109 protein-coding genes, 1 tRNA gene and 1 other RNA gene (2 of these 111 only partly in view) are annotated in these 113,317 nt (G+C 66.9%); 51 read left to right on the forward strand and 60 right to left on the reverse strand.

The genetic code is table 11. The annotated features are described in order from the left end of the window. From glnL to KIH07_RS20380, 5 genes are all read right to left on the reverse strand, one after another. Window positions 1-471, reverse strand: partial view of a nitrogen regulation protein NR(II) gene (gene glnL / locus KIH07_RS20360; protein WP_413465810.1) — the 5' portion only. The gene continues 675 nt to the left of window position 1, outside the view; 471 of the gene's 1,146 nt are visible here — the first part of the coding sequence; the start codon lies at window positions 469-471; its stop codon lies beyond the left edge, outside the window. Next, a complete protein-coding gene (locus tag KIH07_RS20365; RefSeq protein WP_413465781.1) occupies window positions 468-1,004 on the reverse strand; it encodes a hypothetical protein in 537 nt (178 codons plus the stop codon). The genes glnL and KIH07_RS20365 overlap by 4 nt, the downstream gene beginning before the upstream one ends. Window positions 1,005-1,206: 202 nt before the next feature. Next, complete coding sequence (glnA, locus tag KIH07_RS20370) at window positions 1,207-2,622, reverse strand: type I glutamate--ammonia ligase (RefSeq protein ID WP_226493702.1); 1,416 nt, start codon at window positions 2,620-2,622, stop codon at window positions 1,207-1,209. A 268-nt stretch (window positions 2,623-2,890) separates the two neighbouring features. Further along, window positions 2,891-3,703 carry a competence/damage-inducible protein A gene (locus KIH07_RS20375; protein ID WP_226493703.1) on the reverse strand — a complete coding sequence of 271 codons (813 nt, stop codon included), beginning with the start codon at window positions 3,701-3,703 and terminating at the stop codon, window positions 2,891-2,893. A gap of 18 nt (window positions 3,704-3,721) precedes the next feature. Next, window positions 3,722-4,645 (reverse strand): EI24 domain-containing protein, encoded by a 924-nt coding sequence (locus KIH07_RS20380; RefSeq protein ID WP_226493704.1) that lies wholly within the window; start codon window positions 4,643-4,645, stop codon window positions 3,722-3,724. Between the two features lie 550 nt (window positions 4,646-5,195). Here KIH07_RS20380 and KIH07_RS20385 point away from each other — a divergent pair. After that, window positions 5,196-5,795, forward strand: coding sequence for a hypothetical protein (locus KIH07_RS20385; RefSeq protein ID WP_226493705.1), 600 nt, complete (start codon window positions 5,196-5,198; stop codon window positions 5,793-5,795). Between the two features lie 6 nt (window positions 5,796-5,801). Here the strand turns inward: KIH07_RS20385 and KIH07_RS20390 are convergent, their stop codons facing one another. After that, on the reverse strand, window positions 5,802-6,551 hold the full coding sequence (locus KIH07_RS20390) for a 16S rRNA pseudouridine(516) synthase (RefSeq protein ID WP_226494776.1): 750 nt from the start codon (window positions 6,549-6,551) through the stop codon (window positions 5,802-5,804). A gap of 87 nt (window positions 6,552-6,638) precedes the next feature. On the opposite strand from KIH07_RS20390, the gene KIH07_RS20395 reads away from it, so the two are divergent. Continuing rightward, window positions 6,639-7,241, forward strand: a complete 603-nt coding sequence (locus KIH07_RS20395) for a DUF2062 domain-containing protein (protein WP_226493706.1) — start codon at window positions 6,639-6,641, stop codon at window positions 7,239-7,241. Window positions 7,242-7,281: 40 nt separating this feature from the next. Here the strand turns inward: KIH07_RS20395 and ssrA are convergent. The 6 genes from ssrA to ompA form a co-directional block, all read right to left on the reverse strand. After that, window positions 7,282-7,670, reverse strand: a transfer-messenger RNA (tmRNA) gene (gene ssrA, locus KIH07_RS20400). Window positions 7,671-7,683: 13 nt separating this feature from the next. Next, a complete protein-coding gene (gene gph / locus KIH07_RS20405) occupies window positions 7,684-8,349 on the reverse strand; it encodes a phosphoglycolate phosphatase (RefSeq protein WP_226494777.1) in 666 nt (221 codons plus the stop codon). An 8-nt stretch (window positions 8,350-8,357) separates the two neighbouring features. Further along, window positions 8,358-9,065, reverse strand: coding sequence for a bifunctional 2-polyprenyl-6-hydroxyphenol methylase/3-demethylubiquinol 3-O-methyltransferase UbiG (gene ubiG / locus KIH07_RS20410; protein WP_226493707.1), 708 nt, complete (start codon window positions 9,063-9,065; stop codon window positions 8,358-8,360). 21 nt (window positions 9,066-9,086) lie between these two features. Beyond that, window positions 9,087-10,268, reverse strand: a complete 1,182-nt coding sequence (locus KIH07_RS20415; protein WP_226493708.1) for a hypothetical protein — start codon at window positions 10,266-10,268, stop codon at window positions 9,087-9,089. 95 nt (window positions 10,269-10,363) lie between these two features. Then, window positions 10,364-10,927, reverse strand: coding sequence for a hypothetical protein (locus KIH07_RS20420; protein WP_226493709.1), 564 nt, complete (start codon window positions 10,925-10,927; stop codon window positions 10,364-10,366). A gap of 47 nt (window positions 10,928-10,974) precedes the next feature. Further along, window positions 10,975-11,628, reverse strand: coding sequence for an outer membrane protein OmpA (ompA, locus tag KIH07_RS20425; protein ID WP_319004834.1), 654 nt, complete (start codon window positions 11,626-11,628; stop codon window positions 10,975-10,977). Window positions 11,629-11,891: 263 nt separating this feature from the next. Here ompA and gyrA point away from each other — a divergent pair, with 263 nt between their 5' ends. The 9 genes from gyrA (at window position 11,892) to lapB (ending at window position 23,524) form a co-directional block, all read left to right on the forward strand. Further along, window positions 11,892-14,534 carry a DNA gyrase subunit A gene (gene gyrA / locus KIH07_RS20430; protein ID WP_226493710.1) on the forward strand — a complete coding sequence of 881 codons (2,643 nt, stop codon included), beginning with the start codon at window positions 11,892-11,894 and terminating at the stop codon, window positions 14,532-14,534. Further along, the gene (serC, locus tag KIH07_RS20435; RefSeq protein ID WP_226493711.1) at window positions 14,531-15,637 is read left to right on the forward strand and encodes a 3-phosphoserine/phosphohydroxythreonine transaminase; all 1,107 of its coding nucleotides are present in this window, start codon (window positions 14,531-14,533) and stop codon (window positions 15,635-15,637) included. Before gyrA ends, serC begins: the two co-directional genes overlap by 4 nt. 4 nt (window positions 15,638-15,641) lie before the next feature. After that, complete coding sequence (pheA, locus tag KIH07_RS20440) at window positions 15,642-16,739, forward strand: prephenate dehydratase (protein ID WP_226493712.1); 1,098 nt, start codon at window positions 15,642-15,644, stop codon at window positions 16,737-16,739. Between the two features lie 61 nt (window positions 16,740-16,800). After that, on the forward strand, window positions 16,801-17,679 hold the full coding sequence (locus tag KIH07_RS20445) for a prephenate dehydrogenase (protein ID WP_226493713.1): 879 nt from the start codon (window positions 16,801-16,803) through the stop codon (window positions 17,677-17,679). Window positions 17,680-17,722: 43 nt separating this feature from the next. After that, a complete protein-coding gene (locus KIH07_RS20450; RefSeq protein ID WP_226493714.1) occupies window positions 17,723-19,771 on the forward strand; it encodes a bifunctional 3-phosphoshikimate 1-carboxyvinyltransferase/cytidylate kinase in 2,049 nt (682 codons plus the stop codon). Window positions 19,772-19,955: 184 nt separating this feature from the next. Continuing rightward, entirely contained in the window at window positions 19,956-21,638 is a 1,683-nt protein-coding gene (rpsA, locus tag KIH07_RS20455; protein WP_226493715.1) for a 30S ribosomal protein S1, read from the forward strand. Between the two features lie 75 nt (window positions 21,639-21,713). After that, window positions 21,714-22,034, forward strand: coding sequence for an integration host factor subunit beta (locus KIH07_RS20460; protein ID WP_226493716.1), 321 nt, complete (start codon window positions 21,714-21,716; stop codon window positions 22,032-22,034). Window positions 22,035-22,080: 46 nt separating this feature from the next. Continuing rightward, window positions 22,081-22,389: a lipopolysaccharide assembly protein LapA domain-containing protein gene (locus tag KIH07_RS20465; RefSeq protein WP_226493717.1), complete on the forward strand. Its 309-nt coding sequence runs from the start codon at window positions 22,081-22,083 to the stop codon at window positions 22,387-22,389. Then, on the forward strand, window positions 22,379-23,524 hold the full coding sequence (gene lapB / locus KIH07_RS20470) for a lipopolysaccharide assembly protein LapB (RefSeq protein WP_226493718.1): 1,146 nt from the start codon (window positions 22,379-22,381) through the stop codon (window positions 23,522-23,524). Before KIH07_RS20465 ends, lapB begins: the two co-directional genes overlap by 11 nt. Window positions 23,525-23,626: 102 nt before the next feature. Here the strand turns inward: lapB and KIH07_RS20475 are convergent, their stop codons facing one another. The 7 genes from KIH07_RS20475 to KIH07_RS20505 form a co-directional block, all read right to left on the reverse strand. Then, window positions 23,627-27,250, reverse strand: a complete 3,624-nt coding sequence (locus KIH07_RS20475; RefSeq protein WP_226493719.1) for a hydantoinase B/oxoprolinase family protein — start codon at window positions 27,248-27,250, stop codon at window positions 23,627-23,629. Window positions 27,251-27,366: 116 nt separating this feature from the next. Continuing rightward, complete coding sequence (locus KIH07_RS20480) at window positions 27,367-28,329, reverse strand: TRAP transporter substrate-binding protein (protein ID WP_226493720.1); 963 nt, start codon at window positions 28,327-28,329, stop codon at window positions 27,367-27,369. Between the two features lie 38 nt (window positions 28,330-28,367). Further along, the gene (locus tag KIH07_RS20485) at window positions 28,368-29,666 is read right to left on the reverse strand and encodes a TRAP transporter large permease (protein ID WP_226493721.1); all 1,299 of its coding nucleotides are present in this window, start codon (window positions 29,664-29,666) and stop codon (window positions 28,368-28,370) included. An 18-nt stretch (window positions 29,667-29,684) separates the two neighbouring features. Continuing rightward, window positions 29,685-30,194, reverse strand: a complete 510-nt coding sequence (locus KIH07_RS20490; RefSeq protein ID WP_226493722.1) for a TRAP transporter small permease — start codon at window positions 30,192-30,194, stop codon at window positions 29,685-29,687. A gap of 96 nt (window positions 30,195-30,290) precedes the next feature. Next, entirely contained in the window at window positions 30,291-31,256 is a 966-nt protein-coding gene (locus KIH07_RS20495) for a TRAP transporter substrate-binding protein (RefSeq protein ID WP_226493723.1), read from the reverse strand. A gap of 14 nt (window positions 31,257-31,270) precedes the next feature. After that, window positions 31,271-32,047 carry a putative hydro-lyase gene (locus tag KIH07_RS20500; protein WP_226494779.1) on the reverse strand — a complete coding sequence of 259 codons (777 nt, stop codon included), beginning with the start codon at window positions 32,045-32,047 and terminating at the stop codon, window positions 31,271-31,273. 139 nt (window positions 32,048-32,186) lie between these two features. Next, complete coding sequence (locus KIH07_RS20505) at window positions 32,187-33,155, reverse strand: LysR family transcriptional regulator (RefSeq protein ID WP_226493724.1); 969 nt, start codon at window positions 33,153-33,155, stop codon at window positions 32,187-32,189. A gap of 130 nt (window positions 33,156-33,285) precedes the next feature. On the opposite strand from KIH07_RS20505, the gene KIH07_RS20510 reads away from it, so the two are divergent. The 16 genes from KIH07_RS20510 (at window position 33,286) to KIH07_RS20585 (ending at window position 49,899) form a co-directional block, all read left to right on the forward strand. Beyond that, window positions 33,286-34,251, forward strand: a complete 966-nt coding sequence (locus KIH07_RS20510) for a TRAP transporter substrate-binding protein (RefSeq protein ID WP_226493725.1) — start codon at window positions 33,286-33,288, stop codon at window positions 34,249-34,251. Window positions 34,252-34,365: 114 nt separating this feature from the next. Then, complete coding sequence (locus KIH07_RS20515) at window positions 34,366-34,869, forward strand: TRAP transporter small permease (protein WP_226493726.1); 504 nt, start codon at window positions 34,366-34,368, stop codon at window positions 34,867-34,869. After that, window positions 34,862-36,157 (forward strand): TRAP transporter large permease, encoded by a 1,296-nt coding sequence (locus KIH07_RS20520; RefSeq protein WP_226493727.1) that lies wholly within the window; start codon window positions 34,862-34,864, stop codon window positions 36,155-36,157. The genes KIH07_RS20515 and KIH07_RS20520 overlap by 8 nt, the downstream gene beginning before the upstream one ends. 72 nt (window positions 36,158-36,229) lie before the next feature. Next, the gene (locus KIH07_RS20525; protein WP_226493728.1) at window positions 36,230-37,249 is read left to right on the forward strand and encodes a recombination-associated protein RdgC; all 1,020 of its coding nucleotides are present in this window, start codon (window positions 36,230-36,232) and stop codon (window positions 37,247-37,249) included. A gap of 23 nt (window positions 37,250-37,272) precedes the next feature. Continuing rightward, on the forward strand, window positions 37,273-37,656 hold the full coding sequence (gene crcB / locus KIH07_RS20530) for a fluoride efflux transporter CrcB (RefSeq protein ID WP_226493729.1): 384 nt from the start codon (window positions 37,273-37,275) through the stop codon (window positions 37,654-37,656). Between the two features lie 126 nt (window positions 37,657-37,782). Then, on the forward strand, window positions 37,783-38,853 hold the full coding sequence (locus KIH07_RS20535) for a flavodoxin family protein (RefSeq protein WP_226493730.1): 1,071 nt from the start codon (window positions 37,783-37,785) through the stop codon (window positions 38,851-38,853). Window positions 38,854-39,158: 305 nt separating this feature from the next. Beyond that, complete coding sequence (locus KIH07_RS20540; protein ID WP_226493731.1) at window positions 39,159-39,536, forward strand: DUF2946 family protein; 378 nt, start codon at window positions 39,159-39,161, stop codon at window positions 39,534-39,536. Next, the gene (gene nosZ, locus KIH07_RS20545) at window positions 39,533-41,464 is read left to right on the forward strand and encodes a TAT-dependent nitrous-oxide reductase (protein WP_226493732.1); all 1,932 of its coding nucleotides are present in this window, start codon (window positions 39,533-39,535) and stop codon (window positions 41,462-41,464) included. The genes KIH07_RS20540 and nosZ overlap by 4 nt, the downstream gene beginning before the upstream one ends. 100 nt (window positions 41,465-41,564) lie before the next feature. Then, a complete protein-coding gene (locus KIH07_RS20550; RefSeq protein WP_226493733.1) occupies window positions 41,565-44,183 on the forward strand; it encodes a NosR/NirI family protein in 2,619 nt (872 codons plus the stop codon). Between the two features lie 74 nt (window positions 44,184-44,257). Continuing rightward, window positions 44,258-45,463 carry a nitrous oxide reductase family maturation protein NosD gene (locus KIH07_RS20555; RefSeq protein WP_226494780.1) on the forward strand — a complete coding sequence of 402 codons (1,206 nt, stop codon included), beginning with the start codon at window positions 44,258-44,260 and terminating at the stop codon, window positions 45,461-45,463. Continuing rightward, window positions 45,444-46,388 carry an ABC transporter ATP-binding protein gene (locus KIH07_RS20560; protein ID WP_226493734.1) on the forward strand — a complete coding sequence of 315 codons (945 nt, stop codon included), beginning with the start codon at window positions 45,444-45,446 and terminating at the stop codon, window positions 46,386-46,388. The genes KIH07_RS20555 and KIH07_RS20560 overlap by 20 nt, the downstream gene beginning before the upstream one ends. A 2-nt stretch (window positions 46,389-46,390) precedes the next feature. After that, entirely contained in the window at window positions 46,391-47,212 is an 822-nt protein-coding gene (locus KIH07_RS20565) for an ABC transporter permease (RefSeq protein WP_226494781.1), read from the forward strand. After that, a complete protein-coding gene (locus tag KIH07_RS20570; protein WP_226493735.1) occupies window positions 47,209-47,754 on the forward strand; it encodes a nitrous oxide reductase accessory protein NosL in 546 nt (181 codons plus the stop codon). Before KIH07_RS20565 ends, KIH07_RS20570 begins: the two co-directional genes overlap by 4 nt. Then, window positions 47,754-48,377, forward strand: a complete 624-nt coding sequence (locus KIH07_RS20575; protein WP_226493736.1) for a nitrous oxide reductase accessory protein NosL — start codon at window positions 47,754-47,756, stop codon at window positions 48,375-48,377. The genes KIH07_RS20570 and KIH07_RS20575 overlap by 1 nt, the downstream gene beginning before the upstream one ends. A gap of 89 nt (window positions 48,378-48,466) precedes the next feature. Then, a complete protein-coding gene (locus KIH07_RS20580; protein ID WP_226493737.1) occupies window positions 48,467-48,880 on the forward strand; it encodes a c-type cytochrome in 414 nt (137 codons plus the stop codon). A 17-nt stretch (window positions 48,881-48,897) separates the two neighbouring features. Then, window positions 48,898-49,899: an FAD:protein FMN transferase gene (locus KIH07_RS20585; protein ID WP_226493738.1), complete on the forward strand. Its 1,002-nt coding sequence runs from the start codon at window positions 48,898-48,900 to the stop codon at window positions 49,897-49,899. Between the two features lie 18 nt (window positions 49,900-49,917). Here KIH07_RS20585 and KIH07_RS20590 read toward each other — a convergent pair whose 3' ends face one another. The 7 genes from KIH07_RS20590 to KIH07_RS20620 all read right to left on the reverse strand — a co-directional run bounded on the left by KIH07_RS20590 (window position 49,918) and on the right by KIH07_RS20620 (window position 55,942). Further along, entirely contained in the window at window positions 49,918-50,484 is a 567-nt protein-coding gene (locus KIH07_RS20590) for an RrF2 family transcriptional regulator (protein ID WP_226493739.1), read from the reverse strand. A 107-nt stretch (window positions 50,485-50,591) separates the two neighbouring features. Beyond that, window positions 50,592-51,038, reverse strand: a complete 447-nt coding sequence (locus KIH07_RS20595) for an OsmC family protein (protein ID WP_226493740.1) — start codon at window positions 51,036-51,038, stop codon at window positions 50,592-50,594. An 87-nt stretch (window positions 51,039-51,125) separates the two neighbouring features. Continuing rightward, window positions 51,126-51,425 (reverse strand): hypothetical protein, encoded by a 300-nt coding sequence (locus KIH07_RS20600; RefSeq protein WP_226493741.1) that lies wholly within the window; start codon window positions 51,423-51,425, stop codon window positions 51,126-51,128. Window position 51,426: 1 nt separating this feature from the next. Next, window positions 51,427-51,681, reverse strand: a complete 255-nt coding sequence (thiS, locus tag KIH07_RS20605) for a sulfur carrier protein ThiS (RefSeq protein ID WP_226493742.1) — start codon at window positions 51,679-51,681, stop codon at window positions 51,427-51,429. Window positions 51,682-52,044: 363 nt separating this feature from the next. After that, a complete protein-coding gene (locus tag KIH07_RS20610) occupies window positions 52,045-53,397 on the reverse strand; it encodes an NAD(P)/FAD-dependent oxidoreductase (protein ID WP_226493743.1) in 1,353 nt (450 codons plus the stop codon). A gap of 139 nt (window positions 53,398-53,536) precedes the next feature. Then, complete coding sequence (locus KIH07_RS20615) at window positions 53,537-55,384, reverse strand: aldehyde ferredoxin oxidoreductase family protein (protein ID WP_226493744.1); 1,848 nt, start codon at window positions 55,382-55,384, stop codon at window positions 53,537-53,539. 81 nt (window positions 55,385-55,465) lie between these two features. Beyond that, window positions 55,466-55,942 carry a 4Fe-4S dicluster domain-containing protein gene (locus KIH07_RS20620; RefSeq protein WP_226493745.1) on the reverse strand — a complete coding sequence of 159 codons (477 nt, stop codon included), beginning with the start codon at window positions 55,940-55,942 and terminating at the stop codon, window positions 55,466-55,468. 226 nt (window positions 55,943-56,168) lie between these two features. Here KIH07_RS20620 and KIH07_RS20625 point away from each other — a divergent pair, with 226 nt between their 5' ends. Then, complete coding sequence (locus KIH07_RS20625; RefSeq protein ID WP_226493746.1) at window positions 56,169-57,293, forward strand: sigma-54-dependent Fis family transcriptional regulator; 1,125 nt, start codon at window positions 56,169-56,171, stop codon at window positions 57,291-57,293. 109 nt (window positions 57,294-57,402) lie between these two features. On the opposite strand, the gene KIH07_RS20630 is transcribed toward KIH07_RS20625, so the two are convergent. Both KIH07_RS20630 and pedF read right to left on the reverse strand, forming a co-directional pair. Beyond that, window positions 57,403-58,296: a substrate-binding periplasmic protein gene (locus tag KIH07_RS20630; protein ID WP_226493747.1), complete on the reverse strand. Its 894-nt coding sequence runs from the start codon at window positions 58,294-58,296 to the stop codon at window positions 57,403-57,405. A gap of 118 nt (window positions 58,297-58,414) precedes the next feature. Then, window positions 58,415-58,912, reverse strand: a complete 498-nt coding sequence (gene pedF, locus KIH07_RS20635) for a cytochrome c-550 PedF (protein ID WP_226493748.1) — start codon at window positions 58,910-58,912, stop codon at window positions 58,415-58,417. A 439-nt stretch (window positions 58,913-59,351) separates the two neighbouring features. Between pedF and KIH07_RS20640 the strand changes: the two genes are divergently transcribed. Further along, entirely contained in the window at window positions 59,352-61,400 is a 2,049-nt protein-coding gene (locus KIH07_RS20640) for a sigma-54-dependent Fis family transcriptional regulator (protein WP_226493749.1), read from the forward strand. A 9-nt stretch (window positions 61,401-61,409) separates the two neighbouring features. Here KIH07_RS20640 and KIH07_RS20645 read toward each other — a convergent pair whose 3' ends face one another. Both KIH07_RS20645 and KIH07_RS20650 read right to left on the reverse strand, forming a co-directional pair. Beyond that, window positions 61,410-62,477 carry an MBL fold metallo-hydrolase gene (locus KIH07_RS20645; protein ID WP_226493750.1) on the reverse strand — a complete coding sequence of 356 codons (1,068 nt, stop codon included), beginning with the start codon at window positions 62,475-62,477 and terminating at the stop codon, window positions 61,410-61,412. Between the two features lie 61 nt (window positions 62,478-62,538). After that, on the reverse strand, window positions 62,539-63,600 hold the full coding sequence (locus KIH07_RS20650; protein WP_226493751.1) for an alpha/beta fold hydrolase: 1,062 nt from the start codon (window positions 63,598-63,600) through the stop codon (window positions 62,539-62,541). Window positions 63,601-63,801: 201 nt separating this feature from the next. Between KIH07_RS20650 and pqqA the strand changes: the two genes are divergently transcribed. The 9 genes from pqqA (at window position 63,802) to KIH07_RS20695 (ending at window position 69,842) form a co-directional block, all read left to right on the forward strand. Next, window positions 63,802-63,876 (forward strand): pyrroloquinoline quinone precursor peptide PqqA, encoded by a 75-nt coding sequence (gene pqqA, locus KIH07_RS20655; protein ID WP_068167214.1) that lies wholly within the window; start codon window positions 63,802-63,804, stop codon window positions 63,874-63,876. Between the two features lie 79 nt (window positions 63,877-63,955). Further along, on the forward strand, window positions 63,956-64,873 hold the full coding sequence (gene pqqB / locus KIH07_RS20660) for a pyrroloquinoline quinone biosynthesis protein PqqB (protein WP_226493752.1): 918 nt from the start codon (window positions 63,956-63,958) through the stop codon (window positions 64,871-64,873). A gap of 10 nt (window positions 64,874-64,883) precedes the next feature. Next, a complete protein-coding gene (gene pqqC, locus KIH07_RS20665; protein WP_226493753.1) occupies window positions 64,884-65,615 on the forward strand; it encodes a pyrroloquinoline-quinone synthase PqqC in 732 nt (243 codons plus the stop codon). Between the two features lie 148 nt (window positions 65,616-65,763). Beyond that, window positions 65,764-66,027 carry a pyrroloquinoline quinone biosynthesis peptide chaperone PqqD gene (gene pqqD, locus KIH07_RS20670; protein ID WP_226493754.1) on the forward strand — a complete coding sequence of 88 codons (264 nt, stop codon included), beginning with the start codon at window positions 65,764-65,766 and terminating at the stop codon, window positions 66,025-66,027. Then, window positions 66,011-67,156, forward strand: a complete 1,146-nt coding sequence (gene pqqE, locus KIH07_RS20675) for a pyrroloquinoline quinone biosynthesis protein PqqE (RefSeq protein ID WP_226493755.1) — start codon at window positions 66,011-66,013, stop codon at window positions 67,154-67,156. Before pqqD ends, pqqE begins: the two co-directional genes overlap by 17 nt. Next, complete coding sequence (locus tag KIH07_RS20680; RefSeq protein ID WP_226493756.1) at window positions 67,153-67,935, forward strand: hypothetical protein; 783 nt, start codon at window positions 67,153-67,155, stop codon at window positions 67,933-67,935. Before pqqE ends, KIH07_RS20680 begins: the two co-directional genes overlap by 4 nt. After that, window positions 67,910-68,521, forward strand: coding sequence for a hypothetical protein (locus KIH07_RS20685; RefSeq protein ID WP_226493757.1), 612 nt, complete (start codon window positions 67,910-67,912; stop codon window positions 68,519-68,521). Before KIH07_RS20680 ends, KIH07_RS20685 begins: the two co-directional genes overlap by 26 nt. Before the next feature lie 17 nt (window positions 68,522-68,538). After that, entirely contained in the window at window positions 68,539-69,063 is a 525-nt protein-coding gene (locus KIH07_RS20690; protein ID WP_226493758.1) for a hypothetical protein, read from the forward strand. Further along, window positions 69,060-69,842: a hypothetical protein gene (locus KIH07_RS20695; RefSeq protein ID WP_226493759.1), complete on the forward strand. Its 783-nt coding sequence runs from the start codon at window positions 69,060-69,062 to the stop codon at window positions 69,840-69,842. Before KIH07_RS20690 ends, KIH07_RS20695 begins: the two co-directional genes overlap by 4 nt. Window positions 69,843-70,149: 307 nt before the next feature. On the opposite strand, the gene KIH07_RS20700 is transcribed toward KIH07_RS20695, so the two are convergent. The 3 genes from KIH07_RS20700 to KIH07_RS20710 form a co-directional block, all read right to left on the reverse strand. After that, the gene (locus KIH07_RS20700; protein ID WP_226493760.1) at window positions 70,150-70,734 is read right to left on the reverse strand and encodes a HipA domain-containing protein; all 585 of its coding nucleotides are present in this window, start codon (window positions 70,732-70,734) and stop codon (window positions 70,150-70,152) included. Next, a complete protein-coding gene (locus tag KIH07_RS20705; RefSeq protein WP_319004835.1) occupies window positions 70,734-70,922 on the reverse strand; it encodes a hypothetical protein in 189 nt (62 codons plus the stop codon). Before KIH07_RS20705 ends, KIH07_RS20700 begins: the two co-directional genes overlap by 1 nt. Before the next feature lie 291 nt (window positions 70,923-71,213). Continuing rightward, entirely contained in the window at window positions 71,214-71,825 is a 612-nt protein-coding gene (locus tag KIH07_RS20710) for a hypothetical protein (RefSeq protein ID WP_226493762.1), read from the reverse strand. A gap of 273 nt (window positions 71,826-72,098) precedes the next feature. On the opposite strand from KIH07_RS20710, the gene KIH07_RS20715 reads away from it, so the two are divergent. Continuing rightward, complete coding sequence (locus tag KIH07_RS20715; RefSeq protein WP_226493763.1) at window positions 72,099-72,773, forward strand: DUF5666 domain-containing protein; 675 nt, start codon at window positions 72,099-72,101, stop codon at window positions 72,771-72,773. A 56-nt stretch (window positions 72,774-72,829) separates the two neighbouring features. On the opposite strand, the gene KIH07_RS20720 is transcribed toward KIH07_RS20715, so the two are convergent. The 7 genes from KIH07_RS20720 to KIH07_RS20750 all read right to left on the reverse strand — a co-directional run bounded on the left by KIH07_RS20720 (window position 72,830) and on the right by KIH07_RS20750 (window position 80,266). Beyond that, on the reverse strand, window positions 72,830-73,153 hold the full coding sequence (locus tag KIH07_RS20720) for a c-type cytochrome (protein ID WP_226493764.1): 324 nt from the start codon (window positions 73,151-73,153) through the stop codon (window positions 72,830-72,832). A 160-nt stretch (window positions 73,154-73,313) separates the two neighbouring features. Beyond that, window positions 73,314-75,005, reverse strand: a complete 1,692-nt coding sequence (locus tag KIH07_RS20725) for a PQQ-dependent methanol/ethanol family dehydrogenase (protein ID WP_226494782.1) — start codon at window positions 75,003-75,005, stop codon at window positions 73,314-73,316. A gap of 366 nt (window positions 75,006-75,371) precedes the next feature. Continuing rightward, on the reverse strand, window positions 75,372-76,361 hold the full coding sequence (locus KIH07_RS20730; protein ID WP_226493765.1) for a quinoprotein relay system zinc metallohydrolase 1: 990 nt from the start codon (window positions 76,359-76,361) through the stop codon (window positions 75,372-75,374). Beyond that, window positions 76,358-77,149 (reverse strand): quinoprotein dehydrogenase-associated SoxYZ-like carrier, encoded by a 792-nt coding sequence (locus KIH07_RS20735; RefSeq protein ID WP_226493766.1) that lies wholly within the window; start codon window positions 77,147-77,149, stop codon window positions 76,358-76,360. The genes KIH07_RS20730 and KIH07_RS20735 overlap by 4 nt, the downstream gene beginning before the upstream one ends. Next, window positions 77,146-77,970, reverse strand: coding sequence for an ABC transporter permease (locus KIH07_RS20740; RefSeq protein WP_226494783.1), 825 nt, complete (start codon window positions 77,968-77,970; stop codon window positions 77,146-77,148). Before KIH07_RS20740 ends, KIH07_RS20735 begins: the two co-directional genes overlap by 4 nt. A gap of 2 nt (window positions 77,971-77,972) precedes the next feature. Next, complete coding sequence (locus KIH07_RS20745) at window positions 77,973-79,205, reverse strand: ABC transporter substrate-binding protein (RefSeq protein ID WP_226493767.1); 1,233 nt, start codon at window positions 79,203-79,205, stop codon at window positions 77,973-77,975. A gap of 53 nt (window positions 79,206-79,258) precedes the next feature. Further along, the gene (locus tag KIH07_RS20750) at window positions 79,259-80,266 is read right to left on the reverse strand and encodes a PQQ-dependent catabolism-associated beta-propeller protein (protein WP_226493768.1); all 1,008 of its coding nucleotides are present in this window, start codon (window positions 80,264-80,266) and stop codon (window positions 79,259-79,261) included. Between the two features lie 177 nt (window positions 80,267-80,443). Here KIH07_RS20750 and KIH07_RS20755 point away from each other — a divergent pair, with 177 nt between their 5' ends. Continuing rightward, on the forward strand, window positions 80,444-81,478 hold the full coding sequence (locus tag KIH07_RS20755) for a Bug family tripartite tricarboxylate transporter substrate binding protein (RefSeq protein WP_226493769.1): 1,035 nt from the start codon (window positions 80,444-80,446) through the stop codon (window positions 81,476-81,478). Window positions 81,479-81,503: 25 nt separating this feature from the next. After that, window positions 81,504-82,244, forward strand: coding sequence for an ATP-binding cassette domain-containing protein (locus KIH07_RS20760; RefSeq protein ID WP_226493770.1), 741 nt, complete (start codon window positions 81,504-81,506; stop codon window positions 82,242-82,244). A 113-nt stretch (window positions 82,245-82,357) separates the two neighbouring features. Here KIH07_RS20760 and KIH07_RS20765 read toward each other — a convergent pair whose 3' ends face one another. From KIH07_RS20765 to KIH07_RS20775, 3 genes are all read right to left on the reverse strand, one after another. Next, entirely contained in the window at window positions 82,358-82,753 is a 396-nt protein-coding gene (locus KIH07_RS20765; RefSeq protein ID WP_226493771.1) for a DUF779 domain-containing protein, read from the reverse strand. A gap of 78 nt (window positions 82,754-82,831) precedes the next feature. After that, on the reverse strand, window positions 82,832-84,352 hold the full coding sequence (locus KIH07_RS20770) for an aldehyde dehydrogenase family protein (protein ID WP_226493772.1): 1,521 nt from the start codon (window positions 84,350-84,352) through the stop codon (window positions 82,832-82,834). Between the two features lie 278 nt (window positions 84,353-84,630). Beyond that, entirely contained in the window at window positions 84,631-85,413 is a 783-nt protein-coding gene (locus tag KIH07_RS20775; protein ID WP_226493773.1) for a TOBE domain-containing protein, read from the reverse strand. 253 nt (window positions 85,414-85,666) lie between these two features. Here KIH07_RS20775 and KIH07_RS20780 point away from each other — a divergent pair, with 253 nt between their 5' ends. From KIH07_RS20780 to modC, 6 genes are all read left to right on the forward strand, one after another. Next, a complete protein-coding gene (locus tag KIH07_RS20780; protein ID WP_226493774.1) occupies window positions 85,667-86,092 on the forward strand; it encodes a hypothetical protein in 426 nt (141 codons plus the stop codon). Next, window positions 86,092-87,489, forward strand: coding sequence for a KGGVGR-motif variant AAA ATPase (locus tag KIH07_RS20785; protein ID WP_226493775.1), 1,398 nt, complete (start codon window positions 86,092-86,094; stop codon window positions 87,487-87,489). The genes KIH07_RS20780 and KIH07_RS20785 overlap by 1 nt, the downstream gene beginning before the upstream one ends. After that, window positions 87,486-88,934, forward strand: coding sequence for a hypothetical protein (locus KIH07_RS20790; RefSeq protein WP_226493776.1), 1,449 nt, complete (start codon window positions 87,486-87,488; stop codon window positions 88,932-88,934). Before KIH07_RS20785 ends, KIH07_RS20790 begins: the two co-directional genes overlap by 4 nt. Before the next feature lie 347 nt (window positions 88,935-89,281). Next, entirely contained in the window at window positions 89,282-90,037 is a 756-nt protein-coding gene (modA, locus tag KIH07_RS20795) for a molybdate ABC transporter substrate-binding protein (RefSeq protein ID WP_226493777.1), read from the forward strand. A 15-nt stretch (window positions 90,038-90,052) separates the two neighbouring features. Further along, window positions 90,053-90,736 (forward strand): molybdate ABC transporter permease subunit, encoded by a 684-nt coding sequence (gene modB, locus KIH07_RS20800; RefSeq protein WP_226493778.1) that lies wholly within the window; start codon window positions 90,053-90,055, stop codon window positions 90,734-90,736. Continuing rightward, window positions 90,733-91,851 carry a molybdenum ABC transporter ATP-binding protein gene (gene modC, locus KIH07_RS20805; protein WP_226493779.1) on the forward strand — a complete coding sequence of 373 codons (1,119 nt, stop codon included), beginning with the start codon at window positions 90,733-90,735 and terminating at the stop codon, window positions 91,849-91,851. The genes modB and modC overlap by 4 nt, the downstream gene beginning before the upstream one ends. Before the next feature lie 3 nt (window positions 91,852-91,854). On the opposite strand, the gene KIH07_RS20810 is transcribed toward modC, so the two are convergent. Genes KIH07_RS20810 through KIH07_RS20820 form a run of 3 tightly spaced genes read right to left on the reverse strand, consistent with a single transcriptional unit; the run spans window position 91,855 to window position 95,031 of the window. Further along, window positions 91,855-93,120: an NAD(P)/FAD-dependent oxidoreductase gene (locus KIH07_RS20810; protein ID WP_226493780.1), complete on the reverse strand. Its 1,266-nt coding sequence runs from the start codon at window positions 93,118-93,120 to the stop codon at window positions 91,855-91,857. A gap of 13 nt (window positions 93,121-93,133) precedes the next feature. Beyond that, complete coding sequence (locus tag KIH07_RS20815) at window positions 93,134-94,084, reverse strand: proline racemase family protein (RefSeq protein WP_319004857.1); 951 nt, start codon at window positions 94,082-94,084, stop codon at window positions 93,134-93,136. An 8-nt stretch (window positions 94,085-94,092) separates the two neighbouring features. Further along, window positions 94,093-95,031, reverse strand: coding sequence for a dihydrodipicolinate synthase family protein (locus tag KIH07_RS20820; protein WP_226493781.1), 939 nt, complete (start codon window positions 95,029-95,031; stop codon window positions 94,093-94,095). Between the two features lie 126 nt (window positions 95,032-95,157). Between KIH07_RS20820 and KIH07_RS20825 the strand changes: the two genes are divergently transcribed. Next, window positions 95,158-95,901: an AraC family transcriptional regulator gene (locus KIH07_RS20825; protein ID WP_226493782.1), complete on the forward strand. Its 744-nt coding sequence runs from the start codon at window positions 95,158-95,160 to the stop codon at window positions 95,899-95,901. A gap of 2 nt (window positions 95,902-95,903) precedes the next feature. Here the strand turns inward: KIH07_RS20825 and KIH07_RS20830 are convergent, their stop codons facing one another. From KIH07_RS20830 to KIH07_RS20840, 3 genes are read right to left on the reverse strand one after another with little or no spacing between them, the layout of a single operon-like run. Then, the gene (locus tag KIH07_RS20830) at window positions 95,904-96,755 is read right to left on the reverse strand and encodes an extracellular solute-binding protein (protein WP_226493783.1); all 852 of its coding nucleotides are present in this window, start codon (window positions 96,753-96,755) and stop codon (window positions 95,904-95,906) included. Further along, window positions 96,752-97,534, reverse strand: a complete 783-nt coding sequence (locus KIH07_RS20835; protein ID WP_226493784.1) for a phosphate ABC transporter ATP-binding protein — start codon at window positions 97,532-97,534, stop codon at window positions 96,752-96,754. The genes KIH07_RS20830 and KIH07_RS20835 overlap by 4 nt, the downstream gene beginning before the upstream one ends. Continuing rightward, window positions 97,531-98,259 (reverse strand): ABC transporter permease, encoded by a 729-nt coding sequence (locus KIH07_RS20840; protein WP_226493785.1) that lies wholly within the window; start codon window positions 98,257-98,259, stop codon window positions 97,531-97,533. The genes KIH07_RS20835 and KIH07_RS20840 overlap by 4 nt, the downstream gene beginning before the upstream one ends. 120 nt (window positions 98,260-98,379) lie before the next feature. On the opposite strand from KIH07_RS20840, the gene KIH07_RS20845 reads away from it, so the two are divergent. Next, entirely contained in the window at window positions 98,380-99,507 is a 1,128-nt protein-coding gene (locus tag KIH07_RS20845; RefSeq protein ID WP_226493786.1) for a substrate-binding domain-containing protein, read from the forward strand. A 63-nt stretch (window positions 99,508-99,570) separates the two neighbouring features. Here the strand turns inward: KIH07_RS20845 and KIH07_RS20850 are convergent, their stop codons facing one another. From KIH07_RS20850 to coaBC, 11 genes are all read right to left on the reverse strand, one after another. After that, complete coding sequence (locus KIH07_RS20850) at window positions 99,571-99,966, reverse strand: DsrE family protein (RefSeq protein ID WP_226493787.1); 396 nt, start codon at window positions 99,964-99,966, stop codon at window positions 99,571-99,573. A 2-nt stretch (window positions 99,967-99,968) separates the two neighbouring features. Then, window positions 99,969-100,397, reverse strand: a complete 429-nt coding sequence (locus KIH07_RS20855) for a glycine cleavage system protein H (protein WP_226493788.1) — start codon at window positions 100,395-100,397, stop codon at window positions 99,969-99,971. 98 nt (window positions 100,398-100,495) lie between these two features. After that, window positions 100,496-100,588: transfer RNA gene (locus KIH07_RS20860), tRNA-Sec, on the reverse strand. A 46-nt stretch (window positions 100,589-100,634) separates the two neighbouring features. Next, window positions 100,635-102,545, reverse strand: coding sequence for a selenocysteine-specific translation elongation factor (selB, locus tag KIH07_RS20865; protein ID WP_226493789.1), 1,911 nt, complete (start codon window positions 102,543-102,545; stop codon window positions 100,635-100,637). Further along, the gene (selA, locus tag KIH07_RS20870) at window positions 102,542-103,996 is read right to left on the reverse strand and encodes an L-seryl-tRNA(Sec) selenium transferase (protein ID WP_226493790.1); all 1,455 of its coding nucleotides are present in this window, start codon (window positions 103,994-103,996) and stop codon (window positions 102,542-102,544) included. Before selA ends, selB begins: the two co-directional genes overlap by 4 nt. After that, window positions 103,996-105,042, reverse strand: a complete 1,047-nt coding sequence (gene fdhE, locus KIH07_RS20875; RefSeq protein WP_226493791.1) for a formate dehydrogenase accessory protein FdhE — start codon at window positions 105,040-105,042, stop codon at window positions 103,996-103,998. Before fdhE ends, selA begins: the two co-directional genes overlap by 1 nt. A gap of 60 nt (window positions 105,043-105,102) precedes the next feature. After that, window positions 105,103-105,726, reverse strand: coding sequence for a formate dehydrogenase subunit gamma (locus KIH07_RS20880; protein WP_226493792.1), 624 nt, complete (start codon window positions 105,724-105,726; stop codon window positions 105,103-105,105). Next, window positions 105,726-106,598 (reverse strand): formate dehydrogenase subunit beta, encoded by an 873-nt coding sequence (gene fdxH / locus KIH07_RS20885; protein WP_226493793.1) that lies wholly within the window; start codon window positions 106,596-106,598, stop codon window positions 105,726-105,728. Before fdxH ends, KIH07_RS20880 begins: the two co-directional genes overlap by 1 nt. A 2-nt stretch (window positions 106,599-106,600) precedes the next feature. Further along, window positions 106,601-109,696, reverse strand: coding sequence for a formate dehydrogenase-N subunit alpha (fdnG, locus tag KIH07_RS20890; RefSeq protein WP_226493794.1), 3,096 nt, complete (start codon window positions 109,694-109,696; stop codon window positions 106,601-106,603). Between the two features lie 413 nt (window positions 109,697-110,109). Then, window positions 110,110-111,153 (reverse strand): MBL fold metallo-hydrolase, encoded by a 1,044-nt coding sequence (locus KIH07_RS20895; RefSeq protein ID WP_226493795.1) that lies wholly within the window; start codon window positions 111,151-111,153, stop codon window positions 110,110-110,112. Between the two features lie 105 nt (window positions 111,154-111,258). Continuing rightward, window positions 111,259-112,497: a bifunctional phosphopantothenoylcysteine decarboxylase/phosphopantothenate--cysteine ligase CoaBC gene (gene coaBC / locus KIH07_RS20900; protein ID WP_226493796.1), complete on the reverse strand. Its 1,239-nt coding sequence runs from the start codon at window positions 112,495-112,497 to the stop codon at window positions 111,259-111,261. 140 nt (window positions 112,498-112,637) lie between these two features. Between coaBC and KIH07_RS20905 the strand changes: the two genes are divergently transcribed. Then, on the forward strand, window positions 112,638-113,198 hold the full coding sequence (locus KIH07_RS20905) for a hypothetical protein (protein WP_226493797.1): 561 nt from the start codon (window positions 112,638-112,640) through the stop codon (window positions 113,196-113,198). A gap of 110 nt (window positions 113,199-113,308) precedes the next feature. Continuing rightward, window positions 113,309-113,317, forward strand: the 5' end (the start) of a protein-coding gene (locus KIH07_RS20910; RefSeq protein WP_226493798.1) for a CTP synthase. The gene runs 1,689 nt beyond the window's last position; the window shows 9 of its 1,698 coding nt (coding positions 1-9); its start codon is at window positions 113,309-113,311; its stop codon lies off the right edge, out of view.

A 113,317-nucleotide genomic window follows, 5' to 3' on the forward strand; every position in this document is an offset into this window, starting at 1 on the left:
GGCCTGCGCCTGGTCGATCAAACGCTCTTCGCGTTCCTGCCGGGTCTGCTGCTCCAGCGGCAGCAGCTCGACGATGACCTCCCCCGGGGTTTCGGTCTGTGCCACCACCACATGCACGGGCAACGGCTCGTGCGTCGCACGCCGGAGCCAGGCGTCGTAACGCAGCGCGGCAAATTCGTTGCCGCGGGCGCCGCTCAAGGCGCTCTGCAACAGCGTGGGTTCGGTGAAGCAGTCTTGCAGCAAAGCGCCGGTGATGCTGCGTCGTGACATGCCCAGCGCATCCTCCAGTGCCGCGTTGGCATACAGAATGGCGCCGTCGGAAGCGACCACGGCCACCAGGGTGGCCAGCAGATCCAGCGAATGGAAACGCAGCGCGTTGGCCGCAGGCCGCGCCACCGGCCGGGCAGGCGCTGCGGGGCTGTCCGCGGAAAGGGATGGGGTGGGGGGGGCTGGCTTTTTCAAGCCGCTTATTTTGCGGCAGTTCCGGGGGAGCCCGCGGAACCATCGAGTCGGCTCAATTCGCGGCGGATACCCGCCACATCGGCCTCGGCCCGGGCCACGGCCGCCTTGAGCTCGGCCACGCGGTCCAGATAGCGCTGGTAGTTGCGCGATTCAATGCCCTGCTTCTCGGGCTCGCCGTTGGCGTACTCCTTTTGGGCCTGCGCCAGACGCTCTTCGGCTTTGCGCAGCTCCGCCGCGAGAATGGCACGCGCGTCGCTGTCACGGGCACGCTGCTCTGGAGAGTTGATGCGCTGCTCACCCCCCCCACGCGCGGCGGGCGTGGCGGCGGCGGGCCGGCTGGCCTGCGGCGTGATGCCCTGCACGATGGTAATGTTGCCTCCCTCCATCAGCTTGCAGCCACGGTTTTTGGCCACCTGGGCGTTGTTGGTGTATTCGTTGCCGCAGCGGTAAATGCGTTCCTGGGCCTGCGCCTGAACCACAAACAAACCAGCTGCACCGGCAATCAACCAACGAATAGCGTAGGGAGGCAAGGGAATCAACAACACGTCTCTCCAAGCGCCGGCGGCGCGTGTTCATCACATTTCAGTATGACCGAAAACCGTCCAAAAAGTGCCTGCGTCCCAGCGCAGGGTGGTGAATTTGCCTCACCCCATGCAAAAGGGACGGCGTCTGCCGTCCCTTTTGCATGGGGTCCACGGTAGCCGTGGACCCGGTGAGAACAACCCGGCCAAGCCGGGCCGGCCTTTACAGGCTGTAGTACATGTCGAATTCGACCGGGTGCGGCGCCATGCGGAAACGCGTGACTTCGGCCATCTTCAGTTCGATGTAGGCATCGAGCATAGAGTCGGTGAACACACCGCCCTTGGTCAGGAAACCGCGGTCCTTGTCGAGGTAGTCCAGCGCCTGGTCGAGGCTGTGGCACACGGTGGGGACCAGCTTGTCTTCCTCCGGCGGCAGGTGGTACAGATCCTTGGTGGCGGCTTCGCCCGGGTGGATCTTGTTCTCCACGCCGTCCAGACCCGCCATCATCAGCGCCGAGAAGCACAGGTAGGGGTTGGCAGAAGGATCGGGGAAACGGGCTTCGATGCGGCGCCCCTTGGGGTTGGCCACGTACGGGATGCGGATCGAGGCCGAGCGGTTGCGGGCCGAGTAGGCCAGCTTCACCGGAGCTTCGAAGCCGGGCACCAGACGCTTGTACGAGTTCGTGCCGGGGTTGGTGATGGCGTTCAGGGCACGGGCGTGCTTGATGATGCCGCCGATGTAGAACAGCGCGAAGTCGCTCAGGCCCGCATAGCCGTCACCGGCGAAGAGGTTCTTGCCATCTTTCCAGATCGACTGGTGCACGTGCATGCCCGAGCCGTTGTCGCCCGCGTAAGGCTTGGGCATGAAGGTCGCGGTCTTGCCGTAGGCGTTGGCCACGTTCTGCACCACGTACTTCAGGACCTGGGTCCAGTCGGCGCGCTCGACGAGCGTGCTGAACTTGGTACCGATTTCGTTCTGGCCAGCGCCCGCCACTTCGTGGTGGAACACTTCGACCGGGATGCCCAGCGATTCGAGGATCAGGGACATCTCGGCGCGCATGTCTTGCGTGCTGTCGACCGGGGGCACGGGGAAGTAGCCGCCCTTGACGGTGGGACGGTGGCCGCGGTTGCCGCCTTCGAGCTTGGCGCCGCTGTTCCAGGGGGCTTCGTACTCTTCGATCTCATACATCACGCGACCGGGTTCGTTGCTCCAGCGCACGCCGTCGAAGATGAAGAATTCGGGTTCCGGTCCGAAGAAAGCGGTGTCGCCCAGGCCGGAGGCCTTGAGGTAGGCTTCGGCGCGCTTGGCGATGGAACGCGGATCGCGGTCGTAGGCCTTACCGTCACCGGGCTCGATCACGTCGCACTGCAGGAATAGGGTGGTTTCTTCGTAGAACGGATCGATGTTGGCGGTGCTGGGGTCGGGCATGAGCTGCATGTCCGAGGCTTCGATGCCCTTCCAGCCAGCCACCGAAGAACCGTCGAACGCGTGGCCCGAGGTGAATTTGTCTTCGTCGAAGTGGGAAACAGGCACGGTCACGTGCTGCTCTTTGCCCCGGGTGTCGGTGAAACGGAAGTCAACAAACTTGACTTCGTTGTCTTTCACCATTTGCATCACGTCTGCGACGGTCTTGGCCATCAAATACTCCTGTAGCTGGGTGAGTGGAAATAAAAACGACGTACGAGTTAAGCAGTATTTGTGCCATTGCATGACGCGCGACACAGACCCGGAATGCCAATCCCGCTTGCTCGGGCGGAATTATCGCCGAGGCGGTGCACCATCAAGATCGGACGCACCGGTTTAAAACAGGCAACGCCAGGATGTGCGGACAAAACAGCAACGCTCTTCACACAAAAAGCACCAATGCAGTGCAATTCACAAAATAGCACCCATGTGGTGCAATCATTCAACGCACCATTTCAGGGCCAAGCTCGGCGCCACAGGCCTGCAGACCCGACAACAGATCGCCAAAGGCCGCCTCCACGGCCACCGGCGTGCCCTTGACCCCCAGTTCGATGTGCCGACCGAACTCCGGGTGGTCCACGCTGGGCAGACTGAACACCTTGACCGGATGCGTCTCTTCGATACGCTCCATGAGCGGCGTGAGGGTGGCCTCCATCGTGCCCATGACCACCACCGAACGCTCCAGCCAGGTGCCGGGGCGTTGCCAATGGCGGTACTGCTGATCCAGCACGGCTTCGATCATGGGCCAGGCCATCACGGGAAACCCGGGCACGAAATGCACCACACCACCGCCAGGGCCGTCGCACGAGAAGCCCGGAATCCGGTTGTAGGGGTTGTGGATGATCCGCGCGCCCACCGGAAACACACCCATGTTGTAGCGATGCACGTTGTCGGCACGCTCAGGGTCAAAAACCTGCCCTTGCTCGGCGGCGATGTCGCGCATGCGCTGCTCGATCAGGTCGCGCGCCTCGGGATGCAAATGCAGCGCCACGCCCAGAGCGGCGGCAGCGCATTGGCGGGTGTGGTCATCGGGCGTGGCGCCAATGCCGCCGCAGGAAAACACCACGTCGGCGCTGGCGAACGCATCGCGCAGTGTGGCTGTGATGCGCTCGCGGTCATCCCCCACACAACGGGCCCAGGCCAGCGACAGCCCGCGGGCGGCCAGCAGCTCAATGACTTTGGGCAGGTGTTTGTCGGCCCGTTTGCCGGAGAGGATTTCGTCTCCGATGATGATGAGTCCGAAAGGAGGTGGCATGGTCGTTTTTGATGGCATTCAGAGAGGTCCCATGGTGCCAGGCGGCGGCAGGCCCTGGTCTTCCGCGGGCCCCGCGGCGGGCAGATTCAATGGCCTCGGCACGGCCGCGTCGGCGCTGCTCATCTGGGCCTCGGACGCATCGCGCGGCGAGGTTGCCCGCAAATGCTGCAGTGCGGCCAGCGCGAAATGCGCAAACCAGAGCGATGCAAACGCGAACACCAGGGTGTAGATCCAGATCGCAACCGGCACCAGCAGCGGCGCCAATGCAATGACCATGGCCCCCGACGCCCATAACAGGCTGGGCGCCGCTCCCAGATAGCCGCTGAGCACCCCCATGAGCAAAAAGCTGCCCCGATGCTCACGCAGGATGCGCTTGCGCTCATCGGCGCTGGCATGTTCGGCCAGCGCGTCAAAGGCAAAGACCCGGTAGGTGAGCCAGCCCCAGATCAGCGGGGGCAGGATCAACACCATGGGAGGGACCAACCACAGCGGTATGGACATCACCAGCACCAGCACCGCGAGCACGGTGGACCCGAGCGACCACAACACACTCGCCAGCAGCGAACCGCCGTGCTTGCGCTCCAGCGTGGCAAAGCGCCGCTGCCCCACCAGAGACACCATGGCCGGCGTCATGAGCACAGCCACCAGCAGCAGGCACGACAACACGATGACCGGTGTGGCCAGCACCAGCACCAGCAACGGCGCAAACACCGTGCGCAGCGAGCCCATGCCCACGCGGTCGAGCCAGCTGAGCAAGGCCTGCATCAGCTCGTAGGCCTCCAGCCAGGCGGCCACGGACGCCACCGCCCCCTCCCAGAAAAAGTAGCCCAGCCCGAACGACACCAGCACCATCAGGATCAGGGGCAGGAACGAGAGCGCGATCACGCGCGGATGCATGCAGTAGGCGACGGCGCGCCAAAACGAATCGAACAGCAACTTCATAGGGACAAGAATACAGGGACTCCATACGCCCCCAGCTCACAAGAATACCCGCCGGTGGATACGGCCCGCAGCGCGGTGGCCCCGACGTTTCAGGCTTGGGGGCGATGGGTACCCCATTTGCGGGATAGGCAGCACCCGCGCTTCTGGGCACAATTCTTGGTCCCAAGCACGAGCCACCATGCCACGCCCAAATAAGGCGGTCCGGCGGCCATGGCCGGGTTGCGACACCAAGCCCTGATTCTCCAGCGACTGGCTTTTACCACGCCCCAGGCGATCCCACGGGCGTGGTCAGCCTGCGAGGAGCTACCCAAACCCAAAGGAATTCACACAAACAGCGTTGCAGTCGCGCCTCTGGTCGGTTTCTTTATGAGCGATATCCATACACTTTGATACAGACAATACGAACAACGAATTGCTTATGAACTTCTGGTCCAACCCATGGCTGCTTGCAGCGCTGATCCCTGCACTTCTGGTGCTGGGCGCGCTGCTGCATCGAGCCTGGGAAGCCAGACGAACCCGACGCCAAAGGCGCATGCCCAAGCATTGGCCCTTGAGCACACGGGCCATCGCCAACAGCGAAGAGGCGCGCGTCTGGCACTGGCTGGCGCGGGCTTTCTACGACCACCACATCATGATCAAGCTGCCGGTGACCCGCTTCACGCTGCCGCGAGACAGAGAACAGGGCATGCATTGGTACCGATTGCTCGGGGGGGTGTACTGCACGTTCACGGTCTGCAAAGCAGACGGCCGCGTGGTGGGTTGCCTGGACGTGCCCGGGCGCCTGCCGTTGCCACGCAGCACCCGCCTGCTCAAGCACTCGCTGCTGACCCAGTGTGGCCTGCCCTACTGGGTGGTGCGGTCCAACGCTCTGCCGACGGTGGCGGAAATCCGGGCCGAATTCCTGGGTGAATCGCCCACCGTTCAATCCATGCGAGAGCGTGAACAGGAAGAGCGGGCCATCATTGCCGCGCAGACCAACCTGCGCTCGGCCATCTCGCGCCAGCGCAGCAACCGGCAAAGCGACTTCAGCCCGCTGTCCACCTGGCCCAACAGCACGACCGGTCAGGCGCCCAACAGCGTCCTGGGTTCCCAGTGGCAGGAAAACTCGTTCCTGGTCCCCCTGGACAGCCGCAAGGGCGATCTGCTCTGAACCAGCTCAGGTGCCAGCGGGAGCGCCGACCTTCTGCGTGAGGGCCGACACCTCCCCGCTCGTGAGCCAGCGCCACTGGCCAGGCAACAGATCGGCGGGCAGCACCAGTTGTCCCATGGAAGACCGGTGCAACCCTTCCACCCGGTTGCTCACCGCAGCCACCATGCGCTTGACCTGGTGGTACTTGCCGTCGGTCAACGTCAAACGCAGGTGGTGATCGGTCACGGCCTGACAGGCCGCGGCCCGCACCGGCCTGGGATCGTCATCGAGCACCACGCCTTCGAGCAAGCGGGCCACCTGGCGATCATCCAGCGGGTGCTTGACCTGCACCTCGTACACCTTCGGCACATGGTGCCGGGGCGAGGTCATGCGGTGGATGAACTTGCCGTCGTCGGACAACAGCAGCAAGCCGGTGGTGTCCTGGTCCAGCCGCCCCACCGCCTGCACCCCTGCCGCCGCGCCGCCTCCCCGGCTGCGCAACGGCCCCGGCAACAGGGTGTAGACGCTCGGGTAGGTGCTGGGCTTTTGTGAGCACTCATAGCCTGCCGGTTTGTGCAGCATGAGGTAGGCCAGCGCATGGTAGTTCCAGCGCTCCCCCTGCACCCAGAACTCCAGACCGTGCTCCTCCAACTCGCGGGTCGGGTCCGTGCAAACGGCTCGCTCGGCCCCGACCTGAACCAGCCCCTGCTGTACCAGCCCACAACAAACACGGCGTGTGCCAAAGCCCTGGGAAAAAAGAATGTCCTGTAACTGCATCATGGTGAGTGGATTGTCACCGCTGCCAGGCGGCGCCCCAACGCATCGGCCAGAATAGGAGCGAAAACTGCATCAGGTGCTCGATCGGTGAAACATACATTCAAGAAGTGGCTCCCCAAGCCGGAGACCGTGCGCCAGAACCGGTGGCTGCGATGGCTGGGACCCGTTCTGCACCACCCCCGACTCTGGCATTTCAGCCGCAAAGGCATCGCCCTCGGGCTGGCGCTGGGCATCTTCTTTGGGCTGCTGATCCCCGTGGCCCAAATCCCGGTATCGGCCACCGTGGCGGTTCTTTTGCGGGCCAACCTCCCCATGGCGGTGGCCAGCACCCTGGTGACGAACCCGGTGACCTTTGGGCCGGTGTACTACGGCGCCTACCGACTCGGCAAAAGGATTCTGGGAGAGCCCGCGCTCACGGAAGCGCAGGCCATGGATCTGCTGGAAGGAACCCAAGCAACGCCCGCACCGGAGCAGGGCTGGACCGATCAATTGGTGCACTGGGCCCGCAAGCTGAAGACCGTGGGCAAGCCATTGGTGGTGGGTCTGTCCATCATCGCCACCGCCAGTGGCCTGGCCGTCTATTTCCTGACGAGCGCGCTGTGGATACTCAAAACCCGCTGGACGCGCCGCGGACGGTTGCGCGAGCGCGCACACCGCGATGCGGTCGGTGGAAAGTCTTTGGGGGATTGAAAGCAAAACCCGGGGCATCGGAGCCCCGGGGCTGAGTGTGTGGTGGAGCTGGGGGGATTTGAACCCCCGTCCGCAAGCCTTCTTCGCGCAGTTCTACATGTGTAGCCGTCTGATTTGAGTCTCGCTTCCTGAATCGCGCAGCGGCACGCTACACAGGACGCCAGCAACCTTGAATCTTGTTGTGCGCCAAGTTACCCGACGCCCAACCAGCCTATTGAATTATCTTTGCAGCCTGGACTCTCGCGGCTTGCGCCGTTTGAACCCTTGCCCAGCCCATAGGCCTGCTGTTGCAAAGCTCACCGGCAATTAAGCGGCGAGTGCGAAACGTTCGTCGTTTGCAGTTAGTTTTTTTCTGCGGTTTTACGAGGTGACAGAACCTCGACATGCCCTGCTGCGTGTCCGAACCCACGTCGAAACCAGTGCAGCCCCTGAGCAACCAAGTTTAAGGCAGTTCCAGCAATTGCAAGACCTGAAGGGGTGAAAAAACCTCGGCGTCGGCACCCCAGGCCGATGCGTCGGCCCCCAGTCCGAGGTAACCGTAGTGTGCGGCCACGGTGGGCATGCCTGCAGCCTGCCCGGCCTGGATGTCGCGCTGATCGTCCCCCACGTAAAGGCACTGCGCCGGCAACACCCCCAGGCGCCGAGCCGCCTCCAGCAAGGGCTCGGGATGGGGTTTGGCATGGGGCGTCGTGTCACCGCTGACGATGGTGCCTGCGGTGTCAAAAAGCCGCATGGCCTGGGTCAACGGCGTGGTGAAACGCTGCGATTTGTTGGTCACCACTCCCCAAAGCAGTCCTCCCTGCACCAGCGCCGCCAACAGGCGATCCACCTCCATGAAAGGCTGGGTGCGCTGCGTCAGGCAGGCTTCGTAGTGGGCAAAGAACTCCTGTTTGAGCGGCTCATACCCAGCATGATCCGGGTCGATGTCAAAAGCCACACGCAACATGCCCCGAGCCCCAGCGCCAGCCAAGGGCCGGTAGCGCTCCAGTGGCAGCGGGGCCAGGCCGCGCTGTGTGCGCATGGCGTCGGCCGCCGCGCCCAGATCGGGCGCGCTGTCGATCAGAGTGCCATCCAGGTCGAACAGCACGGCCCGAATACCGCGGAACACGCGATCGGTCATGGCTTTCGTGTCGCGATCAGGTAGTTCACGCTGGTGTCCTGACTCAGCCAGTAGCGCTGGGTGAGCGGGTTGAATTCCATGCCACGCGTCTGCGTCAGCTCCAGCCCGGCAGCACGGCAATGGCTCGCCAACTCGCTGGGTCGAATCATCTTGGCGTACTCGTGCGTGCCCTTGGGCAGCATCTGCAGCAGGTATTCGGCGCCCACGATGGCAAACAGGAACGACTTCGGGTTGCGGTTGATGGTGGAGAAAAACACCCATCCACCGGGTTTCACCAGCGCCGAGCAGGCTCGAACCACGGAAGCCGGGTCCGGCACGTGCTCCAGCATTTCCATGCAGGTCACCACATCAAAGGCACCGGGCTGCTCCTGCGCCAGCGCCTCAGCGCTGATTTCCCGGTAGCTCACGTGCTGCGTCCCCGCCTCCAACGCATGGAGCTGGGCCACCTTGAGCGCCTTGACGGCCAGATCGATGCCCGTGACCTCTGCGCCCTTGCGTGCCATTGAATCCGACAGGATGCCGCCCCCACACCCCACATCGAGCACGTTTTTGCCACTCAGGCTGGCCAGACCGTCGATCCAGCCCAGACGCAAGGGATTGATCTGGTGCAAGGGCCTGAATTCGCTCTCGGGATCCCACCAACGATGGGCAAGGTCAGAGAATTTGGCCAGTTCGGCGGGATCGGCATTGACAGTTGGATTCATGCGGTCAATTTTCACACGGCTTCAGGGTACCAGACCGTGCTGATCGGCAAAACGCCGCCGCTCCGCCACGACCTCCCGCCGAGTGATGCAGGCCTTGGGCGCAGTCGCGTTTCGGGCCTTCCAATGGTTCCGGTACGCAGGGTTCTGGTAGGGATCTGCCACGACGTAACCGGAGCGTCCCACACACGGTCCATCGGGCGGACAGTCTTTCCAGGTCGCCCCAAAGACGATGCGCCCATCGCGGGTCAGCCCGGGGAAGGCGCTGGCCAGCACCAATGTCCGCCAATCTTCCACTTGGAAAGCTCCGGCCTCGGGAGGCAGACGCCGATCGAGAAAGTACACACTGGAATTGGAGGTGTAGACCAACATCGCAGGGGCATGGGTCGCAAATCCAAACACGGCCTTTCCAGGGGTGGCGCGCAGGTCCCATTTCAGATCGCAGGGATGCTGTTCGTCCAGCGCCCCCGCAGCCAAACCATAAACGCGCATGCTCGGCCGGCCCTGTCGCGGATTGATCGGTATGGCGGAAAACTCCAGGCCATCCACCGAGATCATGGGCAATGTGTACACATTGCCATCGACGCTCTGCCTTTGAGCACAGATGAACTGCGCACCGGTATCGTGCACGATATCAACCTGCCCACCGCGGTCTCGCAACCCCAGGGTCCGGACCTGCAGCGGGCCCGTCCCCTGCCCCGAACGGTCCCCCTGCGGCCAACTCATGGACCGGATCCAGATCAACGACGGATCTGTACTCTTCTCCGCGGGAAGCTCCGAGGCTGCGGCATAGAACCCCCGCATCCCCCCCGAAAACAAGGGTTGCGCCTTTTGCTGCCGGCGCAGGACATCCGACAACCGGTAGTGGCTCCCGTTCACGTCCACCAGGAAGCGCCAGCTCCCCTGCACCGGAAACGCCTCATTGCTCAAGGGCGTGCGGTAGGCTTGCAACCCCCCCTGTGGTTCGGCCGGCAACTCGATCAGGGACACCTGTCCGAACAAGCTGCCTGAAAAAGACCTCAACACGAAACGTCCGTCCGGGCTGATGCGCTCGTAGGTCCCCAGGGCTGCGATGCCATTGCTGTCCTTCCCGACCACGTCCGGATCGAGCGCGAGATAGCTGACAGGATCAATGCACGCATCCTGACCAGGGGTGTCGGCTTGCCCGGTGGCGGTTCCCAGGCACAACGCACCGGCCAGTGCCATCAAGCGCCCCGCCCGGCACCTGGACAGGCAACGCAGCCGATCAGAGGCAGCTTCCTTGAGCGTCACTTGGGGACCCCCAGGGTGGGCCAATACCCTCACCTGGCACCTTTCGGCTCTGCATGCAGCAAGGCTTGGCGCCGGAGCTCGAGGGAATCCCGCCAAGCGGTATCGGGCATGACGCCCAGGATGGGCCACGCATGCACACTGGAGCCAAGAAATACCAGGCTGAAAGGCAGGTGATCCACTCGATTCCAGACCGAATGGCACAAAACCGGCTGGTCATGGAGCCGTTGGCGGTCGACGCTGTCGAGCCCGGACGCAGCCAAGGCGTCATCCCACTCGGACGCGGTCACCCGTGGGTCTTTCCACGCAAGCACTTGGAAGTGGGCCTCTTCTGCCGCGGCCTTCATGCGAGGCCATTCGAGAAGGCTGTACGCCATGCGAGGCGACAACAGCATCACCACGGTGGCCCTCGTTTGCGCCTCGACAGAGCCCATCAGCAGACAGTGACGTTCAAGCCCGGTCGCTTCACGCACCGGATACCGGTCATACAGACCTTCAGCAGGTCTTTCCGAAGGTGCGCCACAGGCAACCAGCGACAGACACCACAGGAAAAACAAAAACCGATTCATGGATCGACGACCAGAAAAAAGCCCCATGTGCTTTCACACATGGGGCCTTGCGTCAGAAACGCAGCAAAGGAGACTTATTTGCCAGCGCGCGTACCGACAACTTCCACTTCCACGCGACGGTTCTTGGCGCGACCTTCGCGGGTGCCGTTATCGGCCACCGGCTGGGACTCGCCCTTGCCTTCGGTGTAGATGCGATTGCTTTCGATGCCTTTGCTCACCAAGTAAGCTTTGACAGCCTCGGCGCGGCGATTGGACAGCGACTGGTTGTATTTGTCAGAGCCAACGGAGTCGGTATGACCCACGGCAATCACCACTTCCAGATTGATGCCGGAAACCTTGCCAGCCAAATCATCCAGCTTGGCTTTGCCTTCGGGCTTGAGCACAGCCTTGTCGAAGTCAAAGAATGCGTCTGCAGCGTAGGTCACCTTGGTGGCCACCGGAGCGGGAGCAGGTGCAGCTGGGGCCGGAGCGGGAGCAGGCGCGGCCACTGGAGCGGGTGCGGGTGCCGGGGCCGGCACAATGGCGCCATCACAATCCTTGGCCGCCGTGGCAGGCGTCCAGCTGGAATTGCGCCAGCACAGGGTGCCGTCGCCGTTCTTCCATTGAAGATTGCCATGGCCACTGCGCCAGTTGTCATTGGTTTCGGTGCCACTGGAGGGCGCAGCGAAAGCACTAGTTGCCAGAGCAGCGGATGCAATCAACATTGCCACTTTGTTCAGTTTATTCATGGTTTTTCCTCTTGGTATTGCCCCAAATGGGGCTGCTATCGACAGTGACGCTTGAAGTGACCACCACTCAAAACGTTGAATTTATTGTGCCACAAGCAAACTATAGCCATCTGTGCGCTGCCATACCGTGTTGTAACCACATTCTGCTTCTCCAAGTCATTCGTTGTTGAGGCACAACAGACCTACCGATCAGGGCCTGTGCCACGCCACCACTAAAATGAGCGGTTGCCTTTTGGCTCACATCCGTACACCAGCACCCGTTCATGACACAGTTCGCCAAAGAGACCCTGCCCATCAGTCTTGAAGAGGAGATGCGACGCAGCTACCTCGATTACGCCATGAGCGTGATCGTTGGTCGTGCCTTGCCAGACGCACGCGACGGGCTCAAGCCGGTGCACAGGCGCGTGCTGTTTGCCATGCACGAGCTGAACAACGATTGGAACCGTGCGTACAAAAAATCGGCGCGCATCGTTGGTGACGTCATCGGTAAATACCATCCGCATGGTGACAGCGCGGTTTACGACACCATCGTCCGCATGGCGCAGGACTTCTCGTTGCGCCACATGCTGGTCGATGGCCAGGGCAACTTCGGTTCGGTGGACGGTGACAACGCCGCGGCCATGCGCTACACCGAAATCCGGCTGTCGAAGATCGCCCACGAAATGCTGGCCGACATCGACAAGGAGACGGTCAACTTCGGCCCCAACTACGACGGCTCCGAAAAAGAGCCCTTGGTGCTGCCCTCGCGTTTGCCCAACCTGCTGGTCAACGGATCGTCCGGTATCGCTGTGGGCATGGCGACCAACATCCCGCCGCACAACCTCAACGAGGTGGTCGATGCCTGCCTGCATCTGCTGAAGCACCCGGAAGCCTCCATTGACGAACTGATGGAAATCGTGCCGGCGCCCGACTTCCCCACCGCGGGCATCATCTACGGCATGAATGGTGTTCGGGACGGTTACCGCACCGGACGCGGACGCGTGGTGATGCGTGCCAAGTGCCACTTCGAAGACATTGACAAAGGCCAGCGCCAGTCCATCATCGTGGACGAGCTGCCCTACCAGGTCAACAAGAAGACCCTCCAGGAGCGCATCGCCGAACTCGTGCACGAGAAGAAGATCGAAGGCATCAGCCACATTCAGGACGAGTCGGACAAGTCCGGCATGCGCCTGGTGATCGAGCTCAAGCGGGGTGAGGTGCCCGAGGTGGTGCTCAACAACCTGTACAAGCAGACCCAGCTGCAGGACACCTTTGGTATCAACATGGTGGCGCTGATCGATGGCCAGCCGCGCCTGTGCAACCTCAAGGACCTGATCCAGGTGTTCCTGGAGCACCGCCGTGAAGTGGTGACGCGCCGCACGGTGTTCAACCTGCGCAAGGCCCGCGAGCGTGGTCATGTGCTGGAAGGCCTGGCCGTTGCGCTGGCCAATATCGACGACTTCATCCGCATCATCCGCGAGTCGCCCACACCGCCGGTGGCCAAGGCCGAGTTGATGGCCCGTCCCTGGGACAGCCAGTTGGTCCGCGAAATGTTGACCCGCACGCGCGCCGATGGCGGTGTGATCAACGCCGACGACTACCGTCCGGATGGACTCGAAAAAGCCTTTGGCATGGGCAGTGATGGTCTGTACCGCCTGTCCGAAACCCAGGCGCAGGAAATCCTGCAGATGCGCCTGCAGCGCCTGACCGGCCTGGAGCAGGACAAGATCGTGGCCGAGTACAAGGAGGTCATGGGCGAGATCGACGATCTGCTCGACATCCTGGCGCGGCCCGAGCGCGTGTCCGCCATCATTGGCGAAGAGCTGACGGAAGTGAAGGTCGAGTTTGGCCAGACCAAGCTGGGCGCTCGCCGCAGCGAGATCGAACACAGCGCACAGGACCTCTCCACCGAGGACCTGATCACGCCCACCGACATGGTGGTCACGCTCAGTCACAGCGGCTACATCAAGAGCCAGCCTCTCTCCGAATACCGGGCGCAGAAGCGCGGCGGTCGCGGCAAGCAGGCCACGGCCACCAAGGAAGACGACTGGATCGACCAGCTCTTCATCGCCAACACGCACGACTACATCCTGTGCTTCTCCAACCGGGGCCGCCTGTACTGGCTCAAGGTTTGGGAAGTTCCGGCGGGTTCGCGTGGTTCGCGCGGCCGCCCCATCGTCAACATGTTCCCGCTGCAGGAAGGCGAGAAGATCAACGTGGTGCTGCCGCTGACCGGTGAGATGCGCAGCTTCCCGTCCGACCGTTTTGTGTTCATGGCCACGTCCATGGGCACGGTCAAGAAGACCGCGCTGGACGAATTCAGCAACCCGCGCAAGGCCGGCATCATCGCGGTGGACCTGGACGACGGCGACTTCCTGATCGGAGCGGCACTCACCGATGGCCAGCACGACGTGATGCTGTTCTCCGATGGCGGCAAAGCCGTGCGTTTCGACGAAAACGATGTGCGCCCGATGGGCCGCAACGCGCGTGGTGTTCGCGGCATGATGATCGAAGACAGCCAGAGCGTGATCGCCATGCTGGTGGCCGAGGACGAAGCACAGAGCGTGCTCACCGCCACCATCAATGGCTATGGAAAACGCACGCCGATTGGCGAGTACACGCGCCACGGTCGTGGCACCAAGGGCATGATCGCGATCCAGCAAAGTGAGCGCAACGGCAAGGTGGTGGCCGCCACGCTGGTGCACAGCGACGACGAGATCATGCTGATCACCGACAAGGGTGTGCTGGTGCGCACCCGCGTGAGCGAGATCCGCGAAATGGGCCGGGCCACGCAAGGGGTGACCCTGATCGCGCTGGATGAAGGCGCTGAGCTCTCCGGCCTGCAACGCATCGTGGAAAACGATGCGAACGTGCCGGAGCTCGCCGACCCGAGCGAGGCGGATGACGCCGGCGCCGAAGCGCCATGACGCGCCCCTACAATTTTTCCGCCGGTCCGGCCGCCATGCCGGCCGAGGTGCTGCAGCAAGCGGCCAGCGAGATGCTCGACTGGCACGGTAGCGGCATGAGCGTGATGGAGATGAGCCACCGCGGCAAGGAGTTCATGTCCATCATCGAGACGGCCGAATCGGATCTGCGCGAACTGCTGGCCGTTCCGGCCCATTTCCGCATCCTGTTCATGCAGGGCGGCGGTCTGGCTGAAAACGCTATCGTTCCGCTGAACCTCTCGCGTGGCGGGGTGGTGGACTTTGTGGTCACCGGCAGCTGGAGCCAGAAGTCGTTCAAGGAGGCCGGCAAATACTGCGAGGCCCGCCTGGCCGCCAGCAATGCGGCAGAAGCGCACACTGAGTTGCCCGACCCCGCTTCGTGGCAGCTCAGCCGCGATGCCCAGTACGTGCACCTCTGCAGCAACGAAACCATCAACGGGATCGAAGTCCATCAGTTGCCCGACCTCAAAGTGCTGGGCAGCGATGCGCCGCTGGTGATCGACTTTTCCTCGCACGTTGCATCGCGACCGGTTGACTGGTCGCGTGTCGGCCTGGCTTTTGGCGGCGCCCAGAAGAATCTGGGGCCAGCCGGTCTCACGCTGGTGGTGGTGCGCGAGGACCTGCTGGGGCACGCGCTGTCCATCTGCCCGAGTGCGTTCGACTACAAGACCGTGGCCGACAACGCATCCATGTACAACACGCCCCCTACCTACGCCATCTACATGGCCGGCCTGACCTTCCAGTGGCTCAAGCGCCAGAGCGAGGGTGAGTTCCGCGGCGTGGCGGCCATGGAGCAGCGCAATCTGGCCAAGGCCACCCTGCTCTACGACTTCATCGACCAGTCGCAGCTGTACATCAACAAGGTGGCCCGGAACTGCCGCTCGCGCATGAACGTGCCTTTTTTCCTGCGCGACGAGTCGCGCAACGAGGCCTTCCTGGCCGGCGCGAAGGCCGCGGGCCTGTTGCAGCTCAAGGGCCACAAATCGGTCGGTGGCATGCGCGCCAGCCTCTACAACGCCTTGCCGCTGGCGGGTGTACAAGCGCTGGTGACCTACATGCGCGATTTCGAGAAAACCCGGGCCTGACGCCATGACGCAACCCACACAATCCGAGGCCCTCGGAGCCCTGCGCGTCCAGATCGATTCGCTCGACCAGCAGTTGCTGTCGCTGCTCAACCAGCGTGCGCGGGTGGCCGAGCAGGTGGGCGAGATCAAGCGCGCCGAAGGCTCGCCCTTCTTCCGCCCGGATCGCGTCGCCCAGGTCATCGAGAAAATCCAGGCGGCCAACCAGGGGCCGTTGCTCAACCAGCACGTGGCGTCCATCTGGCGCGAAATCATGTCGGCCTGTCTGGCGCTGGAAGCGCCGCAGCGGGTCGCCGTGCTCGGGCCGCAGGGAACGTTCTGCGAGCAGGCGGCGATCGAGTTTTTCGGTGGCGCCGCCAACCTGATCTACTGCGCCAACTTCGACGAGGTGTTCCACGCCACGGCGGCGGGCACCGCCCAGTACGGCGTGGTGGGCATGGAAAACTCCACCGAAGGGGTGGTGGCCCGTTCGCTGGACCTGTTCCTGCGCTCGCCGGTGCATGTCGTGGGCGAGGTCAGCCTGCTGGTGCGGCACAACCTGCTGCGCCAGGTGAACGACCTCAAAGGCATCGAGGTCGTCATGGCGCACCCGCAGGCGCTCGCGCAATGCCAGAACTGGCTGAGCCAGCACCTGCCCCATGCCGAACGCCGCGCCGTGGACAGCAACGCCGAAGGCGCCCGCCTGGCCGCCACCAACCCGGCCTGGGCCGGGCTGGCCAGCGAACGGGCCGCCGCGCAGTTCGGTCTGCACATCGTGGCCCATGCGATCCAGGACGAGGCCTACAACCGCACGCGTTTCGCGGTGATCTGCCTGCCGCAGACACTGGCCATGCCGCCCGCCACCGGCAAGGATTGCACCAGCCTCGTGGTGTCGGTGCCCAACCGGCCGGGCGCGGTGCACGACCTGCTGGTGCCGCTGAAGAACAACGGCGTGTCCATGACGCGCTTCGAGTCGCGTCCGGCCAAATCCGGGCAGTGGGAGTATTACTTCTACATCGACATCGCGGGCCACCCCTCGCAGCCGCACGTGGCGGCCGCCCTCGAGGAGCTGAAGGGGCTGTGCGCGTTCTACAAGGTGCTGGGTGCGTACCCGGTCAGCGAATGAATGAGCGCACTCCTTCACATACCTTCTTTATCCCCTTTGGGGCTGCCCGGCGGGGTTCTTGATGTTTGAACAACTGGGACTGATCGGTTGCGGCCTGATGGGTGGCTCATTCGCACTCGCGCTCAAGAAGGCGGGGCTGGTCAAGCGCGTGGTGGGCTACAGCAAGTCGCCTTCCACCACCGAACGGGCACGTCAAATGGGCGTGATCGATGTGGAAGCGCCCTCGGCCCTGCTGGCGGTCAGCGGCGCGGACCTGGTGTTGCTGGCGGTGCCGGTGTCGGCCACCGAAACGACCTTCAAGGCCATTCGCCACCTGGTGGGCCCTGACACGCTCATCATGGACGTGGGTTCGACCAAGCGCGAGGTGATCGACGCCGCGCGCCGCGTGCTGCGTGACCAGGTCGGCGTGTTCGTGCCCGCCCACCCGATCACAGGCAAGGAACTCGCCGGCGTGGAGAACGCCGATGCGGATCTGTACACCGGACGCCAGGTGATTCTGACGCCCATTGAGCGCACACAGACCGCCCAGCTGAACAAGGCTCACGCGGTCTGGACGGCGCTGGGCTGCCATGTCAAACAGATGACGCCCGAGGCCCACGACGCCGCCTATGCGGCCGTGAGTCACCTGCCGCACATGATTGCGTTTGCCTTGATGAACGCCGTCACCGGGCAGCCGCAAGGCGAAGAGTTCCTTTCGCTGGCCGGCCCTGGCTTTCGCGACTTCACCCGCATCGCGGCGAGTGATCCGAGCATCTGGCGCGACATCCTCATGTCCAACCGCGAAGAGCTCATCGCCCAGTCCCGGCACTTCCAGCGTGCCCTGCATGCCTTTGAAACCGCGATCGCCGCGGACAACCCGGATGCACTGGAGTCGCTGATTGACCGCGCCAGCACTTCACGCGCCCACTGGCGCATGAGCGCCATCAAACCCCGCAGTTGAGCCCATCGTTTCCGCCGGCGCTCGCGCACCGCAAGCCCTCCGCATGTACTCCATCGACCATCTCGACATTCCGCCATTGAAGAGCGCGGGCGGCGCCGTCCGCCTGCCAGGTTCCAAGAGCATCTCCAACCGGGTTTTGCTGCTGGCGGCACTGAGCGTGGGCCACACCGACATCACCGATCTGCTCGATTCGGACGACACACGCGTGATGCTGGCGGCCCTCGCGCAGTTGGGCTGTCGCATCGAACCCCAGGACGACGGCGCGTTGCGGGTGCACGGTCTGGGTGGGGCGCTACCCGTGAAGACCGCGCAGCTGTTCCTGGGCAACGCCGGCACCGCCATGCGCCCGCTCACCGCGGCCCTGGCGCTGCTGGCCAGTCAGCACGGTGGCGCGTTCGAGCTCAGTGGCATCGCCCGCATGCACGAGCGGCCGATCGGCGACCTGGTGGACGCCCTGCGGCAGCTGGGTTGCCCGGTGGACTGCCTCGGTCAGGAAGGTTATCCGCCCCTGCGGCTGGGCAATGGTCAGCCGCAGGCGTTGAACCTCGATGCGCCCATCCGCGTGCGCGGCGATGTGTCCAGCCAGTTTCTCACCGCCCTGCTGCTGGCCCTGCCTCTGGTGGCCCGGAAGGATATCCACATCGACGTGGTCGGCGAACTGATTTCCCGGCCCTACATCGAAATCACGCTCAACCTGCTGGAAAGGTTCGGCGTCCAGGTCCAGCGAGATGGCTGGTCGCGCTTCACCATTCCGGCGGGCAGCCGCTACACCTCGCCCGGGCGCATTCCCGTCGAAGGCGACGCTTCATCGGCCAGCTATTTCATCGCGCTGGGTGCGCTGGCACCCGCGACACCTGGCAGGGACGGCATCACCATCGAAGGCGTGGGCCTGGCCTCCATCCAGGGCGACATCCGCTTCGTGGAGGCCGCCCGCCTGATGGGCGCGCAGATCACCGGCGAGGCCAACCGGCTGCACATCCGGCGTGGGTTGTGGCCACTCAAGGCCATCGAGCTGGACTGCAACCACATCCCGGACGCGGCGATGACGCTGGCCGTGATGGCGCTCTACGCCGACGGCACCACCACCCTGCGCAACATCGCCAGTTGGCGCGTGAAAGAAACCGATCGCATCGTCGCCATGGCCACCGAATGCCGCAAGCTCGGCGCCACTGTGGAAGAAGGCGCGGACTTCATCCGCATCACACCACCGGCCACCCCGGCGCACTGGCGGGCCGCCTCCATCCACACCTACGACGACCACCGTGTCGCCATGTGCTTTTCGCTCGCGGCGTTCAACCCGGCAAGCCTGCCGGTGCGCATCGAAGACCCGAAATGCGTGGCCAAGACCTTCCCGGACTACTTCGAGGCCCTGTTCGACGTGTGCCAGGCAGACGCCGCCCGCATCCCGGTGATCTGCATCGACGGCCCCACCGCCTCCGGCAAGGGCACCCTGGCGGCCGAGGTCGCGCAACGGCTGGGCTACCACCTGCTGGATTCCGGCGCCCTGTACCGGCTGGTGGGCCTTGCGGCCGGCAAGGCCGGCTTGTCCACCGCCGAAGACGATCTGCGCCAGCCCGAGCAGGCCCAGCGCCTGGGCACATTGGCGTCGGGGCTGCAGGTGCGCTTTGACGGCCCGCGCATCTGGCTCGATGGCGTGGACGTGAGCGATGCGCTGCGCAGCGAAGTGGCTGGCATGGCGGCCTCGCGCGTGTCGGCCGTGCCCGAGGTGCGCGCCGCCCTGCTGACCCTGCAGCACGGTTTTCGCCGCCTGCCCGGGCTGGTGGCCGATGGGCGTGACATGGGCACCGTGATCTTTCCGGACGCGCCGCTCAAGGTGTACCTCACCGCAAGCGCCGAGCAGCGCGCCCAACGGCGATATAAGCAGTTGATTTCAAAGGGAATTGCTGCTAACATCACCAGTCTTTTGGCAGACTTGGAAAAGCGCGACCACCGGGATTCGTCCCGGGCACACGCCCCACTCAAGCCGGCCGAAGATGCCTTGCAACTGGACAACTCCGGGCTGGACGTCGAGCAATCGGTGCAGCAGGTGTTGAACTGGTGGCAGGGCAAAACGGTGTTCTCGGGCAACTGAGTCCACCACCTTGATGGCCCAGACGGCACGGCCGGGTGTTCACAGCCCGCAGGCCCGATGGTTCTTTCACTTAACCCCGCGGTGCCACGCACCGCAACGTCAACGCCGCCCATCCGTCGATCTCCGTGCGAACCGCCTTGTGGTGGATCCGCGCCCGACTGTTTGAGCGGTTTTAGGAAATTCAATGTCTGAATCTTTTGCCGCCCTGTTCGAAGAGTCCCTGAAACGTGCCGAAATGCGCTCGGGCGAAGTCATCACCGCTGAAGTCGTTCGCATCGAACACAGCCACGTGGTGGTCAACGCCGGACTGAAATCGGAAGCCTACGTTCCGCTGGCCGAATTCAAGAACGATCAGGGCGAACTCGAAGTCCAGGTCGGCGACTTCGTGTCGGTCGCCATCGACTCCGTGGAAAACGGCTTCGGCGACACCCTGCTGTCGCGCGACAAGGCCAAGCGCCTGGCTTCGTGGATGTCGCTGGAAAAAGCGCTCGAGTCTGGTGAATTCGTCACCGGCACGACCTCCAGCAAGGTCAAGGGTGGCCTCAAGGTCATGGTCAACGGCATCAGCGCCTTCCTGCCGGGTTCGCTGGTCGACAGCCGTCCGACCAAGGACCTCACCCCCTACGAAAACAAGACCCTGGAATTCAAGGTCATCAAGCTGGACCGCAAGCGCAACAACGTGGTGCTGAGCCGCCGCGCCGTGGTGGAAGCCTCCATGGGCGAAGAGCGCGCCAAGCTGATGGACACCCTCAAGGAAGGCGCCATCGTGCACGGCGTGGTCAAGAACATCACCGAATACGGTGCGTTCGTGGACCTGGGCGGCATTGACGGCCTGCTGCACATCACCGACATGGCGTGGCGCCGTGTCCGTCACCCGAGCGAAGTGGTGACGGCTGGCCAGGAAATCACCGCCAAGATCCTGAAGTTCGACACCGAGAAGCACCGCGTTTCCCTGGGTCTGAAGCAGATGGGCGACGACCCGTGGATGGGCGTTTCGCGCCGCTACCCGCAAAGCACCCGCATGTTCGGCAAGATCACCAACATCGCCGACTACGGCGCGTTCGTTGAACTGGAACCCGGCATCGAAGGCCTGGTGCACGTCTCCGAGATGGACTGGACCAACAAGAACGTGGCCCCGTCCAAGCTGGTGTCGCTGGGTGATGAGGTCGAAGTCATGGTGCTCGACATCGACGAAGACAAGCGCCGCATCTCCCTGGGCATGAAGCAGTGCCGCGCCAACCCGTGGCACGAGTTCGCCGAGCAGACCAAGCGCGGCGACCGCGTCAAGGGCCCGATCAAGTCGATCACCGACTTCGGCGTGTTCGTGGGTCTGGCCGCCGGTATCGACGGCCTGGTGCACCTGTCCGACCTGTCCTGGAACGAAACCGGCGAAGCCGCCGTGCGCAACTTCAAGAAGGGCCAGGAAGTCGAAGCCATCGTGCTGGCCATCGACGTGGAGCGCGAGCGCATCTCCCTGGGCATCAAGCAGCTCGACGGCGACCCGTTCACCACCTTCGTGTCGGTCAACGACAAGGGCTCCATCGTGACCGGCAAGGTCAAGACCGTGGACGCCAAGGGTGCCGAGATCGATCTGGGCGAAGACGTGCTGGGTTACCTGCGCGCCAGCGAAATCAGCCGTGACCGCGTGGAAGATGCGCGCAACGTGCTGAAAGAAGGCGACGAAGTGACCGCCGTGGTGGTCAACATCGACCGCAAGACGCGCAACATCCAGCTGTCCATCAAGGCCAAGGATGCCGCCGACCAGCAGGAAGCCATGGCCTCCCTGAGCCAGCAGTCTTCCCGCGAGAACGCCGGTACCACCAGCCTGGGTGCCCTGCTGCGCGCCAAGCTCGACAACAACAACTGAGCCGACTGAACCTGGGCGGGTGCGCGAGCATCCGCCCAGTGCAGCCCAACAGCACGACCGAGTTTTTTCCCAGACATGACCCGCAGCGACCTCGTTGAAGCTCTGGCCGGCCGTTTTGGCCAGCTCACCCACCGCGATGCCGAATTCGCCGTCAAGGCCATCCTCGACGCGATGGGCGATGCGCTGGTCAAAGGGCACCGGATCGAGATCCGCGGCTTTGGCAGCTTCTCCGTCAACCGCCGTTCCCCCCGGGTCGGGCGCAACCCGCGCTCGGGCGAGAGCGTGATGATTCCGGAAAAACGCGTCCCCCATTTCAAGCCGGGCAAGGCCCTGCGCGAACAGGTGGACACCAGGACCGCCGAGATCCTGGCGCGTGCACCGAACAAGCCGGTCTGACCAGGGGCCCCGCTCGCTACAATCGTCCCACCACAGAGGGGATGATTTGAAATACCTGATGTGGCTGCTCAACGCAGCCATTTTTTTTGCTTTGTTCGCCTTCGCGCTGAACAACCAGGAGCCGGTCACCCTGCACCTGTTTTTCGGGGTGCAATGGCAGGCGCCGCTCGTGCTGGTGATCCTGGTCGCGCTGATTCTCGGGGTGTTCCTCGGGGTGGCCGTCATGCTGCCCTTGTGGCTGCGGGCCAGAAAGGCCCATCGCCCGCTTTCAGCCTCGTCGCCGCGGGCCGGCACGGCTTTTGACGCCGACTCAACCCTCATTCCCGACCCCCACGACCCCCGGCATGGACTTTGATCTCACCTGGCTGCTTTGGGGCCTGCCGCTGGCATTCGCGCTTGGATGGGGTGCATCCCGTCTCGACCTGCGCCAATGGCGCATGGAAAGCCGGCAGGCACCCAAGGCCTATTTCCGCGGCCTGAACTACCTGCTCAACGAACAGCAGGACCAGGCCATCGACGCCTTCATCGAGGCGGTGCAGGGCGACCCCGACACCGCCGAACTGCACTTCGCGCTGGGCAATCTGTTTCGCCGCCGGGGCGACTACGACCGCGCCGTGCGGGTGCATGAGCACCTGCTGGCCCGCGCCGACCTCAGCCGCAAGGACCGCGATCGCGCCCAGCACGCGCTGGCGCTGGATTTCCTCAAGGCGGGCCTGCTCGACCGCGCCGAAGCGGCCTTGCACAAGCTCGAAGGGTCGGCGTTTGAAGGCGAGGCCCTGCTGGCCCTGCTCGCCATCTACGAGCGCTCGCGCGACTGGCCACAGGCCAAACGCATCGCGCAGCGCCTGGATGACGCCGAACAGGGCAGCTTCACCACCCGGCTCGCCCACTACCTCTGCGAAGAAGCCGAGCAGGCACAACGCGATGGCAACACCACACAGGCCCTGCAGCTGCTGGGCGAAGCGGTGGCCCACGCACCCCAGCTTGCACGTGGCTGGATGGCGCTCTCCAGCCTGAAGGCCCAGGGCGGCCACGCTGCGGCCGCTTTCGACGCCTTGCGCATGCTGTGCCAGCACGCACCACAGACCCTGCCGCTGGCGGCCCACGCGCTGGCCGAGCTGGCGGTGCAGACGGGCCGACAGGCAGAGGCGCTGACCCTGCTGCAGTCGTTCAACAGCCGCGCGCCCTCCATCGATGTGACCGAAGCCATGGTCAGCCTGAGCGGCGGCCCTGAGGAGGCGCGTTCACGCTATCTCGACCACCTGGGCCGCGAAGCCTCGCTGGTGATGGCCACGCAATGGCTGGCCGGGGAGAAGCTGTCCGACGACGTGGCCCAGGCCCGCGTACAGGCGGCGCTGGAACAGGCGAGTGCGCCGCTCAAGCGCTACCGCTGTGCGGCCTGCGGCTTTGAAGCACGTCAGCACTTCTGGCAATGCCCGGGCTGCCAGGCCTGGGACAGCTACCCGGCCCGGCGCGTCGAAGAGCTTTGACGCCCCCCGCGCCGCGCCTGCGGCGCGTCACCCCCACTGGGGGGCAACGCTAGCGGCCCGGCGGAGCCGGTTCCGCGGCGCTCTGGGTTGAAGGCACGCTCGTCAAAGCGTCCCGAACCCGCCCCCGCCCGGCGTGTGGATCTCGAAGATGTCGCCGGGCTTCATCTCGGCCTGGCCGATGTGGGCCAGCGCCTCGATGCGGCCGTCGCTGCGCACCACACGGTTGATACCCAGGGCGCCCGGCATGCCGCCGGCCATGCCGAAGGCCGGGTGGATGCGCCCGTTGGACAGGATGCTGGCCGTCATGTCCTCCAGGAAGCGCACCCGGCGCACGCCGCCATCGCCCCCGCGCCAGCGCCCGGCGCCACCCGAGTCCTCGCGAATGGCGTAACTCTCCAGCCGCACGGGGAAACGGAACTCCAGCACCTCGGGATCGGTCAGGCGCGAGTTGGTCATGTGGGTCTGGACCACGCTGGTGCCATCGAACCCCTCCCCGGCTCCGCTGCCGCCCGAGATCGTCTCGTAGTACTGGTGCGCGGCGTTGCCGAAGGTGAAGTTGTTCATGGTGCACTGGCTCGCCGCCATCACGCCCAGGGCGCCATAGAGCGCGTTGGTGATACAGCTCGACGTCTCCACATTGCCCGCCACCACCGAGGCCGGCGGATTCGGGTTGAGCATGGAGCCGGCGGGGATGATGACCTTGAGTGGCTTGAGGCAACCCGCGTTGAGCGGGATGTCGTCGTCCACCAGCGTGCGGAACACGTAGAGCACGGCCGCCATGCACACCGCCGTGGGGGCGTTGAAGTTGTTGGGCTGCTGCGCCGAGGTGCCGCTGAAGTCGATCTCGGCGCTGCGCTGCGCGACGTTCACCCGCACCGCCACCTGGATCCGCGCGCCATTGTCCAGGGGCAACGTGAACTCACCATCTTTCAGGCGCGTGATCACGCGGCGCACCGACTCTTCGGCGTTGTCCTGCACATGGCCCATGTAGGCCTGCACCACGTCCAGGCCGAACTGCTCGACCATCTTGCGCAGTTCCTGCACCCCCTTCTCGTTGGCCGCGATCTGCGCCTTGAGGTCGGCCATGTTCTGCTGCGGGTTGCGCGACGGGAATTCCCCGCTCTGTAGCAGCGTCACCATCTCGACCTCGCGCAACACGCCCCGGTCGACCAGCTTGAAGTTGTTGATCTGCACGCCCTCTTCCTCGATGCGGGTGGAGAACGGCGGCATGGAGCCGGGCGTAGTGCCGCCGATGTCGGCGTGGTGCCCCCGGCTGCCCACGTAGAACAGCGGCCTGTCGTGGGCCGCGCCACCCAGGTACACCGGGGTGATCACGGTCACGTCGGGCAGATGGGTGCCGCCGTGGTAGGGATCGTTGAGCGCGTACACGTCGCCGGGCAGCATCTTCCCCGCGTTCTCGCGGATCACGGTCTTGATGCTCTCGCCCATGCTGCCCAGGTGCACCGGCATGTGCGGCGCGTTGGCGATCAGGTTGCCTTCGGCGTCGAACAGGGCGCAGGAGAAGTCCAGCCGCTCCTTGATGTTGACCGAATGGGCGGTGTTCTGCAGCTGCAGGCCCATCTGCTCGGCGATGTTCATGAAGAGGTTGTTGAACACCTCCAGCAGCACCGGGTCCACCGTGGTGCCCACCGCGAAGCGGGTCACGCGTGGGATGCGCCGGTCCAGCACCAGGTGGTCACGTGCCGTCAGCACGGCTTCCCAGCCCGGCTCCACCACCGTGGTGGCGTTCTGCTCGGCGATGATGGCGGGCCCGGGGATCACGTCGCCCGGACGCAGGTCTTCGCGCACCACCAGGGCCGCGTCGAACCACTGGCCACCCGAATACATGCGCACCGTGTCCCGCCGCGGCACTTCGCGCGGCTCGTGGGTCTGCAGGCGGGGCTCGTTCGGCGCGTCGCCCGCCACCACCGCCTCGACCGACACAGCCTCCACCACCAGGCATTTGCCCTGCATCAGGAAGGCAAAGCGCTGGCGGTAGGCGGTTTCGAAACCAGCCTGGATCGCCGCCATGTCGCCGTAGGGCACCACCAGGGCCGCGTCGCTGCCGGCGTAGCGCACATGCACCCGGTGGTGCACCGTGACCTCGCCCGTATTGACCTGCTGGCGCCGCAGCTCGGCCTGCGCCGCGTCACCGAGCGCGTCCAGCCGCTCGGCGATCAGGGGCAGCGAGCCCGGCTCCAGCGGCAGTTCCACCGCCTGCTCGCGGATCACGCTCTGGTCGGCCAGGCCCATGCCGTAGGCGCTGAGCACGCCCGCGAGCGGGTGCACGAACACGCGCGTCATGCCCAGCGCGTCGGCCACCAGGCACGCGTGTTGGCCGCCCGCGCCGCCAAAACACTGCAGCGTGTAGCGCGTGACGTCGTAGCCCCGCGCCACCGAAATCTTCTTGATGGCGTTGGCCATCTGCTGCACCGCGATGTTGATGAAGCCCTCGGCCACGTCCTCGGCGCTGCGTCCGGTCTGCGCGGCCAGTTCCCCGAACTTCGCGCGCACCGCTTCCACGCTCAAGGCCTCGTTGGCCGCCGGCCCGAACACGCGGGGAAAGTAGAGCGGCTGGATCTTGCCGGTCATCACGTTGGCATCGGTCACCGCCAGCGGGCCCCCGCGCCGGTAGCTGGCCGGGCCGGGGTTGGCCCCCGCGCTCTCGGGGCCCACGCGAAAGCGCGAACCGTCGAACGACAGCACGGAGCCGCCGCCGGCCGCCACGGTGTGGATGCTCATCATGGGCGCACGCATGCGCACGCCGGCCACCTGTGTCTCGAACTCGCGCTCGAACTCGCCCGCGTAGTGCGAGACATCGGTCGAGGTGCCGCCCATGTCGAAGCCGATCACCTTGACGGCACCACCCGCCGCCGGGCCGTCCGCGAACGCCAGCGCCGCGGTGCGCGCCATGCCCACGATGCCCCCGGCCGGGCCGGAGAGGATGGCGTCCTTGCCCTGGAAGGCGTGGGCATCGGTCAGGCCGCCCGACGACTGCATGAAGAACAGCTTCACGCCGGGCATCTCGCCGGCCACCTGCTCCACGTAGCGGCGCAGGATGGGCGAAAGGTAGGCGTCGACCACCGTGGTGTCGCCCCGGCTCACGAACTTCATCATCGGACTGGTCTCGTGGGACGTGCTCACCTGCGTGAAACCCACTTCGCGCGCGATGCGGCTGGCAGCGGCCTCGTGTTCGGTGTAGCGGTAGCCGTGCATGAACACGATGGCCACGCTGCGCAGACCCCGGCCGTAGGCCGCGAGCAGATCGCCGCGCAAAGGCGCCTCGTGCAGAGGCGTCACCACGCCGCCATGGGCGTCGATGCGCTCATGGGTCTCGATCACCTCGCTGTACAAGAGTTCGGGCAAGACGATGTGGCGGTCGAACAGGCGTGGGCGGTTCTGGTAGGCGATGCGCAGGGCGTCGCGAAAACCCGCGGTCGTCACCAGCAGCGTGGGTTCTCCCTTGCGTTCCAGCAGCGCGTTGGTGGCCACCGTGGTGCCCATCTTCACGCACTCGACCTGCTCGGGCGTGATCGGTTGGCCCGGCTTCAGGCCCAGCAGATGGCGGATGCCCGCCACCGCCGCGTCCTTGTACTGTTCGGGGTTTTCGCTCAGCAGCTTGTGGGTGGCCAATGTTCCATCGGGTCGTTTGGCCACGATGTCGGTGAAGGTGCCGCCACGGTCGATCCAGAACTGCCAGCGCGGGGGGGGAAGGGTGTCTTGCATGGTGTTTGAGCTGTGGTTGTAAACGAATACTGCCTTGTCCGCACGGGTCGGACAAAACGTCGGGATCGGAGTTGGGTGGGGTACAGCGGTGGTGGCGGTGGGCGTGATGCGGGCAGCTAACGCTGCATGTAGTACGGCACGAAGATGTGGTTGGCCTCGTTCCCGACCGAGCGCACCCACTCGCGCGAGAAGCGCTCGCCCAGGCGCTTGAGCTCGGCCTCAAAACCGGCCGAAATGCGCTCCACCTGCATGCCCTGGGCCTTGAGCGTCTGGGTGGAGGTGGCGGCCACCGCCTGGCTCATGGCCCAACCACGCTGCTCGGCCGCGCCAGCGGCCTTCAGCACGGCCTGCTGGACCGCGGGCGGCAGCGCATCCAGCGCCTGCCGATTGACGAACACGATGTTCTTCGGGAACCAGGCGTTGATCTCGTGATAGTGCCGGATCTGACCCCAGACCTGGTTCTCCACACCGGTCACGGCCGAGGTGATCATGCTGTCGAGCCGGCCGGCGGCCAGCGCCGTGTTGACCTCCACCATCGGCACGTCCACCGGCGTCGCGCCCAGCATCTCGGCAATGCGCACGGTGGCCTGGTTGTAGGTGCGCATGCGCGTGCCCCTGAAATCGGCCGCCGAGCGCACCGGCGTGACCGTGTACAGGCCCTGCGGCGGCCAGGGCACGGCGTACAGCGCCTTCAGACCCCGCGCGGCGAAATGTTTGTCGATCAAGGGGCGCTGCAGATCCCACAGGCGCTTCGCATCGGCGTAGCTGCCCACCACGAAGGGGATGGCGTCGGCGCCGGCGATCGGCATGTCCTCCACCAGGCTGCTCATGATGGTCTCGCCCGCCTGCACCTGACCGGTCTGCACCGCCCGGTGGATCTCGCCCAGCTTGACCAGTGTGTTGTTCGGGCGCACCTCGATGCGCAGCGCACCGGCCGTGGCCTGCTCCACTTCCTGTGCGAACTGCTCGATGTTCTGCGTGTGAAAGGACTCGGCGCGGTAGCCGGTGGCCAGTTGCCAGCGCGTCTGGGCGTGCGCCACCGTGGCCGCGCACAGGGCGGCGATCAAAAGCGGTTTCATGGCGGTCTCCTGGGTCGGGTCGGCGGTCGATCCGCGCCTCAACCCTGCATCTGGCGCGGCAGCCACAGCACCACGTCGGGCACGAAGTAGGTGAGCAGAACCGCCACCAGCATCAAGGCGAACAGGGGCAACGCGGTGCGGGCGATCCAGGTGACGTCGCGCTTGGTCAGGCCCTGCAGCACGAACAGATTGAAACCCACGGGCGGCGTGATCTGCGCCATCTCCACCACCAGCACGATGAAGATGCCGAACCAGATCAGGTCGAAGCCTGCGGCCTCGACCGTGGGCAGCAGCACCGCGATGGTCAGCACCACCATGGAAATGCCGTCGAGAAAGCAGCCCAGCACGATGAAGAACACGACCAGCAGCAGCATCAGCGCGAACGGCGACAGGTGCAGCGCGCCGATGAACTCGGCCAGGTGGCGCGGCAGGCCGATGAAGCCCATGGCCAGCGTGAGAAAGGCAGCTCCGGCGAGGATCAGGCCGATCATGCAGTAGACCCGGCAGGCCGCCATCAGCCCGTCCTTGAAGCGCCCCCAGTCCAGCGAGCCCTCCAGCCTGGCCAGCAGCAGCGCACCCCCCACGCCCAGCGCGGCCGCCTCGGTGGCGGTGGCGATGCCGCTGTAGATACCGCCCAGCACCAGCGCGATCAGCGACACCACCGGGATCAGGTGGCGCGAGGCGTGGATCTTCTGGCCAAAGCTCATGGCCGCGTCCGCCGCCGGCACCTTGTCCTTGTTGAGCAGCGCCCAGACGATGATGTAGCCCATGAACAGTGCGGCCAGCATCAACCCAGGGATCACACCGGCCAGGAACAGCTTGGCGATCGACACGTTGGCCGCCACACCATAGACGATCATGATGATGGACGGCGGGATCAGCAGGCCCAGCGTGCCGGCCCCCGCCAGCGTGCCGACGGCGATGTCGTCGGGGTAACCGCGCTTCTGCAGCTCGGGCAAGGTGATCTTGCCGATGGTGGCGCAGGTGGCGGCGCTGGAGCCGGAGATGGCGGCGAAGATGGTGCAGCCCACCACGTTGGTGTGCAACAGCCGGCCCGGCAGGCGGTCCAGCCAGGGCGCCAGGCCCTTGAACATGTCGTCCGAGAGCTTGCTGCGAAACAGGATCTCGCCCATCCACAGGAACAGCGGCAGCGCGGTCAGCGTCCAACTGGAGGTCGAGCCCCAGATGGTCAGCACCATGCTGTCGCCCACCGGGCGCGAGGTGAACAGCTCCATGCCGACCAGCGCCACCGCGAGCAGCGACAGACCGATCCACAGGCCCGAGCCCAGCACCGCGAACAGCATCACGATCAGGGCCAATGCAATAACGACGTCCATGGGGTTGTGTCTCTTGTTCTATTCAACGTGGGCGGCTTCGCTCGAAGCCGCGATGAAGTTGCCACCGCGCCAGCGCTCGACCAGCGCATGGGCAAACGACAGCGCAAACCCGATGCAGCCCAGCGCCATGCTGATCTGCGGGATCCACAGCGGGGAGGCGTCGGCGGCGGGCGATACGTCGTGCGAGACGTAGGACACCCACACCATCCACACGGCGTACCACGCGATGAAGGCGGACAGACCGGTGGCCGCGACCAGGCACCACCACTCGAGCGCAGAACGCAGCCGGGCCGGCACCCGGTCGAGCAACAGCGTCACGCGGATGTGGTCGCCGTGCTTGAGCGTGCCCGGCAGCGCCAGGAACAGGGCCGCAGCGATCGCGTAGCCGGCGTAAGCGTCGAGCCCGGGGATGTCCCAGTGCACCTCGCGGGCCACCACGCCCAGCAGCACGGCGCCAAAGGCCGCCACCATGGACAGACCCGACAGGGCCATCAGCAGCTTGTAAAAAAGGAAGACGAGTCTGGACACCGCACGCTCCTGGTTCGGCTGGACAACAACAAAGGGAAGGACGCGGTGGGGAGGAAGCCCGGATGCCCCGGGGCGCCCCACCGCGCGGAGAGAAACTCAGCGGCCGCGGTAGGCCTGGATCACAGTCTGGCCTTCGGCGCCAGCGGTCTTGAGCCATTCGGCGGTCATGGTCTCGCCGATGGCGGCCAGTTCCTTCTTCACGCTCTCGGAGGGTGCGGCGATGGTCATGCCCTTGGCACCGAGCTCCTTGATGAACTCGCCATCGAGCCGCTCGCTGGTGATCCAGCCGCGCTGCTCGGCCGCGGCCGCGGCCTTGAGCACGGCGTCCTGCGTGGGCTTGTCCAGCGCATCGAAGGCCTTCTGGCTCACCACGGTGGCGTTGCGCGGCAGCCAGGCACTGACCGGGTAGAAATACTTCACCTGCTCGTGCAGCTTGCTCTCGACCCCGCTGGCGCTGGAGGTCAGGAAGGTCTGCACGCCGCCGGTGGCCAGCGCCTGCGGCAACTCGGCCAGCTGGATCGTCACCGGCTGCGCCTTGAGCAACTGCGCAATGCGCGTGGTGGCCGGGTTGTAGGCACGCATCTTGGTGCCTGCCAGATCGGCCGGTGCGTTGACCGGCTTGATGGAATACAGCGACTGGCCCGGCCACGGCACCGAGAACAGCAGCTTCATGCCCTGCGAGGCCAGCAGCTTGTCCTGCACCGGCCTGGCGGCCTCGTACAGGCGTTTGGCCGCGGGGTAGCTGGTGGCGAGGAAGGGAATGGAGTCCGCGCCGAACAGCGGGTTCTCGTTGGCCGCGCCCGAGAGGATGAACTCGGCCACCGGCACCTGGCCGGTCTGCACCGCGCGCTTGATCTCGTTGGCCTTGTAGAGCGAGCCGCCCGGGTGCAGCGTGATCTTGAGCTTGCCACCGGTGAGCTGGTCCACCTCGTTGGCGAACTGCTGCACGTTCTGGGTCTGGAAGCTGTTGGCCCCATAACCGGTGGGCAGGTCCCACTGGGTCTGGGCCGAGGCGCCGACCGCGAAGGCGGTGGCGCAGAGGCAGAACGCGAATTTTTTCATGGAAGGCTCCTGGTTCAGAAACTGGCTAGCTGGCTGTTGAGAAGATCGGTGATCAGCATCGCGCCGGGGGCGTGGGTGATGCAGAACGCGGGGCGGGCCTGCTGGATCGCGGCCTGTGGCGTCACGCCGCAGGCCCAGAACACCGGCAGTTCATCGGGCATCACCTCCACCGCATCGCCGTAGTCCGGCTTTGACAGGTCGGTGATGCCGATCAGTGATGGATCGCCGATGTGAACCGGCGCGCCATGCACATTGGGGAAGCGCGAGGTGACCTGCACTGCGCGGATCACGGCCGAGGCACGCATCGGCCGCATCGTCACCACCAGCGGGCCACTGAACGGCCCCGCCGCTTCGGTGGGCACATTGGTGCGGAACATCGCCACGTTGCGACCCTGCTCCACGTGGCGCAGCGGCAGGCCGGCTTCCATCAGGGCCTGCTCGAAACTGAAGGAACAGCCGATGACGAAACTCACCAGGTCGTCGCGCCACAGCGGGGTGATGTCCACGGGCTCGTCCACCAGCTCGCCATCGCGCCAGACCCGGTAGCGCGGCACGTCGGTGCGGATGTCGATGTCGGCGCCCAGCCGGGGCAACAGGTGCTGGCCCGGCTCGGAGACCGCCAACAGCGGACAGGGCTTGGGGTTGCGCTGGCAGTAGCGCAGGAAATCGTCGGCCTGCGCCTGCGGCAGGATGACCAGGTTGCCCTGCACATGGTCGTCGGCCAGGCCGCTGGTGTGCCCGGCCCACAGGCCCTGCCGTATCAGGCGGCGCACGTGGCCGGCATCCTGCATGCCCTCGCGGCCGAACACACGCTGCATCTCATCCGAAGCTGATCCCACGTTGTCTCCTGTTTCCGGAACATGTCACTCGAGTGACGATGGGCGGATTGTGGAGCGCGATCGGCGGCGCTTCAAACGAGAAATTTTTCGCTTAGATCATCGTTTTTTTCGATGCTTTGGACTGGTGCGAAAACTGCGAAATGCCCACCACTGGTGCACTGGCGGCCCGTTTTCGGGAGCCGTTCTGCGCGTCGACAAAGGCCAGTGCGGACTTCACCACGGTCTCCACGGCCTGTGTGCTGGGGTCGGTGCGGTAGCTCGCGTGGATGGACAGCGGCTGCAGCGCGCTGTCACAGGCGAGCTGGCGCAGATTGGGGAAGGTCTGCATGCGCTGCACCGCGTGGCGCGGCAGCGTGGCCACGCCGAACCCACCCTGCACCAGTTGCGCCATGGCCGAGATGGACGAGATGGTGTGCACCCGCCGCGGCTCGATCCCTTCCTGGCGGAACAGGTCCAGCAGGGCCACGTGTGGCAGCGAACCCCGCTGAAAGGTGAGGATCTCCAGCTCGCCCAGCTCGGCCAGGGTGTAGCGGCGCTTGCGGTGCAATTGGGCGTTGCCCATGAACACCATGTCCATGGCGGGCAGCGCGCGGCTGCGCACGCCGTCGGCCGAGGCGGGCAAGGCGGCGAACACCAGGTCCTGGGTGCCGCGCTGCACCTGCTCGACCAGGATGGGCGTGGTCTCCACCGTGAGCTCCAGCGCCAGCCCCGGGTGGTCGGCACGCAGCTTCTCGATCCAGGGAATCAGCCAGGAATGCAGCACCGACTCGATGGCACCGATGCGCATGGACACCGCCAGCGCGGCGCCCGACCCCATCTCGGCCTTCGCTTCGCGCTGCAGCTCCAGCAGGCGCTGGGCGTAGGTGAAAAAGCGTGCTCCGGCCGCGGTCAGGCGGAACTGCTTGTCGCGCCGGTCCAGCAGCAACACGCCCAGTTCCTCTTCCAGCGCCGCGATGCGACTGGACATCGCCGACTGCGTGAGAAACAGTTTTTCGGCCGCGCGCGTCACGCTTTTGAGCGACGCCACCCAGTAGAAGGCCTCCACGAAACGGAGGTTCATCGCGGCCTCCGCTGCGCTCGCCGCTGGCGCTGGATGCGGGTCTTCCAGAGGACAAGCGCGTTGCCCCCTGGCCCGGCATTTGCATTTATGCTGTGACGCTTCTTCATCCAACCATTGTCCCGGAGAAAGCATGAAGCATTCACTCATCATGTTCGTGGCCTCCCTGGTCCTGGGCGCCTCCGCCCAGGCACAGACCCGGTGGGACCTGCCCGCCGCCTACCCGGCGACCAACTTCCACTCGGTCAACCTCGCCAGCTTCGCGGCCGACGTGGACAAGGCCACCGCGGGCAAGCTCAAGATCACGGTGCACCCGGGTGCGTCGCTGTTCAAGGCGCCCGAGATCAAGCGCGCCGTGCAGGGCGGGCAGGCCCAGATGGGCGAGATCCTGCTGGCGGCCTACCAGAACGAATGGCAGATGTTCGGTGCCGACGGCCTGCCCTTCCTGGCCACCAGCTACGACGCGTCGATGAAGCTCTACAAGGCGCAGAAGCCGATCCTGGAGAAGAAGCTCGGTGAGCAGGGCCTGATGCTGCTGTATGCCGTGCCATGGCCGCCGCAAGGCATCTACAGCAAGAAGCCGCTGGCCAGCGCTGCCGACCTCAAGGGCAGCAAGTGGCGCGCCTACAGCCCGGCCACCTCGCGCATCGCCGAGCTGGTGGGGGCCCAGCCGGTCACCGTGCAGGCCGCCGAACTCTCGCAGGCGCTGGCCACCGGTGTGGTGGAAACCAACATGACCTCGGGCGCCACCGGCGTGGACAGCAAGCTCTACGAGCACCTGAAGCACTACTACGACGTGCAGGCCTGGCTGCCCAAGAACGCGGTGATCGTGAACAAGCGCGCCTTCGACGCGCTGGACAAACCCGCCCAGCAGGCCGTGCTCCAGGCCGGCGCCGCGGCCGAAGCCCGCGGCTGGGCCGAGTCGAGCAAGGTCAACGCCGACACGCTGGCCGTGCTCAAAGCCAAGGGCATGGCGGTAGAACCGCCTTCGACCACGCTCAAGGCCGACATGCAGAAGGTGGGCGAAACCATGGTCAAGGAGTGGCTGGACAAGGCCGGCCCCGAGGGCCAGGCCATGCTGGACGCGTACAAGAAGTAATCACCCCTGCCGCGCTTCGCGCGACCCCCTCAAGGGGGCGGCACCTGCGGCCCGGCAAAGCCGGTTCCGCGGTGCCTCTGGGTTGCGTTGGCGGGTACTCCGCGAAAGTTTCGAATGCGCAAGACGCTTGATGCCCTCTACCTCGGCGCGGCCTGGCTGGCTGCGCTGTTCATGATCGGCGTGCTGGTCATGGTGTTGCTGTCCATGCTCGGCCGCATGTTCCAGTTCTACATTCCCGGCACCGACGCCTACGCCGGTTACGCCATGGCGGGCGCGGGTTTCCTGGCACTGGCGCACACACTCAAGTGCGGTGAACACATCCGCGTGACGCTGATCATCGGCAAACTCAGGGGCGGTGCACGGCGTGGGCTGGAGCTGTGGTCGCTCTCGGCGGCGGTGCTGCTGTCCGCCCTGCTGGCGGTCTACGCCTGGCGGCTGGCCTGGCAGTCGCACGCGTACCACGACATCTCCACCGCCAGCGATGCCACGCCGCTGTGGATTCCGCAGCTCCTCATGGGCCTGGGCACCACCGTGCTGCTGATCGCTTTCGTTGACGAATGGGTGCTCGAGTTCCAGCGCAAACGCGCGCACGGCGAGGTGGAGACGCGCCATGAATGACGTGCTCGTCACCAGCCTGTTGATCGTCTCGCTGTTTGTCCTGCTGGGCAGCGGTGTCTGGATCGGGCTCACGCTCGCGGGCGTGGCCTGGATCGGCATGGAGCTGTTTTCCTCCCGCCCGGCGGGCGACGCCATGGCCATCACCATCTGGGGTGCGGCCAGCAGCTGGACGCTGACCGCCCTGCCGCTGTTCGTCTGGATGGGCGAAATCCTGTTCCGCACCAAGCTGTCCGAGAGCATGTTCCGTGGCCTGGCGCCCTGGGTGAACGCCCTGCCCGGGCGCCTGCTGCACACCAACATCCTGGGCAGCACCATCTTCGCCGCGGTCTCGGGCTCGTCGGCCGCCACCTGCGCCACCATCGGCAAGATGACCATCCCCGAGCTGACCCAGCGCGGCTACCCGCCCGAGAAGGTGGTGGGCTCGCTGGGCGGCGCCAGCACGCTGGGCCTGCTGATCCCGCCGTCCATCATCATGATCGTCTACGGCGTGGCGGCCGAGGTCTCGATCGCCAAGCTGTTCGTGGCCGGCGTGGTCCCCGGGCTGATGCTGGCCGCGCTGTTCAGCGGCCACCTGATGATCTGGGCGCTGCTCCACCCCGACCAGGTGCCGCGCTCCGAGGGCCGTCTGAGCCTGCGCGAGAAGCTCGGCGAGTCGCGCCACCTGATCCCGGTGGTGCTGCTCATCGGGGGCGTCATCGGCACCATCTACACCGGCATCGCCACCGCCACCGAAGCGGCGGCGGTGGGCGTGGTCGGCGCGCTGCTGCTCTCCGCGGCCCAGGGCTCGTTGACCGCGAAGACCTTCCGCGACTCGCTGCTGGGCGCCACGCGGCTCTACTGCATGATCGCGCTCATCCTGGCCGGGGCGGCCTTCCTCACGCTGGCCATGGGCTACATCGGCCTGCCGCGCCACCTGGCCGAGTTCGTCACCGGGCTGCAGCTCTCGCCCGTGGTGCTGATCGTCGCGCTGGCCCTGTTCTACATGCTGCTGGGCTGCTTTCTGGACGGCATCTCCATGATCGTGTTGACCATGGGCGTGATCCTGCCCACCGTCAGCGCCGCCGGCATCGACCTGATCTGGTTCGGCATCTTCGTGGTGATCGTGGTGGAAATGGCGCAGATCACGCCGCCCGTGGGCTTCAACCTGTTTGTGCTGCAAGGCATGACACAACGCGAAATCACCTGGATCGCCAAGGTCTGCATGCCCTACTTCTTCCTGATGGTGCTGGCGCTGATCCTGCTGTGGTGGTTTCCCGGGCTGGTGACCTGGCTGCCTTCCAGGATGTAGAAGCCCCATCCTCTAAGATGCAGGCCCTGCCCGCGCAACGCGGCAGGGCTTTGTGTTTGTTGAAGGAATGACGTGTTCAAGAATGTGACGATCTACCGCATCGCGCCCGGCTGGGCGCCCGCGCTGGAGACCATGGAAGCCGCGCTGGATGCGGCGCGTTTCGTGCCCTGCGGAGCCACGCAGGACAAATCGGTGGGCTGGGTGGAACCCCGCGGCGAGGCCCACGGTCCGCTGGTGGAGTCGGTGGCCGGCCAGCGCATGCTCAAGCTGATGATCGAAACCAAGGCCGTGCCCGGCTCGGTCGTGCGCGAGAAAGCGGACGAAGAAGCCGAGCACATCGAAGCCACCACTGGCCGCAAGCCCGGCAAAAAGCAGATGAAGGAACTGCGCGAGGACGCGCTGCTGTCGCTGCTGCCGCAGGCCTTTCCGCGCCGCTCGGCCGCCTGGGTCTGGATCGACCAGGCCAACGGCTGGCTGGTGACCGACGCCAGCAGCCAGGGCAAGGCCGACGAACTGGTGACCGCGCTGGTCAACGCCTTCAACGACCTGAACGTGACCCTGTTGCAGACCCAGGTGACACCGCAGACCGCGATGACGCAATGGCTCTCGGCCCCCTCGTCCGACGAAGACGATGGCGGCGCGCCCGGCGGTTTCGCGGTCGAACGCGAATGCGAACTCAAATCGGGCGACGAAGAAAAGTCGGCCGTGAAGTTCACCCGCCACAACCTCGCCACCGACGAGGTGCGCAAACACATCACCGAAGGCAAGCTGCCCACCCGCCTGGCCATGAGCTGGGAGGGCCGCGTCGGCTTCGTGCTCACCGAATCGCTGCAGCTCAAGCGGCTGGCCTTTCTCGAAGGCGTGTTCGACGACCGCGCCGACGACGGTGAGAGCGGCTTCGACACCGACGTGGCGCTGACCACCGGAGAGCTGAGCAAGCTGATCCCCGAGCTGATCGAAGCGCTGGGCGGCGAAATGGCGTTCGGCGCGGCGGCATCCGATGCCACCGCGGTGCCGGGCAGCGAAGCCAAAGCCTCGCAAGGCCACGCCGCCGTCACCGCCGTCGGGGACGACGACGATCCTCCGTTCTGATCCGACACCCCTGAGACCACCCCATGCTCACCGTCGTCGCCATCTGTCTGGGCGCCTGCATCGGCGCGCTGTCGCGCTGGCAGCTCAGCCTCTGGCTCAACCAGAGCCACGCACTGCTGCCCTGGGGCACGCTCACGGCGAACTGGGCGGGCGCCTATCTGGTGGGCGTGGCGGTGGTGTTTTTCCAGACCCAGCCCCAGCTCGACCCGACCTGGCGCCTGGCCATCGTCACCGGTTTCCTGGGCGCGCTGACCACCTTCTCCACCTTCTCGGTGGAGGTGGTGAGCATGCTGCAGCACGGCCGCTGGCTGCTGGCCACGGGCAACGCAAGCCTGCACCTGCTGGGCTCGCTGCTGCTCACGGGGGTCGGCATGAAGATGGCGGGCTGGTGGTGGGCGCCGGCGTGAGAGGCTGAGCGTCTTCGCTGACGGCCCGCGCGACGCCCCACCGCCGCTGAGTGCGGCATCGCACAGACGCCCCCGGGGGCGGGCGACCAGACTGGGCTTTCCAGCCCTTCCCGCAGGGGATCGACCATGATTCAGATTCGCAAGGGGCAGGCGCCCGCCCCCATGGCACGGGCGCAATTCGCCGAGCGCTTCCGGGCCTCGTTCATGGACCCGGCCTTCCGTGCGGAGGAGCCGGCCATCGACCGGTTGGAGGCCATTGCCTGGGCTGCCTTCAGCGAAGGCCGCAAAGCGCCGTTCACCCACCCCGCGGGCAAAGGCTACGCGGACCCGAATTACCAGCTCTCCGACGAATGGGTGGCCACGAAACAGCGGCTGGATGCCGCGCAATCGCGCTGGGCGGACCCGGCCACGCCGTCGCGCGTGCTGCTGGTGTGCGGCTCGGCGCGCAACGACGGCACCTGCCCGGGAGAAATCTCCAAGAGCTTTCGGCTGATGGAGATCGCCCGCGAGGTGCTGGAGCCGCTGGGTCTGCAGACCGATGTGCTGGACCTGAGCCTGCTCACTTCCGACTATGGCCTGAAGATCCACCCCTGCAAGGGCTGCCTGTCCACCGCCATGCCGCTGTGCCATTGGCCCTGCAGCTGCTACCCCAACCACGCGCTGAACCAGACCAACGACTGGATGGCCGAGATCTACGAGCGCTGGACCGCCGCCCACGCCGTGCTCATCGTCACCCCGGTCTACTGGTACCAGAGCCCGAGCCCGCTCAAGCTGATGATGGACCGCATGGTGTGCGCCGACGGCGGCAATCCCGACCCCACCACCACGGGTGGCAAAGACCCCGCCAAGGCCAAGGCCCTGGAGATGGAGGGCTGGAGCTACCCGCAGCACCTGGCCGGCCGTGCCTACGGCGTGCTGGTGCACGGCGACGTGGCCGGCATCGAAGGCGCAAGGCGCTCGCTGTGCGACTGGCTGGACTGGATGGGCTTTCTCGACGCGGGCGCACAGGCCCGGCTGGACCGCTACGTCGGCTACTACGAACCCTACGCCAACAGCCACGAAGCCCTGGACCGGGACGAGAACCTGCAGGAAGAGGCCCGCAACGTGGCGCGCGCCGTGGCCCAGGCCGTGGTCGAACTGCGCGCCGGCCGGCTGCGGGCGGCGCGGCCCGCTCTGAAACGGCCCCGGCCCAAGTAGCGCAGCGGGGCCCAAGCGCCGACACCACCCGCCGACCCCGTGCCCACCGACGACAGCAACGTGGTGCTGAAGGACGTGGTCGTTCAAGGCGCCATCGGGACCGGCTACAAGGACGACGTCGGAGCCTGACCCGCGCCCCAGCGGCTGCCCGTTCTGCAACCTGCCGCCCGCGTGCGGCGTACCGACACGCGCGACCAGGCCGCCGGCGCCAGGCGCGGGCGTTCATCGGACCGAAGCCATTGATCCAGGTCAAACGTCGTTAAATATTCATTTCAATTGAATCATATCGGACTTATAGTCCGCGCATGCCCACATTTCCACAGCCCACACGAGCCCGGCAGCGCTGGATCCTGTGGTGTCTGCTGTTCTGCTGGGGCATCGTTTTCGCATCGCCCCTGCTGACCCACCACGGCATGACCGAGGTCTGTGGCAGCGATGGCGTCAAGTGGGTCAACGCCGACGACAGCCCTGACAGCCTGCCGGCCCCGACGCTGGACTGCGCCCTGTGCCTGCCCGCCGCCCTGCCCACGCCCGCCGTCGATCCTGCGTTCGCCGAACGGCCACGCCACCACACGCTGGTGGCCCGTGGCGAGAACAGTGTTCCCCCTGCCCCTGTGGCCATGCCACCGCCCGCGCGTGGCCCACCCCGTTTCCAAAACCAAACCCAAGAGGTTCACACATGAAAGACGACAGCACCTTGTCTGCCAGCGACACCACCGTATGGGGTCGTCGGCGTTTCCTCAACACCGCCGCGCTCGCGGGTCTGACGCTGGGCGCCGCGGCCTGCACCGAGAAGGAGTCGGGTGCCGCCAACGCCCCCGCCGCCGCACCGGCCGCGGCACCCGATGCCGCGCACGCCAGCGGCAACAGCACACACCTCAAGCCCGGTGAGCTCGACACCTACTACGGCCTGTGGAGCGGTGGCCACACCGGCGACATGCGCGTGCTCGGTCTGCCCTCGGGCCGCGAACTCATGCGCATCCCCTGCTTTGTGCCCGACGCACTGGTGGGCTGGGGCATCACCAACGAGTCCAAGAAGATCATGGGCACCAAGCCCGATGGCTCGCTGCGCTACACGGTGGGCGACTCGCACCACACCCACGCCTCGTACAAGGACGGCAACTACGACGGCCGCTACGCCTGGATCAACGACAAGATCAACGCCCGCATCGCGCGCATCCGTCTGGACTATTTCATCTGCGACAAGATCACGCAGTTGCCCAACGTCCAGGGCTTCCACGGCATCTTCCCCGACAAGGCCGACCCGGTGGACCCGGCGATCAACTACACCACGCGGGTGTTCTGCGGCGCCGAGTTCTCCATCCCCCAGCCCAACACCGGCCTGGACGATGGTTCCAAGTACCGCTCGATGTTCACCTGCGTGGACGCCGAGAGCATGGAAGTGCGCTGGCAGGTGCTGATCGACGGCAACTGCGACCTGGTCGCCACGTCCTACGACGGCAAGCTCGCCGCCACCAACCAGTACAACGTCGAGATGGGCGTCAAGTACGAGGACATGATGTCGGCCGAGCGCGATGCCTGCCTGTTCTTCAACATCGCCCGTATCGAAGCGGCGGTGAAGGCCGGCAAGTTCAAGACCGTGGGCAGCTCCAAGGTGCCGGTGGTCGACGGCACGCACGCGGCCAACCAGGACCCCACGACCGCGCTGACCGCCTACGTTTCCGTGCCCAAGAACCCGCACGGCGTCAACGCCAGCCCGGACGGCAAGTACTTCATCTGCGCCGGCAAGCTCTCGCCCACGGCCACCGTGATCGAGCTGAACAAGGTGCTCGAGTGGTTCGACGGCAAGCTGGAAAAGCTGGACGCGGCCATCGTGGCCGAGGTCGAGATCGGTCTGGGCCCGCTGCACACCGCCTTTGACGGCCGTGGCAACGCCTACACCACGCTGTTCCTCGACAGCCAGGTCGTGAAATGGAACGTGGACGCCGCGATCAAGTTCCACGCCGGCGACAAGGCCGCCAAATACGTGGTCGATCGCATCGACGTGCAGTACCAGCCGGGCCACCTGAACGCCAGCCAGTCCGAAACCAAGGCCGCCGACGGCAAGTACCTGGCCGTGGGTTGCAAGTTCTCCAAGGACCGCTTCCTGCCGGTGGGCCCGCTGCATGCCGAAAACGAGCAGCTGATCGACATCTCGGGCGACAAGATGGTGCTGCTGGCCGACCACCCGGTGCGTGGCGAGCCGCACGACTTCATCATCTTCAAGCGCGAGTTGCTCCAGCCCAAGCAGGTGTATTCGCTCGACGAATTCCCGCTGGCCATCAAGGACCCGAAAGAGTCCGGCGTGTTCCGCGACGGCAAGAAGGTCACGGTGAAGATGACCTCGCAGGCCCCGGCGTTCAGCCTGCGCGAGTTCAAGGTGAAGAAGGGCGACGAGGTGACGCTGATCCTCACCAACCTCGACAAGGTCGAAGACCTGACGCACGGCTTCGCGATCCCCAACCACAACGTGAACTTCATCGTCAACCCGCAGGAGACGGCATCGGTCACGTTCATCGCCGACCAGCCGGGCGTGTACTGGTGCTATTGCACGCACTTCTGCCACGCGCTGCACCTGGAGATGCGCACCCGCATGATCGTGGAGGCGTAAGCCTTCGCACCCCTCCCCACCTGGGGAGGTCTTGCCTTGCCGGGTCCGATGCCGGCGCCGCGTGGCGCTGACATCGGACCCTGCCCCCTGGACCCCAACGATGTCGATTGCACGCCTTTTCTCGGCCGCGCTGACCGCCGCCGCTCTGTGGCTGAGCCCGCTCGGCAACGATGCATGGGCACAGGCCTACGAGGCCCATCTGCCCGCCGACCTGGCCACCAACCCCGATCTGTGTGCCCTCGTGCCCTGCGGCGATGTGTTTCCGGGCGCCAAGAGCTTTTCTCAACGCATGGGCCAGCCACCGTATGTGGAAGCCTATGGCGACGCCGACCCGCAGCAACCGGGCAAGAAGACCCTGCTGGGCTACGTGATGCTCTCGACCGACATCACCGACACCCCGGCCTACTCCGGCAAGCCGGTGGTCACGCTCATCGGCATGGACGCGCAGGGCCGCTATGTGGGCATCAAGGTGCTCAAGCACTCCGAGCCCATCCTGCTGCTGGGCATTCCTGAACAGGCCCTGCTCGATTTCAACCACCAATACCTCGGCAAGTCGGTGGCCGACCAGATCGAAGTGGGGCCCTCGCGCCCCGAAGAAAACGTGCTCGGGGTGGACGCCATCTCGGGCGCCACCGTGACCGTGATCGCCCAGAACCAGGTGATGCAACTCTCGGGCGCGGCCGTGGCCCGCCAGGTCGGCATCATCGAGCCCACGCGGCGCGACCCCGCCCGCTTCGTCGCGCGCCAGCAGCGCTACAGCTGGTCCGAGCTGGTCGACATGGGTGCCGTGCAGACCCTGCGCGTCACGCCCGAACAGGTGGGCCTGCCACGCGGCGACGTGCCCTTCATCGAACTCTGGTTCGGCGACCTCAACCACCCCGACATCGGCAGCAGCCTGCTGGGCGAGCGCAGCTTCGCCAACCTGCGCGAGCGCCTGCAGCCGGGCGAACACGCGCTCTTCGTGGTGCGCACCGCGGGCGTGGAGTCGTTCAAGGGCTCCGGTTTCGTGCGCGGCGGCCTGTACGACCGCGTCCAGGTGAAACAGGGCGCCGACTCGTTCACCTTCCGCGACCTCGACTACCTCAACCTCTATGGCCTGCAGGCCGCGGGCGCGCCGGCCTTCAGCGAGTCGGCCATCTTCGTCATCCGGGCCGGTTCGTTTTCGGCGGCCTACCCCTGGAAGCTGGCCTTCCTGGGCAACCGGGTGGACCGCGCCACCGGCCACCGCAGCTTCGCCAATTTCGAGTCGAAATACTGGCTGGCGGCGGATCTGCTCGAAGGCGGGCGCCCGGTGGTCACCGAGCCCGACGCGCCCTGGGTGCGCATCTGGAAGTCGCGCGCCATCGAGATTGCCCTCTTCATCGCCCTGCTGCTGGCGGTGGCGGTGGTCTATGCCCTGCGCGACAAGCTCACGCGGCGTTCGACCCACAAGAACAAATGGCCGGTCAACGCCTTCAAGTACTCGGCCTGGGCGCTCAGCATCGGCTTCATCGGCTTCGGCCTCATGGCACAGCCCTCCATCACCCAGGTGCTGACCTGGTTCCACGCCCTGCTGTTCCAGTGGACCTGGTCTTTGTTCCTGTCGGACCCGTTCATCTTCGTCTTCTGGGTCTTCATCATCGTCACGGTGTTCGTGTTCGGGCGCGGGCTGTTCTGCGGCTGGATGTGCCCCTTCGGCTCGCTCTCCGAAGCCCTCTACAAGGTGGGGCGCGTGATCGGCCTCAAGCGCTTCCAGACGAAGCTGCCGCAGGTCTGGCACGACCGGCTCAAGTGGCTGAAGTACGCCATCTTCTTCGGTCTGCTGGTGGTGTCGATGTTCTCCATGGGCCTGGCCGAGGTGCTGGCCGAGGTGGAGCCCTTCAAGACCACCTTCCTGGTCGGCATCACCCACCGCAGCTGGCCGTATGGGCTGTTCGTGGTGGCGATCCTGGGCCTGTCGCTGTTCATCGAACGCCCCTACTGCAAGTACATCTGCCCGCTGGGCGCTTCACTGGCCATGCCCAGCACCTTCCGCTGGTTCGGCCTGCAGCGCAAGCAGGACTGCAACAGCTGCAAGGCCTGCGCCGTGGGCTGCGGCGCGCAGGCGATCGACGCCGACGGCCGCATCGACCACCGCGAGTGCCTGCACTGCCTGGACTGCATGGTGCTCTACACCGACCAGAAAGGCTGCCCGCCACTGGCCAAGGAGCGCAAGCGCCGCGAACGCGACGGCCTGCTCATCACGCCGATCGGGCGCGACGGTTACTTCATCCCCATCGAACCGGTCTCGCCCGTCAGCGCCCGGGCGGCGCAGGGCCCCGATCCACGCATGCCCACCGCGCCCGCCCAGCCCTGGCCCGGCGGCCGCGCGCCGGGCCTCAAAGGCCTGTGGCAGGAGGTGTTGCACCACCTGTGGCCCTGGAGCCGCGACGGCTGGAAGCACCAGCGCGCCCTGCAGTTCGCCGGGCTCTCGCTGGCCCTGGCCGCCAGCGTGGCCTGGCTGCTGGCGGCCGACGGGCGGCTGTCGGCCAGCGCCATCATCGGCTGGTGGTTCGGCTGGAGCGTCTACGAGGTGCTGATCCGCATGGCGGGCAAGCGCTACGTGAAGGACGGCCCGTGGTGGCAGGCGCGCTACCGCGTGGCGAACTGGATGGACATGCTCAGCTACGTCGGGTTCAAGAACCTGCTGATCGGCGCGACGCTGTTCCTCGTGCTCAAGACCCTGGGGCACCTGGCGTGAAGACCCAACCCACCTGGCTCCAACGGCTGGCCTGCGTGTGGCTGGCGGCGTTGGCCCTGCCCGCGTGGTCCGCCGTGTGGCGGGTCGAACCGGGCGGCGACATCCAGGCCACCGTGGCGCAGGCCGCCGTCGGCGACGTGGTGGAGGTGGCGCGCGGTTTCTACAGCGTGAACCTGCGCATCGACAAACCCCTGACCCTGCGCGGCATCAACCGCCCCACCCTCAGCGGCGGCCAGCGCGGCGACACCATCCGCGTCGCGTCGCCCGACGTGGTGATCGAAGGCCTGATCGTGCGCGACTCGGGCACCAGCCTGAAAAGCCAGCACGCGGGCATCTACGTGCAGCCCGGTTCGCACCGCGCCGTGGTGCGGCGTTGCGACCTGACCTACAACCTCTTCGGCCTGTGGATCGAAAAGGCCAACGAGGTGCGCATCGAACACAACCGCATCACCGGCCTGCGCGACCTCAACTCCTCGCAGCGCGGCAACGGCATCCAGCTCTACAACACGCAGGGCGCGCGCATCACCGGCAACGACATCAGCTTCGTGCGCGACGCGCTGTACGTCGACGTGTCGCACAACGCCGAATTCCGCGGCAACCGGCTGCACCACAGCCGCTACGGCTCGCACTACATGAACTCGTACCACAACCTGTGGGAAGACAACGACAGCTACTACAACCGCGGCGGCCTGGCCCTGATGGAGGTGCGCGACCAGGTGGTGCGCGGCAACCGCACCTGGGGCAACTCCGACCACGGCATCATGCTGCGCACCCTGCAGGACTCGGTGATCGAAAACAACGTGGTGGCCGGCAACGCCCGTGGCTTCTTCATCTACGACGTCGAGTACGTGACCCTGCGCAACAACCTGGTGGTGGACAACCACGTGGGCGTGCACCTGTCCGCGGGGTCCACGCGCAACCAGGTGGTGGGCAACGACTTCATCGCCAACCGGGAGCAGGTGCGCTACGTCGGCGCGCGCGACGAACCCTGGGGCCAGCCCCAGCCCGGCCAGGGCAATCACTGGAGCAACTACCTGGGCTGGGACCGCGACGGCAACGGCATCGGTGACCTGTCCTACGAAGCCAACGACCTGGTGGACCGCCTGCAGTGGCGCCACCCTTCGATTCAACTCTTGCTGGGCAGCCCCGCGGTGCAGGCCCTGCGCGTGCTGGGGCACCAGTTCCCGGTGCTGCGCGTGCCCAGCGTGATCGACCCCCATCCGGCCATGGCGCCGAAACACCCCGACTGGAGCACATGGCGTGACAAGCATTTCCGCTGAGGCCCTGCATCTCGAGGGCGTCACCAAACCCTACGGCAGCCGGCGTGCGCCGCTGCTGGCGCTGGACAACGTGAGCCTGCGGGTGCCGCGCGGCCAGCTCTTCGGCCTGATCGGCCACAACGGCGCGGGCAAGAGCACGCTGTTCAAGCTCGTGCTCGGCCTCATCACCCCCAGCCACGGCCACATCCGCGTCAACGGCTGCGCGGTGAACGGCCCCGACTTCCGCACCACCCGGCGCGCCCTGGGCTACCTGCCCGAGAACCTGGTGCTGTACGACAACCTCACCGGGCTGGAGACGCTGCGCTTCTTCGCGCGCCTCAAGGGCGCACCGCAGACGCAGTGCGCCGCCCTGCTGGACCGCGTCGGCCTGACCCGGGCCGGCGGGCGCGCGGTGCGCGAGTACTCCAAAGGCATGCGCCAGCGGCTGGGCTTTGCCCAGGCCCTGCTGGGCGACCCGCAACTGCTGCTGCTCGACGAGCCCACCACCGGCCTGGACCCTTCTGCGATCCGCGATTTCTACGACCAGCTCGACCTGCTGCGTTCACAGGGCGTGACCCTGGTCATCAGCTCGCACATCCTGGCCGAGCTGCAGCAGCGGGTCGATGCCCTGGCCATGCTCAGCAACGGTCGCGTGTGCGCGCAAGGCTCGGTGCAGGCGCTGCGCGAACGCTCGCGCATGCCCCTGGTGTTCCAGCTGCGCGCCGCGCCGACCTGGCTGCAGACCCTGTCCAACGATCTGCCCGGACAACTGGCCGGCGCCGACGTCGCACTGCAGCAGCGCGAACCCGATCTGCTGGAACTGCGCTGCCCGCGTGAGCACAAGATGCAGGTGCTGGCCTGGCTGGCCGGCGCGGGCCTGAGCGACCTGCAGATCCACGAGCCCTCGCTGGAGGACGTGTACTTCGGCCTGAGGGAGGCACCATGAACATGTCATTGCAATGGCGCCAGGTGCAGGCCGTGGCCGCCAAGGAATTCCGCGACCGGCTGCGCAACCGCTGGGTGCTGGCCGTGGCCGTGGTCTTCACGGTGTTCTCGCTGCTCATCACCTACTTCGGCTCGGCCGCGCAGGGCCAGATCGGCCCGCGCTCGATCGAGCTCACCATCGCCAGCCTGGTCAGTCTGGTGATCTACCTGATCCCGCTGATCGCGCTGCTGCTCGGCTTCGATGCCATCGTCGGCGAGCGCGAGCGCGGTTCGCTCGACCTGCTGCTCGCCCTGCCCATCACGCGGCTCGAACTGCTGCTGGGCAAGTACCTCGGGCTCGCGGGTGCGCTCACGCTGTCCACCGTGTCAGGCTTTGCGCTGGTGGCCCTGCTGCTGTACCAGCGCTTCAGCTGGGCCGGCCTGTACCACTACGCCGGCTTCGTGATCAGCTCGGTGCTGCTGGGGCTGGCGTTCCTGAGCCTGGCGGTGCTGCTGTCGGTGCTGGCCCGCGACCGCACCCGCGCCTCGGGCCTGGCCATCGCGCTGTGGTTCGCGCTGGTGCTGGTGTTCGACCTGCTGCTGCTGGGCCTGCTGGTGGCCACCGGCGGCCAGTTCGGCGGCGAGGTCTTCGCCTACCTGTTGCTGCTGAACCCGGCCGACATCTTCCGCATCCTCAACGTGTTTTCGCTCGACGACGTGCAGCGCCTGTACGGCCTGGCCAGCATCCTGCCCCCTGCCCTCAGCCAGGTGGGCTGGCTCGCCAGCGCCATGCTGGCCTGGATCGTCGCGCCCCTTGCCCTGGCCTCCTGGAGATTCCGACCATGAACACCCCTTTCAACGCCCCCCTGAGCCGCCGGCGCCTGCTGTGCGGCTGCGCCGGCCTGGCGGCCTTGAGCCTGGCGGGTTGCGGCCAAAGCGGCGCTGCCGCCAACGGCGCCCCGGCCGAGATCAGCCCCCAGGCCAGCTGCTCGCTCGACGGCATGCTGCTGGCCGACTACCCCGGCCCCAAGGGACAGATCCGCTACGACGGCGTGGCCGAGGTGCAATGGTTCTGCGATTCGGTGGAACTGCTGTCGGTGCTGCTCGCCCCCGAGCAGGTGCGCGCGGTGGTGAGCGCGCACGTGCAGGACATGGGCCAAGCCGACTGGGACCAGCCCCGGGGGCACTGGATCGACGCGCGCCAGGCGCTCTACGTGCTGGGCAGCAAGCGCCACGGCTCCATGGGCCCCACGGCCGCGAGCTTCGCCACCGAGTCCGCCGCGCAAACCTTCATGCAGCAACACGGCGGCCGCCTGCTGCGCTACGCCGAGATCCAGCCCGGCATGGTGGACCTGAGCGGCGGTGCGCTGCACGACACCCGCATGTGATGCCGCAACGCCGCCGGTTCATCGGTCTCTCGCTGCTGTGCGCCTCGGCCGTGCTCGCCGGTCTGGGCTACCGGGTGGTGCGGGGTGCCCCGGCGCCCGCCCGGCGGGACACTGTGCTGCCCGACGACGTGTGCCTGACGGCGCCCACCTTCTCCCACGACCCCGCCTCCGGCCTGCCCCTGCACGCGGCGCGCGAGGTGCCGCCCGAGGCACGCTGCCCGGTCTGCGGCATGTTTCCGGCGCGCCAGCGCCGCTGGGCGGCCCAGGTCATCTTCAACAACGGCGACGTGCAGTACCTGGACTCGCCCCTGAGCCTGTTCCTCTACCAGCAGCAGGTCCCGCGCTACACCGCCGGCCAGAGTGCCGCCAGCATCGTGGCCTCGTACGTCACCGACCTGGACACCGGCGCCTGGACACCCGCCGAGCAGGCCTGGTACGTGCACGGGTCGAGGCAGATGGGCCCGATGCGATCGGGCAACCTGCCCGCGTTCGCCACCCTGGACCAGGCGCGCGCCTTCGCGGCGCGGGAAGGTGGCGAGTGGTTCACGGCCGAGCGCTTGCGCCAGGGCCTGCCCGCGTCGCTGCAGCGGCTCGCGCCGCACACCCACGGCCGACCACTTTGATGCGTGTCAAAAAACGGATTTAATTGTTCATATAGAATGAATGTTAAAATCCACCCCGCCCCCTTCACCACTTCATTCAAGGATTCCCCATGAACGCCAAGAACCTTCTCCTGATCCTGAGCTGCAGCGCCGCCCTGCTGGCCTGCGGCGAAAAGCCCGCCGACACCGCGGCGGCGCCGGCCGCTCCCACCCCGGTGGCCGCAGCGCCCGCACCCGCCCCGGAACCCGCACCGACCCCCGTGGCCGAGAACGCCGTGGGCAAGAAGGTCTATGGCTCGGTGTGCTCCATGTGCCACGCCGCTGGCGTGGCCGGTGCACCCAAGCCCGGTGACAAAGCCGACTGGGGCCCGCGCATCGCGCAAGGCAAGGACACGCTCTACAAGCACGCCCTTGAAGGCTTCACCGGCGCCAAGGGCATGATGCCCGCGCGCGGTGGCAGCAGCACCCTCACCGACGACGAACTGAAGGCCGCCGTGGACCACATGGTCGCCCAGTCGCTCTGAACCCACCCGGCCCCACCATGACACACCTGCTCCAACGCCGCCAGTACCTGGCCGGGCTGGGCGGCCTGCTCGTCGCCGGCCTGGGGCTGCGCCCGGCGCTGGCCAGCCCCGACGTCCACCGCGCGTCCCGCGTGTTGATGGGCACGCGGGTGGACATCGTGGCGCAAGGCGAAAGCCCCGGCGCCACGGTGGCGGCCGTGCAGGCGGCCTTTGCGGAAATGCAGCGCCTGGAACGCATGATGAGCCGCTACCGCGCCGACAGCCTGGTGAGCGCGATGCACCGCTGCGCGGGCCGGGGCCTGGTGATGGCCCCGCCCGAGCTGCTCGCGGTGCTGCAGCGTGCCGCCGAGCTGTCACGGCTCAGCGACGGCGCCTTCGACATCACGGTGGGGGCGTACGACGGCTGGTCGTTCGACCCGCGGGACGCCCGCATACCCGCGCCGGAAGAGCTGCGCCGCGAACGCCGGCTGGTGGATTTCCGCGACGTGTTGATCGACCCCGCAACCGGTCAGGCCGGCCTGGGCCGCCCGGGCATGCGCATCGACCTGGGGGGCGTGGCCAAACTGCCCATCCTGCAGACGGGTCTGCGCGTGCTCGAACAACACGGCGTGCGCCATACCATGGTCAATGGCGGTGGCGACGTGCTCACGCGCGGCCAGCTTCAGGGCCAGGACTGGCGCGTGGGCATCCGCGACCCGCGCGCGCCCGAACGGCTGATCGGCACGGTGCAGGTGCGCGACGCCTGCGTGGCCTCCTCCGGCGACTACGAGCGCTGCTTCGTGCGCAACGGCCGGCGCTACCACCACGTGCTGGACCCGCGCACGGGCATGCCCAGCCGCGGCGTGCGGGGCGTGGTCACGGTGTCGCGCCAGCCCGATCCTCCGGTCAACGGCCTGGGCGCAGCGATCATGGTGGCGGGCGCCACGGCGGGGCGGCACCTGCTCGCGCCGCTGCGCGGGGTGGACAGCCTGATCGTGGATGCCGATGACCACGTCCACACCATGGGGCGGTGGGACTGACCCTCGTTGCTTCCGGCATCAGCCGGCTTTGGCCTTGGCCGGCTTGCGCGTGGCCGGTGGCCGCTTGGCGGTAGCGGCCGGAACGGTTGAGGCCGGCGCCTTTTTGGGCATCTTCAATGAGGCGAGCTGGATCGGGATCAGGTGGGGCAGCAGCCCCGCGTGCGCCTTGCTGGTGGCCACGGGCGCCAGCAGGTCGGCCAGCGTGACGCCGTCGAGCACATCAAAGAACCCCTTCATGGCCTTGTACAACGCGTCCTTGAGCCGGCAATAGCCGTCGAGCCGGCAGGTGTTGTTCTTCTTGTCAAAACACTCCACCAGGGTCAGATCGGTCTCGGTCTGGCGGACGATCTCGCCCAGGGTCAGCTCGTTGGCCGGTTTGAGCAGGCGCAGGCCGCCGCCCCGGCCGCGTGTGGTCGCGATCCAGCCACAAGCGGCCAGGATCATCACGATCTTGGTGAGGTGGCTGCGCGAAATGCCGTGTGCCTCGGCAATCTCGTTCACCGTGGGCGGGTGCTCGCGTCCATCACAGGCCGCGCAGTACATCAGCACGCGCAGGCTGTAGTCGGTCCATTGGGTGAGTCGCATCGGGTCTTCGCCCTGTGAAAAGACGAGGTTGGTTCAAGAGGTTTCACTGTACCGTCAAAACGGCGCGCGCCCGGGCGGGCGCGACCGCCGCTCAACCTCTTGGCCTCTCAGTCCTTGAGGATGGCGCCCGTGCCGTCCTGCACCTGCACATGGATGGGGATGCCCTGGCGCACGCTCATGGACACGGTGCAGAACTCCTCGAACTGCGCGAGCACGCGGTCCAGGTGCTCGATGCTGGCCGCGGCCTGGCCCAGCTCCAGCTTCACGTGGATGCCCACGATGCGCAGGCGCTTGTTCTCGTTGCGGCCCATCTCGGGCGTGGCGGTGGCCACCAGTGTGCCCGGGTCCTGCTTGAACTTCTGCAGCGAAAACAGCAGGCTCGCGCTCAGGCAGTTCGCCACCGCCGCCAACAGCAGGTGGTCGGGCGCCGGGCCGGCGCCCTGGCCCAGCGGCGCGGGCTCGTCGGCCAGCAGCGACGGTATCGCCGCGCCGAAATCGACGAGGAACTGGTAGCCCGACTGGCGGGTGATGGTCACGCTGGCGTTGTCGCTCATGCCGGGTCCTTCGGTGTGGGTTGCGGGGCAATGTTCCGCATCTTACCCATTCCCCCAGGGGTATGTAGCCACCCACAGGGCCATGACCTACCCCCCACCGCGCTGCATGTACAGGTCGAAGCGCTTCATGAAGGCGTGGCGCTGCGCCGCGTCCAGCCCGTCAAAGACGAAGCCCACGCGCAGCACGGGCATGCGCATGAGCGCGATCACGCGGGGCGGCCGGGTCTGCCAGCTCAGTTGCAGCGTACCCGGCGGTATCTCCACCCGCGCCGTGTGGCCCTCGCGCAGCCATGCGCAGGCACCGATGGCCGCGGGCAGCCAGCCCAGCCACTCGGCCTCGGTGCAGCCCATGTCGCGCTCGAAGCGCTCCGCATAGCTCGACTGCAAGTCAGCCCCCAGCGATGGGTGGCCAGATGGCCAGCACATCGCCCTCGGCCAGCGTGGTGCTCATGCGCTTGTCGGGCTCGACGTATTTGCCGTTGACCAGCACCAGGTGCACCAGCTTGGGCGGCAGGCCAAAGGGCTCGATGATCTGGCTGATGGGCGCGTCCGGGCTCACCTCCAGCGACAGCTGGTTGCTGCGTCGCGCGTCGGCAGGCAGGTAGTCGGTCAGCGTGGCGAAGAGCTTGAAGGTGATGCGCATGGAAGACATTGTGATAGATGGCAAACGATCCGCCGCCGGGCCGCCCCAAGGCGGATCGGCCCCCTCGGGGGGCAGCGACCCGCGCAGCGGCGGAGCGTGGGGGCCATGGGGCCAGCCGCCGGGCCGCCCCAAGGCAGGCCCAGCCCCCTCGGGGGGCAGCGACCCGCGCAGCGGCGGAGCGTGGGGGTCGTGGGGCCAGCCGCCGGGCCGCCCCAAGGCAGGCCCAGCCCCCTCGGGGGGCAGCGACCCGCGCAGCGGCGGAGCGTGGGGGTCGTGGGGCCAGCCGCCGGGCCGCCCCAAGGCAGGCCCAGCCCCCTCGGGGGGCAGCGACCCGCGCAGCGGCGGAGCGTGAGGGTCATGGCCTCACCGGCGGCGTTCGTCGGCGGCGCCGCTCCAATGCCCCTGCCCCTGCGCGCTGGACAGGTAGGCGTCCATCAGTTTTGTGGGGTCGTGCATGAGCCGGTCTTTCCATTCGCCCAGGCGCACCTGGCCTTCGACCAGGCCGCGCATCACGCCCACGTGATCGGTCCAGCCCACGGAGTTGCAGCCCACCATGACGTCGCCGTGGAACTGCAGGCTCAGGTGCCGGCCCGCGGTCTTGTCGGTCAGCTCCACGTGTTCCCCACCGGGCACGCCCTGCCAGTTGCCAAAGCTGGTGGAGATCAGGCCCAGGGTGTCGAGCACGTTGATCTGCGTCACGCCCGGCAGGCTGGTCGACTGGCCGATCATGTTGAGCGCGGCCATGCGGGCCTGCTCGGCGGCGTTGGGCTGGATGGCGCTGACGATGGTCTTGCCGCTGACCTTGTCGTAGGCCTCGGCGCAATCGCCCGCGGCGTAGATGCCGGGCACATTGGTCTGCAGGTGTTCGTCGGTCAGCACCCCCACCAGGCAGCGCACGCCGCTGGTCTCCAGGAAGCCGATGTTGGGCCGCACACCGGTGGCGCTGATCACGAGATCGGCCTCCACCCGTTCGCCGCTGGACAGGCGCACCTGCATCTTGCCGTTGGGGGCGGACGCCGAGCCGATGCCGACCACCTGCGCGATCTTGCCCAGCAGGCCGGGCTCGGCGCCGTTGCCGCGCTCGATGGCCTCGACCCGGGTGCCGGTGAACACCTTCACGCCGTGGTTCCCACACCAGTCCTTGATCATGCCGCCCGCCGTGGGACCCATCATGCGCGGCACCATGCGGTCGCCCATCTCCACCACGGAGAGTTCCACGCCGCGCTTTTGCAGCGCTTCCATGATGATGCAGCCGATGAAGCCGGCGCCCATCTGCAGCACCTTGGCGCCGGGCTTGGCCAGGTTGGCGATGGCGCGCGCGTCGGCCAGCGTCCAGCAGCTGTGCACCCCCGGGCCGTCGATGCCGGGAATGGGCGGTGTGGCGGGCGACGAACCGGTAGCGATCAGCAGGGTGTCAAAACCCAGGGTGTTGCCGTCGCTCAACTCGACCGTGCGCTTGGCCGTGTCCAGCCGTTTGGCGCGCACACCGCGCAGCAGCTGGATGTTGAGGCGGCTGTAGTGGTCTGCCGTGTGGCGCAGGTGCGTCCCCTCTTCGCCCACCTTGCCGATCAGCAGATAGGGGATGGCCATGCGCGAGTACGGGGCCTCGTTCTCGTCACCCACGAGGGTGATCGGATCGTGGGGCGCGTGCTTGCGGATGGTCTCGGCCGCGATGACACCGGCCGGGCCGGCGCCGAGGATGACGTGGTGGGTCATAGTGTTCTCCAAAAAAAAGATAGCGGTCCCAGGAGACCGCTACTTCGTTGCTTCCGGTCATTGTGGGTCAGAGCACGCGCCTTGCGCTTCGCTCCAGTCGGTGATCCGACCCCCAATGACCTGCGCGTCTTCCGGCGACTCAGAGGCTCAGACGCGCCTTGGTGGCTGCCGTGGGACGGCCTTCCGGGTCCCAGCCGCGCGCGGCGTAGTACTTGGGCAGCATCTCGGGCAGCTTGCTGACCATGCCCTTGGAGGCACCGGTCTTGGCCGCTTCGGTCAGCAGGCGCTTGGGCAGGTTGTCGTCCTTGGCGGTGAAGCCGGCGGCGTTGTTGAATTCGCGCTCCATGTTCCAGATGCGCTCACCGATCTTCTCCAGCTCTTCGGTGGTGAACTCTTCGTTGCACGCAGCCTGCAGCTGCGGCGCCAGATCGGCCACGCCCCAGGCGAAGGTGGTGAACACGCACAGGCCCGACGAGTCGAACGCGGCGGTGGCGTCCTGGAACGCCTTCACCAGCTCCGGCTTGCCTTCGCTCTCGACCGGATCGGTCTTGACCGGGATGCCCAGCACTTCCGACGCGATGGTGTAGCCGCGCAGGTGGCAGGCGCCGCGGTTGCTGGTGGCGTAGGCCAGGCCGATGCCCTGGATGGCGCGGCCGTCGTAGGCCGGGAACTCCTGGCCCTTGACGCTCATGGACAGATCGGGGTGGCCGTATTTTTCGGTCAGGCGTTTGGAGCCCTGGCCGATCTCCTTGCCGAAGCCCTCGCCCTTGGCGGTGATCTCGGCGAAGTGGGCCAGCGCCTGGGCCGAGCCGAACTTGGCGTCGATGCCGAGCTGCTCGGCGGTGAGCACGCCCAACTCGTACAGCTCCATCACCGCGCCCACGGTGGCACCGAAGCTGATCGGATCGAAGCCCTCTTCGTTGCACAGCATGTTGGCGTACTGCAGCGCTTCGAGGTCGTTCACACCGTTGGCCGCGCCCAGCGCCCAGGCCGCTTCGTATTCCAGACCGCCGTTGGCGCCCCAGTACTGCGGCTTGTTGGCCACGGTGAAGTGGCCCTCGTCCATCTTGCTGATGCGCCCGCAGGCGATGGTGCAGCCGAAGCAGGCCTGGTTGGTCACCAGGTGCTTCTTGCCGTCGCTCTCGCGCGGCGTGGCCATGGCTTCGGCCGAAATGTCTTTCGCGCCTTCGAACTGCACGTCGCGGTGGTTGCGCGTGGGCAGCGCGCCCATCTCGTTGATCACGTTCATCAGCACCTGGGTGCCGTAGGCCGGCAGGCCCTGGCCCGTCACGGCGTTCTCGGCCAGGATCTTCTTCTTCTCGAAGGTGACCTTCATGAAGGCCTTGGGGTCGCGGATGTTGCCCACGCCCTTGGTGCCGCGCACGGCGATGGCCTTGAGGTTCTTGCTGCCCATGACGGCGCCCACGCCCGAGCGGCCGGCCGCGCGGTGCAGGTCGTTGACCACGGCGGCGTACAGCACGCCGTTTTCACCGGCCTTGCCGATGCTGGAAACCCGCAGCAGCGGGTCCTGCAGGCTGGACTTGAGGACCTCTTCGGTCTTCCACACGCTCTGGCCCCAGAGGTGGCTGGCGTCGCGCAGTTCGGCGGTGTCGTCGTTGATGTAGAGGTAGACCGGCTTGGCCGATTTGCCTTCAAAGATCACCATGTCCCAGCCGGCCATCTTGAGCTCGGCGCCCCAGTAGCCGCCCGAGTTCGAGCAGGCGATGGCGCCGGTGAGCGGGCCCTTGGTGATGACGGTGTAGCGGCCACCGGTGGAGGCCATGGTGCCGGTCAGCGGGCCGGTGGCCCAGATGATCTTGTTGTCGGCCGACAGCGGATCGACCTTGGGGTCGACTTCGCTGATCAGGTACTTGCTGCCCAGGCCGCGCGAACCGAGGTAGGCGCGCGCCCACTCCATGTTCAGCGGTTCGGACTTGACGGTGCCCGCGCTCAGGTTGACGCGGAGGATTTTTCCAGCCCAAGACATGTTGATGCTCCTAATTGATCAGTTGGGGTCAGAGCACATCGCTTCGCGAGTGGTCTGACCCACAAGGTTTCAGGCTTGAGGTCAGGCGGCGGACGGCTGGTTGCCCAGCTTGTCGGCCCACTGTTTCATCTTGTCGATGCCGGTCCAGTTGGCGTCCACGAAGGTGATGGCGGCGGTCGGGCAGGCTTCGGCGCAGGCCGGTTCGCCGCCGCACAGGTCGCACTTCTGGACCTTGCCGGTTTCCTGCACGTAGTTGATGGTGCCGAAGGGGCAGGCGATGGTGCAGACCTTGCAACCCACGCAGGTCGCGTCGTTGACCACCTTGGCGCCGGTCATCTTGTCCACCGTGATCGCCTCCACCGGGCAAGCATGCAGACACCAGGCCTCGTCGCACTGGGTGCAGGTGTAGGGCACCTTCTTGCCGGTGTGGTGGAAGTCGAACACCTTGATGCGCGACTTGGAGGTGGCGTAGATGCCGTAGTTCTCGAACGAGCAGGCCATTTCGCACTGCAAGCAGCCGGTGCATTTGTCCGGGTTGATGTGCAGGACTTTCTGCATGTGGGTCTCCTGGTGGGTAGCGGCGCGTCTTATGAAGCGCCTTGCCTATGAAAGGAAATACCTATGCATTGTTGAAGCCCCCTTGCCGTTTTTGTTCAGGGTTATCCCGTAGACACTCCGAACCGGGGTGGAAATTCTCAAAATGAAACAGCACCCCGCTTGGCATACTTGCTGCTGTATGTTGTGCGATTGAGCTCCACTGCGCCATAACGAGACAGGCCCATCCATGAACAACAGCCCGCGCCCGCCGGTCACCACGGCGAACAACCACAGCGACCGCCTGGCCATGATCGAAAACGCGCGGCGGGCCGTGCTCGGTGGTGGTGCTCCCGGTGCGGGTCAGCGGATCGCCCCCTGGATCGAGCGCTCCTGGCGCCGCTGCCTGGCGCAGGGGTTCCTGCCCCGCCAGCCGCTGGTGTTCGACCCCGTGCCCGCCTCCGCCATGAAGCGCGTGATGGAAACCAACCAGCCCCTGCTGCGCGCGGCCGCACCGGTGATCCAGTCGCTCGCGCGCACCATGGCCGACACGCGCTACTTCGCCATCCTCACCGACGCCCAGGGCGTGGTGATCGACGTCAACGGCCCGATCGACCACCAGGACCGGCGCGCCAGCCTGATCGCGCGCGTGGGGGTGGATCTGTCCGAACACCGCGTGGGCACCACCGCCATCGGTGCCACGCTGGCCGAACTGCAGCCGCTCTGGCTGCACCGGGGCGAACACTTCTTCGACACCGCCAGTGTCTACAGTTGCGCGGGCGCGCCGCTGTTCGGCCCCGACGGCCGTTGCGTGGGCATGCTCGACCTCACCGGCGTCGACGTGCCCGAACGCCCGGCCCTCAAGCACCTGGTCAGCCAGTCGGCGCTGAGCATCGAAAACGCGCTCACCCTCGCGCAGCCACACCACCTGCTGCTGCGCCTGAACTGGGCCGGCCGCATGCCGGGGGAAGACAGCGACGGGCTGGTGTGCGTGGACCGCGACGGCGTCATCGTCGGCACCAACCGGGCCGCGGCGGACATGCTGGCCCTCGCACCCTGCGCGCCCTGGCCGCACTGCAGCGACGTGTTCGCCATCCCGACCGACAACCTGTTCGACGCCGCCCGCGCCCAGCGCGGCGCGGTCGAACTGCCGTTGTGGTCGGGCCTTCGCCTGCAGGTGCTGGCGCGTTTCAACGACGGGCGCGCCAGCACCACGCCGCAGCGTCCGGCCACCCACGCGGGCGTGCCGCTCAGGGAAGTGGAAACCGCACTGATCCGCCGCGCGGTGGAAGAGGCCCGCGGCAACGTGATGCAGGCCGCACGCGTGCTGGGCATCAGCCGCGCCACGGTCTACCGAAAAATCGGTAGGAGGTGATCCCCCCGCGCCGCCTGCGGCGTCACCCCCCAAGGGGCAACGCGAGTGGCCCGGCAAAGCCGGTTCCACCGCGTTCTCGGTCAAGACACCTCGCGCCGGTCGGGCCTTGTCATGGGGCGGTCAACGTCAACCCGTTCTGCTGGAAGATCTTCAGCAGCTCACCGCTGTCGCGCAGGGATTTCATCGCGGCTTCGAGGGCCTGGCCCAGTTCCTTGTTCGCCGACTTGATCGCCATGCCCACGGGCCAGCCGGTGTCGGCGATGCCGTTGTTGAAGTTGATCTTGCTGATGCGGAACTGTCCCGCGCTGTCCGGGTGGCGCGACAGCACCGATTCGGCCTGCGCCCGCGTCACGAAGGCCGCCGCCACTTTGCCGTCCACCGCGGCCTGGACCGCCTCGGTGCCGGTGTTGTGGATCGAGACCTGCGTGCGCAGCAGCCCCCCGCCATAACCCATGAGCACGCTGGCCGCGCCCGCGCCGCGCTCGGCCGCCAGCGGCAGGCCCTTGAGGTCTTCGGGGGCCGCCGCGCTGGGCAGGCGCCGCGTGTCGTGCACCAGCACCAGCGACTGCCGCATGTACGGCTCCAGGATCCGCACCTGGGGGTTCTTCTGCGCCAGGTATTTGTCGGCGGGCACCTGCAGCATCACGTCGGCCGGGCCGTAGCCCAGGTAGTGCCCCTTCCAGACCATGTTGCGCAGGTCGTCGCCCATGTTCTCGCCGGCATCGAAGGGCAGCAGCGAGAGCTTGAGGCCCAGTTGCCGGGCCAGCGCCTCGGCCAGGGCCACGTCCAGCCCTTTCATGTCGGTCACGGCACCGTCGGAAAACGGCGCGTTGTCCTTGTACACCGCGACCTTGAGCGCGCCGCTGGCGCGGATGCGGGCCAGGTCGCTGAGCTCGGTCTGTGCCTGCGCGGGCGACACCGCGGCCAGCAGGGGCAGCAGCGCGCCGCCCAGCACCTGCCGGCGGTTGAGCGCCGAGGCGGCGGGGGTTGAGGTGTTTCGCATGGTGTCTGTCTCCGGTGGGTGGAAGGCTCGGTCTGTGCCGGCTCGGCGTTCGACATGGAAAGGCGTGGGTCCGGGCGGTTGAGCCCGGACGAGACGGGCGGACTCAACCGACAGGCGCTCAGGGCTCGCGACGGGTTTCAATGTAGGTGCGGATCGACCAGATGGCTTCCTGTGACAGCGTACCTTCGAACGGGGGCATGTAGACGCGGCCGTCGCGCACGCGCCCGCGCCGCACGGTGGAGAGGAAGTAGTCGTCCATCTCCTTGAAGCAGGTGGCTTTCTTCTCGGCGTCGGCGAAGCCGGTGCAGTCGCTGTCGAGCTTGCGCAGGTCGGGCGAGATGCCGCCCGAGATGGCTTCGAGCCCGTGGCAGCGGGCGCAGTTCTGGTTGTAGGCCGAGGTGCCGATGCGCAGCGCTTCACCGCGGGCCGGGTTCTGTTCGTTGTAGGGGTTGGCGTCGAGCCACTTGGCGCCGAGCTGGGGCAGTGTGCTGGTGTCCACGGCCTGGGGCGTCACGTCGCCGTGGGCCATCACGGCGGCGGTCACGAGGGCGCTGGCGGCCAGGGCGACGACGCGCAGTGCGCCACGCGCGGCAGGGGGGAAGGAAAGGAATTTCATGGGGCTTGTCTCCGGTTGTCAGGGTGATTCAAGCTTGTGGGTAGCAAATAGCAGGCCACCAACGCCATCGCCCCCGAATGCCCCGCCGGGGCTTGTGTTCGCCCTACAAGGCCCTGCCTCGCAAAGTGTTCCAAATTGAATCAGTTGCGCCGTGAGGGACAGGCCGCGTGACACAACGGCGGAGCCGTTTCCCGGCTTTCCGGGCGAAGGCGCCCCCCGGGGGCGGTGGCGGGTTACTTGCTATGTCCCTGTTGGAGACAACAGGCACGCGCAGTATCACACCGGGAATACCAGTGTTGCTTCGCGGGACATAACTGATGAGAATCACATGAGCCAAGACCCACAGAAGACCGAAGAGAACGCACCCCGGGAGGCATCGCAAGATCCGCGATGGCCGATGGACTACTGGGGGGGACTTCCCTCGGACCCAGGAGACGACATGAGTGCCGCCATGTACACGCGCCCCATCGGGAGAGGCGCCGAGCCTGCGCCGCCCGCCGCCTCAGCCGAGGCGGGGCCGGACCCGATCGTGCAGTCGCACCAGCGGTCCCAGGCGTATGGCATCACCGCCAACACCGAGCCCGACTTCTCAAGCCCGGGCCGCGTGGCGCTGACCGAGGCCCTGGACGAAAACCGTTTTCTGTTCCAGCACGCCGCGCCCGTCATGGAGACGCTGTACGACCAGATCGTCAACACCCACAGCATGGTGCTGCTGACCTCGGCCAAGGGCATGGTGCTGCACTCGCTGGGCGACACCGACTTCCTGGAAAAAGCCTCGCGCGTGGCACTCACGCCGGGCATGGACTGGTCGGAGCAGACCAAGGGCACCAACGCCATCGGCACCGCGCTCACCGAGGAAGAAGCGCTCACGGTGCACGGCAACCAGCACTACCTGAACGCCAACAAGTTCCTCACCTGTTCGGCCGCGCCCATCTTCGACCCCTACGGCCAGGTGATCGGCGCGCTCGACGTCACGGGCGACCACCGCAGCTTTCACCAGCACACGCTGGCGCTGGTGCGCATGTCGGCGCAGATGATCGAGAACCACATGTTCGCCGACATCTTCCCCAAGGCGATCCGCATCCACTTCCACACGCGCTCCGAATTCCTCGGCACCCTGGTCGAGGGCATCGCGGTGTTTTCGCCCGAGGGGCGCTTCATCTCGGCCAACCGCAGCGCGCAGTTCCAGATCGGGCTGCCCTTCGCCGCGCTCAAGGCCCACACCTTTTCCTCGCTGTTCGGCCTGCCGATCTCGGCGCTGTTCGAGCTGTTCAGCGGCGCCATGCCCAACCCGAAACAGCTGTGTCTGCACAACGGGGTGTCGGTGTGGTGCCGCGCCAAGATCAAGCAGGCCAACCCCTGGTCCTCGGCCAAGCCCATGGGGCAGGACCAGGAGCCCGCTGCCGAGGCCCAGGCCGGCGCGCCCGCCGCACCGTTCAAAACCAGCGTGAAGAAAATGCAGTTCTCCACCCTGCACTACCTGGACACGGGCGACCCCCAGGTGTCCAACGTGATCCACAAGCTGCGCATGGTCTCGGGCAAGGACATCCCGGTCATGATCCTGGGCGAGACCGGCACCGGCAAGGACCTGCTGGCCCAGGCCATCCACGGCGACTCGCCGCGTTCGGCGCAGCCCTTCGTGTCGGTGAACTGCGCCTCCATCCCCGAAACGCTGATCGAGTCCGAGCTCTTCGGCTACGAAGAAGGCGCGTTCACCGGTGCGCGCAAGAAGGGCTCCATCGGCAAGATCCTGCAGGCGCATGGCGGCACGCTGTTCCTCGACGAGATCGGCGACATGCCCAAACACCTGCAGGCGCGGTTGCTGCGCGTGCTGCAGGAGCGCCGGGTCAGCCCGCTGGGCGCGGGCAAGGAAGTGGACGTGGACGTGGCCGTGGTCTGCGCCACCCACAAGAACATCAAGGACATGATCGCGCGCGGCGACTTCCGCGAAGACCTCTACTACCGCCTCAACGGTCTGGTGGTGCGGCTGCCGGCGCTGCGCGAACGCACGGACTTCGAACTCGTGGTGAAGAAGATCCTGCACACGCTGTGCGAAAACGCCGCCCAGATCGGCATCTCGACCCAGGTGATGGACCTGTTCAAGCGCTACCACTGGCCGGGCAATTTCCGCCAGTTGCACAACCTGCTGCGCACGGCGGTGGTCATGGTGGGCTGCCAGGGCTCGATCGAGATGGAGCACCTGCCCGACGATTTCCTGGAAGAGCTGGAGCACGGCCTGCCCAACCCGATCGCGGCGCGCTTTCTCGGCCACGCCACACCAGCGCCGCCCCTGCCCGACATGCCCAGTACCGCCCCGATGCCCGACCCCATCGCCGAGGGCGGCCGGCTGCAGGACGTGGCCCTGAGCGCCATGGCGCAGATGCTGCGGCTGCACAAGGGCAACGTGTCGGCCGCGGCCAAGGCGCTGGGCGTGTCGCGCAACACCATCTACCGCAAGAAGGACCAGCTCCCACCGGATGTCTTGTGACTCCCGGCGCTAGTGCGTTTCCGGCGCGGAGGGGTCACTCCTCTCCATCCACACCGGCTCCAGCTCGCGCCAGGCGCGCTGCACGTTGAAGTCGTGGCGCTCGGTGTGTCCGGCCCAGGTCCGGTAGGCTGGCAGCGCCACGGTGCCCGATTCGCTGGCCTGCAGGCCCCGGTCCATGGCCTGCAGCACACCGGCACGCAGGTCGGCGAGGTAGTGGCGGGTGTCCGTCAGCGCTGGCGGCAGAGCGCCCGGCGCCACGGCGCGCGACACCGTGCTGGACACCAGCACACGCGGGCGCAGCGCGGCCAGCCGCTCCAGCGCCGCGAGCCAGCCGTCCACGCTGCCCTGGGCCAGCTCGGGCACCCGTTCGCCGTACACCAGCCCGCCGGCCCACAGCAGGCGCTCGCGCGCGCTCCACAGCACCAGATCGCCTTCGGTGTGGCCCTGCTCAACGCGCATCACCAGCAGGCGGTGCCGCCCCACACGCAAGACCTCGCCTTCGGTGAGCGTGCGGCTGGGCAGCACGATCTGCGTGCCCGCCATCGCGTCGGCCCCGAGCTTCGCGCTCAGGCTGGCCAGGCAGTCCGGGCAGCGCCGCCGCATGGCCTCGCGCGTGGGCGCGCTGGCCAGGATCTCCAGCCGGCCCGCGGCCAGCAGGTCGGCAAAGGCCGAGTTGGCGAGCACGTTCTCCGCGTGCGCATGGGTGTTGACGATCCAGCGCACCCGGGCCTGGAAGCGGCAAGCCAGCGATGCGCGCACGCGCAGGCCGTGCTGGTGGCTGGGGCCGGGGTCGATCACGAGCGCCTCGCCGCCGTCGATCACCACACTGGTGGGCGCCACATGGCCGGCGTTAAGCGCTGAGATGTCACTCGGCAAGGCGGACGGCCAGACCCACACGCCCGGCGCCAGCCGCTGCCAGGGCACGGCCTCGGCCTGGCCGCAGTCGGGCGCTTCTGCAGGGCCGGCCTGCGCCGGGGCCGCAACACCCCACAGACCACCCACGCCGGCCAGCCACAGCAGCAGCGGCCCGCCGCCGCGCCCAAGCCACCGCACCAGGGCACGCAGCGCGGCGCTCACTGGACAACCCTCCGTGCTGCGCACTGCGGGGCTGAGCGCCTTCGGAACGGCCGTGCGGCGCTCATACCGGCCTCCCCCGCACGCAGGCGCGCAGCGCCGCGAGCATGGCGGGCTCGCTCCCCAGGTGTCCGCTCGGTGGCTGGTGCAGCGTGGCGCATGGCGGGGCGGTGCGCGCGCCCAGGGCGGCCCAGGCGCGGCTGTTCTGCGGCGGGCAGATGGCGTCGAAGCGGCCGTGCACCCAGTCCACGGGCACACCCCGCTGCGCCAGCAGCAACACCGCGCGGTCGAGTTCACCGGGCCGCACAAAACCCTGGCGCCGCAGGTAGTGCGCCTGCACGCGGTATTTGTCCAGCGCGGCGCGCTCGCTGCGGCCCGGCCCCCGCTGGTGTGCCCGCGCCTGGGCGCGCCGTTGCCGGCGCCGCAGCTGCGCCCAATCGCGCCGGATCGCGGCGGCCAGCGCGGCGCGCCCCGGCCCTGAGAACGGGTTGGCCGTCTCCCCGGGCCCTGGCCCGCCCCCTGGGAGATCGCCAACACCTTGCGAGGCGTGCCGCAGGCTGCGCCGCATGCCCCGGCCCGCCGCCACCGACTCCAGCAGGCTCCAGCGCCGAACCACGCGCAGTGTTGCAACACCGGGTGTTCCACTTTGAAGCAGTTGTCTCAGCCGGGCCAGCACCGCTGGCACAGACCGACCGGGCCTGGCGGGCCAGGCGGGCTCCGGGCCGAGCGCGCCCAGCGTGCGCACCGGGGGCTGCAGCAGCCCGCCCACCTCGCGCCGGCTCAGCGCGAAAGCGCCGCGCAACACCAGGCGCTGCACCCGCTGCGGGTGCGCCTTGGCATAAGCCAGTGCCACCACCGTGCCCCACGACCCCGCCAGCAGCGACCAGCGCTCGACGCCCAGATGCCGCCGCAGCGTCTCCAGATCGGCCACCAGCGCGTGGGTGGTGTTGGCGGTGGTTTTCCCTCTGGGGCGGCTGGCGCCGCAGCCGCGCTGGTCGGGCGCAATCGCCCACTGGCGCGACAGGTCCAGCGGCGCGAGCATGCCCGGCTGGCAGCCGCTGCCCGGCCCGCCGTGCAGCAGCAACCAGGGCTCACCCCGCGGGTCGCCCACGGTGCGAAACGCCATGCGGTGACCGCGCCCGAGCGGCAACACCGCAGGCCGCGGCCAGGCGCTGCGCGGGCTGGCGCCACGCACCGGCTCAGGGTTGTCCCTAGCCTGGTGGTTTGTGGCATCGATATTGCTGAACATGGTGGCGGCTTGAGGTGCAGTGGTGCTGACAAGTTCGCAGACATGTTTCATGCCAACCCACTTTACTGGAGACAAACCATGCAATGGACCACCCCCGCTTTCACCGACCTGCGTTTCGGCTTCGAAATCACGATGTACATCGCCAACCGCTGAGCGGCGCTGGCAGATGTGATCGGGGCGCACGGGTCAACCACACGTGCGCCTTTTTTGTTCCTTTCCACGGTGAACTGACATGCACATACGGGTTCTCGGCTCTTCGGCCGGCGGCGGTTTCCCGCAATGGAACTGCAACTGCCCCAACTGTGACGGCTTTCGCCGCGGCACGCTCAAGGCGCGTGCACGCACGCAGTCGTCCATCGCGGTCAGTGCCAACGGAACCGACTGGCTGCTGGTCAACGCCTCGCCCGACATCCTGACCCAGATCCGCGACAACCCCGAGTTGCAACCGGCCCGCGCCATCCGCGACAGCGGCATCGCCGCCGCGCTGCTGATCGACGCGCAGATCGACCACGTCACCGGCCTCCTGATGCTGCGCGAGCGCCAGACGCCGCTGCCCCTGCTGGCCACGCCCGAGGTGCTCTCGGACCTGTCCGACGGTTTTCCCATCACCCGAATCCTCTCCCACTTCTGCGGCGTGAGCACGCATGCGCTGGCCATCGACGGCCGCACGCTGCCCGTGCCCGGCCTGCCCGATGTGCAGCTGCAGTGCGTGTCGCTCTCGTCCAAGCCGCCGCCGTATTCCCCGTTTCGCGGCAACCCGCGCCCAGGCGACAACATCGGCCTGGTGATCACCAACCCGCTGAACGGCCAGCGCGTGTTCTACGCGCCCGGCCTGGGCGAGGTCACGCCAGCGCTGCTGGAGCTCATGGCCACTTGTTCGGTGGTACTGGTCGACGGCACCTTCTGGACCAACGACGAAATGCAGCGCATGGGCCTGCACAGCAAGACCGCCACCGACCTGGGCCACCTGCCACAAAGCGGGCCCGGCGGCATGGTCGAACAGCTCGACCGCCTGCCCGCCCACATCCGCAAGATCCTCATCCACATCAACAACACCAACCCCATGCTGGTGGAAGACTCCGACGAACGGGCCGAACTCACGGCTCACGGCATCGAGGTTGCCCACGACGGCATGGACATTGTTTTTTAGAGCCCGCACCATGGAAATCGCCCAAGCCATCCGCAACGACAACCACCTGCCCGCCTGGAGCCCCGAAGCCTTCGAGGCCCAGCTGCGCGACAAGGGCCGCTCGTACCACATCCACCACCCGTTCAACGTGCGCATGAACGCCGGTGGCTGCACGCCCGACGAGATCCGCTGCTGGGTGGCCAACCGCTTCTATTACCAGATCTGCATCCCGCGCAAGGACGCCGCCATCCTCGCCAACATGCCCGACCGCGCGCACCGCCGGCTGTGGCTGGAGCGCATCCTGGACCACGACGGCCATGGTGACTTTGAAGGATCGGCCGCGGGCGGCATCGAAGCCTGGACGCGACTGGGCGAGGCGGTCGGCATCTCGCGCGAAGACCTGTGGTCGCTGCAGGGCGTGGTGCCCGCGGTGCGTTTCGCCTGCGACGCCTACGTGAACTTCGCGGCCAAGGCGCCGTGGCAGGAAGCCGTGTGCTCCTCGCTCACCGAGATGTTCGCGCCGCAGATCCACAAAGACCGCCTGGCCACATGGCCCACGCACTACCCCTGGATCGAGTCCGACGGCCTGGCCTATTTCCGCAACCGCATTCCGCTGGCCACGCGCGACGTCAAACACGGTCTGCAGGTCACGCTGGCGCATTTCCAGACCCGGCAGGCTCAGCACCACGCGCTGGACATCCTGCAGTTCAAGCTGGACATTCTCTGGACCATGCTCGACGCGATCGAGAAAGCCTGTCAGTGATGAACTCCCCCCTGCGCCGCTTCGCGGCTTCCCCCCAGGGGGACCACGCCTTTGGACCGGCAAAGCCGGATCTTCGGCGTGTGCTGGGATTGACACGCACGCCGGACAGGTTTCTGCGCCGCATCGAACAACCCATATGGGCACTGCGATGAGTACGTTGCCGAATCAACCCAAGCTCTCGCGGCGCTTCCGCCTGCAGTACGAGGAAGCGCAAAGCCGCTGGGTGTTGCTGTACCCCGAGGGCATGGTGCAGCTCAACCCATCGGCCGCTGAAATCCTGCAGCGTTGCGACGGCGAGCGGACGTTTGAAGGCATCGTCGCCGAGCTGGAAGCCGCGTTCAACGCGCAAGGCATTGCGCCCGAAGTGCGCGCACTTCTTGAGGAAGGACAACGCCGTGGCTGGATCGACTGACCCCCCCACCGTCGGCCAGCCGCTCTGGCTGCTGGCCGAGCTCACCTACAAGTGCCCGCTGCACTGCGTGTTTTGCTACAACCCCACGCAGCACGCGCACATCCACGACGAGATGAGCACCGCGCAATGGGTGGACGTGATGCGGCAGGCTCGCAAGCTGGGCGCGGCGCAATTGGGCTTTTCGGGCGGCGAGCCGCTGCTGCGCGACGACCTGGAAGAACTGGTGCAGGAAGCCCATGCCATGGGCTACTACACCAACCTCATCACCTCCGGCGTGGGCCTCACACCCGCGCGTGCGCAGAAGCTCAAAGACGCCGGGCTCGACCACGTGCAGCTCTCGTTCCAGGACTCCACCCGGGAGCTGAACGATTTTCTGAGCCACACCAAGACCTTCGAACTCAAGCAGCGCGTGGCCAAGCTGATCAAGGCGCACGACTGGCCGATGGTGATGAACTGCGTGCTGCACCGGCACAACCTGCCGCACGTGGGCAAGATCATCGAGATGGCGGTGGCACTCGAAGCCGAGTACCTGGAGCTCGCCAACACGCAGTACTACGGCTGGGCCTGGGTCAACCGGGACCATTTGATGCCCACGCGCGAAGAACTCGTGGAAGCCGAGGCCGTGGTCAACCGCTTCCGCGCCGAACAGGAAGGCAAGACCGGCCCGAAATGCCGCGTGCTGTTCGTGGTGCCCGACTACTTTGAAGAGCGGCCCAAGGCCTGCATGAACGGCTGGGGCGCGGTGTTCCTCTCTATCGCCCCCGACGGCCTGGCCATGCCCTGCCACAACGCGCGCGACCTGCCCGGCCTGCAGCTGCCCAACGTGAAAGACACGTCCATCGCCGAGATCTGGCAGCGCAGCAACGCCTTCAACGCCTACCGCGGCGACAGCTGGATGAAGCCCACCTGCCGAACCTGCGACGAACGCCATAAAGACTTTGGCGGTTGCCGCTGCCAGGCCTTCCTGATCACCGGCGACGCCACCGAGACCGACCCGGTGTGCAGCAAGTCGGCCCACCACCACAAGGTGGTGCAGGTGGTGAAGAACGCACCCGCGCGGCGCAACATCCCCATCGTGTTCCGCAGCGACGCCGAGTCGCGTCTGTTGCATCCTGAACCCAACGCATGAACCCACCCACGCCCGCCAGCGCCCCACACCACCGCATGCTCGGTGCCTCGCTGGTGAGCCGCATACCCGGCGCCAGCCACGGCACGCTGGCGCTGGAGCGCATGGAGCACGGCCTGTTCCTGCTCTGGCTGGCCTACATGGGCCTGCTGGTGTTTGGCGCCCTGCTGCTGTGGCAGGCCGGTGCCTGGCACCGGCTGGTGGACGCCGACCCGACGGGCCTGACCGTCACCATCGTGCTGCTGTTCATCGGTTGCTCGGTCTGGGCCGGGCGCCGCGCCTGGGTGCTGGGCTGGCAACGCCAGCGGCTCGACGCGCAGCTCGCCGCAGCGCACCACCCCACGTCACCCACCGGCTGGAGCGCCGAATACCACCAGGGCTGCGCACTGCCCGGTGCCGATCATTCCATCTGGCTGCAGGTGCTGGGCGAGCGCGCCCACGGCCCGCACGAAATGGCCTGGTGGCTCAACGGCATCCAGCTCAAGCTCGGCCTGCTCGGCAAGGTGATCGGCTTTTCCATCCTCGCGCTGCAGCTCGGCCAGATGGACAGCTTCGACGCCAGCCAGTCGTCGCTGCTGCTCAAGAACCTCACCGGCGGCCTGGGCATCGCGCTGCTCACCACCGTGACCGGCCTCACCGGCAACATCCTGCTCGGCCTGCAGCTCATGCGGCTCGACCGCTTTGCCGACGCCCTGGTGGCCGACACCCTGGCCGCCGGCCTCACGCCGCCCGCCACCCCACCGCAGGAGCCGCCCCATGGCGATCGGCCGCGCGGTCCGTGACACCGAGACCGATCCGTTCTACGACATGTTGTTCAACATGTTGATCGCCTTCGTCTTCTGCTTCGTCATCGCCCTGCTCTCGTTCAACCCCAAGGCCCGCAAGGCCGGCGACATCCCGGCCAAGGCCGAGTTCATCGTCACCGTGTCCTGGCCCGACAACAACCCCAACGACGTGGACGCCTGGGTGCTGGAGCCCGGCGGCAAGACGCTGTGGTTCCGCCAGCGCGACGCCGGCATGCTGCACCTGGACCGCGACGACCGCGGCGCCAAGAACAACAGCGTGCTCGTCAACGGCCGCGAGATCAGCAGCCCGGTCCGCCAGGAGATCGTCACCCTGCGCGGCCTGGTGCCGGGCGAATACGTGGTGAACGCGCACTACTACGAAAGCAAAGACAAGCTGCCGGTGGACGTGTCGGTGGCCGTGGTGAAGGTCAACCCGCAGGCCGAGATCGTCTACACCGGCACGCAGCAGATCCCCGCCAAGGGCGACGAACGCACCCTGGTGCGCTTCAGCATCGACGAGGGCGGCAACGTCACCGACCTCAACACCCGGCCCCTGACGATCGTGCAGCGCTCCGGACTCTGACCCCCACCAGAACAATCATGATCCCTGCCGTCTCCTCCCAGTTGCTGCTGCTCGTGCTGGTGTACGCGCTGCTCGCGTTCCTGCTGCTCTGCCTGTGCCTGGCCACGCGCTGGCCCTGGGCCGTGAAGGGCGCGATGGTGCTGCTGGTCAGCGGCTTCTATCTGTTTGGCCACCACACGCTGCAAGGCATCGCCGGCTGGCCAAGCGACGATGCCCTGCCCAAGCGCTTCATGCTGCTCTCGGCCGTGTTCGACGAGCCCAGCCCCGGCCGCGGCCACAAGGGCGCCATCTACATCTGGGTCAACCCCATGAAAGACAACGCGCCGCTGGAAATGCCGCGCGTGTTTCGCCTGCCGTATGAAAAAGACCTGCACCGCATCCTCGGTGACGGCATCAAGAAGGCGCGCGAAGGCAACACCCAGATGGGCAGCACCGAGCCCAAACGCGGCCAGGGCGGCCTGGCCTGGCTGCTGCCCGCGAGCAACGACAAGGTGGAGATCAAGTTGACGGACCTGCCACGCGCCCAGTTACCCGAAAAATGAGCGCTCGCACCCCAACCAGCCGCAGTGTCTTGCCCCCTCTCCCGCCCGCGGGAGAGGGTCGGGGTGAGGGCCCGCGCACCCACACCTCACCCATCACCATCGCGGCCACAGCAGCCACCCTCTTCCTCACCGCCTGCAACCCCAGCAACCAAGGCAATGACTGGTTCCCCCTGCGCGAAGGCGACGAACAAACCCTGGCCGTGCGCTACACCAGCGAAGAGCCCCGCGAACCCGAACAATGGACCCTGCGCGTGGCCCAGCCCGAGACGTTTCAAGACCAGACCGTCGCCGTGCGCCACCACTCCGCCGGCGTGAGCTACTACCTCAAGGCGGACGAGCAAGGCATCCGCCGCATCGCCACCCGCACCGACATCGACAACCAGCCCACGGCCGACGCCGACCCGATCTGGGTGCTGAAAGCACCGTACCAGGTCGGCACCGAATGGACCACGCCCACCGTGCCCTACCTGATCCAGCGCCGGAACGAACACCCACGCGACCTGAAATACACCCACAAGGCGCAGATGACCTGGCGCATCGAAGCGGTGGACGACAGCGTGAAGCTCGCCGATGGCAGCACCCACCAACCCTGCCTGCGCGTGGTCGGCCTGGCCCGCCTGAACCTCTACACCGACCCGGTGAACGGCTTCACCGACGTGCCTCTGATCAGCCGCGAGTGGTATTGCCAGGGCGAGGGGTTGGTGAAGTTCGAGCGCGAGGAAAAAGTGCCCAGTGGGTTTCTCACCGGGGGCGTGCTCACAGCGGAGTGGGAGCGATGAGGCAGCAACATCGGTCTGCAACAAGGCCTGGCACTCTGGCCGCTTGGTGGCCATGCCCTTGAAGCTGCGCAGCAAGTGGGTGAACGTTGTGCCGACACCATAGTTTCACTTGGTGCCACGCTGCTCATCAGCTCCCGCCAGCCGCTCCGCTGTCTTCGCCGTGTTCGACACCACCCACAAGCGCAGTTTCTCCAGAAACACCCGCCCGCTGGGCGCGAGCAGCGGCGCCAGTTCGTCGCACGCCCCCTGCAGCGCAGCCGGTAGCTGACGCGCAAGTTCGGCGGCGGTCGCTCGCGCGCCAGCGCGGTCACCTGCTCGCGGCCCCCACCTGGCCGGGCAACACTTCACGCCCCAAGCTGAACGCGAATTCGCGCGAGAGGCCGGGGTAGATACGGGTACACATGAGGTCGTAGAACGGGGTGAGCCGCACACCAGCACCGGGCAGCTCGTAGATGGACAGGTTTTTGGCGTGGCTGTCGTTGTTGCAGGTGAACAGGTTGAAGAACACCCACTGCACCAGGTGGCGCAGGTCCAGCGCGGCCCATGTGGTGGCCTCGTAGCGGGACGGCTGCGGCACCTGACCGGCGGGCAGCAGCACGAAGCCACCGGCCGTGTCACCCGCCACCTCCAGCAACATCGCAAACAGGGTGGAGGCTTTGCGCTGCCCGGAGAGGTAGACGCGCAGCTCGCCTTCGGGCAGCAGATTTTCAAAGAAGGCCTGCACGGCATCGGACCGCTGTGGGCCGGGCAGCAAGGGAATGGCGGCCACGGGCCGGGGCTGGGCGCGCTGCAGCCAGTTGGCTGCGTATTCAAAGACGAGGGGCGATGCGTCGCGCACCGCGCCCACGCGCTCGGTGCCGAAGAACACGTCCAGCGTGTCGGGCCGGGCCATCAGATGGCCTGCCGCGATTTGGGCCGGACCACCACCTCCAGACCCAGCAGATCCAGCAGGTCGAGCACCTTCTGCAGTTGTACGGTGGGCTTGCCGTTTTCCAGCTCGACGATGAAGCGGTTGCCGGTGTTGCCCAGGCCCGCCACGTCAAGCTGACGCAGGGCGAGCCGGGCGCGTTGGTTTCGCACGAGGGCGCCCAACTCGGCCGAGGTCTTGACGACCGCTGCCAAATCAGATGAATTACCGATCGGGACTTTTTTTGGATGGGGCATGGTTGTGCACCTGCTTGATTACCTATCGGTAATTTTGTGTGCACAACCCCCTGCGGCCAAGGAAAAAATGACCGAGCGGTCATTGATGAACAGAGCCATGATGGACGGCGGGGCTGCCCCCGGCAGACCCCAGCCGCCTCGCTCCTTCCAAGCAGCAACGCACCACGTCGCGGGCATGCAACCCGCGTGGTGCGTTACCGAACCGGATCAGCGCTTGCCGCCGCCGTTGCCGCCGCCCTTTCCACCACCGTTGCCGCCCCCGCCATTGCCGGAGTTGCCGCCTTTGCCGCCGTTACCGGAGTTACCGCCGGCGTTGCCACCGCCGCCCGCATTGGAACCTCCGCCCTTGTTGCCGCTGTTGCCGGCGCCTTGGCCGCCACCGGCATTGCTGTTGCCGCTGTTACCGCCCTTTGCTTTGCTGCCCGCCGTTGCGGGGCGACCGGTGGTGGTCGCGACGGTCAGTCCGTCGGCTTTGTCGGCCCGGTTGGCCGCGCTGACCACGGCGCCCAGGCGCAGGCCCAGGCTGTTGGCGATCTGGCCCCAGCCCATGCCGCTGTCGCGCAGCGCCTGCACATCGCTGGTGGCCAGGGCGAGCTGTGCGGTGGTGGGTTCGGTGATGCCCTGCTGGCTGAGGTTGGCCCGGGCCAGTTGCAGGGCCATCTCTTGCTGTCGCGCAGACACGACGGGATCGACGACGGTCGGCACCGGTTCGACCACCACGGTGACCTGGGCCCAGGCGGCGCCAGCGGCCAGGCCGGCGATGGCCAGCACGAGCGGGCGCAGGGTGTTCAGAGTGTTGATTCGGTGTGGGTTGTTCATGAGGGTCTCCATGTGAAAAAAGCCGAAGTGGATGCTACCCAGGGTAGGCGAGCGGCCCGGTCTCCAGATGTGACAACACGTATCAGCACAACACCGCGCGACCCGCGGCACAGGCCAGGCAACAAAACGTAAACGCGGAAAGAAAGAACGCATTTCAGGCGGATTTAAGGGACGGATCGCATCGTTGCGTCGGCGGTGCGAGGGGCACCTCCGACGGCCGGCCCGGCTTCGGGTCGATGGCGTCATCACAAACACCAATGAGGACACACAGACATGAACCACCCAAACACCTCCTCCACCCGCTCGCCACTGGCCGGACTGCGGTTGCTATCGGCCTCATTGCTCATGGCAGGCCTGGTCGCCTGCGGTGGCGGCAGTGACGGCAGCACCACCGCCACAGCCAAGTCGTACAAGGGCACGGTGACCACCTTTGACAGCCCGCAGAGCTTCAGCGTGGACGGCATCCCGGTCGATGCCAGCGGCTCCAACGCCGTGCCCCAGAACATGGCCAAGGGAACCCGGGTCGAGATTCAGGGCGAGATGGTCAATGGCCGACTGCAGGCACGGCGCGTCGAACTCGACGATGACGACGCGGGCGATGACGCCAATGTCGATCCCAATGAGCTCGATGGCCGTGTGACAGCCTATTCAGGCCCCACCCATTTCAGCGTGGACGGCATCCCTGTCGATGCGAGCGCTGCCCCCACCACGCTGGCCGTCGGGGTGCGCGTCGAGGTGTATGGAACGATGACCAACGGCACCATGGTGGCCAGCCGTGTCAAGCTCGAAGATCAGGACTCTGCCGATGACACCCCGGACGACGGCGACGATGACAGTCCGGACGACGACACCGACGACGACTCCAGCGACGATGACTCGGCCGGTGGCGACGACGACAGTTGCGATGCCGTGGGCAAATCGGACTGTGAAGACGACGGCAAGGACTGATGGAGGCCCGGGCGCAGGGGTTCGGCGCACAACCGCCGAGTACCTGCGCCGCCGGTTCAGGGTTTGATGGTCATGACCCACTCGGCCAGGGTCTTGATGTCGGCCGGGCTCATGCTGGGGTGTGCGGGCATGGGAATGCGGCCCCATTTGCCCTTGGAGCCGTTCTGGATGGACTGCACCAGTGAGGCCACGGCGTCTTTGTCGTCCTTGTATTTTTCGTGCACGGCGCTGTAGGCCGGCCCGACGATCTTTTCCTTGGCCGAGTGGCAGGACAGGCAACCGTTGTTCTTGGCCAGTTCGATGGCGGCGGCCTCGTCCACCGCGTGTGCGGCGCCAGAGGCGAACAGGAGGCCGGAGGTGAGGAGGATGAGAGTGCGCATGTCGATCTCGAAAAACAACAGAAACAAAAAAGGGTGAGGGCTCAAACTCGGCAGAAACCGCCAAGAGCCCCCACCCAGCACACACCAAGGATCCGGCTCCGCCGGTCCAAGGTGTGGTCCCCCCTCAGGGGGGACGCCGCAAAGCGGCGCAGGGGGGAACCTACTTCATCAACTTGAAGGTCCAGACGGAACCGCCCTGTTCGAGGAAGTTGACCTTCTTGGCCACTTCACCACCCCACAGCGGCACCGCGCCACCCCAGCCGGAGACCACGCTCACGTACTGATCGCCGCCTTCGGTCCAGGTGATGGGAGGGGCCACCACGCCGGAGCCGGTCTGGAACTGCCAGACCACCTTGCCGGTCTTGGCATCGGCCGCCTTCAGGTAACCCTCGGGCGTGCCCCAGAACACCAGGTCGCCCACGGTCAGCACACCACCCCAGAGCGGCGCTTCGTTCTTCACTTCCCACTCGACCTTGCCGGTCTTGGGGTTGATGGCGCGCAGCGAACCGATGTGGTCGTCAAACAGCGGCTTGATGGTGAAACCCGCGCCCAGGTAGGCGGCGCCCTTCTTGTAGGTGATGGGTTCGTTCCAGATCTCCATGCCCCATTCGTTGGTGGGCACGTAGAACAGGCCGGTCTTGGGGCTGTAGGCCATGGGCATCTGGTTCTTGCCGCCCAGGAAGCCGGGCGCCGAGAACACCGGCTTGCCCTTGGCACCATCGCCACCGGCCGCGGTCGGGTCGCCCGGGCGGTTGGCGGGGTCGAAGTTGGGGCGGCCGGTCTTGAGGTCGATGCCGGTGGCCCAGGTCACCTTCTTCACGAAGGGGAAGGCGTTGAGCAGCTTGCCGTCGGCCGCATCCAGCACGTAGAAGAAGCCGTTGCGGTCGGCCTTGGCGCCAACGCGTTTGCCGTCCATGTCGAAGGTGATGAACTCGTTCACACCGTCGTAGTCCCAGCCGTCGTTGGGCGTGGTCTGGTAGTGCCACTTGATCTGGCCGGTCTTCACGTCGATGGCGACGGTGGAGGCCGAATACAGGTTGTCGCCCTTGCGCACGTGGCTGTTCCAGGGGCCGGGGTTGCCGGTGCCGAAATAGGCCAGGCCGGTCTTGGGGTCGTAGCTGCCGCCGAGCCAGGTGGCCGCGCCACCGGTCTTCCAGGTCTCGCCGGGCCACGATGCGTTGGTGGTGCCGGTGATGCCGTTTTCCTTGCCGTCCTTGTAGCCCATGTGGCCTTCGACCATGGGGCGCACCCAGACCATCTTGCCGGTCTTGGGGTCGCGCGCTTCCACGCGGCCGACCACGCCGAACTCACCACCGGAGACACCGGTCATGAGCAGGCCTTCGGCGATCAGCGGCGCAGCGGTGTAGCTGTAGCCGGCGGAGTAGTCGTCGATCTTCTCGCGCCACACCACCTTGCCGGTGTCCTGGTCGAGCGCCACCAGCTGGGCGTCCAGCGTGCCGAAGATGACGAGGTTGTCGTACAGCGCGGCGCCGCGGTTGATCACGTCGCAGCAGGGCATGATGCCCTCGGGCAGGCGGTGCTCGTACTTCCAGAGCTTCTTGCCGGTCTTGGTGTCGAGCGCGAAGATGCGCGAATAGGATGCGGTGACGAACATCTTGCCCTTGTTCACCAGCGGCTGAGCTTCCTGGCCGCGCTGCTTTTCACCACCGAAAGACATGGACCACGCGGGCACCAGCTTGGCGATGGTTTTTTCGTTGATGCCGGTCAGCGACGAGTAGCGCTGGCCCTGGGTGCCCAGGCCCCAGCTGAGCACGTTCTCGGGGGTCTTGGCGTCGTCCGCGATCATCGCGTCGGTCACGCCCTGGGCGCCGACATGGGCCGTGGCGGCCATGACCAAAAGGCTCAATAGAGTGCGTTTCACTGGTTTGTCTCCTGCTCGTTCGTGAGGTTGATGGGCTGGCGTGCCCGGCCGTTCGTGAACTCCCGACCCTCCGGTCTGTGGGTTGCACGTGCATCAAGGGGGCAACTTCTGTGCCACGCCGCTCCCAAGCCTTTTTCGCGTTTTTTGGGCGCCTTTTCCGCGTCTTTTTGCGACGGTTCCGAGGGTATTCCCTAGGCCTGAGTGGGGGTTGGCGCGCAGAACTGCGCCAGCCACTGTTCCCCCGCCTGCATCGGGGCCGTGACACTGTTCAGAAATGTGGCAGCCACATGGTCAGGCTGCAACAGCCCGCGGGCGTCCAGGCACCCGCGCCGCGCGTCAACGGCCGGGCGCCGGGCCGGCCAGGGCGCGCTGCTCGTAGCGCGGGTACCACTGGCTCAGGCTGCGGTGCAGCTCGGCCGGTTGCGCGGCCCAGCGCGCGAAGCGCTCGGGCACCGGCGTGCGCAGCACCTCGCCCAGGTCGAGCCCGCGCTCGGCGCTGGTCTGCATCAGCACGGTGAGCCACCGCAGCCAGTCGCGCGTCTGCCGCACACCGGCCAGCCCGCTGTGCACCGGGCCGTGGCTGGGCACCACGGTTTTCACCCGGCCGCTGGTGATGAGCTGTTCCAGCACATCCAGGCTGGCGAGCCAGCGTTCAAAGTCGGCGTGCGGCGTGGTGGGCACGCGTTCAGCGAACACCAGTCCGCCGACGAACAGCACACCGGTGTGGTGGTCGAGCAGCACGAGGTCGTCGGCCGTGTGGCCCTGCAGGCGCATCAGCTCCAGCCGGTGCTGGCCGAGCGGCAGGGTCTGCGGTGGCACCGACTCGCGCGCTGGGCTGGACTCGGTGCCGCGCATCCAGTCGCCACAGAGGCGGTAAAGGTTGTCGGCGTAGGCGCCGCCTTCGGCCTGCATGCCGGCGATGCTGCCGGGCAGCGCCTGCGTGGGCCGGTCGGCCCAGGCCTGGTTGCCAAAGAAGTAGTCGGGGTGCAGGTTCAGGCTCAGCACGCGCTGCACCGGCTCGCGCGTGAGGCGCTCGATGGCGCGGCGTTGCTGCTCGCCGTACAGGCGCGAGGGCCCGGTGTTGATCACCACCACGCCCGCGCCGGTGGTGATGAAGGCGGTGTTGATGATGTTGCAGCCGTTGGCGCGGCTGAAGTCGGCCACCGCGCCTTCGATCACCCAGGTGCCTTCGGCGATCTGGCGCGGCCGCAGGTCGTAATTGAAGGTGGCGGCGTCGGGCTTCGATACCGGCGGAGGCACCGGGATGGCTTGGGCCTGCACAGCGGCTGAAAGCACGCAGGCGGCGACACACAGCAGTCGCTTCACGCCCCCACCTCGGCATCAATCCGGTTGCCGTTGTTGTCGCGCCCCACCAGCCGCAGGCCGCTCACCGCCTGCGGCGGCAGCTCAAACGTGATGAGCGGGTTTTCCGACACCGGCTCGTGCAGGGCCAGCTTCCACCAGACCTGGCCCGCGCCATCCACCAGCCGCAGCTCTTCGATGTAGAAGGCCGGGATGCCCGCGACCAACCCCGTGTCCATCGGGTGCATCACGCGCACGCGCAGGCGGCGGCTGCCTTCGAGCACGTTGTTGAAAAAGCGCGCCTGCACCTGACCCAGGGTCTGGCTCCAGGAGCCATCGGCCCGCGTGGCGCCGGGCACCGTGCAGCCCCCGCCCGCCGCCTGCACCCAGGTGCTGCCCACGTGCCACTGGCCGTCCTGGGTCTGCACGAAGGCGCGCACCGGCGAGGCCTGCTCCATGCGGATGCGAAAGGCCAGCATGGGCAACGCGCGCAGCGGCTCGAAGTCCAGCACCTGGCGCACCGGGTTGCGGTCCACCGCCACGCGGATGCGCGCGACACCGCCACCCACTTTGTCGAGCCCACGCGCGTCCACCAGCAGCGGCACGTTCATCGCATCGTCGGCGAAAGCCGGGCCCTTGATCGTCACCGCGTCAGAGAACTTTGCGATGGCCTTGCCGATGGTCTGCTCGCGCAGGCTGGGGTACTGCATGGAACCCAGCGGGTCGCCGCCGGTGGGGTCGTCCTGCGCGCGCAGCCCAGGCCAGCAGGCCAGGCCCGCGCCGCCCACGAGAAGATCACGCCGGGTGGTCATCTCCTCGTCCAGCCGCGTTGCGGGTCGTAGCCCCACAAGGCCGCTACAAAAAACACGGCACTGCAGCCCAGCACCACCGCCCACGACAGCCCCGAGAACTGCCCCACCATGGCGTAGCGCATGACCTCCACCGCGTGGGTGAAAGGGTTCCACTCGGCCAGCTTGAGCAGCCACCACGCGCCCGACTCTTCCAGCTTCCACAGCGGGTACAGCGCCGGGCTGATGAAGAACATCGGAAAGATCACGAAGTTCATGGTGCCGGCGAAGTTCTCCAGCTGCTTCACGTACACCGAGAGCATCAGCCCCAGCGCGGCCAGCAGCGTGGCGCCGCTGGCCATGGCCAGCAGCAGGCCCGGCAGATTGACCAGCGGCACCTCCACGCCAAAGGCCCAGGCGATGGCCAGGAACACCCCCATCTGCAGCACCGAGAGGCAGGTGCCCGCCAGCAGCTTGAAGGCCAGCAGCCAGCCGCGCGCCAGCGGCGCGGTGAGCAGCAGGCGCATCACGCCCATCTCGCGGTCGTACACCATCGAGAGCGAACTCTGCATGCCGTTGAACAGGGCCACCATGCCCAAGAGGCCGGGCACCATGTAGGCCTTGTATTCGATGTAGGTCTCGTAGGGCGGCTGAATCGCCACGCCAAACACGTTGTTGAAACCGGCGGAGAACACCACGAACCACAGCAGCGGGCGCACCAGCGCCGAGCCCAGGCGCGTGGGCTGGCGCAGGAAGCGGTTGAGCTCGCGGCCCACCACCGCGCGCAGTGCGCGCAGCAGGTGCAGCGCCAGCGGTGGCGCCACGGGCAGACCCGGTGGGGGCATGGTCAGCGGTTCTTGCACGCGCTCTCCTGTTCGTCCACGCCGAGTGTGTCCAACACGTCCGTGCGGTGCAACACGCCGTCGAGCGGCGCCAGGCCGGCCACACCGTCCACATGGATCACGAACACCGGCTGGCGCAGCTGGCCGTCCCAAGCGCGAAACGAGAGCTTGCGGCCCTTGAAGCCGTCGAGCGTGACCGCGCCCCCACGCAGCGCCTTGAGCTGCTGCGCAACCGGGGCCTTGGGCGCGTCCACCAGCACGGTCGCCACCGCGCGCCCGGCCATCCAGGCGGCCCAGTCGTGGCCCTGCATGGGGCGCTGCGCGAGCTTGTGAAAGCGGCGACTGAGCTGCGGCCCGCCGTAACGCTCCCACTGCGGGTGCCAGGCCGCGGCCAACAGACCGCTGGCGCCCACCACCGGGCGCGGCCACTGGGTGGCGTAGGGCACGGTGCGGGCGAACTCGCCATCGCTGTCCATCACCGCCACGAACTCGTGCTCGCGCTCGCCGGTGAGCAGGCGCGTGTTGCCCAGGTCGCGTTCGCGCGGGTCACCGGTGAGCTTGAAGGGCTTTTGCTGCGTGATCTTGATCCCGTAGCGCTTGGCCGAGCGGTTGAAGGCATCGGCCTGCAGCGCGTCGCCCGGCAGTGGGCCCTGCAACACCAGCGCCTTGCGCCAGTTGCGCGCGGCCAGGTACTGCGCCAGCGCGTCCGACAACATGGCGCGGCTGGGCAGCGTGTGCAGCAGGTGGGCGGCGCACTGCTGCGCGCGCAGGCCGTCGTCGTCCAGCCCGGTGTTGAACACGATGGCGCCGCCCAGCGCGGCGGGCGCGGCCTGCACCAGTTGCCGCAGCTCGGCCAGCGGCAGGTCGGCCACCAGGTGCTGCACCTTCGCTGCTTTCAGCTCGGCCAGCGCCTGGGGCAGCGCGGCGGCGTTGGGCAGCACCACGTCCTTCACCACCAGCTCCAGCCCGGCCGCGTCCAGCTCAAACGCCGAGTCCTCGGCCGCGAGCTTCACCCCATCCATCGCCCGCCCCGTGGGGTGGCCCGGGTAAGCGCGTTCCATGCGGCGCGGCGCGTGGCGCGGGTCGCCGTCCAGCGACACCACGGCGATGGTGACTTTGGTCGCGGCGAAGGAAGGCAAGGCAAGCAAGCCCGAAACGCCCAGCAACGCCAACCCGGCGGCGCGCCACAGACCGGAACCGAGAATGCCGCGGAACTGGCTTCGCCAGACCGCAGGCATGACCCCTTGAGGGACAGAGCGGCCCAACGAAGTGGGCAAGCGATGGGGGTGGTTCATTGACCAACAAGGATGGTGTGGGGTACGCGGCCAGCCGGCACCGTCTTCAGTGCCTTGCCCGAAGCAGCGTCGATCAGCGTCATGTCGTCCGACAGGCCGTTGGCCACGTACAGGGTCCTGCCGTTCGGGTGCATGGTCAGGCCCCAGGCGCGTTTGCCCACCAGCACCTGGTGCTTCACCGCCTTGCTCGCCACGTCCACCTCGGCCACGTGGTTGGCCCGGCCCAGGCCGACCCACATGCTTTTGCCGTCCGGGCTGAGCGCCATGCCCACGGGGGTGATGTCGGTCTCGCGCATGCCCTTCACGGTGAACTGGATCTTCTGCTTTTCGGTGTGGGTCCGGGTGTCGACCACGCTCACCGAGGCGTCGAGTTCGTTGCTGACCCACAGCTCGGCGCCACCGGCGGCGAGCATGAAACGGCGTGGGCGTTTGCCCACCTGGATGTTCTTCGTGACCTTCTTCGTGCCCAGGTCGATCACGTGGACCAGGTTGGCCACCTCGGAAGTCACGTAGGCGGTCTTGCCGTCGGGCGTGACCAGCACACCCTCGGGTTCGCCGCCGGTCTTCACCTCGAACAGCGCCTTCTTGCCGGCGATGTCGTAGGCCGCCACCACGTTCTCGTCTTCGATCGACACGTAGACGGTCTTGCCGTCGGGGCTGAGGGCGAACATCTCGGGGCTGTCGCCCAGCGGCACCGTGCCGCTCAGCTTGCCGCTGGCCACGTCCACCACGCCCATGGCGTTGCTGTCGCCACAGATCACCAGGATCTGCTGGCCGCCGGCGCCAAACGCCATGTCACGCGGGCGCTTGCACACCTCGATGGCGCCGGTGCGCTCGCCCTGGGCGTCGAACACATACAGCTTGTTGTCCTTCTCGCTGGACACGTACACCCGGCCCTGGGCCAGGGCGGCCACCGATGCGGCACCGCACACGGCCCCCAGGGCCAGCAGGCGCAGCGCGCGGTGAACGGACGAGGCGGACGAAGGACGCAAGGGTCTTGGCACGGGGTGTCTCCGGAATTGTTGTGTGGCGATGCCCGGTGCTCGCGCGGCACCTGGGGCTCCGGTGTGCAAATTCGGTGCCAGCGCCGCATGGGAATGGAAATTGCCTGCTCGGTGCCCAAACACCCGCGCAAACCCCACGCGGCTACGGACAAACCCTGAGACAACCGGCCCATTGCCATGACCCCACTGCCCCACGCTGCGCCCGACTGTTCCAGTCTGGAACACCCCCCCGTGACACGCCGGCGCTGGCTCGGCTGGAGCCTGGCGCTGGCGGCATCGCCCGCCCTGCCCCTGCGGGCCCAGCCCGGCGCCCAACCCTGGCCCAGCCGGCCCCTGCAGCTCATCGTGCCCTGGCCCGCGGGCGGCCAGACCGACCTCACCCTGCGCGTGCTGTGCGAAGAGGCCGCGCCGCTGCTGGGCCAGCCCCTCGTGGTGATCAACAAGCCCGGCGCCGCCGGCACCCACGTGGCGCCGCTGCTCAAGGCCGCCGAGCCCGACGGCCACACCATCGGCCAGGTGCCGATCACGGTCTACCGCCACGCGCTCATGAACACCGTGCCCTGGGACCCGGTGGCCGACCTCGCGCCCATCGTGCAGGTGTCGAGCGTGAGCTTCGGTCTGCTGGTGCCCGCGAACAGCCCCTGGAAAAGCGTCCACGAGATGATCGACTGGGCCATCCAGCACCCGGGCGAGCTGATCCTGGGCTCCACCGGCGTCGGCACCACCGCCCACCTGGCGATGGAAGACATCCTGCTGCAGCACAACGTGCGCTACGTGCACGTGCCCTACAAAGGCACGGCCGACCAGATGCTCGCGATCGCCGGCGCGCAGATCATGGCCGGCGTCAACTCCACCGGCTTCGCGCCCTGGGTGGATCGCGGCCAGATGCGCCTGCTCGCCACCTTCAACGCCGCGCGCAACCCCCGCTGGCCCGACGCGCCCACCATGCGCGAACTGGGCTACCCGCAGGCGGTCTACACCTCGCCCTGGGGCCTGGCCGCGCCCGCGGGCACGCCGCCAGCGGTGGTCCAGAAGTTGCACGACGCCTTCCGCACCGCCATGTTCAGCGAACGCCACACCAGCGCGCTCGCCAAGTACGATCAGGCGCTGGACTACCTCAACACCCGCGACTACCGCCAGGCCGTGCTGGCCACGGTGGAGCACGAAAAGAAACTGCTCGCACGCATGAACCTGCTCGCCAAGCCGGCCTGACCGGCGCCCCAACCCGGCCCCGCGCATGACCGACCCCACACCGCTGCTCGCCGACAACCTGCACAAGCGCTACGGCAGCAAGCCCGCGCTCAAGGGCGTGAGCGTGAGCCTGAAGGCGGGCGAGATGGTCGCCCTGCTCGGCCCCAACGGCGCGGGCAAGTCCACCCTGCTGCAACTGCTCACCGGCCTCTTCAGCCCCGACCAGGGCCGCATCGTGGTGCTGGGCCACGACATGCAGCGCCACCCCAGCCGCGCGCTCGCGGCGCTGGGCGTGGTGTTCCAGCAGACCGCGCTCGACATGGACCTCTCGGTGCAGGCCAACCTGCTGTTCCACACCGACCTGCATGGCCTGCCCCGCGCGGTGGCCCGGCAGCGTATCGCCGCCGGGCTGGCGGCCATGGGCCTGGCCGACCAGGCCAAGGCCGTGGTGCGCAGCCTTTCGGGCGGCACGCGGCGCAAGGTGGAGCTGGTGCGCGCCCTGCTGCACGAACCGCGCGTGTTGCTGATGGACGAAGCCACCGTGGGCCTGGACCCGGGCTCGCGCCAGCACCTGCTCGACACCGTGCGCGGCCTGTGCCACACCCGCGGAATGGCCGTGCTCTGGGCCACCCACCTGATCGAAGAAGCCAAGGTGGCCGACCGCCTGGTGCTGCTGCACCAGGGCACGGTGCGCTTCGACGGCGCCATCGACGCCTTCATGCAGGCCTCGCAGGGCGCGGACTTCCAGACCGAAGTGCTGCGCGCGCTGGAGAAGCCGGGGCTTTGAACCCACGGATTCAGCGCAGAGAATCCCTCACCGTTCGGGCGGCCAATCCACCAAAGGCGTAACTCGCCGTCACGCCCCTGCGCCACCCAACCAGGCGCTGACCTTTGCGGGCTTCAGCCGGGAGACATCGCCCCCTGCGTGGCCCGATCTTCGGCGTCCAGCTCGGCCATCTCCTCCGCCGTGAACACCCGCGAGCGGGTGTGAAACGCCTTGCCCTCCGGCCCTTCGAGCGAGAAGGTGCCACCATGGCCTTCGATCACGTCGATGATCAGCTGCGTGTGGCGCCAGTACGCGTACTGCGCCTTGCCGATGTAGAACGGACAACCGCCGACATCGCCCAAGTACACATCGCCCGCGCCCATGGTGATCTCGCCCGGCAGGTAGCAGTTGGCCGCGCTGTTGTCGCAGCAGCCACCCGACTGGTGAAACATGAGCTCGGGGCCGTGTTTGGTCTTGAGGAATTCGATCAGCTCGACCGCGGCCGGTGTGGCGATGACTTTTTCAACCATGTCTGTCTCCTTGTTCTGAAAAGCCAAAAAGGGGAGCCGTTGCCAGCTCCCCTTCGATCTCACTTCAATCCGGACGGATCAGAAGAACCCGAGTTTGTTCTCGCTGTAGCTCACCAGCAGGTTCTTCGTCTGCTGGTAGTGGTCCAGCATCATCTTGTGGGTCTCGCGGCCGATGCCCGATTCCTTGTAGCCGCCGAACGCGGCGTGTGCCGGGTAGGCGTGGTAGCAGTTGGTCCACACACGGCCCGCCTTGATGGCGCGGCCCATGCGGTAGGCCACGTTGCCGTTGCGGCTCCACACGCCGGCGCCCAGGCCGTACAGCGTGTCGTTGGCAATGGCCAGGGCTTCGGCCTCGTCCTTGAACGTGGTCACGGCCAGCACCGGGCCGAAGATCTCTTCCTGGAAGATGCGCATCTTGTTGTGGCCCTTGAACAGCGTGGGCTGCACGTAGTAGCCGCCTTCCAGATCACCACCCAGGTGGGCCTGCCCGCCACCGATCAGCACCTCGGCGCCTTCGGCCTTGCCCAGCTCCAGGTACGACAGGATCTTGGTCAGCTGTTCCTTGGAAGCCTGTGCGCCCATCATGCTTTCGGAGTCGAGCGGGTTGGCCTGCTGGATGGCGGCCACGCGCTTGAGCACGCGTTCCATGAACTTGTCGTAGATGCTTTCCTGGATCAGCGCGCGGCTCGGGCAGGTGCAGACCTCGCCCTGGTTGAACGCGAACAGCACCAGGCCTTCAACGCACTTGTCGAGGAAGGCATCGTCCTTGTCCATGATGTCGGCGAAGAACACGTTGGGCGACTTGCCGCCCAGTTCCAGCGTGGCCGGGATCAGGTTGTTGGCGGCGGCCTGGGCGATCACGCGGCCCGTGGTGGTGGAGCCGGTGAAAGCGATCTTGGCAATGCGCTTGCTCTGTGCCAGCGGCATGCCGGCTTCGCGGCCGAAACCGTTCACGATGTTCAGCACGCCCGGGGGCAGCAGGTCGGCGATCAGCTCGGCCAGGATCAGGATGGAGATCGGGGTGGACTCGGCCGGCTTGAGCACCACGCAGTTGCCGGCGCCCAGAGCAGGCGCCAGTTTCCAGGCCGCCATCAGGATCGGGAAGTTCCAGGGAATGATCTGACCCACCACGCCCAGCGGTTCCTGGATGTGGTACGCCACCGTGTTCTCGTCGATGTTGGACAGGGCGCCTTCCTGGGCGCGCACGCAGCCAGCGAAGTAGCGGAAGTGATCCACGGTGAGCGGGATGTCGGCGTTCAGCGTCTCGCGGATCGCCTTGCCGTTGTCCACCGTCTCGGCGTAGGCCAGCAGCTCCAGGTTCTGCTCGATGCGGTCGGCGATCTTCAGCAGGATGTTGCTGCGCGTGGCGGCGTCCGTCTTGCCCCAGGCGTCGGCGGCGGCGTGCGCGGCGTCCAGCGCGAGTTCGATGTCTTCGGCGGTGGAGCGCGCGGCCTGCGTGTAGACCTGGCCACTCACGGGCGTGATCACGTCAAAGTACTGGCCCTTGCACGGCACGACCCATTTGCCGCCGATGAAGTTGTCGTAGCGCGGTTTGTAGGCGATTTTGGCGCCGGCGGCGCCGGGAGCTGCGTAAATCATGTGTGTCTTCCTCTGTGAAGGTGGTTGAAAGTGTTGTCAGCCGAAGGGGCTGCCTTCACTGCCACAACTTCCGTGCCACCCCCACAAAGCGGTTCAAACTGAGATTTGCGCCCGTTTTTTGCCCATGGGCACCTCACCGCTGTGCCATTGCTGCACACCCGCCCCCAACCTGTACCACCCTGGTACGGAAGCCCAGTACATATGTTGAAAGCCCGCCAGCAAAGGCCCCGCCCCGGTGCCCAGGCCCCCCACAGGCCACACTCAAACCAGCGGCCGGATCACCCCGACAGCCCCACCACCAGCGCCGCGGCCGCCATGTGCGCGCTGGCGGCCTCGCCCACGCGCGCCGCGAACGGGTGCGGCGCAAAGCCCACCCAATGGCCCCCGCCAGCCAGGGCCAACACCACCTCGTCGCGCTGCGTGCCCTCGGCCACACGCTCCACCGTGCCGTGCAAAACACACTCTTCCCCCGCTGCGCCGCCGCCCCGCTGCCCTGCCACCGGCGCCTGTACCCGCACCGCCGTGGCCTTGCACAACACCAGCACCTCCAGCCCCGGCGCCAGGCCCAGCAGATCGGCGCTTTCGCGGGTGATGCTCGACGTCAACCGCTCGCCGCCAGCGGTCTGCATGTGCACCCACACCGCCGGATCGCCAGGCGCCGCGGGCTCCACCGCCACCACGCGACACGGCAGCTGGTTGCGCATGCTGGTGCGCAGGCCCAGGCCGCTGGCCAGTTGCGCACCGCCGGCAAAACGCGCCAGCACCGCGTCGCGCGCACGGGCCAGCTCATCGGCCAGCTGCAGCAGCTGCAAGCCCTGCGCCGTGATGCGCGCGCCACCCCCACCCGCCCCGCCCACCGTGCGCTCCACCAGCGGCACACCGCCCAGGTTGGTCAGCGTGTCGATGGCCTGCCACGCCGCCTTGTAGCTGATGCCCGCGTCGCGCGCGGCCTGCGAGATGGAGCCCGACTCACCCACCCGGCGCAACACCTCCAGGCGCTTGTCGCTGATGGCGTGGCCGAGGGCTTCGGTCAGGGTGGCGTGGAGGGTTGGTGGGGTCATAGCGGGATTGTTCCATGGGACTTCAGGTGCCATGGAGTGGGCGCTGATTCCTGGCTGCGGGGCTGCGCAGTTTTCTGCCTCTAGTCGGCTATTTCCAATCATTCGGAACAGTGCGCTTTGCAGTTGTTCATTGCGTCTCTTGAAACCCGATTGAGACAGTCCCACGAAGCCGGAGCACTTTGCAAAGTCGCTATGCTTCCTGCGCAAAATGCCTCCCGCTTTGGACTGAGCTATCCTTCTCCCCACCTACGCCATGGCCTACTCGCACAACTACCAGATCTCCGCTCGACGGCACCTGAAAGCTGCCGAGGCGCTCTACGCTCTCAACACAGGGGGTGCCCAGCCCGGCGCGAAGGCCGTCGCAGGCTACTTGTACGGTCTGGCGGGCGAGTTGGCCGTAAAGGAGATGATGACCCAGAGTGGCATGCGGCCACTTGCGGACGACCAGCGACGCAACGACCCGTTCTACAAGCACTTTCCGGAGTTGAAGTCTTTGCTGCTGGACTCGGCTGCCGGTCGTCGCTCCGGTGAGCTGCTGAACGTCGCGCGAACGGCTCAGATATTCCAAGAATGGAGCACCGACATGCGGTATGCACCTACATGCGAAGTTCCAACTCACCGAGTGGATCGGTGGCAGGGCGACGCCAAGAGGTTAGTCGTTCAGATGGAGGAGCAGTGATGCCGGTACTTTTTGATGATGCATTGCCGATCCTGATCGAGGTTCTCAATGAATGGGGTGGCGAGTCGTTCGTCGAGATGGGCACGGTGCTGCGCGACGCGACGGGTCGCCTGAGCTTTTTCGCCCATGAGCGTCCGCCAGTCTCCGCACCGTCGGAAACCGGTGCGTCCGCCAGTATTGAGAGCCCACTCGCGCATGACGAGCTGGATTTGGATCCTCTGGGGCGGCGCATTGTCGATCGCCTGGGTGCCTACGCACGGAAGGATCGGCCGGTGGTATACCCCACTGATGATGGTGCGTCGCCCTTGTTGACTTCTCGCGAGCGCACGCCTGTGCGCGTAGGCGAACAATTCTGCTACTTGATCGACCGTCGCATCGTTGGCACGGGTTGGCTGGCCGAACCAGTCGCCGCAGCAACTTCAGGTCCGCGGCGATTGGTGTTCGCGTCGTTGAAGGGCGGCGTTGGCCGCTCCACTGCTCTTAGCGTGACGGCCGCTGATTTGGCGCGCCGCGGGCGCAATGTGCTAGTAATCGACCTGGACCTTGAGGCACCCGGTCTGGGCCACCTGCTGCTGGAGGGGGGCCGACTGCCGGATTACGGCGTTGTCGATTTCCTCGTAGAGGATGGCGTTGGCGGCGTCGGGAATGACCTGTTGCATCGGTTCGTTGGCACAAGCCAGTTGACATCGTCCAGCGGTGGTGTGGTCGACGTCATGCCTGCGATCGGACGTAAATCCGAAGACAGACCCGAAAACATCTTGGCCAAACTGTCGCGAGCAATGATCGAAGACATGACCGAAACAGGAACGGTGTCAGTCGGCCAGCAAGTCTCGTCCATGATCAACCGCATTGTTGCGCAGGGTTCATACGATGCGGTGCTCATAGACAGCCGGGCCGGCTTGGCCGAACTGGCAGCACCGGCGGTTATCGGGCTCGGCGCCACGGTTCTGCTGTTCGGCACCGCCCAGACACAGACGATCGAGGGATACAGGGCACTTTTCGCGGCACTTCAGCTCTTGGCGCAGCGCGACGCTGCGCAGGGACGAAGTGCCGAGTGGCGCCTTGCATTGCGGCCGGTCTACGCCAAGGCAAGTCTGAATACAGAGACTGCCGACTGGTTCCGTGACGAGATCTACGAGTTGTATTCCGAGTACCTTTATGACGCAGAGCTAGAAGATGTGACCGGTGCTCAGTTCGTTCCCCTGCGGTTCACCCAACAGGACGCGTCTGCCCCACACGCCCCACTGATAGTCCCATTCAATCCGGCGTTTGTGGATTTCGATCCTTCTCGCCAACCAACACAGCTGACGGAAGCTTTTTACGAGCAAAGCTTCCGCCCGTTCCTGGATGCTATTGATCGCTTCCTTGAGCCTGCTCCTCCTGAGCCCCAAAATTGAACTACGACTCCATTCCCTTCACCGACATCCGCAGAGCGATTGCCGAGTTTCAGCTGGCGTCGAGGGTGGAGCCGAACGCCACCATCCTGCCTGAAGAGGTCTTCTTGCCTGTCGGTCATCGAGGCGTGCTCGACCTGCGTCGGCAGCTTGTGGTCGGCAATCGGGGCATGGGAAAGAGCTTCTGGACTCACGCGCTCGGGAACAAAGACATTCGTGACAAGCTGGCTGGGCACTACCGGTTTCCCGAACTCAAGTCGACTGAAGTCAGAATTGGCTTCAACGGCTCTGAAAAGAAGCAGGTCTTCGCACCCACCGTGGACGAGTTGGCCGAAATCCGGCAGCTGTCGATCGGCAACCCCGACCTCATCTGGAAGGCCTTGCTGCTGCGCATCGCTGAGGACATGCTCGGCAAGAAGTTCGACACGCTGGCCGCCACCATCGGCACGCTTCTCCAACGGCCCAGCCTCTACTCGGAAATGCTCTCACAGTTAGACGATCAGCTGTCCCAAAAAAGGGAGCACCTACTGGTCGTTTTCGATGCGCTCGACAGGCTGGCGCAGGACTGGGGCACCATCAGAGAACTGACGCGCGCCCTTTTGCGCTTGGCGATCGGACTTCAGTCCTTCCAGTCCATCCGAACCAAAATATTCATGCGCGTTGACCTGTTTTCAGACCGAGAGATTTTCAGGTTTCAAGACAGCTCCAAGATCAAGAACGACCATGTCAGCTTGGTATGGCAACCGGAAGAGCTGTATGGCCTCGTACTATTCGAGATCCTGCGTAGTCCAGATGGAAATTCGGCATTGAAGATGCTCGCTGCTCAGACCGATGCAACGGCCGCACTGCCCATCAACGGAGAGGACAGCAGGTTACATATGAACGAGCAGCGTAGGCTGGTGCATGCCGTGGCGGGCGAGTTTATGGGAAGCAGCAAGAAGCGCGGCCTGGTGTACACATGGGTTCCCCTGCATCTGAGCGATGCAGCCGACACCTGTTCGCCTCGAACCTTTCTCACGGCCTGGAAAGAGGCGGCGAAGCGTGTGCCCGCTCCCACAGACCGAGCCATCGACCACCTGGGTCTCCTCGACGGGGTGCGGTCGGCGTCTCGGAGCCGCTTGAACGAGCTTTATGAGGACTACGAGTGGATCCGCCCCTCGCTGGAGGCACTCAAGCGACAGTTCGTTCCCATGACGCGCGACCAGCTCTTCCAACTTTGGGAGGACGGCCGCGTCATACTCGCCATTGAATCGTCGACGCATGGCGAGGTGTTTAAGACACCCGCAGGCCTGACGGATAACCCTGGGCCTGAAGCCCTGCTCGAAGCGATGAAAGCCGTTGCCGTAATAGACGAACGCAGCAATGGCAAGATCAATGTGCCAGACATTTACCGAGTTGAAGCTGGCATCCTGCGCAAGGGTGGTGTCGCAGTCCCCAAACGGCACTAGGCTGAATGGATATCAGCCTCGGCGCTCCCACGACATAGAAACGAACCAGAAGCCCGAGGGTGCGACAGCTTCAATCTTTGCCGAGGTTGAGCGTCTGACATGCAGCCTAGGCGCAGAGCCAAATGAGTAGCTCGCAGACGTCCGACATCGGGAAATTTGCTCAAATGCACTGACCGGCTCCTCTGGGACGAGGCCGCCCAGTCTCATCCACACCGCGAGCACACCCCAAAGGACCCAGTCGAAGCAGGCCCTCCACCCGGATCAAAAGAAAACACCCGCTACACTCGCTATTCCATTTTGGGATAGCGAGTTCCCGCCGCCGTGTCCCGCACCGATCCGAGGTCCCCATGCCCAAGCCCGTTCGCCCTCTCACCGCCCTGCTCTTCTCCGCGCTAGTGCACAGCGCGACCCAGGCCGCCGAAGCCCAGGTGGCGGTGGCGGCCAACTTTGCCGAGCCGATCAAGGCGATTGCCGCCGTGCTGGAAAAGACCACCGGCCACACGCTGAAGATCACGCTGGGCTCCACCGGCAAGCTCTACGCGCAGATCCGGAACGGCGCGCCGTTTGACGTGCTACTGGCGGCCGACACCAAGACGCCCGAGGCGCTGGAAAAAGATGGCCTGGCCCAGCCCGGCAGCCGCTTCACCTACGCCACCGGCAAGCTGGTGCTGTGGTCGGCCGACGCGAGCAAGGTGGACGCCCAGGGCGAGGTGCTCAAGAGCGCCGGCCTGCGCAAGCTGGCCTACGCCGCGCCCAAGGTGGCGCCCTACGGCGCCGCCGCGGTGCAGGCCATGGACAAGCTGGGCCTGGCCGCCGCGCTCGCGCCCAAGCTGGTGCAGGGCGAGAGCATTGGCCAGACCTTCAGCTTCGTCTACACCGGCAACGCCGACGTGGGCTTTGTCGCGCTGTCGCAGGTGCTCGAAGGCGGCAAGCTCAAGAGCGGTTCGATGTGGGTGGTTCCGCAGACGCTGTACAGCCCGATCCGGCAAGACGCCGTGGTGCTGAAGAAGGCGGCCGGCAACGAGGCGGCGCAGGCCTTGGTGAAGCTGCTGCAAAGCCCGAACATCCAGGACCTGATCCGTTCCTACGGCTATGGCATTTGAAGGCCCCGCCCGACCATGCCCCTGACCGCGTCCGACCTGCAGGCGATCTGGCTCACGCTCCAGGTGGCCACGCTCACCACGGTGATCCTCGCGCTCATCGGCACGCCCCTGGCGTGGTGGCTGGCGCGCACGCGCTCGTGGCTGAAGACGCCGCTGGGCACGCTGGTGGCGCTGCCCATCGTGTTGCCACCGTCGGTGCTGGGGTTTTACCTGCTGGTGGCCATGGGGCCGAACGGGCCGGTGGGGCACTGGACGGCGTCGTGGGGGCTGGGCTATCTGCCGTTCACCTTCCCGGGCCTGGTGGTGGCCTCGGTGTTCTATTCGCTGCCTTTCATGGTGCAGCCGGTGCACAACGCCATGGAGGCGATGGGCGCCCGCCCGCTGGAGGTGGCGGCCAGCCTGCGGGCTTCGCGGCTTGACACGTTTTTCAGCGTGGTGCTGCCGCTGTGCCGGCCCGGGCTGGTCACGGGCGCGATCATGAGCTTTGCCCACACGGTGGGCGAGTTCGGCGTGGTGCTCATGGTGGGCGGCAACATCCCGGGCGTGACGCGCGTGGTGTCGGTGCAGATCTACGACCACGTGGAGGCCATGGAGTACGGCGACGCGCACCGCCTGGCCGCGGTGATGTTGGGCTTTTCTTTCGTGTGCCTGCTGGCCCTGCAGCTGTACAACCACCGCCACAAGCGGCGCGCCGCATGACGCCCGCACCCGACACCGCCGCCGGGCTGCACATGACGGCCCGCCTGCAACGGGCCGACTTCGCGCTCGACGTGGACCTGCGCTTGCCGGGCAAGGGCCTGACCGCCCTGCTCGGCCCGTCGGGCTCGGGCAAGACCACCTGCCTGCGCGTGCTCGCGGGGCTGGAGCCGCAGGCGCAGGGCTCGGTGAGCGTGCTGGGCGAGGTGTGGCAAGACAGCGCGCGGCGCATCTTCCGGCCGGTGCACCAGCGGGCCATTGGCTATGTGTTCCAGGAAGCCAGCCTGTTTGAGCACCTGAACGTCAAAGACAACCTGCAGTTCGGCTTCAAGCGCACGCCGGTGAGCGAGCGCCAGCACGGCTGGGACCACGGCCTGGCGCTGCTCGGCATCGGCCACCTGCTGCGGCGCATGCCACACGAGCTCTCGGGCGGCGAGCGCCAGCGCGTGGCCATGGCCCGCGCGCTGGCCACCAGCCCGCGCGTGCTGCTGATGGACGAACCCCTGGCCGCGCTGGACGCGGCGCGCAAGGCCGAGATCCTGCCCTGGCTGGAACAGTTGCACGAGCGGCTGGACATTCCGGTGGTGTACGTGACGCACTCGGCCGACGAGGTGGCCCGCCTGGCCGACCACGTGGTGCTGCTGGAGCAAGGCCGGGTGCTGGCGCACGGCCCGGTGGCCGAACTCATGACCCGGCTCGACCTGCCGCTGGCCCACGGCGACAGCGCCGCCGCGCTGATCGACGCCGTCACCTGCGGCCTGCAGAGCGACAGCGGTCTGTGCGAGCTGCGCTTCGACGGCGGCACGCTGCTGCTGCCGCAAACGCGCAGCACGCCGCTGCCGGACCGCGCCCCCGTGCGCGTGCGCATCCAGGCGCGCGACGTGAGCCTGTCGCTGGTGATGCCCGAGCAGACCAGCGTGCTCAACATCCTGAGCGCCCAAGTGACCGACCTCGCCGACGACGGCCCGGGCCAGGTGCTGGTGGGGCTGCGGGTGGCCGGGGCCGGCGGCGGCACGCGCCTGCTGTCGCGCATCAGCCGGCTCTCGTGCGAGCGGCTGGGCATCGCGCCCGGCCTGCCGGTCTACGCCCAGATCAAGGGCGTGGCGATGGTGCGTTAGAAGCTAGAACCGACCGGGCCGGAAGGGTTCGAGCGGGATGGACGGCGCCTGCCCCGCCAGCAGTTGGGCCACCAGGTGCCCGGTGGCAGCGCTTTGCGTCAGGCCCAGGTGCCCGTGGCCGAAGGCGTACACCACCCGCCGGCTGGCCTTGGCGTGGCCGATGACGGGCAAAGAATCGGGCAACGAGGGGCGGTAGCCCATCCACTGCGTGCCGCCCTCGGTGCGCAGCCCCGGCAGCAGGCGCGAAGCCTTGCCCAGCATGTGGGCCGACCGCGCGAAGTTGGGCGGCAGCTTCAGGCCGCCCAGCTCCACCGCGCCACCGACGCGGATACCCGTGGACAGCGGCGTGACCACAAAACCGTGGGAGCCGAAGATGATCTGGCGTTTGAGGTCGAACGCGCCGGGCGGCAGCGTGGTGTTGTAGCCGCGCTCGGTTTCCAGCGGGACCGCGTCGCCCAGCTGGGCCGCGAGCTGGCGCGACCAGGCCCCGGTGGCGATCACCGCCTGCTTCGCATGGACGGCGCTGCCCTGCGCGAATTGCAGGTCCACACCGTCGTCGCGCGCGGCGATGGAGCGGACCTCCGCCTGGCGCCACGCGGCGCCCGCCTGCAGCACATGGCGCCCCAGGGCCGAGGCCACCTCGAAGGGGTCGCTCACGGTCTCCCAATGCGGCACAAAGGTGCCTGCGGTGATGGAGCTGGCCAAGCCCGGTTGCAGCTCCCGCAGCCGCTCGCCTTTCACGTGCTCGAAGGCGATGCCGGCTTCAGCACGCAGCTGCCATCCCGCGAGGCTGGCGCGGAATTCCGCGTCGCCTTCGTACACCTGCAGCGAGCCGTCCTGGCGGATCATGTGCGAGGCCTGCGCGCGCGCCAGCATGGCGTGAAACGCTGGCGCGGCGAGGCCCATCAGCTGCGTTTGCGCCCGCAGGCTCGCCCGGTAGGCCGACGGCCGGCTGGCCAGGCCGAAGCGCATGAGCCAGGGCAGCATCTGCAGCGCGTAGCCCGGGCGGATGGCCAGCGGGCCGAGCGGGTCGAGCAGCCAGCGCGGCGCCTGCCGCAGGATGCGCGGCGAGGCCAGGGGCAGGATGTCGGAAAACGCCAGCGCGCCGGCGTTCTGGGCGCTGGTTTCCTGGGCAATGCCCTTGCGGTCGATCAGCAGCACCGAGCGGCCCTGGGCCACCAGGTGCATCGCCACCGACAGGCCGATGATGCCGGCGCCCACCACCGCCACGTCGGCGCCGGCGGGCGCCGGGTTGTTGGCTGAGGTCATGCGCCTGGCGACCTCAAGCCCGTGCCGCGCGGAACGCCGCGGGCAGCAAGGGGTCGGCCGGGTCGGCGATCAGCCGCGCTTCGGCCGTGACGTAGGCGCGGCCCGTGATGCTGGGGATGACGCCGTGCTCCGTGGCCCGGTAGCTGGCCTCGAAGCGGCTGCCGATCACGCTTTCCTGTACCCAGGTGTCGCCCGGCTGGAGCTTGCCGGCCGCGGCCAGGCAGGCCAGCTTGGCGCTGGTGCCGGTGCCGCAAGGCGAGCGGTCGTAGGCACCGCCGGGGCACAGCACGAAGTTGCGGCTGTGGGCGTCGGCGGCGTGGGCCGGGCCGAAGAATTCGATGTGGTCGATCTCGGCACCGTCGCGCCCGGTGATGCCGTCACGCACCAGCGTTGCCTTCACGGCCTCGGCCTGGCGGCTGAGTTCGGCGATGTGCGCCACCGTCAGCTCACACGGGGTGCTGTGGCACAGAAAGAACCAGTTGCCGCCCCAGGCGACGTCGCCCACGACACGCCCCAGGCCGGGCACGTCGATGGCCACGTCGCGCCGGAACACATGGCTCTCCACGTTCTGGATCGTCACTTCGTGGGCGGACCGGAGGTCCACGCTCACCACGCCGACCGGCGTCTCGAAGCGGTGCACGCCCGGGCCGATGCGCCCCATGTGGGCGAGCGTGACGGCCGCGCCAATCGTGCCGTGGCCACACATGCCCAGGTAGCCGGTGTTGTTGAAGAAGATCAGCCCGGCGGCGCAACCGCTGTCCACCGGTTCGCAGAGCAAGGCGCCGACCACCGCGTCGTACCCGCGCGGTTCGTTGGCCGCCAGCACGCGGTAGTGGTCAAAGTCGCGGGCAAAGAGGGCTTTGCGCTCGCTCAAAGGGCCGTTGCCCAGCGGCGGCCCACCGGCCACCACCAGACGCGTGGGTTCCCCTTCGGTGTGGGAGTCGATGACCTGCATGTCGATGATGGCCATGGTCAGTTCTGCTCCTTCCAGCTGGCGTACCAGCGTTTGAAGATGTGCAACTGGAGGGTCGCGTAGTTCTTCTGGCTCTCCGAGAGGGCATCGCTGGGGTTGAAGTGCAAGGCGTATTGGCGATGCCCTTGAAGCACCATGAGGAATTTGAAATACAGCACCAGGTCGTGGCCCTCGTCAAACGAGGACAGCACCGCCAGCGCCGCCTCCAGCTCCTGCGCGCGCTGGCGCGCGAGCACGTCGCCGCGGGCCGCCTGCTCGCACAGGGCGACCAGGTGCAGCACCTCTTTGGGCAGCACGTTGCCGATCCCGGTGATGGCGCCCCTGGCACCGCAGTTGACGAAACCATGGAACACCTGGGTGTCCACGCCGACCATCAGCGTCAGCGACGGGTCGCGCGCGGTGATGTGTTCGGCCGCGTAGCGCAAGGAAGCCGCGCCGCCGAACTCCTTGAAACCGATCAGGTGGGGGAAACGCGATTGCACGTCAAAAAACAGCTCGGCCCGGGTTTCGTAGCCGTAGTAGGGGCTGTTGTAGATCACGCTGGGCAGGTCCACCGCGGCGGTCAGGACGTCGGCGAAGTGGGCGCGCTGCGCGGCGGCCGACCCGGTGCGCGACAGCACGCGGGGAATGATCATCAAGCCCTTGGCGCCGCAGGCCTTGGCGTGCGCGGCCAGGGCGCAGGCGCGGGCCGTGTTCTGCGCCCCGGTGCCCACGATCACGGGCAGGCCCGCGCGCACCAGCCGCTCCACGCCTTCCATGCGCTGCTCGTCGCTCAGCAGGGGCCAGTCGCCCATGGAGCCGCAGTACACCAGGGCCGACATGCCGGCTTCAACGAGGTCGCGGCCGGTCTTCACCAGCGCGTCGAAATCGGGTTGCCGGTCGGGCGTGCAAGGGGTCATCAAGGCGGGGATCGTGCCGCTGAAGATATTCCGTTTCATGGGTGGGAGGCTCCGTTCAAGGGACTGTTAAGCTGCCGGCAGTCTCGCAGTTCGGGCGCTCCACGTCTTGTCGGAAAGTGGGGTGCCGACTGGGGAAATTGCACAAACGGTCGTGAGCCGAACACCATGGATGTTTCTCTGCCAGCGCCCGGGTCGCCAGGGCTCCTGATCGCCAACGGCTTGTTCCAGGGCGACCTGCTGTTCGACCACGTGCCCGACACCGTGTTCTTCCTGAAAGACACGCAGGGCCGCTACACGGCGGTCAACCACACCCTGGTGAAGCGCTGTGGCTTCGAGCACAAGTCCGAGCTGATCGGCAAGACGGCGCAACAGGTGTTCCCGCTCCCGCTCGGGTCCGGGTTTTCGCAACAGGACCAGCGCATCCTGCAGGGCGGCCCCGTGATCAGCGGGCAACTGGAGCTGCACCTGTACGGCAACCGGAAACCGGGTTGGTGCCTCACTTGGAAAGTGGCAATCACCGACCCGAAAGGCCGCATCGTCGGGCTGGCCGGTCTGTCGCGCGACATCCAGCAGCCCATGGGCTCCACGAACGAAGCTGCGGCGGTGTCGCGCGTCATCGAACACGTCGCGCGGCACCTGGACTCACCGCTGCATCTGGAAGAACTCGCCGCCCTGGCCGGTCTTTCGGTGTTTCAGCTGGACCAGCGCATCCGCGGCCTGTTTGGTGTGACGGCGGGTCAATACGTGCTTCGGGCGCGCATCGAGCGGGCGTGTGATCTCTTGCGCCACGCCCGTGACCCGATCAGCGAAATCGCCCTGGCGTGTGGCTACGCGGACCAGGCCTCGTTCACCCGCCAGTTCCGCAAATCGGTGGGGCTCACGCCGTCAGCCTATAGAGCCATGAGGTGACGTCAGCGAGCGGCTGCGGCGGCGTTCGGGAAGAACAGCTGTTCGCCACCGATCTTGTAGTCGGCGATCACCTTCTGGCCAGCGGCACCGGTCACCCAGTCCACGAACTTCTGGCCTTCGGCGGTCTTCACCTGCGGGTGTTTGGCGGCGCTGACCAGCATCACGCCGTACTGGTTGAACAGGCGCTTGTCGCCTTCGACCAGCACCGTCAGGTCGGCCCGGTTCTTGAAGTTGAGCCAGGTGCCGCGGTCGGCGAGCACGTAGGCGCCGCTGCTGGAGCCGATGTTGAGCGCCGGGCCCATGCCGCAGCCGCATTCCTTGTAGCCCGAGCCCTTGTTCGCATCGGTGTCGGTCATCTTCCAGAAGCGCAGCTCGGCCGCGTGCGTGCCGCTCTTGTCGCCGCGCGAGATAAAGGGCGCGTTGGCCGCGGCCACTTTCTTGAGCGCGGCCACGATGTCGCTGCCCTTGGTGCCCGCCGGGTCGGCCTTGGGGCCGATCAGCACGAAGTCGTTGTACATGACCTCCTGGCGTTTGGCGGCAAAGCCCTCGGCCACGAATTTTTCCTCAGCCACCTGGTCGTGCACGAACAGCACGTCGGCATCGCCCCGGCGCGCCATGTCGATCGCCTGGCCGGTACCCAGCGCCACCACCTTCACGTCGATGCCGCTGGCCTTCTTGAACTCGGGCAGCAGATAACTGAACAGGCCCGACTGCTCGGTGGACGTGGTGGACGCCACGACGATGCTGCTTTGCGCCAGCGCGGCGGTACTGACCAGCAGGCCTGCAGACGCAAGACCGGCCACAGCAAGCAGGCGCACGACGGCGCGGCGGGGGTGTTTCATTTCAGTTTTCATGGGGTTTCTCCTTTGACGAACAGATGGGCCTGGGGGCAGTGGGCCTCCAGGAAGGCGTGGTTGAAAAAATCGTTCACCGGCAGGTCGGCCAGCAACCGGCCCTGCTCCAGGTAGATCACGCGGCCGGCCAGGCGTTTGACCTGGCCGAGGTTGTGGCTGGCGAACACCAGCGTGGGCGGCTGGCGGCCGGGCGCGGGCAGCTCGTCGCCGAAGTCGGCGATCAGCGCCTCCACGTCGCGCTTGGCGTGTGGGTCGAGGCTGGCGGTGGGTTCGTCGAGCAGCCACACGTCGGGCTGCAGCGCCCAGGCGCGCGCCAGCGCCACGCGCTGCTGCTGCCCGCCCGAGAGCGCGCGGCCGTTGCGCTCGGCCAGGTGGGCCAGCTCGACCCGGGCCAGCGCTTGGCGGGCGCGTTCGTCGGTCTGGCGCCAGGGCACGCCGCTGAGCCACAGGCCCAGCTGCAGGTTGCGCCGCACCGACATGCGCATCATGTGCGGCCGCTGGAACAGCATGGCGATGCGCGAGGCCTGGGGCACCTCGCGCTGCCCGGAGGCGATGGGCAGCAGGCCGTGCAGCGTGCGCAGCAGCGTGCTCTTGCCGCATCCGTTGGGCCCGACCAGCGCCACGCGCTCGCCGGCCTGGATGGACAGCGTGATGCAGCGCAGGGCTTCCACCTGGGCCGCCGGGCCCAGGCTCACATGCACGTCGGCCAGTTCGAGCACCGTGCCGTGGCGCACGCCAAGGCCGGCGGCGCTGCCTTCGGTGGGGCGTTCGATCCTCATGTGGTGGCCATCCGCAGGTCGCCGCCGTCCAGGTGCTCGCGCCAGCGGCGCAGCAGCGCCACCCCGCTGTTGAGCAGCAGCACCACGGCCAGCAGCACGATGCCCAGCCCGAGGGCCAGCGGCAGGTCGCCCTTGCTGGTTTCGAGCGCGATGGCGGTGGTCATGACGCGGGTGAAGCCTTCGATGTTGCCGCCCACGATCATCACCGCGCCCACTTCCGACACCGCCCGGCCAAAGGCGGTGATCAGCACGGTGAGCAAGGCGTAGCGCTCGTCCCAGGCCATGAGCAGGCTGCGCAGGCCCAGGCCCGCGCCCAGCGAGCTGAGCTGTTCACCGTGGTCGCGGTCGCTGTCTTCCACCACCTGGCGCGTGAGCGCGGTCACCAGTGGCAGCACCAGGATGGCCTGCGCCAGCACCATGGCCTGAAAGCTGAACAGCCAGCCCAGAAAACCCAGCGGACCGGTGCGCGAGAGCAGCAGGTAGATCACCAGGCCCACCACCACGGAGGGGATGGCCAGCGAGGTGTTGAGCAGCGTGAGCACGATGGGGCGGCCGGGGAAGCGCGCCACGGCCAGCCAGGCGCCCAGCAAGAGACCGACGCCACAAGCCAGCAGACAGGCCGTGGCGCTCACCGCGAGCGAGCGCGTGACGATGGCCCAGAGGCCGGCATCGCCCGAAACAACGAGCTGCAATGCGGTGGTCAAACTATCGGAAAACGCGTTCATATGTGGATCTCAGCTTACAAGTGTGCTTCAAGATCGGGAGTACGGGATGACGCGATATGAGGCCTTGTTCATACGTTGCGCTGGCGGTGGCGCGGTGAGTTTCAGGCACACTCACCCGCCATGCGAAAGATCGAGCTGTCCTATTCCCTGACCGCGCCACAAGACGGGCAGACGCCACCATCCGCGCTCTTGCGCAACCCCATGATGGACGTGCTGCATGCGGTGCGCAGCAGCGGTTCCATTTCGGGCGCCGCACGCGAACTCGACCTCTCATACCGCCACGTCTGGGGCCAGCTGAAAGAGTGGGAAACGGGCCTGGGCCAGCCGCTGATCTTCTGGGAACGCGGTCAACCGGCGCGACTCACGCCGTTTGGCGAACGGCTGCTGATGGCCGAGCGGCTCGCACAAGCCCGGCTCGGCCCCCAGATCGAGAGCCTGCGCGCCGAACTGGCGCGCGCTTTCTCGCTGGCCTTTGACGAAAAAGACCAGGCGCATGCCCACCGGGTCCTCACGCTCTACGCCAGCCACGACCACGCGCTGACCGAGCTGCAGACCGTCATGGCGCAGGAGACCGACGCCAAAAGCCGGGACCAGCGCCTGCACCTGGACATCCGCTTCTGCGGCAGCGTGGACGCGATCCGCGCGCTCAACGAGGGCCGCTGCGAGCTGGCGGGTTTCCACACCCAGCCGTTTGCGGCCAGCGGCAGCCAGAGTGCGCGCACCTACCGCCCGCTGCTCAAACCCGGCACCCACAAGATCATTGGTTTCGCGCGCCGCTCGCAAGGCCTGATGGTCGCGCCCGGCAACCCGCTGCGGCTGCACGACATGACCGACGTATCGCGCCTGCACGCCCGGTTCGTGAATCGCGAGCTCGGCACCGGGACCCGGCTGCTGCTCGAAGAACTGTTGAACCAGGCGGGTTTGCTGCCGCAGGACATCGACGGCTTCTCCCGGGTCGAAAGCTCCCACTCGGCGGTGGCACAGGCGGTCGTCAGCGGGCACGCCGACGTGGGCCTGGGCACGGAGTACGCGGCCCGGTCGCAGGGGCTGGGCTTCGTGCCGCTGACCGAAGAACGTTACCTGCTGGTGTGCCTGAAAAGCGCGCTCGAACAGCCGGCCATGCAGGTGCTGCTGCAGCGCCTGCGCAGCCGCGCCTGGCAGGACCGGCTCAACCGGCTCTCGGGCTACGCCACCGACCACTGTGGCGAGGTGGCGGCGATGAAGCGGCTGCTGCCCTGGTGGGATTGAGGGTCGCCGGCCTTTGGTGACCAGCGCCCGTCGGCCCCGGTGCCCACAGCGCGCGAACCGCGATCAGAACACCAGGGTGCGCCAGCGTTGGTCGGCCGCGCGGGCCATGAACTGCACCGCACCACCCGGCCCGCTGCACTCGGGAATGAGCCGCGCCGGGTCGATGCCCTGGGCATGCAGGGCGTCGGTGCAGGCCAGCAGGCGCGCGCCGTGCGACACGGCTTCGCGCATCGCATCGAGGATGGTCTTGTCAAAGCGCTCGCTCGCACGCAGGGTCTCGGCCACACCGGGCACCAGCAGGTGCACGCTGCGCGCGGTGAAATAGATCTCGACCGGCGTGTCCATCGCCGCGGCCGCCGCGGCAAAGAAAAACGGCGTGGCCAGGCGCTGCGGCGACTCGGGCTCGGCCGCCCAGAGCAGCATCGCCACGCCGTCCACCGGGTGTTCGACGAAGGCCATGCTCAGTCCTGCCGGAAGAGGCGCGCGTGCGCCTGCATGGCGGATGCCACCGCATCGCCCTGCACCAGCGCGGCCCGGTCGGCGGCCAGATCGGTCAGGCGCACGCGCGCCAGCCAGCCCGCGCCATAGGGATCGAGGTGCACCCGCTCGGGGGTCTGCGCCAGTTCGGGGTTGACGGCCACCACCTGGCCGCTCACCGGCGACTTCACCGAAACGATGGACTTGGCCAGCTCGACCACGGCGATGGAACGGCCCTGCTCGATGGCCGAGCCCACCCCCTTGGGGCGGCACATGTAGATCTCGCCCGCGAGGCGGATGCCCAGCGAGGTGATGCCCACGGTGGCGCAACCGTCGTCGCCCACGCGGGCCCAGACCTGATGCTCCACGTGGTAGAGCAGGTCGTCGGGGTAGATGGGTTCGGTGAGGCTCACTGGACGACCCTCCGTGCTGCGCACTGTGGGGCTGAGCGCCTTCGGAGCGGTCGGGCGGCGCTCATGGCAACCCGGGCCGCGACCGGCCAGCGAAGGGGCGGAGGGGAATGGGAGTCGAACCCACCCGGCGACGCATGGCGCCACCCACCGGGTTTGAAGCCCGGCCGATCCACCAGGATCGTTTCCCCTCCGCAAAAAACAGGCGGGCCTGATCAGCCCGCGCGAAAAGAGCGCCGATCATATCGGCGCTTGCATGAATAACTGGCAGTCCGCGCGCAGCCAGTGCACGTCGCCCACGCGGCGCAACAGGCCGACGCGGTCGAAGTGCTCCAGGATCTGGATCGCGCGCTTGCGGCCGAGGCCGGTGGCGTCGCGGAACGCAGCGGCCAGCACCGAGCCATCGCCCTGCCCCGCGACACCGCGCGCCAGCGCGGCCAGGCGCGCCATGGTGGCGGGTGGGTAGTAGAGGTCTTTGACGACCTGGTGCAGTTCACCGCGCTGCGCCAGGCGCGCCAGCGTCACGCGCACCATCGCCTCGGGCTCGCCCGCATCGCGCGCGAGATCGCGCACCCAGGCGCCGTCAAAGCCCGCCGTCTGCAGGGGCGCGGCCACCTTCTGCGCCAGCCGCTCTTCGGTGGCCGAGAGGTGCACGCCGTGTTCGGGCAGGTGCACGAAAGCCCCGCGCACGCTCACGCCCTGCGCGGCCTGCAGACGCGCCAGCAACGCGCGCCACAAAGCCTCGGGCAGGCGCGGCAGCGCCAGGCGGCGCAGGCGCGCGCTGTCGGGGCCCAGCTCTTCGCTGTGTGACGCGTGGTACGCGGCCAGCACCTCCCGCACGCGCTGCCCGGCCTGCCCGGTCTGCGCGTCGCCGAGCGCGAAGTCGCCCTGGGCATCGGTGTGGCGCAACATGCCGTCGGGCAGCGCCGGCAAAGGCGCGCCCTGCGCGGCGGCGAAGCGGCGCAGGTCCAGGCCTTGCGGCGCCACAGCCAGCAGAGCGAGCAGCCGGGCCTGCGCGGTGGCCAGGCCCAGCGCATCCAGCTCGGCCAGGCGCTGCGGCGTGCGGCGGTAGCGCACGGGTGCGCCAGGGTCGAGCACGCGCCCGCCGGCCAGCGTGCGCGAGGCCGAGGCGTCGCGCAGCACCACGCGGTCGCCGTGCCAGGCGCCCACGGGCTTGCGCAACACGAGCTGTACCCGCCCGCTCTGGCCGGGCTCCAGCACCGGCGGGTCGAGCACCGCCACCGTACCCAGCACCGAGGCCGACCCCAGGTGCACGTGCACCGGCGTGCCCGAGCGCAGCGGCTTGGTTTCGCTGTGCCACAGCGTGAGCGCCACGTCCACGCGCTCGGTCGCCAGCGCCACGGCCGGCGCCGCCAGCCACTGACCGCGTTCGATGGCGGCCTTGTCGATGCCCACCAGCGCGACCGCACAGCGCTCGCCCGCGTGGGCCTGCTGCACCGCGCGGTTCTGCGCGTGCAGGCTGCGCACGCGCGCCGTGGCGGCGCCGGGCACCAGCCGCAGCTCGTCGCCCACGCGCACGCTGCCCGCGTGCACCGTGCCCGTTACCACGGTGCCCACGCCATCGAGCGTGAACGCGCGGTCGATGGCCAGGCGAAAGGCCTCGTCGGCGTGTGGGTGCGCCCCGGTCTGCCGTGCGGCGTCAAAGAGGTGTTGTTTGAGGTCGGCCAGCCCTTCGCCGGTGTGCGCCGACACGGCCAGCACCGGCGCGCCGGCCAGCGGCGTGTCCGCCAGCAGCGCCGCGATGTCGGCGCCGACCGCCTGCACGCGGGCCGGATCGGCGCGGTCGCATTTGGTGATCACCACCAGGCCCCGGTTCAGCCCGAGCAGGGACAGCACCGCCAGGTGCTCCAGCGTCTGTGGCATCACGCCGTCGTCGGCGGCCACGAGCAGCAGCGCGAAGTCGATGCCGGTGGCGCCGGCCAGCATGGTGTGCACCAGGCGCTCGTGGCCGGGCACGTCGATGAAGCCGATGCGCGGGCCGGCGTCGGGCGGGTCCAGGAACGCGTAGCCCAGCTCAATGGACACACCACGCTGCTTCTCTTCGGGCAGGCGGTCGGTGTCCACGCCGGTGAGCGCGCGCACCAGCGTGGTCTTGCCGTGGTCGATGTGCCCGGCGGTGCCGACGATCACGCGAGCCGCTCCTGCAGCGCGGGCAACTGGTTCAGCAGCAGCGAAGCGTCTTCCAGGCAGCGCAGGTCGAGCAGCAGGCGGTCGTCGGCGATGCGGCCGATCACCGGCTGCGGCAACGAGCGCAGCGCCGTCGCGAGCGCATCGAGCGAACGGCCCGCGCCCTTCTTCTGCACCGGCGCGATGGCCAGGCCCGCCGAGGGCAGGCGCTCCACCGGCAGCGAGCCCGAGCCAATCTGGCCGAGCATGTCGAGCGCCGTCACCTCGAACCGTGGCGCCACCGCCGACCGCACGGCCGGCAACAGCGCCAGCGCCAGCGCGCGGATCGCCTCCACCGGGCGCGTGAGCAGGCGCAGCGTGGGCAGGTTCTGCGTGAGCCGCTCGGGCCGCAGGTAGAGCATCAGCGTGGCCTCCAGCGCGGCCAGCGGCAGCTTGCTCATGCGCAGCGCGCGCTTCATCGGGAACTTGCGGATGCGGCCGATGGCCGCCTGGCTGCCCACCAGCAGGCCGGCCTGCGGGCCTCCGAGCAGCTTGTCGCCGCTGAAGGTGACGACATCGCAACCGGCCGCGAGCTTTTCTTGCGGCAGCGGTTCGCGCGGCAGGCCCCAGGCCGCGAGATCCACCAGCGACCCCGAACCGAGGTCGGTCACCAGCGGCAGGCCCTTGGCGTGGGCGATGGGCGCGAGATCGACTTCGTCCACCGCCGCCGTGAAACCCTGCACCGCGTAGTTGCTGGTGTGCACCTTCATCAGCAGCGCGGTGCGCTCGGTGATGGCGCGTTCGTAGTCGGCCGGGTGGGTGCGGTTGGTGGTGCCCACCTCGACCAGCGTGGCGCCGGCCGAGGCCATCACGTCGGGCATGCGGAAGGCACCGCCGATTTCCACCAGCTCACCGCGCGAGACGATGACCTCTTTGCCCCGCGCCAGCGCCGCAATGCTCAGCAGCACCGCTGCGGCGTTGTTGTTCACCACGGTGGCGGCCTCGGCCCCGGTCAGTGTGCACAGCAGCTCTTCGACCACGGTGTCGCGGTCGCCACGGCCGCCGCTGGCGAGATCGAACTCCAGGTTGTTGGGGCTGGCCATCATGGCCAGCAGGTGCTGCAGCGCGCTGTCGGCCAGCAGAGAGCGGCCGAGGTTGGTGTGGATGACGGTGCCGGTGAGGTTGATCACCGTGCGCATGCGCGGCGCGAGGCGCTGGCCCACGCGCCGGGCCACGGCGGCGGCGAGCGCATCGGTTTCGATGTCGGCGAGCGTCAGCGCGCCGGCCAGGGCCTGCGTGCGCAGGCCTTCCAGCAGGGCACGCGCCTCAGTGGCCACGCGGGTATGGCCGTGCTCGGCCAGCAGCACGGCCACGGCGGGCAAGCGCAACAGGCGGTCAACGGCGGGCAGTTCCTTGGGGTGCACCGGGGGGCTGGCCTGGGAACCGTCAACGACGGATTCGGTGGGCCGCTCCATCAGCCGCCCCCTGGTTCGGGGGCGGTGTCCGGCGGTGGGCCGGGTTCGCCGAACAGCAGCATGAAGTTCACACCGTGGCGGGTCTTGCCGGTGTCGGACACCAGCAGGTCGAGCGTGAGGCTCGCCAGGTCGTCGGCCACCGGATCGACCGAGGCGTCGCGGTCGGTGTGCATGATCTTGAGGTAGTGGCCGCAGGCGTCGCAGGTCTCGGCCTGCACCGTGGCCAGCGCGGCGCGCGCGCCGCTGCCCGAGGCGGCTTCGTCGGCGGTGGTGGCCTCCCCACCGGCCGCGTCGAGCGCCTCGTAGGCCAGGCCCTTGGTGCTCAGGCAATGGGTGCACTTGATGCGCACCATGTGCCACTGCAGGTTGCACAGCGAACAGTGCAGGTAGCGCTGGCCCAGCGATTCGCCCGAGGTGCGGGTGATGCTGGCCGTGGGCTGGCTGCCGCAGCAGGGGCACACGGTCTCGTCGTCCAGGCGCCCGAAGGGCTGGCCCTGGCCGTGGTGGTGCTGTTGCACGGCCAGCAGCATGTGGGTCCAGTAGACCTGCAGCGCACCGGCCACGATGGGGGCAGCGGCCAGGTCCAGCCCGTCCGACACGCCGGTCAGCAAGGCGTCGGCCTGGCGCTCCAGAAACACCTCGTCGGCCCGGGCCAGATGGTTCAGCACGGCCTGTGCGCCGGCGGGTGCTGTCGCTTGCAAGCCGGTGGCCAGGGCCCGCGCCACGCCGTACCAGGCCGGGTCGCGCGGCCAGTCGGCGGCCGGCAGCGGCGGCACACCCTGGCGCGCCGCGAGGTCGATGGCTGATGCGTCGGGCAACGGCACGGGGCTCATGCGCTCCAGCTGGGCCTGCTGGCCCTGGGCGAGTTCGGCCATGAAGCCCAGGAAGTCGCCCATGGCGTGACCCCGGGAGAGCTGGCGCAGGCGCATCGCTCGCTCGGCGAACACGGTGGTGCGCTCGGGCATGTGCAGGAAAGGCGTTTCACCCGCCGCCTTGCTGGCGATCTCTTCGGGTGACATGACGCGCACCGTGGCGCTGGATACCATTCAACACTCCAAAAAAAAGACCTGGGCACCACCGGCCGCCCAGGAGGGTTGTCCCCAGGCTCAGCGGCCTTTGGTCATTTCTTCATGCCACAACGGGTGGTTGAGCTTGGCCCAGCTTTCGCTGACCGTGCCCCGCGTCATGGCCCGCACCGTGCCCTTGACCCAGATGGCCGCGTACACGTGCACGATGGTCGCGGCGATCAGCACCACGGCCGAGACCGAGTGCACCAGTACCGCGATGCGCAGCACCGGGATCGGGAAGAACGGCGCAAACCACGGACGCCAGAACATCAGCCCGGTCGCCAGCAGCAACACCAGGCTCAGCGCCATGGCCCAGAAGACCATCTTTTGCCCGTAGTTGTACTTGCCCACCGGAGGCATGCCCGCCTTGTCGCCCTTGAGCATGCGTCCGGCGTGTTTCTTCCACTCGCGGTCGGCGTCGTTGACGAGGTTGTCGCGCCAGAGTTTGAAGAACAGCCCGAGGAAGCTCAGTACCATGAGCACCCCCATGAAAGGGTGCAGGATGCGCGTCCACTGACCGCCACCAAACAGGTTGGTGAAGAAGAAAAATGCCGGGTGGAAGAAGGCCAGGCCCGAGAGCCCGGCGAGCACGAACATGAGCGCCATGAACCAGTGGTTCATGCGTTCACGGTCCTGGTAGCGCTGAAGCATTTTTTTGGCCATCACGCATCCTCCTTCTCATCGGACTTTTCTTCCACGGGGCCAACCTTCATGTAGTGGAAGAAGCCGGCGACCACGGCGCCGATCATTCCCGCCACCGCCAGCGGCTTGGCCACGCCCTTCCAGAGCGCCACCATCGGGCTGATGCTCGGGTCGCGCGGCAGGTCTTCCAGCTCGGGCCGGTCGGCGTGCTTGAGCACGTACATGACGTGCGTGCCGCCCACACCCTGCGGGTTGTAGAGCCCGGCGTTCTGGAAGCCCCGCTCCTTGAGTTCACCGGCGCGCTTCTCACCGTAGGCGACCATGTCGTCCTTGGTGCCGAAACCGATGGCGCCCGTCGGGCAGGTCTTCACACAGGCCGGCTCCAGGCCCACGCCCACGCGGTCCGAACACAAGGTGCACTTGTAGGCCTTGTTGTCCTTCTCGCTGATGCGCGGCACATCGAACGGGCAACCCTTGACGCAGTAGCCACAGCCGATGCAGTGCTCGGAATGGAAGTCCACGATGCCGTTGGCGTACTTGACGATGGCACCCGGCGAGGGACAGGCCTTGAGACAGCCCGGGTCCTCGCAGTGCATGCAGCCGTCCTTGCGGATCAGCCACTCCAGGCTGCCGTTTTCCGGCTCGACCTCGAAGAACTTCATCACCGTCCAGGAAGACGCCGTGAGGTCCCTCGGGTTGTCGTACACACCGGTGTTGTCACCGATGTCGTCGCGCAGGTCGTTCCAGTTCATGCAAGCCACCTGGCAGGCCTTGCAGCCGATGCACTTGGACTCGTCGATGAGCTTGGCGACCTGCGGCGCCGCGGTGCGCACCTGCGGCGTGGGGGTTGTGGTGGCGGAGCGCGCCACCACGTCGAGCGATTGCATGCCCATGATCAGCCCACCTTCTCAATGTTGACCAGGAACGCCTTGAACTCCGGTGTCTGCGAATTCGCATCGCCCACAAACGGTGTCAGTGCGTTGGCGAGGTAGCCGTTCTGGGCCACACCCTTGAAGCCCCAGTGGATGGGAATGCCCACGTGGTGGACCTTCTGGCCATTCACATCGAGCCCCTTGATGCGCTTGGTGACCACGCACTTGGCCACGACCTCGCCCCGGTTGCTGCGCACCTTGACCGTGTCGCCCTGTTGAATGCCCTTCTCCTTGGCCAGCTCTTCGCCGATTTCGACGAAGGGCGCGGGCTGGGTGATGGCGTTGCTGCGCGCGTGCTTGGTCCAGTAGTGGAAGTGCTCGGTCAGGCGGTAGGTGGTGGCCGCGTACGGAAACTCCTCCTTCTTGCCGAAAGCCTCCATGTCGCCCTTGTAGACCCGCGCCGCCGGGTTGCTCACGGCCTTGGGGTTGGTGGGACACATCAGGTTCACGCCCACCGGCGTCTCGAAGGGTTCGTAGTGCTCGGGGAAGGGGCCTTCGCTCATGCCCACCGCGTGCAGGCGCGCCACACCCTCGGGGTTCATGATGAAAGCGCCCACACCCTGCTCCGGCGCGGCGTCGGGCCGCATGTCGGGCACGTCCGCCCCTCCGGCCCACGAGGTCCCGTTCCAGGCCAGGTACTTGCGGCTCGGGTCCCAGGGCTTGCCGCTCGCATCGGCACTGGCGCGGTTGTAGAGGATGCGCCGGTTGGCCGGCCAGGCATAACCCCAGTTGGCGAACACGCCCAGGCCGGTCGGGTCGCTGTTGTCGCGGCGCGCGGTGAGGTTGCCCGCCTGGCTCCAGCAGCCGGCGTAGATCCAGTTGCCACAGCTGGTGGTCCCGTCGTCGCGCAGCACCGCAAAGCCCGGCACCTGCTCGCCGGCCTTGACCAGCACCGTCGGCGGGGCCGTCGGGTTCTTCGGGTCGGGTGGCGACATCAGGTCGGCCAGCGCCTTGCCGCTGATTTCACGCAGCACCTCGGCGGGCGACGGCGCGTTGGCGTTGAGGTACGGCCAGGCCAGCCCCGCCACCGGCTCGGGCAGCGTGCCACCGTCCTTGGCGTACATGGCGCGCAGTTTCATGAACAGGCGCGACATGATCTCCGAGTCGGTCTTGGCCTCGCCCGGCGGGTCCACCGCCTTCTCCTTCCAGGCGATCACCCGGCTGGAGTTGGTGAAGCTGCCGGTCTCTTCGGCGAAACAGCTGGTGGGGAAGCGGAACACCTCGGTCTGGATCTCTTCGGGCTTCACGTCGTTGAGCGGCCCGTAGTTTTTCCAGAACTCGCCGGTTTCCGTTTCCAGCGGGTCCATCACCACCAGGTACTTCAGCTTGGACAGCGCGGCCGAGAGCTTCTTCTTGTTCGGCACCGCCGCCAGGGGGTTGAAGCCCTGACAGATGAAGCCGTTCATCTTGCCCTGGTGCATGCGCTCGAAGATCGCGAGGATGTCGTAGCCCGTGTCGCGCTTCGGAACCCAGTCGTAGGCGAAGTCGTTCTCTGCCGTGGCCGCGTTGCCGTAGTAGGCCTTCATCAGGCTGGTGTTCCACTTGGCGAAGTTCTGCGTGAACGCCATCTGGTTCGGGCGCATCGGCTTGCCGGTGCGCGCGGCCAGGTAGGTCGCGCGGTCCACGTCGGCCTCGGTCGGCGCGCTCTGGTAGCCCGACAACACCTCGGAGTAGGCGCACATGTCGGTGATGCCTTGCACGTTGGCATGGCCCCGCAGCGCGTTGATGCCGCCACCCGGCCGGCCCATGTTGCCCAGCAGCAGCTGGATCAGGGCCATGGTGCGGATGTTCTGCGAACCCACCGTGTGCTGGGTCCAGCCCAGGGCGTAGCAGATCGTCATCACCTTGTCGGTCGCCGCCGTCGTCGCCAGCATCTCGGCCACCCGGATGAACTGGTCCTTGGGTGTGCCGGTGATCTGGCTGACCAGCTCGGGGGTGTAGCGCGCGTAGTGGGCTTTCATCTGCTGGAACACGCACAGCGGATCCTGCAACGTGTCGTCCACCTTGACGAAGCCGTCCTCGCCCATCTGGTAGCCCCAACTGGCCTTGTTGTACGAACGCTTGGCCTCGTCGTAGCCGCTGAAGAAACCGTTGTCAAACTTGAAATCGGGCTTGGTCAGGAACGTGGCGTCCGTGTTGAGCTTGACGTAGTCGAGGTGGATCTTGTTGTTGGACAACAGGTGGTTGATGACGCCGCCGAGGAAGGCGATGTCGGTGCCCACGCGGATGGGGGCGTAGTAATCCGCCACCGCAGCCGTTCGTGTGAAACGCGGGTCCACGACGATGAGCTTGGCCTTGCGTTGCTGCATGGCTTCGACCACCCACTTGAATCCGCACGGATGTGCTTCGGCGGCATTGCCACCCATGACGAGAACGAGATCGGCATTCTTGATATCGGTCCAAGAATTCGTCATCGATCCGCGACCGAAAGTCGGGCCCAGACTGGACACCGTCGGCGCATGTCAGATACGTGCTTGTGTGTCGAGTGCGACGATCCCCAAGCCCCGGGCGATCTTCACGCTCAGGTAACCCGATTCATTGGAAGAAGCCGACGAGATCAGGAAACCGGTGGTGTTCCAGCGGTTGACCGTGATCTGCTTGCCTTCTTTCTCGACCGTCTTCACCAGGTTGGCGTCGCGGTCGGCCTTCATGTGCGTGGCCACACGGTTCAGTGCGTCTTCCCACGACAGGCGCTTCCACTCGCTACTGCCGGCCTCGCGCACCTGCGGGTATTTGACGCGGTCGGGCGACTGGATCATGTCCATGACGCCGGCGCCCTTGGGGCACAAGGTGCCGCGGTTGACCGGGTTGTCCGGGTCGCCCTCGACGTGGATGATCGTGGCCTTGACGTTCTTGGCCTTGTCACCCAGGGTGTACATCACGATGCCGCAACTGACCGAGCAGTACGGGCAGGTGCTGCGGGTCTCGGTGGTTCGGGCCAGTTTGAAGCTGCGCGTTTCGGCCAGCGCAGCCGTGGGCGAAAAGCCCAACGCGACGAGGCTGGAACCAACCAACCCCGCTCCACTGACCCGGAAGAAGTGCCTCCGGCTCATGTCCATGGTTTTTCTCTCCTGAGGGCCTTCCAGCCCCTTCATCGTGGGCGCCTGCTACACGGCAGAGCTGGTGAGAGTTTCCACGAGGAACGCGACAACACGGTGAGCGCAATTACCTATGAACCGGGGTGCAAAAGATCGGCAACACCACCGCCTCGAACGGCCACCGACAAACTGTCGCTGGCGCCGACAGTTTGAACGGCCAGCGATCACCGGGCCCTGCTGTGGGCTCCGGTTTCGAACGCCTGTTTTCATGGCCTGATCTTTGCTTTTGTGCTGGCCAAGCGCCGCATTCACCGCACCACCAGACCCGCCAGGACCCGTCGTCCCCGCTGAAAACCAGGGTTTCCATGCCCGAATTGGGGTCATTCGCCCACCCGGGCAAACAAGGACTGTCGCCCATGCGACAGGTCAAAAACTCAAAAAGCCTCTTTCTCCGCTTCCAGATACGCCAGGCTGGTGTACTTGCCGATGTTGCTGTCGAAGCCGTCCATGGTTTTGGCGCGGCTGGCGACGCGGGGGTCTTTGAGCACCCGGTCTTTCGCGCCGTCCAGCGCAATGCCCTCTTTCACCGCCTGCACGCAGGGCTCCCAGATGCCTTTCATGAAGCTGCCGTAGGTGTCGAGCAGGTCCTTGCTGCCACGCCCGTGGCCGGGCACCCAGAGCTGCTCGCCGGCGGCCTTCTTGATCGCGTCGTAGTACCTGAAGGTGCCGGGGTAGGAGCCGTCGTCGATGTTGGCGATGCGGTTGGCCATCGCGATGTCGCCCACGTAGGTGAGCCGGTCCTGCACGATCTCGCAGCACAGGTCGGACGGGGTGTGGGCGCGGCCGTAATGGTGCAGCTTGATCTGCACATCGCCGTAGTCGAACACCTGGCCATGTTCGACCACCTGGTTGGGCGCCACCACCTTCGTGCCCAGGGTGGCCTGGTTGGTCCAGCGCTCCATCAGGCTGCGCCAGAGGTTGCCCTCGTGGCCGGCGATCTGGTCGCGGGTATGGGCCAGCGCATGGATCGGCAGGTCTTGGCCAAAGGCCTCGGCAAAGGCGTGGTTGCCCAGCCAGTGGTCGCCATGGTAGTGGCTGTTGAAGACCGCGATCACCGGCAGCGGCGTCACAGTCTTGATCATGCGGATCGCCATCTGGCCGATCTGCAGCGAGGCGCCGGTGTCGAGCACCACCACCCCTTTGCGCGTGACCACGAAGATGACGCTGGCCATCAGGCCCTGGTTCGCCTGGTTCGGAAAACCGTCCTTGGCGTACACCATCCACACATGGGGCGAAAGCTGCTCGGGCGCCACGTCGGGCACCGGCGGGCCTTCGATGAATTCCTGCAGTTGCTGGGCGAACAGCCGCGCTTCGGGCACCAGCGCCAGCCCGGCCGCCCCCAGCCCCAGCCCCAGGCCGGTGGCCATGCGCAGCCACTGGCGGCGGTTTCGCGGTGTCGCGGAAAAATCGGGGTTCATGGGGGCGTCTCCTGCGGGGTGTCATTCGAAAAATAAGCAATTGCTTATTTTTGAATCATAGAACCCGCGGCAGCCACCCGCAAGGGGGTGTGGCCCCTGCGCCCGTCAGGCGGCTTTGTGTTCGGGCAGGCGGCGGGCGATTTCCGCCACCAACTGGCGCGCCAGCACCAGTTTGTCGGCACGCGGCAGCTCGGTCACGCCGTGTTCGTCGACCAGCAGCAGGGCGTTGTCGTCCTGGCCAAAGGTGTCGGGGCCGATGTTGCCCACCAGCAGCGGCACGCCCTTGCGCACCCGCTTGCTCTGCGCCTGGGCCAGCAGATCCTGGCTTTCCGCCGCAAAGCCCACGCAGTACAGCGTGCCGTTCTGGGCGCGGGCACTGGCCGCGATGCCGGCCAGGATGTCGGGGTTTTCCACGAACGACAACGTGGGCACCTCGCCCGAGCCGTCCTTCTTGATCTTCTGTTCGGCCGCCTGCACCGGCCGCCAGTCCGCCACCGCGGCGGCCGAGACGAACACGCTGGCGCTCTGGCTCAGCACGTTGAGCGTCTTCTGCATGTTCAGCGCCGACTTCACGTTGATGCGCCCCACGCCGCGCGGCGTGGGCAGGCCCACCGGCCCGGCCACCAGCGTCACCTGGGCGCCCGCCTCGTGGGCGGCGCGCGCGATGGCGAAACCCATCTTGCCGCTGGAGAGGTTGGTCAGGCCACGCACCGGGTCGATGGCCTCGAACGTGGGCCCGGCGCTCACCAGCACCTGCTGGCCCGCCAGGGGCTTGGGGGAAAAAAACCGCACCAGCTCGTACAACAACTCGTCGGGCTCCAGCATGCGACCGTCGCCGGTCTCGCCGCAGGCCTGGTCGCCCACGCCCACGTCGAGCACGGTCGTGCCGTCGGCGCGCAACTGGGTCACGTTGCGCTGCGTGGCGGGGTGGGACCACATTTCGCGGTTCATGGCGGGCGCCAGGATCAGCGGCACCTGGTCGCGCGGACGGGCCAGACACATCAGGCTGAGCAGTTCGTCGGCGCGGCCGTGCAGCAGCTTGGCCATGAAATCGGCACTGGCCGGCGCCACCAGGATCGCGTCGGCTTCGCGGCTGAGGTTGATGTGCGGCATGTTGTTGTCCGCACCGCCCGAGGCGCGCGCATCCCACTGCGAGCTGAACACCGGCCGGCCCGACAGCGCCTGCATCGTCACCGGGGTGATGAACTGCGCGGCCGCCTCGGTCATCACGACCTGTACCGTGGCCCCCTCCTTGATGAGCGAGCGACAGAGCTCGGCCGCCTTGTAGCAGGCAATGCCGCCCGAGAGGCCGAGGACGATGTGTTTTCCGGCTAGGTCGTTCATGCGCGCAATGTAGCAGTTCAACCGCGGCGACGGCGTGAGGGGCGCGGCCCATGAGCGGCCCGCATGGTCAATGGCGCGCGCGGGGGGCTCCCAGCGGACATAATGCCGCCACAGCCCACTTCCCGCAGCCTCAAACACCCATGAACATCCCATTCAAACCACGCACCCTGGCCAAGGGCGTCATCGTGGGCGCCTTGCTGGGCGCGCTGGTCGCCTGTGGCGGCGGATCGGACACCCTCGACAACGACACCGTGCCCACCGGCGGCGCCTTGAACAACCTCTGGTTCGCCGACAGCGATGGCTTCTTCCCGCTCGACAAGCTCAAACCCAACGGCTCCTTCTACCAGGGCACCGAAGCCGATTTCGGCCTGAAGAATCCGGCCTACAACCCCAGCACCAAGACCCATTCGCTCTGGGCCATCGACACCTCGGCCAGCGTGCCCGCGGGCACGAGCCTGAACTATGCGATGAAGATCGACGCCATCAGTGCTTCGGCCGAAGCGGTGGCCGAGATGGCCAAGAACCTGCAACTGGACACCACCACGGGTCTGATCACCCAGACCTGCAAGGGCTATCCCGAGTGTTACGACAACACCGGGGCGACCGACGAGGACTTCCTGATCACGGTCACGGCCCAGGTGGTGGGCGGCAGCGGCAAGCTCGAGCGCAACTTCCTGCTGCGCGTGCGCGGCAACAACTGAACCCGCCCGCGACCGGTTCCAGGGCGTCGGGTCCGGACCGACCCGGTGCCAGGGGGTGGCCTTTATAATCCCCATTTCCACCTCCTGCGAGCGAACGGCTCGCCCGAGACATGACCAAA

Origin of the sequence: Hydrogenophaga taeniospiralis (assembly GCF_020510445.1) — a bacterium.
Lineage (GTDB): Bacteria > Pseudomonadota > Gammaproteobacteria > Burkholderiales > Burkholderiaceae_C > Hydrogenophaga.

Bases quoted from the DNA above. Each gene is read 5' to 3' on its own strand.
- glnA (WP_226493702.1), bottom strand. From the start codon at position 2,622: ATGGCCAAGACCGTCGCAGACGTGATGCAAATGGTGAAAGACAACGAA.
- KIH07_RS20375 (WP_226493703.1), bottom strand. From the start codon at position 3,703: ATGCCACCTCCTTTCGGACTCATCATCATCGGAGACGAAATCCTCTCC.
- KIH07_RS20380 (WP_226493704.1), bottom strand. From the start codon at position 4,645: ATGAAGTTGCTGTTCGATTCGTTTTGGCGCGCCGTCGCCTACTGCATG.
- KIH07_RS20390 (WP_226494776.1), bottom strand. From the start codon at position 6,551: ATGCAGTTACAGGACATTCTTTTTTCCCAGGGCTTTGGCACACGCCGT.
- ubiG (WP_226493707.1), bottom strand. From the start codon at position 9,065: ATGAATCCAACTGTCAATGCCGATCCCGCCGAACTGGCCAAATTCTCT.
- KIH07_RS20415 (WP_226493708.1), bottom strand. From the start codon at position 10,268: ATGGCACTGGCCGGTGCGTTGTGCCTGGGAACCGCCACCGGGCAAGCC.
- KIH07_RS20420 (WP_226493709.1), bottom strand. From the start codon at position 10,927: ATGGGGCTTTTTTCTGGTCGTCGATCCATGAATCGGTTTTTGTTTTTC.
- ompA (WP_319004834.1), bottom strand. From the start codon at position 11,628: ATGAATAAACTGAACAAAGTGGCAATGTTGATTGCATCCGCTGCTCTG.
- gyrA (WP_226493710.1), top strand. From the start codon at position 11,892: ATGACACAGTTCGCCAAAGAGACCCTGCCCATCAGTCTTGAAGAGGAG.
- serC (WP_226493711.1), top strand. From the start codon at position 14,531: ATGACGCGCCCCTACAATTTTTCCGCCGGTCCGGCCGCCATGCCGGCC.
- pheA (WP_226493712.1), top strand. From the start codon at position 15,642: ATGACGCAACCCACACAATCCGAGGCCCTCGGAGCCCTGCGCGTCCAG.
- KIH07_RS20445 (WP_226493713.1), top strand. From the start codon at position 16,801: ATGTTTGAACAACTGGGACTGATCGGTTGCGGCCTGATGGGTGGCTCA.
- KIH07_RS20450 (WP_226493714.1), top strand. From the start codon at position 17,723: ATGTACTCCATCGACCATCTCGACATTCCGCCATTGAAGAGCGCGGGC.
- rpsA (WP_226493715.1), top strand. From the start codon at position 19,956: ATGTCTGAATCTTTTGCCGCCCTGTTCGAAGAGTCCCTGAAACGTGCC.
- KIH07_RS20460 (WP_226493716.1), top strand. From the start codon at position 21,714: ATGACCCGCAGCGACCTCGTTGAAGCTCTGGCCGGCCGTTTTGGCCAG.
- lapB (WP_226493718.1), top strand. From the start codon at position 22,379: ATGGACTTTGATCTCACCTGGCTGCTTTGGGGCCTGCCGCTGGCATTC.
- KIH07_RS20475 (WP_226493719.1), bottom strand. From the start codon at position 27,250: ATGCAAGACACCCTTCCCCCCCCGCGCTGGCAGTTCTGGATCGACCGT.
- KIH07_RS20480 (WP_226493720.1), bottom strand. From the start codon at position 28,329: ATGAAACCGCTTTTGATCGCCGCCCTGTGCGCGGCCACGGTGGCGCAC.
- KIH07_RS20485 (WP_226493721.1), bottom strand. From the start codon at position 29,666: ATGGACGTCGTTATTGCATTGGCCCTGATCGTGATGCTGTTCGCGGTG.
- KIH07_RS20495 (WP_226493723.1), bottom strand. From the start codon at position 31,256: ATGAAAAAATTCGCGTTCTGCCTCTGCGCCACCGCCTTCGCGGTCGGC.
- KIH07_RS20500 (WP_226494779.1), bottom strand. From the start codon at position 32,047: ATGCAGGATGCCGGCCACGTGCGCCGCCTGATACGGCAGGGCCTGTGG.
- KIH07_RS20505 (WP_226493724.1), bottom strand. From the start codon at position 33,155: ATGAACCTCCGTTTCGTGGAGGCCTTCTACTGGGTGGCGTCGCTCAAA.
- KIH07_RS20510 (WP_226493725.1), top strand. From the start codon at position 33,286: ATGAAGCATTCACTCATCATGTTCGTGGCCTCCCTGGTCCTGGGCGCC.
- KIH07_RS20515 (WP_226493726.1), top strand. From the start codon at position 34,366: ATGCGCAAGACGCTTGATGCCCTCTACCTCGGCGCGGCCTGGCTGGCT.
- KIH07_RS20520 (WP_226493727.1), top strand. From the start codon at position 34,862: ATGAATGACGTGCTCGTCACCAGCCTGTTGATCGTCTCGCTGTTTGTC.
- crcB (WP_226493729.1), top strand. From the start codon at position 37,273: ATGCTCACCGTCGTCGCCATCTGTCTGGGCGCCTGCATCGGCGCGCTG.
- KIH07_RS20535 (WP_226493730.1), top strand. From the start codon at position 37,783: ATGATTCAGATTCGCAAGGGGCAGGCGCCCGCCCCCATGGCACGGGCG.
- KIH07_RS20540 (WP_226493731.1), top strand. From the start codon at position 39,159: ATGCCCACATTTCCACAGCCCACACGAGCCCGGCAGCGCTGGATCCTG.
- nosZ (WP_226493732.1), top strand. From the start codon at position 39,533: ATGAAAGACGACAGCACCTTGTCTGCCAGCGACACCACCGTATGGGGT.
- KIH07_RS20550 (WP_226493733.1), top strand. From the start codon at position 41,565: ATGTCGATTGCACGCCTTTTCTCGGCCGCGCTGACCGCCGCCGCTCTG.
- KIH07_RS20565 (WP_226494781.1), top strand. From the start codon at position 46,391: ATGTCATTGCAATGGCGCCAGGTGCAGGCCGTGGCCGCCAAGGAATTC.
- KIH07_RS20570 (WP_226493735.1), top strand. From the start codon at position 47,209: ATGAACACCCCTTTCAACGCCCCCCTGAGCCGCCGGCGCCTGCTGTGC.
- KIH07_RS20575 (WP_226493736.1), top strand. From the start codon at position 47,754: ATGCCGCAACGCCGCCGGTTCATCGGTCTCTCGCTGCTGTGCGCCTCG.
- KIH07_RS20580 (WP_226493737.1), top strand. From the start codon at position 48,467: ATGAACGCCAAGAACCTTCTCCTGATCCTGAGCTGCAGCGCCGCCCTG.
- KIH07_RS20585 (WP_226493738.1), top strand. From the start codon at position 48,898: ATGACACACCTGCTCCAACGCCGCCAGTACCTGGCCGGGCTGGGCGGC.
- KIH07_RS20590 (WP_226493739.1), bottom strand. From the start codon at position 50,484: ATGCGACTCACCCAATGGACCGACTACAGCCTGCGCGTGCTGATGTAC.
- KIH07_RS20595 (WP_226493740.1), bottom strand. From the start codon at position 51,038: ATGAGCGACAACGCCAGCGTGACCATCACCCGCCAGTCGGGCTACCAG.
- thiS (WP_226493742.1), bottom strand. From the start codon at position 51,681: ATGCGCATCACCTTCAAGCTCTTCGCCACGCTGACCGACTACCTGCCT.
- KIH07_RS20610 (WP_226493743.1), bottom strand. From the start codon at position 53,397: ATGACCCACCACGTCATCCTCGGCGCCGGCCCGGCCGGTGTCATCGCG.
- KIH07_RS20615 (WP_226493744.1), bottom strand. From the start codon at position 55,384: ATGTCTTGGGCTGGAAAAATCCTCCGCGTCAACCTGAGCGCGGGCACC.
- KIH07_RS20620 (WP_226493745.1), bottom strand. From the start codon at position 55,942: ATGCAGAAAGTCCTGCACATCAACCCGGACAAATGCACCGGCTGCTTG.
- KIH07_RS20625 (WP_226493746.1), top strand. From the start codon at position 56,169: ATGAACAACAGCCCGCGCCCGCCGGTCACCACGGCGAACAACCACAGC.
- KIH07_RS20630 (WP_226493747.1), bottom strand. From the start codon at position 58,296: ATGCGAAACACCTCAACCCCCGCCGCCTCGGCGCTCAACCGCCGGCAG.
- pedF (WP_226493748.1), bottom strand. From the start codon at position 58,912: ATGAAATTCCTTTCCTTCCCCCCTGCCGCGCGTGGCGCACTGCGCGTC.
- KIH07_RS20640 (WP_226493749.1), top strand. From the start codon at position 59,352: ATGAGTGCCGCCATGTACACGCGCCCCATCGGGAGAGGCGCCGAGCCT.
- KIH07_RS20650 (WP_226493751.1), bottom strand. From the start codon at position 63,600: ATGGCGTTTCGCACCGTGGGCGACCCGCGGGGTGAGCCCTGGTTGCTG.
- pqqB (WP_226493752.1), top strand. From the start codon at position 63,956: ATGCACATACGGGTTCTCGGCTCTTCGGCCGGCGGCGGTTTCCCGCAA.
- pqqC (WP_226493753.1), top strand. From the start codon at position 64,884: ATGGAAATCGCCCAAGCCATCCGCAACGACAACCACCTGCCCGCCTGG.
- pqqD (WP_226493754.1), top strand. From the start codon at position 65,764: ATGAGTACGTTGCCGAATCAACCCAAGCTCTCGCGGCGCTTCCGCCTG.
- KIH07_RS20680 (WP_226493756.1), top strand. From the start codon at position 67,153: ATGAACCCACCCACGCCCGCCAGCGCCCCACACCACCGCATGCTCGGT.
- KIH07_RS20685 (WP_226493757.1), top strand. From the start codon at position 67,910: ATGGCGATCGGCCGCGCGGTCCGTGACACCGAGACCGATCCGTTCTAC.
- KIH07_RS20690 (WP_226493758.1), top strand. From the start codon at position 68,539: ATGATCCCTGCCGTCTCCTCCCAGTTGCTGCTGCTCGTGCTGGTGTAC.
- KIH07_RS20695 (WP_226493759.1), top strand. From the start codon at position 69,060: ATGAGCGCTCGCACCCCAACCAGCCGCAGTGTCTTGCCCCCTCTCCCG.
- KIH07_RS20700 (WP_226493760.1), bottom strand. From the start codon at position 70,734: ATGGCCCGGCCCGACACGCTGGACGTGTTCTTCGGCACCGAGCGCGTG.
- KIH07_RS20710 (WP_226493762.1), bottom strand. From the start codon at position 71,825: ATGAACAACCCACACCGAATCAACACTCTGAACACCCTGCGCCCGCTC.
- KIH07_RS20715 (WP_226493763.1), top strand. From the start codon at position 72,099: ATGAACCACCCAAACACCTCCTCCACCCGCTCGCCACTGGCCGGACTG.
- KIH07_RS20720 (WP_226493764.1), bottom strand. From the start codon at position 73,153: ATGCGCACTCTCATCCTCCTCACCTCCGGCCTCCTGTTCGCCTCTGGC.
- KIH07_RS20725 (WP_226494782.1), bottom strand. From the start codon at position 75,005: ATGGCCGCCACGGCCCATGTCGGCGCCCAGGGCGTGACCGACGCGATG.
- KIH07_RS20735 (WP_226493766.1), bottom strand. From the start codon at position 77,149: ATGACCACCCGGCGTGATCTTCTCGTGGGCGGCGCGGGCCTGGCCTGC.
- KIH07_RS20740 (WP_226494783.1), bottom strand. From the start codon at position 77,970: ATGCCCCCACCGGGTCTGCCCGTGGCGCCACCGCTGGCGCTGCACCTG.
- KIH07_RS20745 (WP_226493767.1), bottom strand. From the start codon at position 79,205: ATGCCTGCGGTCTGGCGAAGCCAGTTCCGCGGCATTCTCGGTTCCGGT.
- KIH07_RS20755 (WP_226493769.1), top strand. From the start codon at position 80,444: ATGACCCCACTGCCCCACGCTGCGCCCGACTGTTCCAGTCTGGAACAC.
- KIH07_RS20760 (WP_226493770.1), top strand. From the start codon at position 81,504: ATGACCGACCCCACACCGCTGCTCGCCGACAACCTGCACAAGCGCTAC.
- KIH07_RS20765 (WP_226493771.1), bottom strand. From the start codon at position 82,753: ATGGTTGAAAAAGTCATCGCCACACCGGCCGCGGTCGAGCTGATCGAA.
- KIH07_RS20770 (WP_226493772.1), bottom strand. From the start codon at position 84,352: ATGATTTACGCAGCTCCCGGCGCCGCCGGCGCCAAAATCGCCTACAAA.
- KIH07_RS20775 (WP_226493773.1), bottom strand. From the start codon at position 85,413: ATGACCCCACCAACCCTCCACGCCACCCTGACCGAAGCCCTCGGCCAC.
- KIH07_RS20780 (WP_226493774.1), top strand. From the start codon at position 85,667: ATGGCCTACTCGCACAACTACCAGATCTCCGCTCGACGGCACCTGAAA.
- KIH07_RS20785 (WP_226493775.1), top strand. From the start codon at position 86,092: ATGCCGGTACTTTTTGATGATGCATTGCCGATCCTGATCGAGGTTCTC.
- modA (WP_226493777.1), top strand. From the start codon at position 89,282: ATGCCCAAGCCCGTTCGCCCTCTCACCGCCCTGCTCTTCTCCGCGCTA.
- modB (WP_226493778.1), top strand. From the start codon at position 90,053: ATGCCCCTGACCGCGTCCGACCTGCAGGCGATCTGGCTCACGCTCCAG.
- modC (WP_226493779.1), top strand. From the start codon at position 90,733: ATGACGCCCGCACCCGACACCGCCGCCGGGCTGCACATGACGGCCCGC.
- KIH07_RS20810 (WP_226493780.1), bottom strand. From the start codon at position 93,120: ATGACCTCAGCCAACAACCCGGCGCCCGCCGGCGCCGACGTGGCGGTG.
- KIH07_RS20820 (WP_226493781.1), bottom strand. From the start codon at position 95,031: ATGAAACGGAATATCTTCAGCGGCACGATCCCCGCCTTGATGACCCCT.
- KIH07_RS20825 (WP_226493782.1), top strand. From the start codon at position 95,158: ATGGATGTTTCTCTGCCAGCGCCCGGGTCGCCAGGGCTCCTGATCGCC.
- KIH07_RS20830 (WP_226493783.1), bottom strand. From the start codon at position 96,755: ATGAAAACTGAAATGAAACACCCCCGCCGCGCCGTCGTGCGCCTGCTT.
- KIH07_RS20835 (WP_226493784.1), bottom strand. From the start codon at position 97,534: ATGAGGATCGAACGCCCCACCGAAGGCAGCGCCGCCGGCCTTGGCGTG.
- KIH07_RS20840 (WP_226493785.1), bottom strand. From the start codon at position 98,259: ATGAACGCGTTTTCCGATAGTTTGACCACCGCATTGCAGCTCGTTGTT.
- KIH07_RS20845 (WP_226493786.1), top strand. From the start codon at position 98,380: ATGCGAAAGATCGAGCTGTCCTATTCCCTGACCGCGCCACAAGACGGG.
- KIH07_RS20850 (WP_226493787.1), bottom strand. From the start codon at position 99,966: ATGGCCTTCGTCGAACACCCGGTGGACGGCGTGGCGATGCTGCTCTGG.
- selA (WP_226493790.1), bottom strand. From the start codon at position 103,996: ATGGAGCGGCCCACCGAATCCGTCGTTGACGGTTCCCAGGCCAGCCCC.
- fdhE (WP_226493791.1), bottom strand. From the start codon at position 105,042: ATGGTATCCAGCGCCACGGTGCGCGTCATGTCACCCGAAGAGATCGCC.
- KIH07_RS20880 (WP_226493792.1), bottom strand. From the start codon at position 105,726: ATGGCCAAAAAAATGCTTCAGCGCTACCAGGACCGTGAACGCATGAAC.
- fdxH (WP_226493793.1), bottom strand. From the start codon at position 106,598: ATGGGCATGCAATCGCTCGACGTGGTGGCGCGCTCCGCCACCACAACC.
- KIH07_RS20895 (WP_226493795.1), bottom strand. From the start codon at position 111,153: ATGAACCCCGATTTTTCCGCGACACCGCGAAACCGCCGCCAGTGGCTG.
- coaBC (WP_226493796.1), bottom strand. From the start codon at position 112,497: ATGAACGACCTAGCCGGAAAACACATCGTCCTCGGCCTCTCGGGCGGC.
- KIH07_RS20905 (WP_226493797.1), top strand. From the start codon at position 112,638: ATGAACATCCCATTCAAACCACGCACCCTGGCCAAGGGCGTCATCGTG.